At 64.2% G+C, this 112314-nt stretch carries 105 protein-coding genes and 1 pseudogene (2 of these 106 running past the window's edge); 62 read left to right on the top strand and 44 right to left on the bottom strand.

All coding sequences use genetic code 11. The features are described from left to right. Both dxs and ACR9ZN_RS31115 read right to left on the bottom strand, forming a co-directional pair. Positions 1-1314: pseudogene (dxs, locus tag ACR9ZN_RS31120) on the bottom strand (1-deoxy-D-xylulose-5-phosphate synthase) (it extends 605 nt beyond the left edge of the window). A 136-nt stretch (positions 1315-1450) separates the two neighbouring features. Then, on the bottom strand, positions 1451-1699 hold the full coding sequence (locus tag ACR9ZN_RS31115; RefSeq protein ID WP_481274048.1) for an exodeoxyribonuclease VII small subunit: 249 nt from the start codon (positions 1697-1699) through the stop codon (positions 1451-1453). Between the two features lie 153 nt (positions 1700-1852). Between ACR9ZN_RS31115 and ACR9ZN_RS31110 the strand changes: the two genes are divergently transcribed. After that, positions 1853-3391, top strand: coding sequence for a rhomboid family intramembrane serine protease (locus tag ACR9ZN_RS31110; RefSeq protein WP_481274047.1), 1539 nt, complete (start codon positions 1853-1855; stop codon positions 3389-3391). Positions 3392-3411: 20 nt separating this feature from the next. On the opposite strand, the gene ACR9ZN_RS31105 is transcribed toward ACR9ZN_RS31110, so the two are convergent. After that, complete coding sequence (locus tag ACR9ZN_RS31105) at positions 3412-4737, bottom strand: dihydroorotase (protein ID WP_481274046.1); 1326 nt, start codon at positions 4735-4737, stop codon at positions 3412-3414. 138 nt (positions 4738-4875) lie between these two features. Here ACR9ZN_RS31105 and ygfZ point away from each other — a divergent pair, with 138 nt between their 5' ends. After that, the gene (gene ygfZ / locus ACR9ZN_RS31100) at positions 4876-5739 is read left to right on the top strand and encodes a CAF17-like 4Fe-4S cluster assembly/insertion protein YgfZ (protein ID WP_481274045.1); all 864 of its coding nucleotides are present in this window, start codon (positions 4876-4878) and stop codon (positions 5737-5739) included. A gap of 378 nt (positions 5740-6117) precedes the next feature. Continuing rightward, complete coding sequence (locus tag ACR9ZN_RS31095; RefSeq protein WP_434955463.1) at positions 6118-6708, top strand: hypothetical protein; 591 nt, start codon at positions 6118-6120, stop codon at positions 6706-6708. Here the strand turns inward: ACR9ZN_RS31095 and ACR9ZN_RS31090 are convergent. Beyond that, on the bottom strand, positions 6690-7700 hold the full coding sequence (locus tag ACR9ZN_RS31090; protein WP_434955462.1) for an LLM class flavin-dependent oxidoreductase: 1011 nt from the start codon (positions 7698-7700) through the stop codon (positions 6690-6692). The genes ACR9ZN_RS31095 and ACR9ZN_RS31090 overlap by 19 nt on opposite strands. A 150-nt stretch (positions 7701-7850) precedes the next feature. Between ACR9ZN_RS31090 and ACR9ZN_RS31085 the strand changes: the two genes are divergently transcribed. From ACR9ZN_RS31085 to ACR9ZN_RS31075, 3 genes are read left to right on the top strand one after another with little or no spacing between them, the layout of a single operon-like run. Then, positions 7851-8468 carry a DNA-3-methyladenine glycosylase I gene (locus ACR9ZN_RS31085; protein WP_434955461.1) on the top strand — a complete coding sequence of 206 codons (618 nt, stop codon included), beginning with the start codon at positions 7851-7853 and terminating at the stop codon, positions 8466-8468. Between the two features lie 2 nt (positions 8469-8470). Then, complete coding sequence (locus ACR9ZN_RS31080; RefSeq protein WP_454813190.1) at positions 8471-9079, top strand: HD domain-containing protein; 609 nt, start codon at positions 8471-8473, stop codon at positions 9077-9079. 6 nt (positions 9080-9085) lie between these two features. Next, positions 9086-9595, top strand: coding sequence for a tyrosine phosphatase family protein (locus ACR9ZN_RS31075; protein WP_454813189.1), 510 nt, complete (start codon positions 9086-9088; stop codon positions 9593-9595). Between the two features lie 575 nt (positions 9596-10170). On the opposite strand, the gene ACR9ZN_RS31070 is transcribed toward ACR9ZN_RS31075, so the two are convergent. Then, on the bottom strand, positions 10171-12975 hold the full coding sequence (locus ACR9ZN_RS31070) for a DUF2339 domain-containing protein (RefSeq protein ID WP_481274044.1): 2805 nt from the start codon (positions 12973-12975) through the stop codon (positions 10171-10173). On the opposite strand from ACR9ZN_RS31070, the gene ACR9ZN_RS31065 reads away from it, so the two are divergent. Further along, positions 12974-13189: a hypothetical protein gene (locus ACR9ZN_RS31065; protein ID WP_454813187.1), complete on the top strand. Its 216-nt coding sequence runs from the start codon at positions 12974-12976 to the stop codon at positions 13187-13189. The two genes, ACR9ZN_RS31070 and ACR9ZN_RS31065, sit on opposite strands and share 2 nt — an antisense overlap. Before the next feature lie 224 nt (positions 13190-13413). Here ACR9ZN_RS31065 and ACR9ZN_RS31060 read toward each other — a convergent pair whose 3' ends face one another. After that, positions 13414-14820 (bottom strand): cell wall hydrolase, encoded by a 1407-nt coding sequence (locus ACR9ZN_RS31060; RefSeq protein WP_454813186.1) that lies wholly within the window; start codon positions 14818-14820, stop codon positions 13414-13416. A gap of 146 nt (positions 14821-14966) precedes the next feature. On the opposite strand from ACR9ZN_RS31060, the gene ACR9ZN_RS31055 reads away from it, so the two are divergent. Together ACR9ZN_RS31055 and ypfJ are read left to right on the top strand one after the other, a co-directional pair. Next, complete coding sequence (locus ACR9ZN_RS31055; protein ID WP_481274043.1) at positions 14967-15803, top strand: uracil-DNA glycosylase; 837 nt, start codon at positions 14967-14969, stop codon at positions 15801-15803. Between the two features lie 238 nt (positions 15804-16041). Next, on the top strand, positions 16042-16944 hold the full coding sequence (gene ypfJ, locus ACR9ZN_RS31050; RefSeq protein ID WP_481274042.1) for a KPN_02809 family neutral zinc metallopeptidase: 903 nt from the start codon (positions 16042-16044) through the stop codon (positions 16942-16944). A 115-nt stretch (positions 16945-17059) separates the two neighbouring features. Here ypfJ and ACR9ZN_RS31045 read toward each other — a convergent pair whose 3' ends face one another. Further along, positions 17060-18328, bottom strand: coding sequence for a Gfo/Idh/MocA family protein (locus ACR9ZN_RS31045; protein ID WP_481274041.1), 1269 nt, complete (start codon positions 18326-18328; stop codon positions 17060-17062). 163 nt (positions 18329-18491) lie between these two features. Further along, complete coding sequence (locus ACR9ZN_RS31040) at positions 18492-19232, bottom strand: GntR family transcriptional regulator (protein WP_481274040.1); 741 nt, start codon at positions 19230-19232, stop codon at positions 18492-18494. Between the two features lie 219 nt (positions 19233-19451). On the opposite strand from ACR9ZN_RS31040, the gene uxaC reads away from it, so the two are divergent. From uxaC to ACR9ZN_RS31005, 7 genes are all read left to right on the top strand, one after another. Beyond that, a complete protein-coding gene (gene uxaC / locus ACR9ZN_RS31035) occupies positions 19452-20852 on the top strand; it encodes a glucuronate isomerase (protein WP_481274039.1) in 1401 nt (466 codons plus the stop codon). A 128-nt stretch (positions 20853-20980) separates the two neighbouring features. After that, the gene (locus ACR9ZN_RS31030; protein ID WP_454813181.1) at positions 20981-22264 is read left to right on the top strand and encodes an ABC transporter substrate-binding protein; all 1284 of its coding nucleotides are present in this window, start codon (positions 20981-20983) and stop codon (positions 22262-22264) included. A 5-nt stretch (positions 22265-22269) separates the two neighbouring features. Beyond that, positions 22270-23202 carry a carbohydrate ABC transporter permease gene (locus ACR9ZN_RS31025; protein WP_454813180.1) on the top strand — a complete coding sequence of 311 codons (933 nt, stop codon included), beginning with the start codon at positions 22270-22272 and terminating at the stop codon, positions 23200-23202. Then, positions 23192-24061, top strand: coding sequence for a carbohydrate ABC transporter permease (locus ACR9ZN_RS31020; protein WP_454813179.1), 870 nt, complete (start codon positions 23192-23194; stop codon positions 24059-24061). The genes ACR9ZN_RS31025 and ACR9ZN_RS31020 overlap by 11 nt, the downstream gene beginning before the upstream one ends. A gap of 120 nt (positions 24062-24181) precedes the next feature. Then, a complete protein-coding gene (locus ACR9ZN_RS31015) occupies positions 24182-25192 on the top strand; it encodes a Gfo/Idh/MocA family protein (protein ID WP_481274038.1) in 1011 nt (336 codons plus the stop codon). Further along, positions 25192-26259, top strand: a complete 1068-nt coding sequence (locus tag ACR9ZN_RS31010; RefSeq protein WP_454813177.1) for a Gfo/Idh/MocA family protein — start codon at positions 25192-25194, stop codon at positions 26257-26259. Before ACR9ZN_RS31015 ends, ACR9ZN_RS31010 begins: the two co-directional genes overlap by 1 nt. A 10-nt stretch (positions 26260-26269) precedes the next feature. Beyond that, positions 26270-27349: an ABC transporter ATP-binding protein gene (locus ACR9ZN_RS31005; protein ID WP_481274037.1), complete on the top strand. Its 1080-nt coding sequence runs from the start codon at positions 26270-26272 to the stop codon at positions 27347-27349. Between the two features lie 70 nt (positions 27350-27419). On the opposite strand, the gene ACR9ZN_RS31000 is transcribed toward ACR9ZN_RS31005, so the two are convergent. Further along, the gene (locus ACR9ZN_RS31000) at positions 27420-28118 is read right to left on the bottom strand and encodes a TetR/AcrR family transcriptional regulator (RefSeq protein ID WP_481274036.1); all 699 of its coding nucleotides are present in this window, start codon (positions 28116-28118) and stop codon (positions 27420-27422) included. A gap of 54 nt (positions 28119-28172) precedes the next feature. Here ACR9ZN_RS31000 and ACR9ZN_RS30995 point away from each other — a divergent pair, with 54 nt between their 5' ends. Continuing rightward, the gene (locus ACR9ZN_RS30995; protein WP_481274035.1) at positions 28173-29327 is read left to right on the top strand and encodes an FAD-dependent oxidoreductase; all 1155 of its coding nucleotides are present in this window, start codon (positions 28173-28175) and stop codon (positions 29325-29327) included. 89 nt (positions 29328-29416) lie between these two features. Here the strand turns inward: ACR9ZN_RS30995 and ACR9ZN_RS30990 are convergent, their stop codons facing one another. Then, positions 29417-30130, bottom strand: a complete 714-nt coding sequence (locus tag ACR9ZN_RS30990) for a glycosyltransferase family protein (protein WP_481274034.1) — start codon at positions 30128-30130, stop codon at positions 29417-29419. Here ACR9ZN_RS30990 and ACR9ZN_RS30985 point away from each other — a divergent pair. Then, positions 30111-31235, top strand: a complete 1125-nt coding sequence (locus ACR9ZN_RS30985; RefSeq protein ID WP_481274033.1) for a PA0069 family radical SAM protein — start codon at positions 30111-30113, stop codon at positions 31233-31235. The genes ACR9ZN_RS30990 and ACR9ZN_RS30985 overlap by 20 nt on opposite strands. A gap of 152 nt (positions 31236-31387) precedes the next feature. Here ACR9ZN_RS30985 and ACR9ZN_RS30980 read toward each other — a convergent pair whose 3' ends face one another. Further along, entirely contained in the window at positions 31388-31849 is a 462-nt protein-coding gene (locus ACR9ZN_RS30980; RefSeq protein ID WP_434955441.1) for a hypothetical protein, read from the bottom strand. 186 nt (positions 31850-32035) lie between these two features. On the opposite strand from ACR9ZN_RS30980, the gene ACR9ZN_RS30975 reads away from it, so the two are divergent. Then, a complete protein-coding gene (locus tag ACR9ZN_RS30975) occupies positions 32036-32608 on the top strand; it encodes a ribonuclease HII (RefSeq protein ID WP_481274032.1) in 573 nt (190 codons plus the stop codon). An 18-nt stretch (positions 32609-32626) separates the two neighbouring features. On the opposite strand, the gene ACR9ZN_RS30970 is transcribed toward ACR9ZN_RS30975, so the two are convergent. The 5 genes from ACR9ZN_RS30970 to ACR9ZN_RS30950 form a co-directional block, all read right to left on the bottom strand. Beyond that, positions 32627-33073: an RbsD/FucU family protein gene (locus ACR9ZN_RS30970; protein WP_481274031.1), complete on the bottom strand. Its 447-nt coding sequence runs from the start codon at positions 33071-33073 to the stop codon at positions 32627-32629. 9 nt (positions 33074-33082) lie between these two features. After that, positions 33083-34120, bottom strand: a complete 1038-nt coding sequence (locus tag ACR9ZN_RS30965) for an ABC transporter permease (RefSeq protein ID WP_454813172.1) — start codon at positions 34118-34120, stop codon at positions 33083-33085. After that, on the bottom strand, positions 34120-35076 hold the full coding sequence (locus ACR9ZN_RS30960) for an ABC transporter permease (RefSeq protein WP_441772808.1): 957 nt from the start codon (positions 35074-35076) through the stop codon (positions 34120-34122). The genes ACR9ZN_RS30965 and ACR9ZN_RS30960 overlap by 1 nt, the downstream gene beginning before the upstream one ends. Next, a complete protein-coding gene (locus ACR9ZN_RS30955) occupies positions 35069-36625 on the bottom strand; it encodes a sugar ABC transporter ATP-binding protein (RefSeq protein WP_481274030.1) in 1557 nt (518 codons plus the stop codon). Before ACR9ZN_RS30955 ends, ACR9ZN_RS30960 begins: the two co-directional genes overlap by 8 nt. A 184-nt stretch (positions 36626-36809) precedes the next feature. Further along, positions 36810-37790 carry an ABC transporter substrate-binding protein gene (locus ACR9ZN_RS30950; RefSeq protein ID WP_454813170.1) on the bottom strand — a complete coding sequence of 327 codons (981 nt, stop codon included), beginning with the start codon at positions 37788-37790 and terminating at the stop codon, positions 36810-36812. Between the two features lie 265 nt (positions 37791-38055). Between ACR9ZN_RS30950 and ACR9ZN_RS30945 the strand changes: the two genes are divergently transcribed. After that, positions 38056-39228 carry a site-specific DNA-methyltransferase gene (locus tag ACR9ZN_RS30945; protein ID WP_454813169.1) on the top strand — a complete coding sequence of 391 codons (1173 nt, stop codon included), beginning with the start codon at positions 38056-38058 and terminating at the stop codon, positions 39226-39228. A 189-nt stretch (positions 39229-39417) separates the two neighbouring features. Here the strand turns inward: ACR9ZN_RS30945 and ACR9ZN_RS30940 are convergent, their stop codons facing one another. The 5 genes from ACR9ZN_RS30940 to ACR9ZN_RS30920 all read right to left on the bottom strand — a co-directional run bounded on the left by ACR9ZN_RS30940 (position 39418) and on the right by ACR9ZN_RS30920 (position 45226). Further along, the gene (locus ACR9ZN_RS30940; protein WP_454813168.1) at positions 39418-40848 is read right to left on the bottom strand and encodes an amidase; all 1431 of its coding nucleotides are present in this window, start codon (positions 40846-40848) and stop codon (positions 39418-39420) included. A gap of 85 nt (positions 40849-40933) precedes the next feature. Then, positions 40934-42019: a Gfo/Idh/MocA family protein gene (locus tag ACR9ZN_RS30935; RefSeq protein WP_481274029.1), complete on the bottom strand. Its 1086-nt coding sequence runs from the start codon at positions 42017-42019 to the stop codon at positions 40934-40936. 257 nt (positions 42020-42276) lie between these two features. Next, a complete protein-coding gene (locus ACR9ZN_RS30930; protein ID WP_481274028.1) occupies positions 42277-43461 on the bottom strand; it encodes an ABC transporter substrate-binding protein in 1185 nt (394 codons plus the stop codon). A 93-nt stretch (positions 43462-43554) separates the two neighbouring features. After that, positions 43555-44397, bottom strand: coding sequence for an ABC transporter permease (locus tag ACR9ZN_RS30925; RefSeq protein ID WP_481274027.1), 843 nt, complete (start codon positions 44395-44397; stop codon positions 43555-43557). 10 nt (positions 44398-44407) lie between these two features. Continuing rightward, positions 44408-45226 carry an ABC transporter ATP-binding protein gene (locus ACR9ZN_RS30920; RefSeq protein ID WP_481274026.1) on the bottom strand — a complete coding sequence of 273 codons (819 nt, stop codon included), beginning with the start codon at positions 45224-45226 and terminating at the stop codon, positions 44408-44410. Between the two features lie 241 nt (positions 45227-45467). Between ACR9ZN_RS30920 and ACR9ZN_RS30915 the strand changes: the two genes are divergently transcribed. Next, on the top strand, positions 45468-46427 hold the full coding sequence (locus ACR9ZN_RS30915; protein WP_454813164.1) for a MurR/RpiR family transcriptional regulator: 960 nt from the start codon (positions 45468-45470) through the stop codon (positions 46425-46427). A gap of 149 nt (positions 46428-46576) precedes the next feature. On the opposite strand, the gene ACR9ZN_RS30910 is transcribed toward ACR9ZN_RS30915, so the two are convergent. The 4 genes from ACR9ZN_RS30910 to ACR9ZN_RS30895 all read right to left on the bottom strand — a co-directional run bounded on the left by ACR9ZN_RS30910 (position 46577) and on the right by ACR9ZN_RS30895 (position 50528). Next, positions 46577-47476: an alpha/beta fold hydrolase gene (locus tag ACR9ZN_RS30910; RefSeq protein ID WP_454813163.1), complete on the bottom strand. Its 900-nt coding sequence runs from the start codon at positions 47474-47476 to the stop codon at positions 46577-46579. Between the two features lie 213 nt (positions 47477-47689). Then, positions 47690-49072, bottom strand: coding sequence for an FAD-containing oxidoreductase (locus ACR9ZN_RS30905; protein ID WP_481274025.1), 1383 nt, complete (start codon positions 49070-49072; stop codon positions 47690-47692). After that, entirely contained in the window at positions 49069-49530 is a 462-nt protein-coding gene (locus ACR9ZN_RS30900; protein ID WP_434955425.1) for a DUF4126 family protein, read from the bottom strand. Before ACR9ZN_RS30900 ends, ACR9ZN_RS30905 begins: the two co-directional genes overlap by 4 nt. A gap of 155 nt (positions 49531-49685) precedes the next feature. After that, complete coding sequence (locus tag ACR9ZN_RS30895) at positions 49686-50528, bottom strand: MurR/RpiR family transcriptional regulator (protein ID WP_454813160.1); 843 nt, start codon at positions 50526-50528, stop codon at positions 49686-49688. A gap of 198 nt (positions 50529-50726) precedes the next feature. On the opposite strand from ACR9ZN_RS30895, the gene ACR9ZN_RS30890 reads away from it, so the two are divergent. Further along, positions 50727-52181: an MFS transporter gene (locus ACR9ZN_RS30890; protein WP_481274024.1), complete on the top strand. Its 1455-nt coding sequence runs from the start codon at positions 50727-50729 to the stop codon at positions 52179-52181. A gap of 2 nt (positions 52182-52183) precedes the next feature. After that, a complete protein-coding gene (locus tag ACR9ZN_RS30885) occupies positions 52184-52861 on the top strand; it encodes an aspartate/glutamate racemase family protein (RefSeq protein WP_481274023.1) in 678 nt (225 codons plus the stop codon). 42 nt (positions 52862-52903) lie between these two features. Here the strand turns inward: ACR9ZN_RS30885 and mutY are convergent, their stop codons facing one another. Further along, the gene (gene mutY / locus ACR9ZN_RS30880) at positions 52904-53998 is read right to left on the bottom strand and encodes an A/G-specific adenine glycosylase (RefSeq protein ID WP_441772795.1); all 1095 of its coding nucleotides are present in this window, start codon (positions 53996-53998) and stop codon (positions 52904-52906) included. Positions 53999-54022: 24 nt separating this feature from the next. On the opposite strand from mutY, the gene ACR9ZN_RS30875 reads away from it, so the two are divergent. From ACR9ZN_RS30875 to ACR9ZN_RS30820, 12 genes are all read left to right on the top strand, one after another. Beyond that, positions 54023-54607 (top strand): DUF721 domain-containing protein, encoded by a 585-nt coding sequence (locus ACR9ZN_RS30875; protein ID WP_434955420.1) that lies wholly within the window; start codon positions 54023-54025, stop codon positions 54605-54607. Positions 54608-54702: 95 nt separating this feature from the next. After that, positions 54703-55365 (top strand): DsbA family protein, encoded by a 663-nt coding sequence (locus tag ACR9ZN_RS30870; protein WP_454813158.1) that lies wholly within the window; start codon positions 54703-54705, stop codon positions 55363-55365. 36 nt (positions 55366-55401) lie between these two features. Next, entirely contained in the window at positions 55402-58860 is a 3459-nt protein-coding gene (gene smc / locus ACR9ZN_RS30865; protein ID WP_481274022.1) for a chromosome segregation protein SMC, read from the top strand. A gap of 192 nt (positions 58861-59052) precedes the next feature. Then, on the top strand, positions 59053-59367 hold the full coding sequence (locus ACR9ZN_RS30860; RefSeq protein WP_434955417.1) for an ArsR/SmtB family transcription factor: 315 nt from the start codon (positions 59053-59055) through the stop codon (positions 59365-59367). Further along, on the top strand, positions 59364-59888 hold the full coding sequence (locus tag ACR9ZN_RS30855; protein ID WP_481274021.1) for an SRPBCC family protein: 525 nt from the start codon (positions 59364-59366) through the stop codon (positions 59886-59888). Before ACR9ZN_RS30860 ends, ACR9ZN_RS30855 begins: the two co-directional genes overlap by 4 nt. A gap of 10 nt (positions 59889-59898) precedes the next feature. After that, positions 59899-60495: an ATP-dependent Clp protease proteolytic subunit gene (locus ACR9ZN_RS30850; protein ID WP_434955415.1), complete on the top strand. Its 597-nt coding sequence runs from the start codon at positions 59899-59901 to the stop codon at positions 60493-60495. A gap of 692 nt (positions 60496-61187) precedes the next feature. Further along, entirely contained in the window at positions 61188-61556 is a 369-nt protein-coding gene (locus ACR9ZN_RS30845) for an AtpZ/AtpI family protein (protein ID WP_454813155.1), read from the top strand. 43 nt (positions 61557-61599) lie between these two features. Continuing rightward, positions 61600-62334 (top strand): F0F1 ATP synthase subunit A, encoded by a 735-nt coding sequence (locus tag ACR9ZN_RS30840; protein ID WP_434955413.1) that lies wholly within the window; start codon positions 61600-61602, stop codon positions 62332-62334. 43 nt (positions 62335-62377) lie between these two features. Next, positions 62378-62605, top strand: a complete 228-nt coding sequence (locus tag ACR9ZN_RS30835; RefSeq protein ID WP_068291855.1) for a F0F1 ATP synthase subunit C — start codon at positions 62378-62380, stop codon at positions 62603-62605. Positions 62606-62875: 270 nt separating this feature from the next. Next, positions 62876-63421 carry a F0F1 ATP synthase subunit B gene (locus ACR9ZN_RS30830; protein WP_441772792.1) on the top strand — a complete coding sequence of 182 codons (546 nt, stop codon included), beginning with the start codon at positions 62876-62878 and terminating at the stop codon, positions 63419-63421. 32 nt (positions 63422-63453) lie between these two features. Beyond that, entirely contained in the window at positions 63454-63954 is a 501-nt protein-coding gene (locus tag ACR9ZN_RS30825; RefSeq protein ID WP_149255299.1) for a F0F1 ATP synthase subunit B family protein, read from the top strand. A gap of 193 nt (positions 63955-64147) precedes the next feature. Then, the gene (locus ACR9ZN_RS30820; RefSeq protein ID WP_454813153.1) at positions 64148-64663 is read left to right on the top strand and encodes a GNAT family N-acetyltransferase; all 516 of its coding nucleotides are present in this window, start codon (positions 64148-64150) and stop codon (positions 64661-64663) included. Positions 64664-64963: 300 nt separating this feature from the next. On the opposite strand, the gene ACR9ZN_RS30815 is transcribed toward ACR9ZN_RS30820, so the two are convergent. From ACR9ZN_RS30815 to ACR9ZN_RS30805, 3 genes are all read right to left on the bottom strand, one after another. Continuing rightward, on the bottom strand, positions 64964-66262 hold the full coding sequence (locus tag ACR9ZN_RS30815) for an aspartate aminotransferase family protein (protein ID WP_481274020.1): 1299 nt from the start codon (positions 66260-66262) through the stop codon (positions 64964-64966). Then, positions 66259-67326, bottom strand: coding sequence for a phosphotransferase (locus ACR9ZN_RS30810; RefSeq protein WP_454813151.1), 1068 nt, complete (start codon positions 67324-67326; stop codon positions 66259-66261). The genes ACR9ZN_RS30815 and ACR9ZN_RS30810 overlap by 4 nt, the downstream gene beginning before the upstream one ends. A gap of 337 nt (positions 67327-67663) precedes the next feature. Further along, complete coding sequence (locus ACR9ZN_RS30805) at positions 67664-68209, bottom strand: cupin domain-containing protein (protein ID WP_434955408.1); 546 nt, start codon at positions 68207-68209, stop codon at positions 67664-67666. A gap of 190 nt (positions 68210-68399) precedes the next feature. On the opposite strand from ACR9ZN_RS30805, the gene hisD reads away from it, so the two are divergent. The 6 genes from hisD to ACR9ZN_RS30775 all read left to right on the top strand — a co-directional run bounded on the left by hisD (position 68400) and on the right by ACR9ZN_RS30775 (position 74995). Next, positions 68400-69701, top strand: a complete 1302-nt coding sequence (gene hisD / locus ACR9ZN_RS30800; protein ID WP_481274019.1) for a histidinol dehydrogenase — start codon at positions 68400-68402, stop codon at positions 69699-69701. Positions 69702-69866: 165 nt separating this feature from the next. Beyond that, positions 69867-70916, top strand: coding sequence for an ABC transporter substrate-binding protein (locus tag ACR9ZN_RS30795; protein ID WP_434955406.1), 1050 nt, complete (start codon positions 69867-69869; stop codon positions 70914-70916). 235 nt (positions 70917-71151) lie between these two features. Next, on the top strand, positions 71152-72216 hold the full coding sequence (locus ACR9ZN_RS30790) for an ABC transporter ATP-binding protein (RefSeq protein ID WP_481274018.1): 1065 nt from the start codon (positions 71152-71154) through the stop codon (positions 72214-72216). After that, positions 72213-73388 (top strand): ABC transporter permease, encoded by a 1176-nt coding sequence (locus ACR9ZN_RS30785; RefSeq protein ID WP_434955404.1) that lies wholly within the window; start codon positions 72213-72215, stop codon positions 73386-73388. Before ACR9ZN_RS30790 ends, ACR9ZN_RS30785 begins: the two co-directional genes overlap by 4 nt. Beyond that, positions 73388-74212 carry an ABC transporter permease gene (locus tag ACR9ZN_RS30780; RefSeq protein WP_481274410.1) on the top strand — a complete coding sequence of 275 codons (825 nt, stop codon included), beginning with the start codon at positions 73388-73390 and terminating at the stop codon, positions 74210-74212. The genes ACR9ZN_RS30785 and ACR9ZN_RS30780 overlap by 1 nt, the downstream gene beginning before the upstream one ends. Before the next feature lie 336 nt (positions 74213-74548). Then, positions 74549-74995 carry an NUDIX hydrolase gene (locus ACR9ZN_RS30775; RefSeq protein WP_454813147.1) on the top strand — a complete coding sequence of 149 codons (447 nt, stop codon included), beginning with the start codon at positions 74549-74551 and terminating at the stop codon, positions 74993-74995. A gap of 49 nt (positions 74996-75044) precedes the next feature. Here ACR9ZN_RS30775 and ACR9ZN_RS30770 read toward each other — a convergent pair whose 3' ends face one another. Next, the gene (locus ACR9ZN_RS30770) at positions 75045-75947 is read right to left on the bottom strand and encodes a LysR family transcriptional regulator (RefSeq protein WP_481274017.1); all 903 of its coding nucleotides are present in this window, start codon (positions 75945-75947) and stop codon (positions 75045-75047) included. A 173-nt stretch (positions 75948-76120) separates the two neighbouring features. Here ACR9ZN_RS30770 and ACR9ZN_RS30765 point away from each other — a divergent pair, with 173 nt between their 5' ends. Further along, positions 76121-77539, top strand: a complete 1419-nt coding sequence (locus ACR9ZN_RS30765) for an MFS transporter (RefSeq protein ID WP_481274016.1) — start codon at positions 76121-76123, stop codon at positions 77537-77539. A gap of 110 nt (positions 77540-77649) precedes the next feature. On the opposite strand, the gene ACR9ZN_RS30760 is transcribed toward ACR9ZN_RS30765, so the two are convergent. Then, entirely contained in the window at positions 77650-78063 is a 414-nt protein-coding gene (locus tag ACR9ZN_RS30760; RefSeq protein WP_434955400.1) for a VOC family protein, read from the bottom strand. A 107-nt stretch (positions 78064-78170) separates the two neighbouring features. Here ACR9ZN_RS30760 and ACR9ZN_RS30755 point away from each other — a divergent pair, with 107 nt between their 5' ends. Next, a complete protein-coding gene (locus ACR9ZN_RS30755) occupies positions 78171-78653 on the top strand; it encodes a MarR family winged helix-turn-helix transcriptional regulator (RefSeq protein ID WP_481274015.1) in 483 nt (160 codons plus the stop codon). 39 nt (positions 78654-78692) lie between these two features. Here ACR9ZN_RS30755 and ACR9ZN_RS30750 read toward each other — a convergent pair whose 3' ends face one another. Together ACR9ZN_RS30750 and ACR9ZN_RS30745 are read right to left on the bottom strand one after the other, a co-directional pair. After that, positions 78693-79271 (bottom strand): DUF1993 family protein, encoded by a 579-nt coding sequence (locus ACR9ZN_RS30750; RefSeq protein ID WP_434955398.1) that lies wholly within the window; start codon positions 79269-79271, stop codon positions 78693-78695. 85 nt (positions 79272-79356) lie between these two features. Then, positions 79357-80373, bottom strand: coding sequence for a polyprenyl synthetase family protein (locus ACR9ZN_RS30745; RefSeq protein WP_434955397.1), 1017 nt, complete (start codon positions 80371-80373; stop codon positions 79357-79359). A gap of 114 nt (positions 80374-80487) precedes the next feature. Here ACR9ZN_RS30745 and ACR9ZN_RS30740 point away from each other — a divergent pair, with 114 nt between their 5' ends. Both ACR9ZN_RS30740 and ACR9ZN_RS30735 read left to right on the top strand, forming a co-directional pair. Next, complete coding sequence (locus ACR9ZN_RS30740) at positions 80488-80712, top strand: putative signal transducing protein (RefSeq protein WP_149251743.1); 225 nt, start codon at positions 80488-80490, stop codon at positions 80710-80712. After that, on the top strand, positions 80709-81467 hold the full coding sequence (locus tag ACR9ZN_RS30735) for a tRNA1(Val) (adenine(37)-N6)-methyltransferase (RefSeq protein WP_481274014.1): 759 nt from the start codon (positions 80709-80711) through the stop codon (positions 81465-81467). Before ACR9ZN_RS30740 ends, ACR9ZN_RS30735 begins: the two co-directional genes overlap by 4 nt. A gap of 8 nt (positions 81468-81475) precedes the next feature. Here ACR9ZN_RS30735 and ACR9ZN_RS30730 read toward each other — a convergent pair whose 3' ends face one another. Further along, complete coding sequence (locus ACR9ZN_RS30730) at positions 81476-82324, bottom strand: helix-turn-helix transcriptional regulator (RefSeq protein WP_481274013.1); 849 nt, start codon at positions 82322-82324, stop codon at positions 81476-81478. A gap of 126 nt (positions 82325-82450) precedes the next feature. On the opposite strand from ACR9ZN_RS30730, the gene ACR9ZN_RS30725 reads away from it, so the two are divergent. The 7 genes from ACR9ZN_RS30725 (at position 82451) to ACR9ZN_RS30695 (ending at position 90216) form a co-directional block, all read left to right on the top strand. Continuing rightward, on the top strand, positions 82451-83539 hold the full coding sequence (locus ACR9ZN_RS30725) for an ABC transporter ATP-binding protein (protein ID WP_481274012.1): 1089 nt from the start codon (positions 82451-82453) through the stop codon (positions 83537-83539). 132 nt (positions 83540-83671) lie between these two features. Further along, positions 83672-84835 (top strand): ABC transporter substrate-binding protein, encoded by a 1164-nt coding sequence (locus ACR9ZN_RS30720; RefSeq protein WP_454813140.1) that lies wholly within the window; start codon positions 83672-83674, stop codon positions 84833-84835. A gap of 204 nt (positions 84836-85039) precedes the next feature. Further along, positions 85040-85903 carry an ABC transporter permease gene (locus ACR9ZN_RS30715; protein WP_454813139.1) on the top strand — a complete coding sequence of 288 codons (864 nt, stop codon included), beginning with the start codon at positions 85040-85042 and terminating at the stop codon, positions 85901-85903. Beyond that, complete coding sequence (locus tag ACR9ZN_RS30710; RefSeq protein ID WP_454813138.1) at positions 85903-86706, top strand: ABC transporter permease; 804 nt, start codon at positions 85903-85905, stop codon at positions 86704-86706. Before ACR9ZN_RS30715 ends, ACR9ZN_RS30710 begins: the two co-directional genes overlap by 1 nt. Before the next feature lie 31 nt (positions 86707-86737). Continuing rightward, entirely contained in the window at positions 86738-87499 is a 762-nt protein-coding gene (locus ACR9ZN_RS30705) for an SDR family NAD(P)-dependent oxidoreductase (RefSeq protein ID WP_434955390.1), read from the top strand. 387 nt (positions 87500-87886) lie between these two features. After that, entirely contained in the window at positions 87887-89134 is a 1248-nt protein-coding gene (locus ACR9ZN_RS30700) for a dicarboxylate/amino acid:cation symporter (RefSeq protein WP_434959603.1), read from the top strand. Positions 89135-89271: 137 nt separating this feature from the next. After that, positions 89272-90216 (top strand): amino acid ABC transporter substrate-binding protein, encoded by a 945-nt coding sequence (locus ACR9ZN_RS30695; protein ID WP_454813137.1) that lies wholly within the window; start codon positions 89272-89274, stop codon positions 90214-90216. 180 nt (positions 90217-90396) lie between these two features. Here ACR9ZN_RS30695 and ACR9ZN_RS30690 read toward each other — a convergent pair whose 3' ends face one another. Further along, a complete protein-coding gene (locus ACR9ZN_RS30690; protein ID WP_454813136.1) occupies positions 90397-90711 on the bottom strand; it encodes a hypothetical protein in 315 nt (104 codons plus the stop codon). A 301-nt stretch (positions 90712-91012) separates the two neighbouring features. On the opposite strand from ACR9ZN_RS30690, the gene ACR9ZN_RS30685 reads away from it, so the two are divergent. Then, a complete protein-coding gene (locus ACR9ZN_RS30685) occupies positions 91013-91915 on the top strand; it encodes a S49 family peptidase (RefSeq protein WP_481274011.1) in 903 nt (300 codons plus the stop codon). 30 nt (positions 91916-91945) lie between these two features. After that, on the top strand, positions 91946-92119 hold the full coding sequence (locus ACR9ZN_RS30680; protein WP_187829741.1) for a hypothetical protein: 174 nt from the start codon (positions 91946-91948) through the stop codon (positions 92117-92119). A gap of 133 nt (positions 92120-92252) precedes the next feature. On the opposite strand, the gene ACR9ZN_RS30675 is transcribed toward ACR9ZN_RS30680, so the two are convergent. Next, positions 92253-92666 carry a hypothetical protein gene (locus ACR9ZN_RS30675; RefSeq protein ID WP_481274010.1) on the bottom strand — a complete coding sequence of 138 codons (414 nt, stop codon included), beginning with the start codon at positions 92664-92666 and terminating at the stop codon, positions 92253-92255. 240 nt (positions 92667-92906) lie between these two features. On the opposite strand from ACR9ZN_RS30675, the gene ACR9ZN_RS30670 reads away from it, so the two are divergent. From ACR9ZN_RS30670 to ACR9ZN_RS30660, 3 genes are all read left to right on the top strand, one after another. Beyond that, positions 92907-93806 carry a glycine--tRNA ligase subunit alpha gene (locus ACR9ZN_RS30670; protein ID WP_481274409.1) on the top strand — a complete coding sequence of 300 codons (900 nt, stop codon included), beginning with the start codon at positions 92907-92909 and terminating at the stop codon, positions 93804-93806. An 82-nt stretch (positions 93807-93888) separates the two neighbouring features. Continuing rightward, positions 93889-95994 carry a glycine--tRNA ligase subunit beta gene (gene glyS / locus ACR9ZN_RS30665; protein ID WP_481274009.1) on the top strand — a complete coding sequence of 702 codons (2106 nt, stop codon included), beginning with the start codon at positions 93889-93891 and terminating at the stop codon, positions 95992-95994. 365 nt (positions 95995-96359) lie between these two features. Then, positions 96360-97277: a LysR family transcriptional regulator gene (locus ACR9ZN_RS30660; RefSeq protein WP_441772773.1), complete on the top strand. Its 918-nt coding sequence runs from the start codon at positions 96360-96362 to the stop codon at positions 97275-97277. A gap of 61 nt (positions 97278-97338) precedes the next feature. Here the strand turns inward: ACR9ZN_RS30660 and ACR9ZN_RS30655 are convergent, their stop codons facing one another. The 3 genes from ACR9ZN_RS30655 to acuI all read right to left on the bottom strand — a co-directional run bounded on the left by ACR9ZN_RS30655 (position 97339) and on the right by acuI (position 100784). After that, positions 97339-98496 carry an MFS transporter gene (locus ACR9ZN_RS30655; RefSeq protein ID WP_481274008.1) on the bottom strand — a complete coding sequence of 386 codons (1158 nt, stop codon included), beginning with the start codon at positions 98494-98496 and terminating at the stop codon, positions 97339-97341. Positions 98497-98663: 167 nt separating this feature from the next. Continuing rightward, positions 98664-99563: an EamA family transporter gene (locus tag ACR9ZN_RS30650; RefSeq protein ID WP_481274007.1), complete on the bottom strand. Its 900-nt coding sequence runs from the start codon at positions 99561-99563 to the stop codon at positions 98664-98666. Between the two features lie 234 nt (positions 99564-99797). Continuing rightward, entirely contained in the window at positions 99798-100784 is a 987-nt protein-coding gene (gene acuI / locus ACR9ZN_RS30645; RefSeq protein ID WP_434955381.1) for an acrylyl-CoA reductase (NADPH), read from the bottom strand. A 410-nt stretch (positions 100785-101194) separates the two neighbouring features. Between acuI and ppdK the strand changes: the two genes are divergently transcribed. Beyond that, complete coding sequence (gene ppdK, locus ACR9ZN_RS30640; protein ID WP_481274006.1) at positions 101195-103861, top strand: pyruvate, phosphate dikinase; 2667 nt, start codon at positions 101195-101197, stop codon at positions 103859-103861. A gap of 9 nt (positions 103862-103870) precedes the next feature. Beyond that, a complete protein-coding gene (locus ACR9ZN_RS30635) occupies positions 103871-104878 on the top strand; it encodes a nodulation protein NodZ (RefSeq protein ID WP_454813129.1) in 1008 nt (335 codons plus the stop codon). Positions 104879-104891: 13 nt separating this feature from the next. Here the strand turns inward: ACR9ZN_RS30635 and ACR9ZN_RS30630 are convergent, their stop codons facing one another. Then, on the bottom strand, positions 104892-106052 hold the full coding sequence (locus ACR9ZN_RS30630; RefSeq protein ID WP_454813128.1) for a S8 family peptidase: 1161 nt from the start codon (positions 106050-106052) through the stop codon (positions 104892-104894). 187 nt (positions 106053-106239) lie between these two features. Between ACR9ZN_RS30630 and ACR9ZN_RS30625 the strand changes: the two genes are divergently transcribed. From ACR9ZN_RS30625 to ACR9ZN_RS30615, 3 genes are read left to right on the top strand one after another with little or no spacing between them, the layout of a single operon-like run. Beyond that, positions 106240-106842 (top strand): LemA family protein, encoded by a 603-nt coding sequence (locus ACR9ZN_RS30625; RefSeq protein ID WP_434955377.1) that lies wholly within the window; start codon positions 106240-106242, stop codon positions 106840-106842. A 13-nt stretch (positions 106843-106855) separates the two neighbouring features. Continuing rightward, positions 106856-107764: a TPM domain-containing protein gene (locus ACR9ZN_RS30620; RefSeq protein ID WP_481274005.1), complete on the top strand. Its 909-nt coding sequence runs from the start codon at positions 106856-106858 to the stop codon at positions 107762-107764. A gap of 1 nt (position 107765) precedes the next feature. After that, complete coding sequence (locus tag ACR9ZN_RS30615) at positions 107766-108464, top strand: TPM domain-containing protein (protein ID WP_481274004.1); 699 nt, start codon at positions 107766-107768, stop codon at positions 108462-108464. A gap of 401 nt (positions 108465-108865) precedes the next feature. Here ACR9ZN_RS30615 and ACR9ZN_RS30610 read toward each other — a convergent pair whose 3' ends face one another. The 4 genes from ACR9ZN_RS30610 to ACR9ZN_RS30595 form a co-directional block, all read right to left on the bottom strand. Beyond that, positions 108866-110017: a Gfo/Idh/MocA family protein gene (locus ACR9ZN_RS30610; RefSeq protein ID WP_434955374.1), complete on the bottom strand. Its 1152-nt coding sequence runs from the start codon at positions 110015-110017 to the stop codon at positions 108866-108868. Positions 110018-110121: 104 nt separating this feature from the next. After that, complete coding sequence (locus ACR9ZN_RS30605) at positions 110122-110955, bottom strand: carbohydrate ABC transporter permease (RefSeq protein WP_481274003.1); 834 nt, start codon at positions 110953-110955, stop codon at positions 110122-110124. Further along, positions 110955-111833 carry a carbohydrate ABC transporter permease gene (locus ACR9ZN_RS30600; protein WP_481274002.1) on the bottom strand — a complete coding sequence of 293 codons (879 nt, stop codon included), beginning with the start codon at positions 111831-111833 and terminating at the stop codon, positions 110955-110957. The genes ACR9ZN_RS30605 and ACR9ZN_RS30600 overlap by 1 nt, the downstream gene beginning before the upstream one ends. A 129-nt stretch (positions 111834-111962) precedes the next feature. Then, on the bottom strand, positions 111963-112314 hold the end of the coding sequence (locus ACR9ZN_RS30595) for an extracellular solute-binding protein (RefSeq protein WP_481274001.1). Its footprint extends 971 nt past the window's final position; 352 of the gene's 1323 nt are visible here — the last part of the coding sequence; the start codon falls outside the window, past its right edge; it ends in the stop codon at positions 111963-111965.

The following is a 112314-nucleotide window of genomic DNA, read 5'->3' as shown; positions in this document are numbered from 1 at the left end:
CAACGTCGAAGGAGCCGGCATGGGTGGCTCCATCCGCCCCGACGAGACCGGCGCGGTCGATCGGGAAGCGCACCGGCAGGTTCTGGATCGCCACGTCGTGGACGACCTGGTCGTAGCCGCGCTGCAGGAAGGTGGAGTAGATCGCGCAGAATGGTTTGTAGCCTTCACTGGCGAGACCTGCCGCGAAGGTTATCGCATGCTGCTCGGCAATGCCGACATCGTAAAGCCGTTGGGGAAAGGCCTGTTCGAACAGGTCCAGCCCCGTACCGGACGGCATGGCAGCGGTGATCGCTACCACCTTCTCGTCCTTGCGGGCCTCCTTGATGAGGCTCTCGGCAAAGATGCGGGTGTAGGATGGTGCATTGGCCTTGGCCTTCACCTGCGCTCCGGTGATGACATCGAACTTCACCACACCGTGATATTTGTCGGGCGCGTTCTCGGCCGGGCCGTAGCCCTTGCCCTTCTGGGTGACGACGTGGATGAGCACCGGTCCGTCGGCCTTGTCGCGCACATTCTTGAGCACCGGCAGGAGGTGGTCGAGATTATGTCCGTCGATCGGGCCGATATAGTAGAAGCCGAGCTCCTCGAACAGCGTGCCGCCGGTCCAGAAGCCGCGAGCATATTCCTCGGTGCGCTTGGCCTTGTCGTAGAAGAATTTCGGCAGCTTCTTGGCCAGCATCTTGCCGAAATCGCGCAAATTCTTGTAGGTCCCGCCAGAGACCAGCCGGGCCAGATAGGCCGACATCGCGCCCACGGGCGGGGCGATCGACATGTCGTTGTCGTTGAGGATGACGACGAGGCGCGAACCCAGCGCCCCGGCATTGTTCATCGCCTCATAGGCCATGCCGGCCGACATCGAGCCGTCACCGATCACGCAGATGACATTGTTGTCGCGGCCGTCGAGATCGCGCGCCGCCGCCATGCCGAGGCCCGCCGAAATCGAGGTCGAGGAATGCGCGGCCCCGAAGGGATCGTATTCGCTCTCGCTGCGCTTGGTGAAGCCGCTGAGCCCCCCGTCTGGCGCAGGGTACGGATACGGTCACGCCGCCCGGTGAGGATCTTGTGCGGATAGGCCTGATGGCCGACATCCCAGATCAGGCGATCACGCGGCGTGTCGAACACGGCGTGGATGGCGACCGTCAGCTCGACCACCCCGAGGCCCGCGCCCAGATGACCGCCGGTCACCGAGACGGCATCGATGGTCTCCCGGCGCAGTTCGTCCACCACCTGCTGGAGCTTGTCCTCGGGCAGGCGGCGCAGATCAGCCGGCAGATTGATGGTGTCGAGCAGCGGGGTTGCGGAAGTGTTTGCCAAATTTTTCACCCGAGAAGATTAGAGCAAAGCACGCATAAGTGGAAACATCATTTTGCTCTAACTCTTTGTTCCGACGCGTCTTTGCGAGTACGGCCCATTTCGGCGGATCGCAGGACGCCCTGAAGGCTGTTGCGTATCAGGCTTCCGGCAAGGGTTCGAGCCCGGCGGGCTTGCCCTCGGCGTCGAGCCGGATCTTGTCGACCTTGGCCTCTGCGACCTTCAGAAGCTTGTCGCAATGGGCCTTGAGCTGCTCGCCACGCCCGAACAGCGCGATCGATTCCTCCAGCGGCACATTGCCTCCCTCAAGGCTGCGCACGATTTGCTCAAGTTCGGCGAGCGCCTTCTCGAAGCTGAGCGTTGCGATATCGGACGGCTTGTCGGCCATTATCAACCTGTCAGATCTGCTATTTTCCCCTCTATAGCCCCTAACCTCGCCGCATTGAAAGAAAAAGCCATGCAAACGGCATGACCCAACCGTGCATAAGGCGCGGGAAAGCGACAGGTTGCGGCTCAGGCGCGCTTCCGGCAAAAGCGGCGCATGGATTTGCAGACCTTCCTTGCGCTCTCCGCCGGTTCCCTGTCCGCCGTGGCCATCGCCCAGGTGTTCGTTACCCAGGCCCATCGTTTTCCAGGCATCGCTCTCTACCTGGCGGGGCATGCGATCGTGATCGCCATCGCCATCGCGGGATACCAATTTCTGCCCGACTATTACGGTTTCCTGGCCGCCCTGGCCCTGCTGATGATCATTGCGCCAGGGCCCTTGCTGAATCGAGCCAATCGCGAATTGTTGGCCGGCCGCAACGAACGCGCCGCCCTGCTCGCCCGCCTGGCCAGCGTCATCCAGCCCACCGGGCAAATCCGCTTCACGGCCAATCTGTTCAAGGCCCTTTCCGAATCGACGCGCGAGGACCGGATCGACGCCCTTGAAGCACTGCGCCAGACCACCAAGCCGGACCAGGAGGTAATCCTCGACCTGCAGTTGCTGCGGCAGCGCCAGAACTGGCAGGGCATCGTCGACTATCTCGCCAGCAACCCCATGCCGCCAGGCGCAGACGCGGTCGCCTTCCCGATTCGGGCTCTGGGGGAAACTGGTCAGCTGGAGGCCATGGTGGCGACAGCCGCGCGCCATCGCGGCCTGCTGGGCTCCGGACAATTGTCGACCCTGATGCTCCTGGCCTTCTGCGGACGCGTTCAGGCCACGGATTCGATGCTGGCCTCGTTCCACGCCATGCCGGTCTCCGTGAAGGCCTTCTGGCAGGCGACCGCCCTCCAGGCGGCGGCGCGCGGCGAACTTGCCGAACCACTGCTGCGGGGCTTTGCTTCCGCATCGCTGACGCCGGCCCAACATGAAGCGATCGTCGCTCGCCTGGACAAGCCGGCGAGCGAGGCGGAGGGCCAGCTCTCGCCGCAGGCCGCCGCCTTCCTCGATGATTTGGAGGCGCATATCCGGCGCAACGCCCCCCTGCGCCGCACCGGCTGGCGCGCCGCTCCCGTGACCTATCTGCTGATCCTGGCCAATTGCGCCTTCTTCGGCATCGAACTGTGGAATGGCGACACCACCGACGCCGAAAATCTGTTCCGGCTTGGGGGGTTATGGCCCGATGCTGTGGTCAGGGATCATGAATGGTGGCGCCTGCTCAGCGCCATGTTCCTGCATGCCGGCCCCGAACATCTGATCAGCAACATGATCGGGCTTTTCCTTCTCGGCCGCATGGTGGAGGCCACGGTCGGAAGCCTGCGCATGGGCCTGATCTATGTGATCGGCGGCCTGGCTTCCATGGCCGGGGTGCTCGCTTTGGCCGTAGCTGGCGTAACCCAGTCCGAGGTTCTGGTCGGAGCCTCCGGCGCCATCTTTGCCTTGATCGGAGCCATCGCCCTGCGGCGCTTGTCGGACTTCCTGGCGACGCGCCACATCGCCGACCGGCACAATCTCAGCCTGATCGTCATCGTATTGCTGATCCAGGCGTCGATCGATCTTTCGCTGCCGCAGATCAGCTTCGCCGCCCATGGCCTCGGCTTCGTCGCCGGCATAGCACTGGCCTGGATATTCGGCACGGCGCATTCCAACAGGCGATGACGCCGAGCGCGTACATCGCGTCACGCCGTCCAGAAACGCGCGGCCTCGCCGCGCGAATGTTCGTCCAGCGAGCCTTCCCACATCACCCTCGCACCGCGCACGATGGTGCCAACAGGCCAGCCAGTGACCTCAACGCCGTCATAGGGCGTCCAGCCGCATTTGGAGGCAATCCACCCGTTGCGGATGGTCTCCTTGCGCTTGAGGTCGACGATGGTGAGGTCAGCGTCATAACCGACGGCGATGCGACCCTTGCCGGCCATGCCGAAGATGCGGCAGGGGCCGTGGCTGGTGAGGTCGACGAAACGCTCCAATGACAGCCGGCCTTGGTTCACATGGTCGAGCATCACCGGCACCAAGGTCTGCACACCGGTCATGCCCGAGGGAGAATCGGGATAGGGCTTGGCCTTTTCTTCCAGCGTATGCGGCGCGTGGTCGGAGCCGAGCACGTCGACGATGCCCTGGCGGATGCCGTGCCAGATGCCCTCGCGATGACCGGCATCACGAACCGGCGGGTTCATCTGCACCAGCGTACCCAGTTTCTCATAGGCCTCCGGGCCAGCCAGAGTGAGATGATGCGGCGTCGCCTCGCAGGTCACCAACCGCTTATGCGCGCCGAGGAAGGGTATCTCGTCCGCCGTCGAGATGTGCAGGACATGGATGGGGGCGCCCGTCTCCTCGGCAATGGCGACGAGGCGGCGCGTGCAGTTGAGGGCCGCCTCGACGTCGCGCCAGACCGGGTGGGACGAGGCGTCCGCCTGGATGCGCAAATCGCGCCGCTCGCGCAGGCGATACTCGTCCTCCGAATGGAAGGCGGCACGGCGGCGCGTACGCTTGAGGATCTCGCGGACGCCCTCATCGTCCTCGACCAAGAGCGAACCGGTGGAAGAGCCCATGAACACCTTGATGCCGGCTGCGCCCGGCAGGCGCTCCAGTTCCGCCACCTCTGGCGCGTTCTCGCGGGTGCCGCCAACCCAGAAGGCGAAATCGCAATGCATGCGATGCGTGCCGCGGCTGACCTTGTCGGCCAGGGCTTCGGGCGTAATGGTGAGCGGGTCGGTGTTCGGCATCTCGAACACTGCGGTGACGCCGCCCATCACCGCCGCCCGCGACCCCGATTCGAGGTCTTCCTTGTGCGTCGGTCCCGGCTCGCGAAAATGCACCTGGCTGTCGATCACACCCGGAAGGATGGTGAGCCCGGTGCAATCGATCACCTCGCCGGCACTGGCCTGCGACAGGTCTCCCAGCGCCGCGATGCGTCCATCCTTGACCCCCACATCGCCACCATGCCGCCCGTCCTGATTGACGATTTCGCCATTGCGGAAGATGCGGTCGAAGATCTGGGGCATGGCGCTCTCCTCGAGGACGAAACTGAAACCCTGCGCTTTTCCCCAGAGAGCGCCAGCTTTCAACCAACAATCCGCTGCCTCTTCACGCCGCGCACAGGGATTGCCATATAGGGGAGGCTGAAACGGGACTGCCTTGCCATGATCCATCTGCTCGACCGCGCCATACTCCGCCTCAGCGGCGAGGATGCTCGATCCTGGTTCGCCAATCTCGTCACCTGCGACATTGCCCATCTCGAACCCGGCCAGGGAAGATGGGGTGCCTTGCTGACGCCGCAGGGCAAGATCCTGTTCGATTTCCTGGCGACGATCGGGGAAGACGGGCTCTATCTCGATACCGACGCCGACGTGGCGCCCGATTTAGCCAAGAGGCTCAATTTCTATCGGCTGCGCGCCAAGGTGACGGTCGAGACTCTGTCGCCGGCCTGGGGTGTCTACGTTGCCCTGCCCTCCGAAGAGGTCAATATCGAGGGCCTGCCTATCGAGGGCGCCCTCGCCTTCCCCGACCCCCGCCGTCCCGAGCTTGGTCTGCGCATTTACGCGCCTGTCGCCGCCGGCGCGGATGATACCGCTACTGCCGCCTATCACGCCCGCCGCATCGAGCTCGGCATTCCCGAAGGCGGCAAGGATTTTCGCTTCGGCGATGCCTTCCCGCACGAAGTGCTGATGGACATGCTCGCCGGCGTCGACTTCAAGAAAGGCTGCTTCGTCGGCCAGGAAGTCGTCAGCCGCATGCAGCATCGCGGCACCGCGCGGACCCGCATCGTGCCTGTGATAGCCAGCGCCACCCTGCCGCCAGCCGGCACGGAAATCCGCATCGGCGACCGGCCTGCCGGCACCCTCGGCTCCTCGGCAGGTACGCGGGGGTTGGCCCTGCTCCGGCTCGATCGTGTGGAAGACGGGCTGGCTGCCGGCGAGATCCTGGCGGCGGAGGGAGTGGCTCTGGCGGTCGACAAGCCCTCCTGGTGGATTGGACCGAGCGAGATGCACAAGGCGATGGCCTGAGCTTCCTTTCCCGGCCTTCAACCGGCGTTGCGCCCTCGCGCGAATTGCAGAGTCGTCTCGGCAACGCGCCGGCCGAGATGGTGGGCAATGGCGCTGTATTCAGGCGTCGCGGCGCAGTCTTCCCCAACACCCCGCTCTGCTTGTCTTGCTCCCGCGATGATTCCGGGCAATCCTAGAGCAAAGCACGTTCATGACTGAACGCGCTTTGCTCCAGCTCCTTGTCTCGATGCGTCTTTGCGATTCTTGGTGACTCCGTCAAATCGCAAAACGCTTTGGGGAAGTAATTTCATACCCGCCCGAGCGCGGGACTCTTCATGAGTATGCCGGGCGTCATGGTTGCAATGGCATGCTGTCGCTCTAAAGCGCGAGGATGCCTCCGTGAACCAGCCCCACGCCTTCGATCCGACGGTCTTGAGCCATGTCCGCACGGTGATCAGCATCATCGTGGGCCTCAGCATGGGCCGGCTGCTCACCGGCCTTGCCCGCTTCGTCCAGCATCCGCGCCAGCACAAGATCTACAGCGTCCATCTGGCGTGGACCTTCTTCATGCTGCTTCACATCATCTCGTTCTGGTGGTGGGAATTCCATCTGGTCAACGTGCAGTGGACCTTCCCGCTTTATGGCTTCGTCGCCTTCTATGCGAGCGTGTTCTTCTTCATGTGCACGATGCTCTTTCCGGACACCATGTACGAGTACAAGGGCTTCGAGGACTATTTCATGTCCCGCCGGAAATGGTTTTTCGGCATCCTGATCGGCACCTTCTTCCTCGACATCATCGACACCCTCATCAAGGGCGGCGACTACGTCCAGTCGCTCGGCCCGGAATATTGGGTGCGCATCGCCTTCTTCGTCATCACCAGCGCGGCCGCCATTATTGTATCAAACCAGCGCTTTCAGCTCGCCTTCGCCATCGTCGCGCTGGTTGCCGAGATCGGCTGGGCCCTCGGCCTCTATGACACGCTGACCTGAGCCGGAGCACCGATCATCTCACCGGCGAGGATCTCGTAGGAGCGCTTGGTCTTCTCGTGGTCGAAGATCATGTTGGTGGCGATGATCTCGTCGGCGCCGGTACGGGCGACGAATTCCTCGATCCCCGCCTTGACGGTAGCGGGCGAGCCGACCACCGATATGTGACGCATATGCTGCAGCGTCGCACGGCCGACGGCATCGAGTGTCTCCTCGTAGTTTTCGACCGGCGGCTGGATCAGGCCCGGCCGCCCCGTGCGCAGGCTGACGAAGGCCTGCAGGCGTGAGCTCTGCAGGAACTGGGCTTCCTCGTCGGTGTCGGCGGCAACCACGTTCATGCCGAGCATGACATGGGGTTTGTCGAGATATTCGGAGGGCTCGAAGCGGCCGCGATAAATGGCGATCGCCCCTTCGAGATCAGCCGCCGCGAAATGCGAGGCGAACGCGAAGGGCAGGCCGAGCATGGCGGCAAGCTGCGCCCCGAACAGGCTGGAACCGAGGATCCAGACCGGCACCTCCAGCCCCGCCCCCGGAACGGCCTGCACGCGCTGATCCGGGCTCACCGGCTTGAAATAATTCATCAGCTCGATGACGTCGCGCGGAAAGGCGTCGATCTCGGCGTTGAGATTGCGGCGCAGCGCCTGCGCTGTAATCTGGTCGGTGCCGGGCGCCCGCCCGACGCCGAGATCGATGCGCCCGGGATGCAGGGCCGCCAGCGTGCCGAAGGCCTCGGCGACCATCAAGGGCGCATGGTTGGGCAGCATGATGCCGCCGGCCCCGAGACGGATGGTGGAGGTGCCGGATGCGACATGGGCCAGCGCCACCGCGGTGGCAGCGCTGGCAATGCCCGGCATGTTGTGATGCTCGGCCAGCCACAGCCTGTTATAGCCGAGCCGCTCGACATGGCGGGCAAGGTCCAGCGAATTGTGGAGGGCCTGCCCGGCATTGCTGCCGACGGCGATGGGCGAAAGGTCGAGGACTGAAATCGGGATCATGAAAAGGGCACGACAAAATTCGATGACGATCGAACTAATATAGGTGGCTTTGCCGCCCTGGCAAGGAAGGGCGCAGTTAACCTTCTCCCCTCGATCACGAAATGTTCTTGCCTCTTCCCGAGTCGGCTTTCGCCATGGCAAGAAGGCGGCATGGAACGCACAGTCATTCTGCACGACGACGGCAAGTACCGTTGTCCCTGGCCGGGGCTGGACCCCTTCTACATCGCCTATCACGACGAGGAATGGGGCGTGCCCGAATATGACGGCCGCGCTCTCTATGAAAAGCTCATCCTCGACGGTTTCCAGGCCGGCCTGTCCTGGATCACCATCCTGCGCAAGCGCGAGCATTTCCGCGAGGTGTTCGACGGCTTCGAGCCGGCCAAGATCGCGCTTTACGGTCCGGAGAAGGTGGCGGCCTTGATGGCCGATCCCGGCATCGTGCGCAATCGGTCCAAGGTGGAAGGCACCATCATCGGCGCCCGGCTCTGGCTGGAGATCGAGGAAAAACAGGGCTTCTCGCCCTATCTGTGGGACTTCCTCGACGGCCGTCCCCTGCAGAACACACCGCGCGCCCATGGCGACGTCCCGGCCGAGACGGCCCTGTCGCAAAAGATCTCCAAGGATCTGAAGGCGCGCGGCTTCAAATTCGTCGGGCCCACCATCGTCTATGCTTTCATGCAGGCTGTCGGCATGGTCAACGACCATCTCGTCGACTGCTTCCGCCATGCCGAATGCGCCGAGCTCGGCAAGGCGGGGCATCCGGGCTGACCATGGCACGCGTAAAGAAAGCCACTCCTCACCGGGCCTGGCAGCGCATGTTATCGGGCCGGCGACTCGATTTGCTCGACCCCTCCCCGCTCGATATCGAAATCGAGGATATCGCCCACGGCCTGGCCCGGGTCGCGCGCTGGAACGGCCAGACCAGCGGCAATGCCATCTTCTCGGTGGCCCAGCACAGCGTGCTTGTGCTCGACGTGCTCGATGCGATGGAGCCCTCCCAGCCCGACATGGTGAGGCTGATGGTGCTGCTGCACGATGCACCCGAATATGTCATCGGCGACATGATCTCACCCTTCAAGGCAGTGATCGGGGAGAGCTATAAGAGCGTGGAGGCCCGCCTGCTCGGTGCCATCCATATGCGCTTCGGCCTACCGGCCATCCCGCCTCCGGCGATCAAGGTGATGACCAAGAAAGCCGACATGGTGGCTGCCTTTCTCGAAGCAACCCAGCTTGCCGGCTTCGGCATTGAGGAATCCTGCCGCATCTTCGGCGATCCGCGCCCCCTGCCCCGGCCAATGGACCAGACCAGGCTGGAACCTCTGCCGGCGGAGCAGGCGCAGCGGGCCTTCCTCGACCGTTTTACCCAGATCTTCAGGTAAGCCACCATGCAAATCAATGTCTGCTCGCTCTCCCGTCTCGACGCCACGGTCACCGCCACCGGCGCCCGCCAGATCCTGACCTTGATCAATGCCGGCACCAAGGTGATCAGGCCTGTCGCGGTGGACGAGAAGCGCCATCTCTTTCTCAGCATGAACGACATCGTCGAGGTGGCGGAAGAAGGGCAGATCCTGCCCGGCGAGGACCACCTCTCGCAGCTTCTCGCCTTCGTCAGAGACTGGGACCAGGCGACGCCGCTGGTGGTGCATTGCTATGCCGGGGTCAGCCGCTCGACCGCCGCGGCCTTCACGGCGGCCTGCGCTCTCAACCCCACGCTCGACGAGCATGAGCTGGCGCAAACCATTCGCCGGCTGTCGCCGACCGCAACCCCCAACCGCCGCATCGTGGCCCTGGCGGACATGCGCCTTGGCCGCAACGGCCGCATGCTTGCCGCCATCGACGCCATCGGCCGCGGTGAGGACTGCTTCGAAGGCGTGCCCTTCGCCTTGCATTTGTAAGGCGTGTCGTCAGGAAAGTGCCGCGCGGCGACCCGCCAAAAAAAGCCCGGCGGGGAGCCGGGCCAGGAAAAGGTCAAACATCGCATCGCTGTCGAGGAACGGACAGCTCGATGGCCGCGACCATGGCAAAGATCGATGACGGGCCGATGACGCCGCATGTGCTGTCTCCGAGCTGGAAGTATACAAGTTTAAACTTAATCTGGCATACCACGTTTTCGGACACTGACGGGAGCCGTGGAGGGGCAGAGCCGGTCGGTGTGGCGCAGCCCCGCAGGCTTGGGCAGCGACGGATGGTATACCGGCAGCATGACAAAACTACTTGAACATGCGGTGAATCCCGCCCGCGCGCTCCCCCTGCGATGCAAGATGATGTGGCACGGCTGTGTGCGGAGCTTAACGGAATTGCGCGCGGCTGGCTGCGAAACGATTTTTAGCGAAACGGTCAGCTGCGCGCACGGGGGCGTCCGCAGTTCCGCCGCGTGCCGGCGCAACTCTTGGACGGCAAGGTTCGTCAAAGCCACTTCCGGCCTGAGGTGCTGCAAGACGCCATCGGAGCAAGGCTCGATGCCAGCCATTCACTGCGACTGCCGCGGTTCCTGCCCGGATCCGATTTTGGGCCCGAACAACAGGCGCTGATAGACGAGGCCGATGCCGATCAGGGCGACGCCGAGCCCCATGAAGGACAAGGCGCGCCAGATCCCCTCCAGCTCCGACATGTCGAACAGAAAGGCCTTGGCGACCGCCAGCATGATCACGATGGCCGAGCCCAGGCGGATGGCGCGCACCTTCGCCCAAATGCCGAGGGCAAGCAGCACCAGGCCATAGAGCAGCCAGGCGATGGTATAGCCCCAGTTCTCGGCCGAGGAGATCGACGCGAAGTCGGGCACGCCCTCGGCGAAGATCTTGCGCACTTCGAGGGTGACGTAGACGAAGCCGAGCACGAAGGCACAGATCCCGCACAGCAGGGCAAAGGGCGCATTCTCCATGCCCGGATTCTTGTGTTCCTCCTTACCGACGCCACGGTCATACCAGTGCCAGAACAGCGCCGCCGCCCCCGCGAGCAGCGCCGGCAGGGCATAGCCGGGCAGCAAGGTGTTGAAGAGGGCGCCGCCGCCGATCGCCTCGCCGCTGATCGCGGGATTGGCAGTGATCAATGGCCCCGTGACCGTCAGGCAAAGCGCGATGATGACGCTGATCGGCGCCGCGGCCCGGTAGACCGGGCTGGTGGTCGCCCCGGAACGATAGACCAGCGCCATCGAGGCGGCAAAGGCGAGTGCCGTATAAAGCCCTGCCTCGGCGAGGGACATGCCGGGATAGGCGGCCTCCTCCGCTCCGCGCAGGCCGAGGCGGATGGCGAAGACCACCGCTGCGCTGCCCAGCAGGATGGCGCCAAGATCGAGGATGGCGGCCGGAATATCTGTCTTGCGCCGGCGCAGGAGGACACCGCCATAATAGAAGGCCGCGGCGGGCACGGCATAGCGCAGCGCGATATCCTGCCAGTCCGGGAAGTGTTCCAGGCTGGCGCCGGCCAGGGTCCAGGCCCCGCCCATGCGCGCCAGCACCAGCAGGACGAAACCGGCCGCGCACCAGCGCAGGGCCGGCAGCGGCCGCAGGGTCGAGACCCAGGCCGCGCCGAGCGCAGACAGGCCAAAGGCCAGTGTGAGCGGGGAATCGGTGATCAGGAAGGTGAGCGTGAGTGCCACTGCCGAGGCGCTCGCGACGGCATGCAGGGAGGAACCGGCACCGGGCGTCTCATCCTCGCCCGCCTGCCTCTCCAATCGCAGGAAACGCTCGGTCGTCGCGGCGAAGAGCACGGCGAGCCCGGCTGCCACCGCGCCGAAAGGCAGGCTGGTGCGCAGGCTCTCGATACGCAGATAGGCGATAGCCAGTGCGAAGACCGGGGTTGCCGTCCCCGCCAGTGCCAGCGCCAGTGCCGGCAGTTGCGGCCTGGGGTGGCGCATCAGGCTGATCGTGGTAGCCAGCAGCAGCACGCCAGCCGGGATGATCGCGATCTGCAGATAGGCCTGCAGCGCGTCCGGCATCAGGAAGGGCAGATAGAGATGGCCCGGCACCACCACCAGTGGTTCGGCGGCGAGTTGCCCGCCAATCGGCCAGATCCACAGGCAGGCCAGACCGGCCAGGCCGGCGATCACGGCGGCCGGGGCCAGTGCATCGAAGGCGAGCGCGGCCGCCAGCGCCAGTGCCATCACGATCAGCAAGGTGGCGAGCGAGGCATGCCCGAACACATCGGCGCCGGCGAAAGAGACGGCCAGCACCGCGAGGCCCGCGACCGCGCCGAGGCCGATGGGATCGAAACGCTGATAGGTCTTGCCGTGATGGGGCTCGTAGATCAGCACCGCGCCGACCAGCGCCGACAAAGCGAGGATGTAGAACACCATGGCACCGGTGTCCTCGCCCATGATGCTGCCCAGCACGAAGCCATAGCAGAAGGCACCGATACCGGCGGCGATGGCGAGCCAGCGCCAGAGGCGAATACGCGCCAGCATGAAAGCGGCTGATGTCACCACTACGACATAGAGGGCGAGCGCCCAGGGATTGGGCTGGTTCGAGGACACCAGCAGGGGCGCGCCATAGGCGCCGACGAGGCCCAGGCCGGCGAGCCAGGGGCCATGCAGCGCCGCCGCATACATGGTGGCGACGCCGACCAGGCCAAGCAGCACGAAGGCTTGGGCCGGGCTGAGGAAATCATAGAGCGCATAAGCGGCATAGACGGTCGCGAAGAGGGCCACCGTGCCCGCGGCCGTGACCACGCCGGGAATATAGGCCGCCTGTCCTGCGGCTGGCGCCACCGGACGACGCCTCAAATATTCGCCGCCGCCGATCAGGGCCAGGGAGAAGACGAGGCCGGCCAGGACGCGCGCACCGGGGCCGAGAAGCTCCTCCTCGATGGCATAACGCACCATAAAAGCACCTCCGAGTGCCAGCGCCAGCCCGCCGACCCAGACGGCCCAGCGCGTGCCGAGCTTCTCCTCGAGGCTGACTTTGGGCTTGTCGGGCGCCGCGCGGCGCTGAGCCTGCCCGGAAACAGCCATCACCGGTTCCGGCCGGACTGGCGCCTGTGCCTGCCCGACTATCGGGGACGTCTCGACAGGCGAGGCAGCGGAAACCGGTGCAACCGTTGCCCGCACGAGCTCGGCGGCCTTTCTTTCCCCGGCCAGAGCTGGCGCCGGCGAGGCCGTCGCGCCGGTCCTGGCGACGTCGACCGGCACCGGGCGCTGGCCTGCCAGCAGACGAACCCTTTCCTCCAACTCCTGCACCCTGCGCCTGAGGCCGAGTGTCATCACGAAGCCGACGATCGCCAGCACCGGAAAGGCGAGCACCAGGAGGCCGATGAGGAGGAAGGCGCTATCTTCAGACATGCTCACCCATGACAGGTCATTGCAGCGCGGGCTCCGCGCGGTCCTCGAGCAAAGCGCGTTCAAGCGTGAACGCTGCTTCACTCCAGCTCATTGTTTCCAAGCCAATCCAACGGACTGGCTAGAGCGTCTTGCGATTCTGGCCGATCCGGACAAAGCGCAAAATGCTCTGGGCGACAAGTGCAGGCGGTTTGCCCGGCAATTGAAGCTGCGTTGATCATGGACAAGATCTTTACCGTCATCGCGAGTGACGCGTGCCAATCCTGTAGCAAGAATTGCCGCCTCAGCGACATTTGGATTGCTTCGCTACACTCGCATCGACGATGCGAAAATCACGCCATCCATAAACGCAACTATGGTGCCAGCCATACGCGTGAATCCGGATCTTGTGTATCCCGCCGGTTACAGCACCTGTGGACGCCTATCGTGGAAGCTTGCCGATCAGGCCCACCATTTGACGCGGTAGAAGATATGTTTGCCGATCTTGTCCTTCTCGCGCATGTCGCGCACCCAGCGCGGACGGACATAATTGGCATGATAATGCGTGGCGTTCCCGACTTCTGGGATCCAGTCCTTGGCGTTCATCACCCGCTCGGCGAGGACCAGGGCCTGCTCCCAGGGCTCCTTCTCGGTAACCTTGTCGGCGACGAGATCGCAGGCAAAGGAGAACTGACAGCCGCCATAGCGCTTGTTGCTGGCCCCCTGGTAGACTACGTCGCAGACATTCTTGGGATAGAAGGGCGAGCGCAGGCGGTTGATGATGACCTGGGCGACGGCCACCTGGCCCTCGCGGCTTTCGCCGCGGGCCTCGAAATAGATCGCCGTCGCCAGGCAGGTCTGTGCCTTGGTGAAGGCTGCCGGCGGCAGGTCGAGCGGGCGGGCCTTGCCGTCGTCCAACCCGGGCAGGCCGGCAATGCGCGATTTCTTCTGCGCATCGGTCAAACCCTCGTCGCTGCCGATTTCAGGCATGGTCTGGGCATCGTCCGGCGTCATCACCGGCTGCACGTTCGCCAAAGTCATGACAGGTTGGGTCAAGACTGGCTGGGCCACCACCGGCTGGAGGGCGCTCGGGTCGGCCATGGCGAGTTCGACCGGCCGCGCCTCGTCCGCTCGGGTCGTGCTGCTGGTCAGGCTCGCGAGGTCGGGGCGGCTCGCCGCCGGCGACATGCCACCAGCCGGGGCAAGCGAATGATCGAGAGGCACCGCGCCATCATGTCCGCCGAGATCGGCATCGGCGACCGAAAGCCGCTCGGCAAGCTTGGTGACCACGATGGCACTGAGCCGGGACGGCTGGAATTGCTGCAGCCCCTCGGCGGTCTCTGGCGGCTGGAGCCTGCGCGACTGCCGCGCCATCGGCCTGGCGCCGACTTTGGGCATCAGCACATGCGGATCGCCCGACGCCATATACGCAACATTCTCTCCGACACCCCGGTCTGGCCGCCGGTCACCTTTGGCGGTCCGGATCACCTCGGGCCAGATCGTCATGCCTTTCTTGGTGGCGTCCCGGATCGGTGCACTGGGCGGGCCGACATCATCGGGAAGCGGCATGAAATCGTTTCGGTTCGGCGTCAGCGTCAGGCTGGCAGGCATGGCCCGCAGCGTGAAGCCGTCACCGAAGGCGGTCTGCGGCGCCAAACCGATATCGGCTAGGCTGAGCTGCGGCATTGCGAACAGACCAGCCCGCATCACCGCGGCGCGCCGCACGCCCGGCGCGCCCTGCAGGGCGCCATGCATGGTAGCGGCAACGGCGGGGCTCGCCTGCACGGCGGTCGAGCGGCGGTACATCATCGTGCTGGTGGCGCCAGCGCAGAGCAGAAGGGCGATGATGACGGGCCGGCGCAGCAGCATGGACGAGGCTCACAGGTTCAACCAACACGGCGTTGCCGATGAGCTCATTGATGATGCATTAACCTTGATGGGGAGTTAACAGGGGCGCCCAGCCTGTTCCAACTCTGGAAGCTTTGCTCTATCCTTTCGCCATGATGTCCGCGTCCATGCCCCCCGAACAGATCGTCGCGCTGCTGCAATGGTATGCCGATATGGGCGTAGACGTGGCTGTTGGCGACGAACCGGTCGACCGCTTTGCCGAAAGCGCGCAAGCTGTTTTCTCCCCCTCCCCCGCTCGTTCCGCACCGGAGCCCGAGCCGGCGCGCAGAGCTCCTACCGCCACGGCGCAGCCCCGCATGGCGTCCCCGGCGCCGACCATGCTCACCACCTCCCCGGACGCGGTGGAACTGGCTGCGCGCGAGCAGGCGCGCAGCGCCCGCACGCTGGACGAATTGCGCGATCTTCTCGAGCGCTTCGACGGCTGCGCCCTCAAGGCCACGGCGAGCCGACTCGTCTTTGCCGACGGGGCTGCCGACGCCAAGGTGATGTTCGTGGGCGAAGCGCCCGGGCGCGACGAGGACATCCAGGGCAAACCTTTCGTCGGCCGCTCGGGCCAGTTGCTCGACCGCATGCTCACCGCCATCGGCCTTGACCGCACCAAGGCCTATATCGCCAATGTCGTGCCCTGGCGCCCGCCCGGCAATCGCGACCCGACCCCGCAGGAGACCACGATCTGCCGTCCCTTCATCGAACGCCAGATCGAACTGGTCGCGCCCAAGGTCCTGGTCTGCCTCGGCGCACGCAGTGCCCAGGCGCTGCTTGGCGTCACCGACGGTATCCTGAAACTGCGCGGGCGCTGGCTCGACCATGAGCTTTCAGGCCAGCGTATCCGGGCGATCGCTACGCTGCATCCGGCCTATCTCTTACGCCAGCCGGTGCAGAAGAGGCTGGCCTGGCGCGATTTCCGCGCGATCCGCACGGCACTCGAGCAGGACGCTTCCTGAGACAAACGCGTGCCCGGCCCTTTGCCGTCGTGGGAGAAACTTTGTGATCCCCGCTCCTTGCGCCGAACCGAACGGCGCATTTCGGGAAAACTGTATTTCCTTACGTAAGCACCGCCTAGAGCCCCTGTAACGGGCTTTGCGAAGACATATTTATTGGGTATGGCTTGCAGGAGCACAAATCACCATGCCGGCCCGACATCGGTGAACGGCCGGCATCCGGGGAGCAGGAGACAGGGCGATGAAACTCGACGATATGCGCGCATCCGACAATGTCGATGATCGTCGCGGCGAAAGCGGTAGTTTCGGCGGCGGTGGCGGCGGCGGAGGCTTTCCGGGCGGACGGGGCGGCATCGGCCTGGGCGGCCTGGTGATCGTCGCGGCTCTCTATTTCCTCGTCGGCCCCGAAGCGGCCTTCAACGCCCTGCAGGGCTTGAGCGGCGGTGGTGAGCCGCAGGTCCAGCAACAGCAGCAACCGCGCCCCTCCAGCCAGACGGGCGGCGCCGATGACGCTTCAGGCACGTTCGTGCGCAAGATCCTCGGCTCCACCGAGGACACCTGGACGAAATTGTTCCAGGAACAGGTCAAGGGCAAGGCCTACCAGCCGACCGAGCTTGTGCTGTTCAACGGCGTGACTCGCTCGGCCTGCGGCACGGCCCAGTCGGCCATGGGTCCGTTCTATTGCCCGAACGACAAGAAGGTCTATCTCGACACCGCCTTCTTCGATGAGATGCGCAACCGCTTCAATGCCTGTCCGGCCGGCCAGGGCGCCTGCGCCTTCGCCCAGGCCTATGTGATCGCGCATGAAGTCGGCCATCATGTGCAGGACGAACTCGGCCTGCTGCGGGAGGGCGGCGCGGGCGCCGGCGGCTCCTCGGTGCGCCAGGAACTGCAGGCCGATTGCCTGGCAGGCGTCTGGGCCAATCGCACGCAGCAGGATTTCAAGTTCATCGAGCAGGGCGACATCGAGGGCGCATTGCAGACGGCCCAGGCCATCGGCGACGACATGCTGCAGAAGAAGATGCAGGGCTATGTCGTGCCCGACAGCTTCACCCACGGCACGGCGGCGCAGCGCCAGCGCTGGTTCGTCACCGGCCTGAAGAGCGGCCAGATCCGCTCCTGCGACACCTCCGGCGCCATCTGAGGGGGAATACTTCGCTCCCTTGTCGTTGAGGTCGCGCGGCCCCCCCTCGCGTAAACTCATTCGATTTCAGGCGGCATGCAAAGATGCAAGGCATAAGACGAAGACCTGCCCCCCATCAGGCCGGCAGGCCTCCGAGTTCGGCCAGTTTGACCGGCCGTCCCCACTTCATGCTGGCAAGAGCCGCCGCACCGCACAGCATCGACATCGCCCCTGCCAGCGCGCCGGCGCGCTGGCCAAGCGGATCGGTCATGCCGGGGCGTAGCAGCATGTCGCGCAGGCGATCGTCGCCGCCGAAATGCCCGCCGCCGGCATGCGGCACGTGAATGCGTTCGACGCCGCCGAAATTGTGCATCAGCACGATCTCGTCATGGTCGGGCGTTTCGAAGGCCTGGCGCTCATATTGGCGAACCTCGATGCGCCCCTTGGTGCCGTTGAAGGCCAGGTGATAGCCCTCGATCGGCATGAAAGTGTTGAGGGAATAGGACACGATCACTTCGTTTTCGAAGCGCAGCATCGCCGTCATGGTGTCGGCGATGTCGATGTCCTCACGGTAGACGCAGCCATCGCGCACATAGCCGTCCTCGGCTGACGGATCCTCATAGAGCATGGTCAGCCAAGGATCCTTGCTCATGTCGAAATAGAAATCGCAATCCTGGGCATGGACGCAGGTCTGGCAGCGCTCGCCGCGGAACGGCCCGTTGCGGCCGTAATTGCGTTGCGTGCCGAAGGCCGAGACCTCGCGCGGCACCGATTCCAGATACCAGTTGAGCAGGTCGAAATGATGGGTGGCCTTGTGCACGAACAGGCTGCCCGAATGGGCTTCCTTGGCGTGCCAGCGGCGGAAATAATCGGCGCCATGCTGGGTGTCGAGATACCAATGGAAATCGACCGAGGTCACGGTCCCAACAGCCTCCTCGCGCAGCAACTGCTTGATGCGGGCGGCCGTGGGCGCGAAGCGATAGTTGAAGGTCACGTCGACAGGCCGGCCCGTGCGCGCCTCGGCTTCGAGGATGCGGCGACATTTTTCCGGCGTGGTGGTCATCGGCTTTTCGGTGATCACCCGGCAGCCCGCCTCTAGCGCCTTGACGATGATCTCGTCATGGGTGTCGTCACGGCTGCAGACGATGACGATCTCCGGCTTCACGCTCGCCAGCATCTGGTCGACATCGGTGTAGACGGGTGCGTTGGTGCCGATCGCAGTGCGCGCGGCCGTGGCCCGCATTTCGTTGATGTCGCAGATCGCCACGAATTCGGCCCGGTCGCGCCAGCCCTGGAGAAGTTCCTTGCCCCACATGCCGGCTCCGCGATGGCCTGTGCCGACCAGGGCCACCCGATGCCTCTCTGCGCTTTCCCCATCCTCATGTCTCGTCGCTTGCATCGTCATAGCGTTTCCTCATGCGGTTCTGGCTGTTGACGGCGCCCGGGAACGGGATCTTTCTCCGGGGCGCTTGGAGCATCTTCCAGAAAATTTGGTAGACTTTTCGGTTAAGAAAATGCGTTAAAACAACAACTTAGAGAAAAACGATTTATTGAAATCGCATTTCTCTCTAAACGAAATAGTCGGGATATTGCACCCGGAGCCGGTCGATGTCGGGAACGACGGCGCTCAGATGGGCTTTCATGGCCTTGCTGGCCACCTCGACATCACGGCGGGCAATGGCATCGCGGATGAAGCTATGCTCGGCGATGACCTGATGCATGCGGCCCGCCACCGGCAGGGTCAGCCGCCTTGCGCGATCCATCTGCACCTTGATCTGGCGCAGCAGGCGCGGAATGCTGGGATAGCCGGCGATCTGGGCGATGGCCTGGTGGAAAGCCTCGTCCGCCTCGTGAAAGGCGTCCTTGTCGCCGAGATCGGCCAGCAGGCGCTGGCGCGCCAGAATGGCGTCGATCGTGGCGATGTCGGCTTCCGTAGCGATCTCGATCAAGCGCCGCACCGCCGTGTCCTCCAGCGACTGGCGGATCACCACCGCCTCCGGAATGGCAGCCACCGGCACGCGCGACACGAAGGTTCCCGATTGCGCGAAGATATCGACCAGGCCGTCCTCGGCCAGGCGGATCAGGGCCTCGCGTACCGGTGTCTTGCTCACGCCGAAACGCTGGGTCAGCGCCTTTTCCTGCAGTGGCGTACCGGGAACCAGCCGCATGCCGAGGATTGCCTCACGCAGGTCATCGTAGATCAGGGTCGCGGTGGTGACGCGCGGACGCGTCGGACGAAGGCCGGATTGCGCCGCCTTGCCTCGTGCCGTCAGGATTTCCAGCGAATGGCTTGTATCGTGGCTTTCCATGGCCCCGGCCCGGTGTGGTCCTCGCAGAGCATTCTGTGATTTGACTGAACCCTTCAAATCACAAAGACGCGTCGGAACAAGGAGTTAGGGTAGAAGAGCGTCTCCACCAACCGCGCTTTGCTCCAGAGAGCCGCGATCATCAGATTTTGACACACTAGTATCTTAGTGTTAAAGCCAACGTCAAGAGGAGACGCCAACCAGAACAGGGCCGAGCCCCGCATGGCACTTCATCCCGACAGGCTTTTGCCGATCGAACCGGACGCCAGGGCTATTGCCCGCCGCCTCTACAGGCAGGTGGCAGGCCTGCCAATTCTCTCCCCGCACGGCCATACCGACCCCAATTGGTATGCCGAGGATGCTCCCTTCCCCGATCCCGCCACGCTGTTCGTCAAGCCGGACCACTACATCACACGCATGCTCTATTCGCAGGGCGTACGGCTGGACATGCTCGGCATTCCCAGCAGAGACGGGACGGCTGTCGAAACCGACGGGCGCAAGATCTGGCGGCTTTTTGCCGAACACTGGTATCTGTTCCGGGGTACGCCGAGCCGGTTGTGGTTCGAGCATTCGCTGGAAAGCGGCTTCGGCATTACCGAGCGCCTGACACCGGACAATGCCAACCGGCTCTATGACGAGATCGCCGCCGCACTCGAACGGCCGGAATTCCGCCCCCGCGCCCTCTATGACCGCTTCAACATCGAGGCGATCTCCACCACCGACGCGGCAACCGACGATCTGAAGTCCCATCAGGCCATCCGTGCCTCCGGCTGGAAGGGCCGTGTCCTGCCGGCCTATCGCCCCGACGCCGTCGTCGATGCCGATCGTGCCGATTTCCGGAACCAGGTTCGACATCTCCTCGATATGACCGGGCAGCCCGCGAACTGGGAAGGCTATCTGACGGCGCACCGCGAACGCCGTGCCTTCTTCAAATCGCTGGGGGCGACCTCGAGCGACCATGGACATCCCAGCGCCCGCACGGCCAATCTCGGCCGGGCAGAGGCGGAAGCGCTCTTCGCCCGCCTCATCGCCGAACCGGCAACGCCCGCCGATGCCGAGCTGTTCCGGGCGCAAATGCTGACCGAAATGGCGCGGATGAGCCTGGAGGACGGGCTCACCATGCAGATCCATCCGGGCTCCTACCGCAATCACAATCCGGCGCTGTTCACCCGCTTCGGTCCGGATGTCGGTGCCGACATTCCCAGGCAGACTAGCTATGTCGAGGCGCTGAAGCCCCTGCTCGACGCCGTCGGCAACGAGCCCGGTCTCACCGTCGTGCTGTTCACCTTGGACGAAACGGCCTTCAACCGGGAACTCGCGCCCCTCGCCGGCCATTATCCCGCGCTCCGGCTCGGCCCGCCCTGGTGGTTCCTCGATAGTCCGGAAGGCATGCGCCGCTTCCGCGAACTCGCGACGGAAACGGCCGGTTTCTACAACACGGTCGGCTTCAACGACGATACCAGGGCTTATCTGTCGATCCCGGCGCGCCACGACATGGCTCGCCGCGTCGATTGCGCCTGCCTCGCCCGCCTGGTGGCCGATCATCGCCTCGACGAGGACGAGGCCGCCGAGGTCGCCGTCGACCTCGCCTACAACCTCGCCAAGCGCGCCTACAAACTCTGACATCGTGTGCCATGGCGGCATGCAATGTCACGTAACGTCATATCGATATCGAAACCCGCGAGTACAAAGACAAGAACACAGAAAAACCGGCTTTCAAGCAGCCATACGGACCGGAAAAGGGGGAAGCCATGCGTGCCCATCTCGTCAGTCGTCGTGCAATGCTCGGAGCCGGCTGCGGATTTGCCGCTTCCGTCATCCTGGGTAGCCAGGCCCGGGCAGAGGACAAGCAGCTCAGGGTGTTCTGGTGGGGTTCGCAGGAGCGGGCCGACCGTACCAACAAGGCCGTGGATGCCTTCCGGACCGCAAATGCCGGCGTCGACACCAAGACCGAATTCACCGGATGGAGCGACTACTGGCCGCGTCTCGCCACCCGCGTCGCCGGGCGCAATGCGCCAGACCTGGTCCAGATGGACTATCGCTACATGTTCGAATATGCCCGCCGCGGGGCCATCATCCCGCTTGACCAATATCTGGGCAACCTTCTCGACATCGCCGATTTCGGCAAGGCCAATCTCGGTTCCTGCAGCGTCGACGGCAAGCTCTACGGCATCAATCTCGGGGTCAACTCTTCAGCCATGGCCTATGACCCCGCTGCCTGGCAGGAAGCGGGCGTGGAGCCGCCGAAATTCGGCACGAGCTGGGAGGAATTCGCCGGCAAATGCGAGGCTTTCGGCAAGGCCAACAAGCGCAAGAAATTCTACGCCACGGCCGATGCCAGCGGCGTCGAGCCGGCCTTCGAACTCTGGTTGCGGCAACGGGGCAAGGCCCTTTATGACGACAAGGGCGCACTCGCCTTCGATGCCAAGGACGCTGCCGACTGGTTCAAGCTCTGGGGCGCCCTGCGCGATTCCGGCGGCAGCGTCAGCGCCGACATCCAGGCCCTCGACAAGCTGACGCTGGAAACCTCGCCCCTCGCCCTCGGCTACTCGGCCACCAGCTTCCTGCACTCCAACCAGTTCATCGGCGCCCAGCAGCTCAGCAAGGCCAGGCTGTCGATCACGGCCTATCCCATCCTGACCGGGGGCAAACCCGGGCACTATCTCAAGCCCTCGCAGATGTGGTCGATCTCTTCGGACGCCAAGGCGCCGGAGCTCGCCGTCAAGCTGGCCAACTTCACCGTGCATGATCCCGCCGGCGTCAAGATCCTCGGCGTGGAGCGGGGCGTGCCCGCCTCCCCCGCCATGCGCGACCTTGCTGCCGCCTCGCTCGACGACGTCAGCAGGCAGATGGTCGATTATATCGGCAAGCTCGACCCCTATGTCGGGGCCCTGCCGCCCTCCCCGCCCAAGGGGGCTGGCGAGATCTCCTTCGTGCTGCAGCGCATCAGCCAGGAAGTCGCCTTCGGGTCGACGCCGGAACAAGGCGGCGAGCAGTTCATTACGGAAGCCGAGTCCATCCTGAAACGGGGCTGAGCGCCATGGCCGCGACGACACTGGCCCACCCCAGCGAGATCTCCGAAGGTCGGCTGCGGCAGGCCCTGCGCCGAAACGGTGCCGGCTATCTGTTCCTGGCGCCCTGGCTGATCGGCTTTCTCGGCCTCACCTTGGGGCCAGCCCTGGCCTCGCTCTATCTGTCCTTCACGGACTATGATCTGCTGCAGAGCCCGCAATTCGTCGGCACCGCCAATTATGTCCGCATCGCCACCGCCGATCCGAAATTCGCGGCGGCGATGAAGGTGACCTTCACCTATGTGCTACTGTCGGTGCCGCTCAAGCTGATCTTCGCCCTCGCTCTGGCCATGGCCTTCAATCGCGGCATAAGAGGGCTTCCGCTCTATCGCGCCATCTTCTACCTGCCCTCTTTGCTCGGCGCCTCCGTGGCGATCGCAGTGCTCTGGCGCCAGCTCTTCGCCGCCGACGGCCTGGTCAATTCCCTCCTCGCCCTCGCCGGCATCGACGGGCCGAGCTGGATCTCCAATCCGCGCTATTCGCTCTACACGCTGGTGGCGCTCTCGGTCTGGCAGTTCGGTTCGCCCATGATCATCTTCCTGGCGGGCCTGCGCCAGATTCCGCAGGACATGTACGAGGCCGCCAGCCTCGATGGCGCTTCCAAGGCCCGGCAATTCTTCAGGATCACCCTGCCGCTGCTCACCCCGGTGGTGTTCTTCAATTTCGTCATCCAGACCATCGAAGCCTTCAAGGCCTTCACGCCCGCCTTCATCATCTCCGAAGGCAATGGCGGCCCGATCAACTCGACCCTGTTCTACACGCTCTATCTCTACCAGGAGGCCTTCGGCTATTTCCGCATGGGCTATGCCTCGGCGCTGGCCTGGATCCTCGTGCTGATCATCGCCTTCTTCACCGCCTTCTCCTTCCTCACCGCGCGCTATTGGGTGCATTATGACGACTGACGCCGCCACCGTGCACGCGCCGGAGCGCTCAGTCCTGCGTTCGGCCCTGATCCACGCTGGCCTGATCGCCGCCTCCTTCGTGATGCTCTATCCGCTGCTCTGGATGCTGGCAGGCTCGGTGCGGCCGGCGGACGACATCTTCGGCGGCCAGACTTCGCTGATCCCCTCCCAGGTCTCGATCCGGGCCTATGAAACCGGCTGGTTCGGACTGCAGGTGAGCTTTGGAACCTTCTTCCTCAACTCGCTCGCCATCTCCGTGCTGGCGACGATCGGCAACGTCATGGCCGCCTCGCTGACGGCCTATGCCTTCGCGCGGCTGCAGTTCTTCGGCAAGAGCTTCTGGTTTGCATTGATGCTGGGCACGCTGATGCTGCCCTACCACGTCACCCTCATTCCTCAATATGTGCTGTTCCTGAACATCGGCTGGGTGAACACCTGGCTGCCGCTGGTGGTGCCCAAATTCCTCGCGGTCGATGCCTTCTTCATTTTCCTGATGGTGCAGTTCTTCCGCGGCCTGCCGCGCGAGCTCGACGAAGCCGCGATGATGGATGGCTGCAGCGCCTGGCGCATCTACTGGAAGATCGTGCTGCCGCTTTCCATGCCTGTCCTCGCCACCGCTGCGATCTTTTCCTTCATCTGGACCTGGGAGGACTTCTTCGGCCCGCTGATCTATCTGGGCGACATCCACACCTACACCGTGCAGCTTGGCCTGCGCTCGCTGGTCGATGCCAGCGGCACCTCCGACTGGGGCGCCCTGTTCGCCATGTCGGTGCTCTCCTTGATCCCGATCTTCCTGGTCTTCCTGTTCTTCCAGCGCCTTCTGATCGAAGGCATCGCCACCACCGGCATGAAACGCTGACATCCGGAGCAAAATGCGTTCAAGCCGAAACCTTCGTTCGCCTTAACCCACTGGGAACAGACGCATTTTTCGATTCTAGCGATTCAATCTGGAAGTAAAACGCCCGAGCGGACAATTGATATGAAACCTTTGAAATTCGCCGTCATCGGCATCAATCACGACCATATCCACGGCCAGATCAGGGCGCTCAGGCAGGCCGGTGCCGCCTGCACGGGCTTTCATGCCACCGAAGACGATCTCGCCGGCGCCTTTGCCGGGGCCTATCCCGAGATCCCGCGCGTCGCCGAGGCGGCGCGGCTCTATGAGGACCCTTCGATCGATGTGATCGTCAGCGCCGCCATCCCGGGCGATCGCGCCGACGTCGCCGTCACGGCCATGCGCCACGGCAAGGATGTGCTGTTGGACAAGCCGGGCATGACCAGCCTCGACCAGCTCGAGAGCGTGCGCCTGGTGCAGGCCGAGACCAGACGCATCCTCTCCATCCTCTATTCGGAACATTTCGAGGTGCCCGCCACCGTGAAGGCCGGCGAACTGGTGGCCTCGGGCGCCATCGGCGAGATCGTGACCATGGCCGGACTCGGCCCGCATCGCCTGCGCAAGCCGCAGCGACCGGGCTGGTTCTTCGAGCGCGAGCGCTATGGCGGCATCCTCGTCGATATCGGCGCCCACCAGTTCGAGCAGTTCCTGTTCTTCACCGGCGCCGAGGATGCCGATATCCTCTCCGCCTCTGTCGGCAACCGCGCCAATGCCGACAAGCCCGGCCTGCAGGATGTCGGCGATGTCCACCTTCGCACGCCGCAGGGTGTCACGGGCTATATCCGCGTCGACTGGTTCACGCCCGACGGCCTGCCGGTATGGGGCGACGGGCGGCTCTTCATCACCGGCACCCAAGGCACCATCGAGCTGCGAAAATATGTCGATGTCGCCGGCCGCGCCGGCGGAGACCATCTCTTCCTCACCGATCGGAAGGGTATGCAGCATATCGATTGTTCGGCGGTCGAGCTTCCCTTCGGCCGGCAGTTCATCACCGACGTCTTGGAGCGGACCGAGACGGCCATGCCGCAGGCCCGTTGCTTCAAGGCGATGGAACTCGCCCTCAAGGCCCAGCAGCGCGCCGAGGAGGCTGCGTGATGGGCGAGATCAAATCCGTCGCCGTCGTCGGGCTGAACATCGGGCGCGCGCATATCGCCGAGGCCTATGCGCCGCGCCCCGAACGCTGGCGCCTCGCCGCCGTCTGCGATCGCAACCAGGAACGCCTCGATGCGGTTGCCGATGAATTCTCGGCCGAAAGCCGCACGCTGCATTTCGACGAACTCCTCGCTCGCGACGATATCGACGTGATCGACATCGCCACACCGCCCGCAACCCATTTCGAGCTGGTCAGCCGGGCCCTGGCGGCGGGCAAGCACGTTGTCTGCGAAAAGCCTTTGGTGGGATCGCTGCACGAGGCTGATCTTCTGGCCAATGCCCAGGCCCAGAGCGGCCAGATCCTGATGCCGATCTTCCAGTACCGTTTCGGCGAGGGTGTGCAGAAGGCCAAGCGCATCATCGAGGCGGGGTTGGCCGGAAAGCCCTATCTTGGCACCGTGGAAACCCATTGGAAGCGCACACCCGATTATTATGCCGTCTATTGGCGCGGCAAATGGGACACAGAGCTCGGCGGGGTGCTGATGACCCATGCCATCCACCAGCATGACATGATGACCCATCTGATGGGACCGGTGCGGCGGCTGTTCGCGCGGGCGACGACGAGGGTCAACGCCATCGAGGTGGAGGATTGCGTCTCCTCCTCCTGGGAAATGGCCAATGGCGCGCTGGTGGCGGCCAGCGCCACTTTGGGCTCGCAGAACGAGATTTCGCGGCTGCGCCTGTGCTTCGAAAACGTCACTTTCGAGAGCGGCGGCGAGGCCTATTCGCCGGGTGACGACCCCTGGACGATCCTGCCAGCGAACGAGGCCGTGGCGGCTGATATCAAGGATCTCGTCGCCGACCTGCCCCCGGTCGGCCGCCGCTTCCTCGGCCAGATGGATGCCTTGCACGAGGCCCTGCACGGCCGTGCACCGGTCCCGGTCACGGTTGCCGATGCCCGCCGGGCGCTGGAACTGGCGACCGCCTTTTATCATTCCGCCCAGACCGGCAGCGACGTGGCCCTGCCGATCGGCCCCGATCATCCGAAATATCGCGGTTGGCGACCGTAAGGAGGACGACATGGCGACGAGCATCCGGCTCGACAAGGTGGTGAAGCGCTACGGCTCGCTGGACGTCATTCACGGCGTGGATCTTGTCATCGAACCGGGCGAGTTCACGGTGTTCGTCGGCCCGTCGGGCTGTGGCAAATCCACCCTTCTGCGCATGATCGCCGGTCTCGAGCCGATTTCGGGCGGCGACCTCACCATCGACGGGGAACGCATGAACAATGTCCCCGCCTCGCGCAGGGGCATCGCCATGGTGTTCCAGTCCTACGCCCTCTATCCGCACATGACGGTCTACAAGAACCTCGCTTTCGGGCTGGAGACCGCCGGCTACAAGCGGGCCGAGGTCGACCAACGGGTGCGCCATGCCGCCAGGATCCTCAAGATCGAGGACTATTTGCAGCGCCGCCCCAAGGCCCTGTCCGGTGGCCAGCGCCAGCGCGTCGCCATCGGGCGGGCGATCGTGCGCGAACCGCGCATCTTCCTGTTCGACGAACCCCTCTCCAATCTCGACGCGGAACTGCGGGTGCAGATGCGCGTGGAGATCGCCAAGCTGCACCAGGATCTCGGAAACACCATGATCTACGTGACCCACGACCAGGTCGAGGCGATGACCATGGCCGACAAGATCGTGGTGCTGCGCGACGGCGTGGTGATGCAGGTCGGCGCACCCCTCGATCTCTACAACGCGCCGGCCAACCAGTTCGTGGCCGGCTTCATCGGCTCGCCCAAGATGAATTTCCTGGCCGGCCGCCTGGCCGGAGCCGGCGATGCGATCGAAGTTGCAGGCCGAACCGTAAGCCTCGGTTCGCCTCTAGCGGGCGCCAGGACGACTGCCCCCGTCACCTTCGGCGTGCGCCCCGAGCATGTCCTGGTCGGCGGCGGGGCCGGCGAGTCGCTCGGCGACGTCAAAGTCCATCTGGTCGAGCATCTCGGCGGAGAGACCGTGCTCTACGCAACCACCTCAGGCGGGGAGAACCTGACCATTTCGGCCCCTGGGCAATTACGAGTCCGCCATGGCGAAGCCGTGCCCCTGCGCGCCGACCCCGCCCTCTGCCATGTCTTCAACCAAGAGGGTGCTTCCCTGCGACGGTGAGCCCAGCGGATCGCCGGAACGCCGATTTCGAAGGGTGGTGCGCCCGCGACAGATGGATGGGTCGGCAACGCTATCGGACGGTTGCGATCCCGGCCAGGATGAGGTCGATGCCGGCAAGGAACTGCTCCCGGTCGTCATGGCCGGGCAGCCGCGTCGCCAACCGATGCACGAAGGCATATTTGGCGGGGTCGAGCTGCCTCCACCGCGCTGCAACGGTGGTGAGGAACGTCGTCCGGTCCATTTCGCGCGGGGCGAGACGGGCATTCGCAGCGTTCTGCCCGGCGACGCCGAGAATGTAATTCACGAGCGCGGACCAGCAGTCGAACTCCGCCCGCTCGGGAACGCCGAGCGCCTGGAGATGGCTGCCGATGCCTTCGGAAATCTGGAGCATGGCGGCTTGCAATGGCTCACGGGAGAGTTGCGCACCCACCCAGGGGTGTGCGTCGATCGCATCGAACACACCGAGCGCCATGGCTCTGATGGCCTGCTGTGGCCTGTCTCCATCGACCACCTCGGTCATGGCGCGGGCAATGATGTCGTTGGTGGCAGCCGCGAGGAGCTCGTCCTTGTCGGCGACGTGCCAGTAGATCGCTCCGCTTCCCGTTGCCAGACGGGCGGCGAGTGCGCGGAATGTCAGGGCGCCTTGCCCCCGCTGTCCAGGATCTCGATAGCGGCTTCGACGATCCTCTCCTTCGAGAGCGTGTCCGCGCGCCGTCCGGTTCGCTGAATCTTGGTTGTCATACCCACCATCTTGACATAGTTGGAACATCGTTCCAACAAATGTCTATGGAACAGTGTTCCATAGACATTTGAAAGGAATAGAATGACGACACCAGTCACGATTATCGGCGCGGGCCTCGGCGGCCTCATCCTCGCACGCGTCCTCTCCCGGCACGGCATCCCGGCAACGGTCTACGAGGCCGAGCCCTCGGCCGGGGCGCGCACGCAGGGCGGACAGCTCGATATCCACGAATATAACGGGCAACGCGCGCTCGATGACGCCGGCCTCCTCGATGAATTCCACGCGATCATCCACCGGGGCGGCGCGGCGGCACGCATTCTCGACGGACACGGCAACTTATTGCTCGACGAGCCCGACGACGGCACCAGCGGACGTCCCGAGGTGCTTCGAGGCGACCTGCGACGAATTCTTGTCCAGTCCCTGCCCGAGAATACGATTCAGTGGGGAAAGAAGCTCGCCCACGTCGCGGATCTCGGCGATGGCTGGCACGAGTTGGCATTCACGGACGGGTCGACCGCGAGAACGGAACTTCTCGTGGGGGCGGATGGCGCCTGGTCGAAGGTCCGGCCCCTGCTGTCCGATGCGAAGCCCGATTATGTCGGCACCACATTGATCGAGACCTATCTACATGATGTCGACGAACGGCATTCCGCGTCTGCCGGAGCCGTCGGCCGCGGTGCGATGTACGCACTCGCCCCGGGAAAGGGCATCGTCGCGCATCGCGAGGCCGGAAATACCCTTCACACCTATGTCGAGTTGAACCGCTCCGCCGAATGGATCGCCGACATCGACTTTAGTGACGCCGCTGCCGCAACAGCCCGGATCGCGGCTGAATTCGAGGGCTGGGCGCCGGCGCTCACCGCGCTGATTACCGATGGCGACACTCCGCCGATCCCGCGCATGATCCATGCGCTTCCCGTCGGACACCGATGGGACCGCGTGCCCGGGGTGACGCTTCTCGGCGACGCGGCCCACCTGATGCCCCCCACCGGCGAGGGCGGGAACCTGGCGATGCTCGACGGCGCCGAACTCGCAAAAGCGATCGCCGCTCACCCCCACGACATCGAAGCGGCCCTCGCCATCCATGAAAATGCGATGTTCACGCGCAGCGCCCCCGAAGCCGCGGACGCGCATCTGATGCTGGAAATCTGCCTCGGCGACCGCGCTCCGTTCGGACTTATCGACTTCCTCACCGGCGCCCATCAGGGGAGACAGGAAGAAAGCGCCCTGTCCTGATCCGCGCCACCACCAGTGCCGGCATGACGGCCGACGCTCTCGCCGGATCATCGCGGGCAAAAGGCCGGCTCAAGCCGACAGGATCTGTCTCATAAGCCAACAGGCCCGACCCCGCCCGTAAAAGCACGCGCCCGCAGCGCATGGATTGCCAGGCGCGCGCCGGCCAGCAGCGCTTGGCGGGGCGCCAGCACGGCCTGCCGCCGCCTGCGGCTGCGCGACAGTTTGAGCAGGATCTCCCGCGCTCTTGCCCGCCAGCCATAATCGTCGACCGCGCCGCGAAACAGCATCGCGACCGGCCGGTCGCCCACTCTCTGCAATCGCTGCATCATCACGCCGGCTTCGCGAAACCAATCGCTCTCCAGCCGCACGCCGGGGGCCATCACCAACACCCAATCGCTGCGGGCAGCCTCGAGGCCGGTACGCTCGTCACCTTCGACGATGACGCAGCCGACGGCATCCGCGACCAGGCGCGTGCCCCGGGAAGATCCGCTCTCGGCAACCACCACCTCGCGCACGAAACCATCCGCCGCCGCCGGGACAAGGGCAGCCAGCGTTTCCGCCAGCAGCAATTCCTGGCCGTTCGTGGCGATGACGACACTGATCATGGCAGGCAGGGAGGTTGTTTCAGTCTCATTCTCCTCCTCGCATATCACGCGGCGCCCTTCGAAATCAGAGCCCGAAACAGCCGATCCTGCGCAAATTATCGGCAATTTCGTTTCGCTTGCAGCAATGTTCTCTTTTTGTTCTAATGGGAACAGAGGAATTTGATTCGCGGAGGCGGCCATGGGCGTGCCGATAAGCAAGGTCTCTCTTACCGATGCGGTGCCGGTGGGCACGACCGTGATCGACATCGATCGGCGACGGGGCCGCGGCGCCGGCTCCAACGCCAGCGGGCGTTTCGAAGGGCTTTCGCGCTTCATCGAGGATGACGGCTGGAACTCGATCGAGGAATTGCCGACTCTGCGCACCGAGATCCAGGACGAGCAGGCCCGCAAGATCATCACCTTCAACAACTCGCCGGACATCTCCTTCGACCGTTCGATCAACCCCTATCGCGGCTGCGAGCATGGCTGCGTCTATTGCTTCGCCAGGCCGACGCACGCGCATATGGGGCTCTCGCCGGGGCTCGACTTCGAGACCAAGCTGTTCGCCAAGCCGAATGCGGCGACCCTGCTGGAAAAAGAATTGTCGGCCAGGAATTATCAGCCACGCACCATCGCGATGGGCACCAACACCGACCCCTACCAGCCGATCGAGCGCCAGCGCGGCATCACCCGCTCCATTCTGGAGGTTCTTGATAGAACCAGCCACCCGGTCGGCATCGTCACCAAATCGGGCTTGATCACCCGCGACATCGACATTCTCGCACGCCTTGCGCGGCGCGGCCTGGTCAAGGTCGCCCTGTCGGTGACCACCCTCGACGCCAAGCTCTCCCGCTCGCTCGAGCCACGAGCGGCCACGCCGTCCTTGCGCCTGAAGGCCATGCGTCAGCTGGCCGATGCCGGCATTCCCGTGACGGTGATGGTGGCGCCGATCATCCCCAAGATCAACGATGCCGAGATCGAGCGCATCCTCGAAGCGGCCCGTGCGGCGGGCGCCCGCGAGGCGGGTTACGTCATGCTACGCCTGCCCCTTGAGATTTCGGGCCTGATGCGCGATTGGCTGGGCGAGCATCGCCCCGATGCCATGAACCATGTCTTCTCGCTGATGCGATCGAGCCGCGACGGCAAGGACTATGATTCGCGCTGGGGCCTGCGCATGTCGGGGACCGGACCCTATGCCTGGATGATCGGGCGGCGTTTCGAACTGGCTGCCGCCCGGCTGGGCCTCAACGCCAGGCGGTTGAAGCTGCGCACGGACCTGTTCACCCGCCCGGTGCGGATGGGTGAACAACTGGCGCTGTTCTGATCAGGCGAAAAGCAGATATTTTCGTTCTTCGGTCGTGTTGCCTGTCGCCCTTGCCGTTGCCCGGTTCTTACAGGGAGAGAGCAAGGGAGCAACGCCGCGGACCGTGAAGAAACGGTCTTCTTCCGCCCTAATATCCGAAGAACTGCCGGCAATCACCGCTTGCTGCCTTTGAACCAGGACGAGCGCGCCGGTTTGGCCGGCTCCGGTTTGGCCGGCGTGGATAAAAGCTCGCTGATCGTCGGGCCGGGCAGTTCGCTCACGGGCGTCAGGGTCGCCGAAGCCCAGAAGGAATTGCCGGCCAGGGCATGCTCGGCGAGCTTGCGATAGGTTGCCAGGCGGCGGTCGATCCGCTCGCCAATGTCGTAGGCGGCCAATTCGTCCGGTGTCGGATCGCGCCCGACCTCCTGCTTGAAAGCCACCAGCCAGTCGCGCTTGTTCTGCGTGGAGAGGGAAAAGGCCAGCAGGCCGACGACATCCTCCTCGTCATGCACCAGGCGATCGAACACATTGTCGGAGGGCAAGCCAGCCTTGATCGGAGCCGGCGCCGCTTCGCTCTGGGATTGATGGTCCTGAGAAGGTGTAGCAGCCTCGATATCGGTCACGTTCTTTTGCATTCCGCCCTGCCCCGCAACAAACGCTATCTGCCCAAACGCTGTCCATCGTTGTCGGCAACATACCGTGAAAAATTGTGGCTAAACTTGACATGGCAGAGGCACAAAGCAAGTCACGATTTGTATCGGTACAGCGTCAGCCCACCCTCTGCGCTGGACCTGCCGGCGGGAATCTTCTAACGCCAGTTCATGACAAAACATCTTCTCGCTGGCGTCGACGAGGCTGGCCGGGGACCGCTGGCGGGCCCGGTATCGGCTGCCGCCGTCATCCTCGATCCCGACAGGGTGCCGGTCGGCCTGGCCAATTCCAAGGTCATCACGGCCGCACGGCGCGAAGAGCTCTATCAGGAGATCATGGCCTCGGCGCTCTCGGTCTCGGTCGCCTTTTCGAGCCCAGCCTTGATCGACCGGCTCAACATCCGCGGCGCCACGCTCGACGCCATGCGGCGGGCCGTCAGGGGGCTGTCCCTGCGCCCCTCGTCGGTGGAGATCGACGGCAAGGACGTGCCGCACGGCCTGCAGCTTCCGGCCCGCCCCATCATCGACGGTGACGCGCTGGTGCCGACCATCTCCGCCGCCTCGATCATCGCCAAGGTCACCCGCGACCGCCTGATGATCAAGCTTTCGGCCACCTACCCGCTCTATGGCTTCGAGCGCCATATGGGCTACGGCACGCCCGAACATACCGCCGCCATCGACACGCATGGACCCTGCCCGCATCACCGCCTGTCCTTCGGAAGGCTGAAGGCATATCGGGTTTGAGAGGGCGGTGTTTTCTCCTTACGGCGCGACCACGCCCTTGCGGAAGATGAAACAGCCATAGAAGCGCCGTTCGCCGGTAGCGATCACGCAATAGGCCTTCTTGGCGTGTTCGTAGAATTCCATGCGCTCGACCGAGGTCATCGGCCAGGACTTGCCTTCCGCCTTGTCGATCGCGGCCTGCACTTCCTGCTGGACCGGCGGGACTTCGTCGGGCGAGCCGACGATCTCCATGCGGCGGGCCGAGTCGTCGACGAAGGTGTCGAGCGGCACGACCGACAGTACGGCCTCAACCGCACGGGCGGCCGTCACACCGTCGATGCGCAGGAGGTCCCCCAGCACCGTCTCGCGAGCGACCGAATCGGCCGGGAAATTGGTGTCGCAGATCACCAGCGTGTCGCCATGGCCCATCGCTCGGAGGGCATAGAGCACATCGGCATTCAGCAGCGGATCGATATTCTTGAGCATGGTAGTTTCCTATTTTGCGATCTGCGCAGGTCTGGTCTGCATGAGCTTGGCCTGCAGGATGACGACGATCAGCAAGAAGGCGCCGCGCACCACCGACTGCCAATAGGCTGAGAGCGAGATCCAGCCCATGCCATTCTCGAAATTGAGGATCGTGTAGATCAGGCCGAGCAGCAGGGCGCCGGCCAGCGTGCCGCCGATGGAGCCCTTGCCCCCTGTCAGCAGCGTGCCGCCCACCACCACCGAGGCGATGGCGATCAGCTCCCAGCCAATGCCTTCGATCGGTTGGCCGGCACCGAATTGCGAAGCCAGGATCACGCCCGCCATGCCGGCCGTCACGCCGGAGATCACATAGACCGCGAAGATGGTGCGGTTGACCGGCAAGCCCATCAGCCGGGAGGCTTCCGCGCCGCCGCCGACCGCCAGCACATGGCGCCCGAAAGAGGTGGAGTTCAGGGTAATGGCGCCCACGATATACGCCACCAGGGCGATCCAGGCCGGCGTCGGGAAGCTCAGGATGAAGCCGAGAATGTTCGCGGCGGTGCCGGCATTTTCGGCATCCACCCATTCAGGTCGCATGAAGCTGAGAAGATCGCCCTGCCCGAGCGCGGTGAAGGCCGTGTCATAGGAAGCCGAGACCGATTGGTTGTTGGCCAGCAACAGGGCCGTGCCTTGCGCCGCCAGCATGGTGGCGAGCGTGGCGATGAAAGGCAGGATCTTCAAACGGGTGATGATCAGGGCATTGATGATGCCGACGGCCGCTCCCGCCGCGAGCCCGCCGGCGGCGCCGGCGATGAGGCCATAGGAGCTGAGATAGGCGGAGACCACGCTGGCCAGCGCGGCGGTGGTGCCGACCGACAGGTCGATGCCGCCAGTCATGATCACGAAGCACATGCCGAGGGCGACCAGCGCAAACATCGAATTGTAGCGCAGCACGGTCTGGATGTTGTAGGTGCCGAGGAAGCCGTCATAGCGCCAGGCCCCGAAGGCCGCGAGCAGCACGAGGGCGAGCAGCACGCCGAGGGCCGGAGAGAACCGAAAGTTCGCCATCACGCCGTCCCCTGCCGCTGGAGCCAGACAGCGAGCACGATCAGCACTGCCTTGGCGATGAGAGCCGCCGCATCCGGCACTCCGTTGGCGAGCAAGGTATAGCGCACCAGCTGGATGATGAGTGCTCCGAGCAAGGTACCGACGATGGTAGCCCGGCCGCCGGAGAGCAGCGTCCCGCCAACCGCCACCGCCGCGATGGCATCGAGTTCCTTGCCCATGCCGATCAGATTGGCATCGGCTGCCGAGTTCATGGCGATCTCGATGAGGCCGGCGATACCGGCGCACAGGCCGCAGATGAAGTAGACCAGCACCTTGACGCGGGCCGCCGGCACGCCGGCGAGTCGGGCCGCCGCCTCATTGCCGCCGACCGCCAGGACCTGCCGACCGAACACGGTGCCCTTGAGCACATAGGCGGCCGCGATCACCAGAACCGCCATGATCCAGACCTGGAACGGCAATCCCAGCACCTTGCCGAGCGCGATCGCCTGGAATTCCGGGACCTTGAAGACCTGCAGGTCGCCATTGGTGGAGACTTGGGCGAGCCCCCTGCCCGCAATGAACAGGATCAGCGTCGCGATGATCGGCTGGATGTTGTAGCGGGTGATCAGCCAGCCATTGAAGAGGCCGAATACGCCCGCGACCAGCACCGGAATGACGATGCCGAAGGCGATCGCGACATAGAGGTTGGAAAAATCCACGATTTTGCCTGTGAAGATCATCGGCGACAGGGCACCGGCAATCGCCATCAGCGAACCGACCGACAGGTCGATGCCGCCGGTTGCGATCACCAGCGTCATGCCGATGCCGACGATCACGATGGTGCAGACCTGGGTGAGATTGACCAACAGGGTCTGGGTGGTGGCAAAATTGGGCGTGACGGCGAAATTGAAGCCGATCAGAAGCAGCAGCGCGATGATGACACCGTAGCGCTGCAGAAACGCAGGAACATCACGCATGGTTAGCCGTTCCCGTCTCGTCGGCTGCGGGGCTGGCGCCGTGGGCCATGGCGGCCATGATGCTGTCCTCATTGATGTTGGGGGCGCGCAGCTCCGCCACGCTCAAGCCGTCGCGCAGCACGAAGACGCGACTTGCCGCCTCGATGACCTCCTCCAGTTCGGAAGAAATCACCAGCACGCCGAGCCCCTCCGCGGAAAAGCGGCGGATCAGGTTGAGAATTTCCGCCTTGGCCTCGACATCGATGCCGCGCGTCGGCTCATCGAGAATGAGAAGCTTGGGATTCATGCACAGCCAGCGGGCGAGCAGCACCTTTTGCTGATTGCCGCCGGACAATTCGCGGATCTTCTGGTCCGGGCCCGAGCATTTGATGCCGATTTCCTTGATGAAACGCTCGACGATCCGCCTCTGCTCGGCAAGGTCGAAGCGGCCGCCTCGCGAAAGGGCCGGCATCAGCGCGAGGGTGAGATTGTCGGCGACCGACATGTCGGGGACGATGCCTTCGACCTTGCGGTCTTCCGAACAAAATCCCATTCCGGCCTTGATGGCTTCCGTTGGCGTGCGGAACTCCGTCTTGGCTCCATTGAAGGCGATCTCTCCCTTGGCGCGCCTGTCGGCGGCGAAGATGGCGCGGGCCGTCTCGGTACGGCCCGAACCCAGCAATCCGGCCAATCCGACGATCTCGCCCTTGTCGATCGAAAGGGAGGCATCGCTGACGCGCCGCCCGACGGCGAGCGAGCGCACGCCGAGCAGTTCCTCGCGAACAGCCGAGCCCTCTCCCCGTTCGGCGGCGGTGCCTTTTGCCATCACTTCCGCAAGGGCCCTGCCGAGCATGGAAGAGACAAGGGTCAGCTTGGGCATGTCCTGCATGGGCGAAACGGCGACCGTGCGCCCGTCGCGCATGATGGTGACGCGGTCGCAGACCGCATAAAGCTCGTCGAGCTTGTGGGTGACGAACAGCACCGAAACCCCGTCATCCTTGAGCTGCCGGATGGTGCGCAGCAGCACCGCCACCTCGGCCTCGTCGAGGGAGGAAGTCGGCTCGTCCATGATCACCAGGCGGGCCTTGAAGGACACCGCGCGGGCGATCGCCACCATCTGCTGGATGGCGGTAGGAAATTCGCCCAGCGGCTGGGTAACGTCGATATTGACGTCGAAACGGGCCAGGAGTTCGCGCGCACCAGCATTCATCGTCTTCCAATCGATGAACAGGCCGCCGCGCTTGGGCTCGCGACCGAGATAGATGTTCTCGGCGACAGAGCGATAGCCGATCAGGTTGAGTTCCTGGAAGATGGTGCTCACCCCCAGGCGCTGGGCCTGCTGCGGAGAGCTGGCCTGCCAGGGCGCCCCGCCGAAGGTGATGGTACCGCCATCATGCGAATGGGCACCGTTGAGGATCTTGATCATAGTCGACTTGCCGGCCCCGTTCTGGCCGACCAGCGCCATCACCTCGGCGGGCGCAATGTCGAGGGTCGCGCCATGCAGGACCTTGACGCCGCCAAAGCTCTTGGTGATGGCATCCATGGAGAGAAGCGGGGACGATGCTGCCATGCAGTCTCTAGCTCAAAATGGCGGCAAAACCCGCCTCTATCATTGGTGAACAATCGCCGCATAGGCTCGACCTCTCTCATGCCCGAGCCTGACCCGGGCATCCAGGCTCTCCGTCGTAAAGGAAAAGCTGGATTTCCAGGTCAAGTCCGACAATGACAAAAGTCAGCGTTCTATGACTGCCGGATCAATAGGATTCCGGCAAATAAGCAGCGATGTTTTCCTTGTTGAACAGCCGGTCGGTATTGACGAGACGCGGCGCCACAGCCTCGCCGGCAGCATATTTGACGATGGCGTCGAAGGCGGCCGGACCGAATTTCGGATTGCATTCGATCAGGACGAGGATCTTGCCATCCGACACGGCCTGTGCCGCATCGCGCGTGCCGTCGATCGAAGCCAGGATCAGGTCCTTGCCCGGTGTTTTGCCGGCAGCCTCCATCGCGGCGATGGCGCCCATGGTCATCTCGTCATTGTGCGAATAGAGGGCGGTCGCGTCGGGATGGGCCTGATAGAGCGTCTCGAACACCTGGCGCCCCTTGTCGCGGGCGAAGTCACCCGACTGGGAGGCGATGATCTTCATGTCGGGATAGGCCTTGATCGCCTTCTCGAAGCCCGTCTTGCGGTCATTCGCCGGCGAGGAACCGGTGGTTCCCTGCAATTCGATGATCTTGGCCTTGCCGTTCACCGCCTTGGCGAGATATTCACCCGCCATCTCGCCTTCCTTCACGAAGTCGGAGCCGATGAAGGCGATGTAGTCCTTGCCGCCCTTGGCAAGATTCGCATCGACACCGCGATCGATCAGGAAGAGCGGGATGCCGGCCTTCTTGGCTTCCATCACCGCCGGCACCAGAGGCTTTTCCTCGCGCGGCGACAGCAGGATGACGTCGACCTTCTGGGCGATCATCGAGCGGACGTCGGCGACCTGCTTGGCGGCCGAGCCGGCGGCATCGGTATAGACGAGCTGCCAGCCTCGCTTCTGGGCCTCGTCCTTCATGCTGGCAGTCTGAGCCAGGCGCCAGGGATTGTTGCTCTCCGTCTGCGCAAAGCCGACCTTGTATTTGTCCTTCTTCTTCAGCTTGGGCAGGTCAGCATAGGCCGGCACCAGCCCGAGGCCGGTGAACGCAGCACTGCCGGCCGCGATCTGCAGCAAGGAACGACGCGTGATCATGTTTCTCTCCCGTTTGGGCCCTTGTTCCGGCGGCCCGACCGGTGGCAGGACAGCTTCGGTGCCTTAGCCGGCGGCTAGAATGGTCGGACAATTTCAATCGCGTCAAGTCATCAATTTGAGCAGAACGCGGACAATCACAGCAAGCACGGTGAAGCGGCAGGCGTCCCGTTCCGGCACGAAATTTTTATCGGGACGGCAACGCGGAATTTACCAAACCAGCCCAGGATCCAACGTGTTGTCAGTAAGCGTTGCGTATGAGTACCCCATGAGTATCTCGCGTACCGGAGCCGCCCAAGCGCTTCGGATGAGCCCAGGGTTGAAGCGTGTAGAATCGCGTTCGTCTGCAACGGCGAGCGCGGTTCTACCGCTCGATACCATCATCGAGGGTGACTGCATTGCTGCGTTGCAGCGCTTGCCAGCCGCCAGCGTCGATCTCGTCTTTGCCGATCCCCCCTATAATCTTCAGTTGGGTGGCGATCTTCAGCGGCCCGACAATTCCATGGTCGACGCCGTCGACGACGACTGGGACAAGTTCGCATCCCTGCGCGACTATGACGATTTCACCCGGGCCTGGCTCGCCGCCGTCAAGCGCGTGATGAAGCCCGATGCCACGCTGTGGGTAATCGGCTCCTACCACAATATATTCCGGGTCGGCGCCAGCCTGCAGGATCTCGATTTCTGGATCCTCAATGACATCGTTTGGCGTAAATCGAATCCGATGCCGAATTTCCGCGGCAAGCGCTTCACCAATGCGCATGAGACCCTGATCTGGGCCTCGCGCGACCAGCGCTCGCGCTACACCTTCAATTACGAGGCGCTGAAGGCCGGCAACGAGGATGTGCAGATGCGCTCCGACTGGCTGATCCCGTTGTGCACCGGCTCCGAACGGCTCAAGGACGACGAGGGGCGCAAGGCCCATCCGACCCAGAAGCCGGAGGCGCTGCTGGCACGCATCCTGCTCGCCGCCTCCAAGCCCGGCGACGTCGTGCTGGACCCCTTCTTCGGCTCGGGCACCTCCGGCGCCGTCGCCAAGAAACTCGGCCGCCACTTCGTTGGCATCGAGCGCGATCAGGCCTATATCGCCCATGCACGCGAGCGCATCGCCCACGCCACGCTTGTCGACGATGCCGCCATGCTGGCACCGGCGGAAAAGCGTTCCGAACCCCGCATTCCCTTCGCCAACGTGATCGAACGCCAGCTCCTGCAGCCCGGCGCCATCCTGACCGACGCCAATCGTCGCCATCAGGCCCGCGTGCGGGTCGATGGATCGATCATGCTCGGCGATATCGTCGGCTCGATCCACAAGATCGGCGCCCTCGCCCAAGGCCTGCCCGCCTGCAATGGCTGGACCTATTGGCACTATGACGATGGTGGCAAGCCGGTGCTGATCGACGAGCTACGCGCCATCCTGCGCAAGGAACTGGCAGCGGCGGGGTAAAATTCCTTCTCCCCTTGCGGGAGAAGGCGGCGGCAGTCGGATGAGGGGTCGACGAAACCTCCCCATTGCCGGTGGCTGCCTGCAAGGCGTTTAGGATGGGTCGCGCGACCCCTCATCCGCCCGTTAGGGGCACCCAGTCCACTCCAAGTGGAGTGGACGATACCCACAAGGGGAGAAGGTAATTGCCCCTCACGCACTGATGGCCGGGCGCCGGCCGTTCCAGGGCATGGCCTGTTCGAGCTGTGCGGAAACCGCCAGCACGCTCGCCTCGTCGCCGTAACGCCCGACCAGTTGCACGCCGATCGGAATGTCGTCCGGCGTCGAGCCCAGCGGCAGCGAGATCGCGGGCAGGCCGGAAAGATTGAACGGGAAGGCAAAGACCGCATCCGTCCATTTGGCGTTGTACTGGTCGAGATCGGTCATCGACATGTCGTAATAGCCCATCGGGCGCGGCAGCTGCGTCAGGGTCGGCGTGATGAAGATGTCGTAGGGCCCAAGATCCTCGGCGATGGCGCGGCTGAGTTCGCGCAATTTCCAGACATCGCGGGCATGCTCGACGCCGCTGATCGAGCGGCCGCGCTCGATCACCGCCCAGGTCACCGGCTCGACGTCGTCCCGGGTGACGGGACGCCCGATCACGCCGGCCAGTCCGTCGAACATCGCGGCCGTCTCGACCGGAGACATATGGGTATAGGTCTTCCAGGCATCATTGCCATCGAGGGCCATGTCATGTTCCTCGACGAGATGGCCGAGGCCCTCCAGGGTCTTCACCGTGGCCAGCACCGCAGCCTTCACCTGGGGGTCGATCGGCGTGCCGTTGGCCGGCGTGACGGTGTAGCCGATGCGCAGCCGCGCAGGCGTACGCTTCGACAATTCAAGCCAGCTCTCCGCCGGCCTGGGCGGCGTGTAGGGATCACCCGGCAAGGCTCCGGCAACGGCGTCGAGATAAGCGGCTGTATCGCGCACGCTGCGCGAATGGCAGAGGAAATAGGCGCCGCCGTACCAGAAGTCCCCCGCCGGAGCGAGGGTGACGCGTCCGCGCGAGGGTTTCAGGCCGACGATGCCGCAGCAGGAGGCGGGAACACGGATGGAGCCCGCACCATCGCTCGCCTCGCCGATCGGCACCATGCGCGAGGCCACGGCCGCCGCCGTGCCGCCGCTCGACCCGCCGGCGGTGATGCCCTCCTTCCAGGGATTGATGGTGGCGCCGTAAAGCTTGGGCTCGGTCGAGATCGACCAGCCATTCTCGGGCGCATTCGACTTGCCGAGCAGCACAAGGCCGGCAGCCCGGATGCGCTGCACCGACACCGAATCGCTCTCGGCCACCAGATCTTTCAGATAACGCGATGAATTGGTAAGCGGTGCCCCCTTCCAGGAACTGGCGAGTTCCTTGGCGAGAAAGGGAACCCCGGCGAACGCGGCCTGGCGATCGACATCGGCTGCGGCGGCGCGGCCCATGTCGTAGAGGCGGTGGATGACTGCATTGAGCTTCGGATTGAGCTGTTCGATCACGGTGATGGCGGTCTCCACCACCTCGAGGGGCGTCACCTCGCCTTTCTGCACCAGCCCGGCCAAAGCGAGCGCATCGGATTCGACGTAGGTTTCCAGCAATGTCGTCATGACGAGTGTCCCTTGGTGATGAAATGAAAAGCTACGACGCGCGCAAAACGCGCACGTCGGATCGCTGGCGGAGCGACGAACGCCGTCAGCCGATTTCGATCGCCCGCTGTTCCCGGATGCTCTGCTCGGCCGCCAGCACGATGCGCAGGCTGTTCACTGCGGCCGCCATGGATTCAGTGAGATCGAGATCCTCGCGAATGGCCTTGAGGAAATAGGCCTGCTCGCGGTCGCACAATTCCTGATGGCCCGGCTCGTCCTCCATGCTGAAGATCTCGTCCGGCTTGGCAAAGTTCTTGTCGGCGTCGACCTTGGCGTAGTGGATCTTGATGGCATCGGTCTTGGTATGGCGATCGATGTCGGCGGAATCGGAGAGTTCTTCGCCCTGCTTGGCGCTCTCGGTCTGGCCGGCAACGATGGATACGGCCCCTTCAGGCCCGATGACGTCCTTCACGAAATAGGCGATCTCGCTCATCATCGGCCCCCAGCCCGCCTCGTACCAGCCGACGGAACCATCGTCGAAGGTGACGTGCAGATGGCCGTAATTCTGCTGGGCCGCCTCCTGCCAGAGCTTGGCGCCGATGCCGTGCACGCGCAGCGGTTTGGCGCCGGTGAGCTGGCACATCACATCGACATAATGCACGCCGCAATCGACGATCGGGATCAGCGAATCGATCAGGTTCTTGTGCCAATGCCAGGCCGGGCCGCTGCTCTGCTGGTTGAGATTGAGGCGCATCACCAACGGCTTGCCCAGGGTCCGGCCCATCTCGATGAACTTCACCCAGGAGGGGTGCACGCGCAGGATATAGCCCAGCACCAGCTTGCAATTTTTGGCACGGGCAGCGGCGACCACCTTCTCCGCGTCCTCGATCGTGGTAGCGATCGGCTTTTCCATGAAGACGTGGCAGCCTGCCTCGATCGCCTTCAGCGCATATTCGGCATGGGTGTTCGGCCAGCTGTTGATCGAGACGGCATCAGGCCTGGTTTCCCTGAGTGCGGTATCGAAGTCCTCGAACAGCGGGTAGCCGGCGAGTTCGGCCGGTACGGGCTTCGACTTGATCGAGCGGCTCATGATGCCGACGATCTCGAAACCATCATTGCGATGATAGGCGCTGGCATGGGAGGCCCCCATATTGCCGAGCCCCACCACGAGAATCCTAACCTTGTCGGACATGCGCCCTCCCCCAATACCAATCACATAGTCCGACGCGGACCGGGATCCGCGCCGGATTTCAAAGGTTTGCAAAGCGCCCCTCAGAGGGCTGATGCGGTTCACTTGAGCGTCTTGGAGCTTGCGCGACCTTTGTCATTGCCGGGCTTGACCCGGCAATCCAGCCCCAGACCGTTTGCGCGTGTGGCTCCTGGATAGCCGGGTCAAGCCCGGCTATGACAAATCGCAGCATTACCTCCTTAAGTGGACCCGCATTCCCCCTACAGGGCCCCGTTAAACAGATTCGCCTTGATCTTCTCGACATCGACCTTGGCAAAACCGTCCGACAGTTTGACGGCATCGGCATCGGCCTTGACCTTGGCCTTGTCGAAATCATTGGCCGGCTTGATGAGGTCGTTGGTGAGCACGTCCTCCGCCTTAACCGGCGCGGAGATCTGGCCGATCTTATGGATCTGGTCGAAGAAGGCCTGCCAGCTTGTCATGTCGTGCCAGCCCCAGCCGCCGCGTTTGTCCATGTCGCCACGGAAGACGTTGACCTGCTGCAGGATCGAGGTGGTGCCGAGCTCCGGGCCGAGATTGCTGGCGAGCGTCGGGAACTGCTCGAACACCGCCTCAACGGCCGCCCGCGGATTCTGGTAGCCAAACTCCAGGCCCATGGCCCAGCCGCGCAGATACTTCTCCAGGAAGGCCTTGCGATCGGGATCCTCGAGATCGGCGCTGCGCACCACGAAGGTATTGGCCGGGAATTTCGAATGCTGGACCCCGAGCCAGTAGTCGAAGCTGAGGCCCTTGGCGATCCATTCCGCCCTGAGCCCTTCCCAGGACAGGGCGGCGTCGCCCTGCCCGCCGGCCAGCGCCGTGCCCCAGGTCGGCCAGCCGGCCTCGACATATTTCACCTTCTTGACATCGACGCCCTGGGCGGCGAGCAGCGGATCGGTGATCGCCTGCCAAGCGGCTGAGCCGAGCAGGATGGTCTTGCCTTCCAGCGTCTTGAGATCCTTGGTGCCCTCGCCCTTGCGGAAAGCGAAACTGAAGGTGTCGCGCGCACCCATATGGAACACGGATTTGAGCTTCATGCCGTTCTGGATGGCGAAGGAGAACACGCCCGGGGACGGGAAACCCATATCGGCCTGGCCGACATCGACGAATTTCACCGTCGCCGTGCCGTCGGAAGGGCCGGGCTGCATGTCGGTGGCGAGATCGCCAAAGTAACCCGCCTTCTTCGCCGCCCAATAGGGATAGTCGTCGAGTACTTCCAGCGTGCCGCGCGGCGAGATCCAGGTGAATTTCTCATAGGCCGCGGCCCGCGCCGGTGTCAGCAGGCCGGAGGCGCCCAGGGCCGTCGCCGTCACCAGGCCGCCCGCCCCCACCTGCAGGAAATAGCGCCGGCTGATGCCCGGCCCTGCACTCTTTGGCCTCGTTGATACGGTCTCGTTCTTCGTCACAGCTTTCCTCCGGTTGGGCCCTGCCTGTTTCCGGCAGTTCGAATGGTGAGTGGTCTTTTCGTTCTATCGCTTTGCTATCGTTGGCTTTCCCGCTCAGGCTTCCCAGCTTGCCCACTTCTTGCCGATCAGGAAGAACAGCACATAGATCAGGATGCCGAGGATGGAGAGCACCAGCACCACCGCGAAGAATTGCGGCATCTGGATCATGGAGGAATATGTCGTCAGCCGGTTGCCGAGCCCGAAGCCGCCGCCGACCATTTCGGCTCCGACAGCCGTCAGCAGGCCGAAAATGGCACCGATCATCAGGCCGACCAGGATCATCGGCAAAGCCATCGGTGCCCGGATCTTCCAGAAGATCTGCAGCGTCGAGGCGCCATAGGACCGAGCGAGCGCGATCTTGGCATTGTCCACCCGCCGGAAGCCGGTTGCGGCGTTGATCATCACCATCGGGCCGGCGGCCAGCGCCACCGCGATGATCCTCGGCGTATAGCCGAAGCCGAAGCGCAGGATGAGCAGCGGCACCAAAGCCAGCATCGGCGTGGTGACCAGCAGGAGGATGTAGGGCGCGATGATCTTCTCGGCGAAGGGGAACTGGGTGATCACCGCAGCCAGGATCAGGCCGATGCAGGCACCGATGGCAAAGCCACCGCCCAGTTCCACCAGCGTGTAGCCGAGATGCGGCAGGATCAGCGGGAATTCGGTGAACAGCGCCGTGACGATCGCGCTCGGCGGCGGCATGATGTAGAGCGGCACCTTGAACAGCCTGAGCGCGAGCTCGGCGCCGCCGATCAGGATCACGGCGACCGCGACGATCACGGCGATCTCGAAGCCGGACTTGATGCCGGGCCCCGAGGAAAAGGCCGACAGATTGGTGAGGCTGACATCCCGGCCGTCGCCGGAGCTGGCTTTGGAAAATTGGGGAACGGCGTCACTCACGGCAATGTCCTCAGCTTGCGGCCATGGCGCTGCGCAGCGGCACCTGCGTCTGGCTGGCGCGGCCGCCCACGATGTCCAGCTTGATGGCGTTCTGAAGGTCGAAGACTTCCTTGGTGGCCATGATTTCCAGGGAGCGCGGACGCGCAAACGGTACCTGATATTCCCTCGCCACCCGGCCGGGCCTGGCGCTCATCACGATCACCCGGTCCGACAGGAAGATGGCCTCCTCGATGCTGTGGGTGATGAAGACGATGGTGGTCGGCCTATCGAGCCAGATCTCTTCCACCAACCCGTTCATCTCCTCGCGGGTGAAGCTGTCGAGAGCACCGAAAGGCTCGTCCATCAGCAAAACCGAGGGCTTGAGCGATAAAGCGCGTACGATGGACGCCCGCTGCTGCATGCCGCCGGAGAGCTCGCGCGGGAACTTGCCGCCGAAGCCGGCAAGGCCGACGCGCTGCAGGAGATGCTCGATCCAGGCCCGGTCGGGCCGAGTGCCCTTGATCTCGAAGGGAAAGGCGATGTTGGCATCAAGGTTGCGCCAGGGCAGCAGGTTCGCTTCCTGGAAGACGAGGCCGATATCGGGATGCGGGCCGGTGAGGGCCTTGCCGTCCAGCCTGATTTCGCCGCTCGACAGGCGGTGAAGCCCCGACATCGACCACAGCAAAGTGGTCTTGCCGCAGCCCGAGGGCCCGACGATGGAGATGATCTGATTGGCCTGAATGTCGATGTTGCAGCGGTCCAGCGCAACGAGATCGCCCGAAGCCGTGTGATAGACCTTGCTTGCCTCCCGCACGGCAAGCTTCGGGTGTGATGCCAGCCCCGTTTTCATTCCATCCCTCGGAGAATGCGCCGTGGCCCTCAAGGGCCATCTCATCGCAGGCGGCACTGTGTAACTATCCTACTTTAGTGTCAAGCATATGGTAGGACCATTGCAAGACCAGTGAGCCGATATGCCTTCTATCTATCGGAATTATCTTGTGTTATTGCAACATGAAGGTTGTGTTACTTTCCTACATGGGCCGCTTGCCTGCCGTCGCCGGCGGGCTTTGAAGCTTAGGGAGAAACGCCTCATGAGCCAGGGCAGGATGCGGACCTCCCCGCGCAGCAAGGCAAGCGAGCCGGGCGGCGGCGTTGCCGAGCGCGTGACCCATATCCCCGATATCATTTCCCTGGTGAAGGACGGCTATCGCGACCTGCGTCCGGCGGAGCGGCGCGTGGCCGACGTGGTGCTTGACGATGTCGAGGCCGCCATTGCCGCCTCCAATGGTGAATTGGCCAGGCGCGCCGGGGTCAGCGAGCCCACCGTTACCCGATTCTGCCGCGCCATCGGTTGCGAGGGCGTCAGGGATTTCAAGCTGCGCCTAGCCCAGAGCCTGGTGGTCGGCGCGCTTTATCTCGGCAAGCCGGGCACCGATGCCGGCCACCAGGCCCCTGAGCTGCCCTACTGGAGTGCCGTGTTCGGCGAGGCCCATCGCGCCATCCAGGAGACCGAGCGCCAGCTCGATCCGGCCGAACTGCAGAAGGCGGCAGATCTCATCGCCGGCGCTCGCCAGATCGCCGTCTTCGGCCTCGGCGGCAGCGCCTCCGCCTTGGCCCAGGAGACCCAATATCGTCTGTTCCGCTATGGCGTCGCGGTATCAGCCCATTGCGACCCCTATGGCATGCGCATGACGGCCTCGACCCTGAAGCCGAGGGACGTGGCGATCGCGATCTCTGCAACCGGACGCACACGCGAGGTCATCGAAGCGGTCGAGATCGCCCGCCAGTACCGGGCCGCTGCCATCTGCGTCACCGCACCCGACACCGATCTCGCCCGCGCCTGCGACGTAAGGCTGACCGTGGCCGTGCCCGAATTCCCCGACACCCTCAAGCCCACGGCCCTGCGCTTTGCCTTCCTGACCCTGATCGACCTGATGGCCACCGCCACCGGCTATAAGCTCGGCGGTTCGGCCCGCGAGACGCTGCGCCGCATCAAATACAATGTGCAGATCCGCCGCGCCGGCAAGGAGATGGAGCCTCTGGGGGATTAGCGGTTGTTTGCGGAATGCACTCCGTCACCCCCCGGCGTATCACCACGGAGCTTGCTTGTGAGCAGAAGCGATCAGGAAAAGATTCGGGAGCCGAAGGCGGTTCACAGGCGCGCGCGCCCCTTGCCGCGGCGCGACCCATCAGAGGTGTTTTAGCCATTGGATGCCCGGCGAGCCGTCCTGCCAATCGCATCGACAACCATCTGATACAATGCGGGCGGCAGATCATGCCCCATGCCGTCGACCAGCATGAAATCCGCGTTCGGGATCGACGTGGCAGTGTCCCTGCCACAAGCGGGGAGGATGAGCGGATCATCAACCCCATGCACTACGAGGCTAGGCACGGTGATCGTTGCCAAGCGCGAACGACGATCGCCGGTCACGGCCATCGCGGCGATCTGTCGCCCGGTACCGCCGGGATCATAGACGCGCCGGACCTCTTCCAGAACGAGAGCGCGATGGGCTTTTTCATCAAACGGATAGCCCGTGCCGGCGATGCGGCGTCTGAAGGCGAGGCTGTGCGACAGAAATCCCGCTTGATCCGTGACGGGATCGGGTGCCGGGCGCATCATCATCGCCATGACGTCCGGGGCTGCCTGCGGAAGGCTCGGATTGCCGTTGCTCGACATGATCGAGGTGAGCGACAGCACTCGCCCGGGCTGCTCACTCGCCATGATCTGCGCAATCATCCCGCCCATCGACCGGCCGACGACATGCGCCCGGTCGATGGAGAGGGCATCGAGCAGGCCCGTTGCGTCCGCCGCCATGTCGTAAAGAGTATAGGGAACGTCCGGCCGCCGCCCCGCCGCGAGCATAGCCGCCAGCGCGCCAAAATCCGGCGGGACGCATTGACTGAAATGCGTCGAGTAGCCGGCGTCCCGGTTGTCGAAACGGATCACACGATAGCCCCGTGTCGCCAGCTCCTCGCAAAACGGAACCGTCCAGTGGATCATCTGCGTCCCGAGGCCGGCGATCAAAAGCATCGCTTCGCCGGCCTCGTCGCCGAAGCTGTCATAGGCCAGGTCGATGGCGTTGGCTTTCACACTGTTCATAGGCCGTATTCCGTCCGGATCTTCCTAGCTGCAACCAATGACCATCGAAGGCCGCGCTAGGTTTGGAGAGGGAGGGGTCGAGCGCGCAATCGGCACGACGAACTCCCACATCCATTTATTACCCGGATAAAACATCCGCGTCAATATTACCCGTGTAATATTGAACGACTGTCTGCGCGAAGATATCCTGACGTCTCCAGCGGCGTCCTGCCGCTACACGAGCGGCTGCATCTCGCCGATCATGGTCGGCACCAGTTCCGAGACGGTCGGATGGATGTGCACGGCGCGCTGGATGGTGGCATAGGGCGCCTTGGCATACATTGCATCGAGCAGGCCATGGACGACCTCGTCGCCGCCGACACCAAGGATGGCCGCGCCGAGGATGGCATGGCTTTCGGCATCGACGATCACCTTCATGAAGCCCTGCGTCTCGCCCTTCTCGACCGCCCGGCCGACCCGTGTCATCGGCCGCTTGCCGATCAGGGCCTTGCGCCCGGAGCGGCGCACCTCCTCCTCCGTCATGCCGATGCGTCCGAGCGGCGGATCGATATAGAGGGCATAGGCGGTGATCCGATCGCTCACCCGGCGCGGATCGGCATCGAACAGATTGGCGGCGGCGATCTCGTAGTCGTTGTAGGAGGTATGGGTGAAGGCGCCTTTGCCGTTGCAATCGCCGAGAGCCCAGATCCCCTCGACATTGGTGCGAAGCTCATCGTCGACGGTGACATAACCGTGCGCATCGGTGTGTACGCCCGCCTTGTCCAAGCCGAGATCGTCGGTATTGGGCACCCGGCCGACGGCAACCAGCACATGCGAGCCTGATATCCGCGCGGGACTTTGCCCCTCCCCCGCCACGGTGACGGCAACGCCGCCACCCTCACGGGCAAAGGACAAATTCGTCGCCTCCAGGCGAATATCGATGCCTTCCTTGGTCAGGATGTCGCGGATGGCGTCGGAAATATCGGGGTCTTCCCGCGAGGTCAGCCTTGGCCCGCGCTCGATCACCGTGACCTGCGAGGCGAAACGGCGATACATCTGCGCAAATTCCAGCGCGATATAGCTGCCGCCGATCACGATGAGATGCTCCGGCAGCGTATCGAGCTCCACGATCGAGGTGTTGGTGAGATAGTCGATGCCATCAAGCCCCGGCATGTCGGGCACCAAAGCGCGCCCACCGACATTGAGGAAGATCTTCGGCGCGCTCAGCCGCTCGCCATCGACCTCGATCTCATGGGAGCCGGTGAAGCGGGCATGGCCCCGGATCAGGCTGCAGCCCGGCATGCCGCCGAGCCAGCCCTCCAGCCCGATGCGCGCATTCATGGTAACCGCCTGCTTGCGAGTCCAGACCTTCTTCATGTCGACGCCGACATGACCATCCAGCACCACGCCATAATCGTCGGCACGGCGCGCGAGATGGGCGGCATAGGCGCTAGCCACCAGGGTCTTGGTCGGCATGCAGCCGGTGTTGACGCAGGTGCCGCCGACATGCTTGCGCTCGATGATGGCAACCCGCTGCCCCGCCGCACTGAACCGGCCAGCCAGGGACGGCCCGGCCTGGCCCGCGCCGATGATGATGGCGTCGAACTGTGTGCTCATAGCAATGCCCTGACGACCAGGAGCGCCCCGAGGACCGCAACCACGTCCTCGATCAAGGCGGCCGGCAGGTCCCGCCCGAAGGCGAGCGCCAGGCGGCGGCGGAACTCATGGCCGCCCAGCGTGCCGACGACAGCACCGGCTAGGCCGGCGACGAGGCCGGTCAGCCAGGATCCGGAGGCGAGGCCGATCGCCGCTCCGCTGAAGGCACCGCTGATGAGGCGGGCGCCGAACTGCATCGGCACCTTGCGGCTGGGCGTCGAGGGCAGCTGGTCGCCGACGAATTCCAACAGGGCCAGCACGGTGAAGACATAGGGCGTGACGGGATGGCCAAGAAAGGCCAGCGACGTGCCATCCAACGGCAGCCACCCCAGATAGGCGGCCCAACTCACGGCTGCAGGAGCGGTGAAGGTGCGCAGTCCCGCGACCACGCCGATCAGAAAAGCGCCAAACAACGACATGCAGCCCCCTTATGCCGATGAGCCCTCATGCTGGTGGTAGGATGGTATAAAGGCAATAGGGTTTTGGAGCGCCGACGTCGCGGCACCACACTGCACTGGCAGCCGACGCCGTTTGCTCAAGCATCTTCGAGCTGGCGCTACCTTTGTCACAGCCGCTACAGCTCCTCGAGCGCGTCACCGTAGGTTTCTATGTCGCGCAGGCGCCTGCGCCCGGCAGCGCCGGCCTTCTCGATGGCGCGGGTGGTGAGCAGATGGCACAGCGCCATCACCGACGTGTGGTTGAACAAAGGGCCGGGCGCCAAGGTCTGGCAGTAGAAATGCCACTGCGCAGAGGAACGCAGAGGCGCGCCCTCGTCGGTGATATAGAGCAGCTTGGCGCCCCGCTTTTCGATGGCCGCCAGGATGTCGTCCAGCCTGGCGATGCGGCGGCGCAAGGCGAAAACCACCACCATGTCGTCCGTGGCGATGCTCGCCAGATATTCGCCGAGCGTCTGGCCCGGGCCGGGAATGGCGACGATGTTGTCGATGACCTGCAGCATCTGCCATTGCAGATAGGCGGCAAAGGGCTGGCTGGAGCGAAAGCCCACGACCCAGGTCCTGCGTGCGCCCAGCATGGCCTCCACCACCGCATCGATCTGGGCTTCGCGGATCGACAGAAAGGTCTGTTCCAGATTGGCGATGGCCTGGCCGACATGGCTGGAAAGCGACTGGCCGGCGGCAGCGTCAGCCGCATTGGAAAGAAACAGCCGTGACCCGGTCTGCCTCTCCTGGCGCACGTGGCGGCGCGATTCCTCATAGGTCTCGTAGCCCAGGCGACGCACGAACCGCGTCACGGTGGCATTGGAGACATGAGCCAAGGCCGCCAGCTCCGATGCCGAATAGCTCGCCAGTTCGCCGGGAAAATCACACACGAATTCCCCGAGCCGGCGTTCGGCCGGCGGAAGCTCGTCGAGGACGTCCCGCACGCGGGTCAGGAATGATCTTTCGGAAGACTGCATGGCCGAGGCTGCTGAAATCTATTTTTCAGGACACTCCGAGCACTAGGAGATTTTGACCGTTTGTACAATCATATCACCTCAAATCCTCACAAATTGTGCTTTGAGCAAGAGACCAAAAATACCAATTGCAAAAATATTTTCTTTGAGTTTAATTGTGAAAAATAATTTCAAAAACATCATCCAGAGGATTTAATCGCCATGGCAGGGGAACAGATGATCCCATCCGGCGCATCGTCGCCGGTTCAAAAGCAGATGGAACAGGCACTGGGGACGATCGGCGTCACCACGGCGCACAAGCAAATTCTCGCGCTCATTCTGATCGGATGTCTGTTCGACGCCTTCGAGCAGAACACCATCGGGCTGGTCGCGCCGATGCTGAAGACGCAATGGAGCCTCACCGGCGCCGACATCGGTTTCCTGAACACCATCACCTTTGCAAGTGCGGCCGCGGGCCGCCTCCTCTCCGGCATCCTCGGTGATCGTTATGGCCGCCGCGTCATGCTGACCATCAATCTGCTGCTGTTCACGCTTGGGTCCGCGCTCTGTGCGCTTGCACCGAGTTTCGCGGTGCTTTGCATGGCGCGCGCCATCGTCGGCTTTGGCGTCGGCGGTGAAATCTCCACGGCCGTCACCATGCTCGCCGAGTTCTGCTCGCCGAAATTCCGCGGCACGGCGGCAGGCCTGGTCAATGTCGGCGCCGGCGGCTTCGGGAATTTCCTCACTCCGGCATTCGGACTTGTGATCTTCACCCTGTTCGCAGGCGAAGATGCCTGGCGCTGGCTCTTCGGGATGCTGGCGATCCCGGCCTTCCTCGTCGTGTTCTTCCGCCGCTACGTTCCGGAAACACCGCGCTTTCTCGCCTCTCAGGGCAAGATCGACGAAGCCAACAAGGTGCTTTCCATTCTTGCCTCCGGTTCGCTGCGGCCGAAGGAATTGCGGATCAAGGAATATCTGTCGAAACCCGAAGACGGCAGCGACCAGCCTGCGAAAAGCAGCTGGAGAGAGCTGTTCCGGGCGCCCTATCTCGGACGCACCATTCCGGTGGCGATCGCGATCCTGATGAGCTACGGGGCGCAGCTTTCCGTGCTCACCCTCATGCCGATGATCTTCATGTCGATGGGCCACACGCTCTCCGGCAGCCTGCTCTTCAGCATGATCATTCAGAGCGGCAGCGTGCTGGGGGCGATCACCGCCTCGATGTTCGGCTATTATTTCCCGCGCAAGAGGGTCCTGAGCATCGGTTCGGTCTGCGCCTGCGTGGCGGCGCTGGCCATCGTCTATCTGGGGACCAGTCTCTATCTGGTGCTGTTCTTCGGCGCACTCTTCCAGTTCTTCGTGCTGCTGCTCAACACCTCGATCTGGATCTATGCGCCCGAACTCTATCCGACCCGCATTCGCGGCTTCGGCGTGGCGTTGATCCTGGCAAGCGGCTCGGCCGCAGGCTCGATCGTGCCGACCGTGGCTGGCTACCTGTTCGACCATCTGGGCATGCTCGGCGTTTTCGGTCTCGCCGCCTCGATGTATGCGGTCTTCGCCTTCTGCATTCAGCTCGGGCCCGAAACCTATGGCCGCTCCATGGAAGACCTGACCCAGCCGGCCGAACCCGAAACCCCGACCGTCGATTTTACCAAAACCGCCAGAGAACAGGCCTGACAATGCAAGCATCGTCCCCCCATGTCCTATTGATCAATCCCAACAGTTCGGAAGCGACCACGGGGATGATGCTGGCCATTGCCCGTCGCAAGGCCGATGGGCGGCTTCGACTGGAAGCCGCCACGGCAACCCGCAGCCCCTCGATGATCGTCAACGAAACTCAGCTTGCCGCTTCGGCAAGCCAGGTCATCGAGATCGGCCGCGCGCAGGACACGGGCTGCATCGGCATCATCGTCAGTGCCTATGGCGATCCGGGTGTCGTCCATCTGCAGGAAAGCCTGCAAGTGCCGGTCATGGGCATTTGCGAGGCATCCATGATCGACGCCTCGCAGGGCGGGCGGAAATTCGGCGTCGCCACCGTCACGCCGGATCTCGCCGAAGCAATCGCCGCGCGTGCGGCAAGCCTGGGGCTTCAGCACCTCTATACCGGCATACGCTGCACGCCGGGTGACCCGGTCAAGCTGGCCGATAATGCAGAACGCCTGCGCAGCGAGTTGGCAACCGCGGTGAGGCTGTGCATCGAAGACGGAGCCAAAGCGGTCATCATCGGCGGTGGGCCGCTGGGCGAAGCGGCGGAATATCTGCGCACCCAGTTCGACATCCCCATCATCGCGCCCATCGGATCGGCGGTGGATCTGATGATCGCCGCGATCGAGAATGGCGGCAGGCCTCGGAACTGACCGGCAACAAGACGGCGTGCCGATCTTCTCGGGCTACAGCCGCTAGTTCCCCCGCGCCAGCGCCACGATCTTGCGCATCACCGTCGGCAGGGCTTCGCCATCGAGGTCATCAAGACGAACCCAGCGGCAATCGGCCGGCGCCTTGGTACTCAGCAGGGCATCGGCGGCATAGACGCTGACGGCAAGCTCGAAATGGGTGAAACCATGGCTCACTTCGCCCGTCAGCCTGCGCCATTTTGCCTTGAGCGGCGCGTGGTTGACCGCCGTGGCCGAATCGAAGTCTTCGCTCCACACGCTGGAGGGAATTTCCGTCATGCCGCCGAGCAGTCCCTTGTCGGGGCGCTTGCGCACCAGCACCCAGCCATCCGGCCTGACGATCCAGAAGGCCGCTCCCTTGCGCAGGGGGCGCTTGGGCTTGGGGGCCTTGCGCGGGAAGCTTTCCTGCGTCCCTTCCCGGCGTGCCCGGCAGAAGGGCAAATAGGGGCAGAGGCCGCAAGCCGGGCGTTTCGGGGTGCAGATCGTCGCCCCCAGATCCATCATGGCCTGCGCAAAATCGCCGGGCCTGTCGGCCGGCGTCATGCCGTCGACGATTTCAGCAATCCGAGGCTTGGCCTGCGGCAGCGGCGTCTCCAGCGCTTCGAGCCGGGTGACCACCCGCTCGACATTGCCGTCGACCACGGCCGCACGTCGGTCGAAGGCGATAGCGGCAACGGCCGCCGCCGTATAGGCCCCGATTCCCGGCAATTGCCTGAGGCCCTCGACCGTGTCGGGAAAGTGCCCGCCCAGCTTCCCGCTAACGAAACGGGCGCAGGCATGGAGATTGCGGGCGCGCGAATAATAGCCGAGCCCGGCCCAGGCCTTGAGGATATCCTCCTCGTCGCTTCCAGCCATGGCGTCGACCGTGGGCCAGCGTGCCAGAAAAGCCTGGAAATAAGGGCCGACGGTCTTCACCGTGGTCTGCTGCAGCATGATCTCGGAAAGCCAGACGCGATAAGGATCGGCCTTCTCGCCGGGAAGCGCACGCCAGGGCAGCCGCCTTCGATGCCTGTCATACCAGACGAGCAGGGCTTCTGCGTGCAGGGCTTGGGCATGCGAGCCTTCTGCGGACTTGACCTCGGGAGCGACACCATTAAGCATGGCTCCTCATTCCACAGATCGACCATGATCAACAAGCCCAAGTCTCAACCCAAAGCGCCTCAACCCAGAGCGTCTCCACAGCAGGCCCCTTTCAAGCGAAGGTCGGCCCGCCCCTTCGCGGATCTCGTCGGACCGGCCCTGGCCGACGCCCTCAAGGCGCGTGGCTTCGCCACGGCCGACATCATCGGCCATTGGCCGGATATTGTCGGCGCCCGGCTCTCGGCCCATTCGCTGCCCGTGAAGATCCAATGGCCGCCCCGCCCCAAAGGCGAAGCGTCCGATACCGCTCCTGCCGCCGCGACCCTGATCCTGCGGGTCGAGAGCGCCTTCGCGCTCGAGGTCGAGATGTCGGCCAGCCAGATAATCGAACGCATCAACGCCGTTTTCGGCTGGCGCTGTATCGGCAAGCTGCGCCTCAAGCAGGGGCCGGTGGACCATCCGGCGCCGCGGGAGAGGCCAAAAATTCCCGATTTGCCTCCCGAAGCCTCCCGTCAATTGGCTGACGATCTCAGCGGCATCGAGAATCCCGGCTTGCGCGAGGCCCTGGAACGGCTGGGGCGGCAGGTTCGCGGCACGCCTCGCCGTGCCAAACCGGTCACAGCTACGTGAAGGTGGCCGGTCTGCCTGTTGCCATAATTGCAAGGCTCAAGTACCGCACAGATAGAGTGCGCGAACGCGCAATGATTGAAGGACATGAGTCGCCGATGAGCCCGATGCTTTCCCGCCGTACCCTGATCGCAGCCCTTGCGGCGAGTCCGGCGCTTGCGGCCCTGCCCGCCCTCGCGGCCGACGACAAGGTCAGCCTCCTCGAGTTGGCTGTTCCAGGCCCCATCCCCGATATCGCGCTCGGCAAGCCGGATGCACCGGTGAAGGTCTATGAATATGCCTCGATGACCTGCCCCCATTGCGCCCGCTTCGCCAAGGACGTGTTCCCGGGGATCAAGGAAAAATATATCGACACCGGCAAGGTGCTGTGGACGATGCGCGAGTTCCCGCTCGACCCGCGCGCCACCGCTGCCTTCATGCTGGCGCGCTGCGTGGCCAAGGATGCGCCGCCGGAGAAATATTACACCATGCTCGACGTCCTGTTCTCGCAGCAGGAGAGCTGGGCGTTCGTCAATGACGCCAAGCAGGTGCTTCCCGCCCTGTTCGGCATTGCCAAGCAGTCCGGTTTTACACAGGAACAGTTCCAGGCCTGCTTGAAAGACCAGACGCTCTATGCTGGCGTAAATGCCGTGAAGGAGCGTGGTTCTTCGGCTTTCGGTATCGATGGCACGCCGACCTTCTTCATCAACGGTATCAGGAAAGGCGGCGAGATCACGGTCGACGAGTTCTCCAAGATCGTCGATCCGTTCCTCAAATCCTGAAAGCAGTCCCGGCCCCGCCGGACTGCGGGGTGATGGATGAAACTAACCAAGCTCAGGCTTCTCGGCTTCAAGTCGTTCGTCGAACCGACGGATTTCCTGATCGAACCCGGTCTGACCGGCGTGGTCGGGCCGAACGGGTGCGGCAAGTCGAACCTTGTCGAAGCCCTGCGCTGGGTGATGGGCGAGAGCAGCCACAAGAATCTGCGTGCCGCCGAGATGGACGACGTCATCTTCGGCGGCTCCGGCAACCGGCCGCCGCGCAACATGGCCGAGGTGATGCTGACGGTCGAGAACAAGGACCGCACCGCCCCGGCTGCCTTCAACGACGCCGACATTCTGGAAATCTCCCGCCGGATCGAGCGTGATCGCGGCTCCAATTACCGCATCAACGGCCGGGAGGTGCGCGCCCGCGACGTACAGCTCATCTTCGCCGACGCTTCCACCGGTGCACGCTCGCCCGCCATGGTGCGCCAGGGCCAGATCGCCGAGCTCATTGCCGCCAAGCCGCAGTCGCGCCGCCGTATCCTCGAAGAAGCCGCCGGCATCTCCGGCCTGCATACGCGCCGCCACGAAGCGGAATTGCGGCTGAAGGCGGCCGAAAGCAATCTGGAGCGGCTCGAGGACGTGCTGACCCAGATCGAGACCCAGCTCGACAGCCTGAAGCGCCAGTCCCGCCAGGCCTTCCGCTATCGCGGCCTTTCCAACGAGATCCGGCAGGCCGAGGCCCTCATCTTCCACATTGCCTTCGAGGAAGCGGGGCGGCTGGTGATCGAGGCCGAGAAGCGACTGGATCTCGATACCCGCACCGTAGCCGAGCGCACGCGGGCACAGGCCGAGACAGCCCGTCTTGCCGCCATCGCCGCCCATGAGATGCCGCCCTTGCGCGACGCCGAGCATGCCGCCGGCACCGCTTTGCATCGCCTGGTGCTGGCGCGCGAACAACTGGAGCAGGAAGAGCGGCGCGCCGGCGAGCGGCGCATCGAGCTCGACCACCGTATCAAGCAGGCCGGCGCCGACATCACCCGCGAAAAATCGCTGATATCGGATGCCGGCACCATGCTGCAGCGCCTGAGGGCCGAGGCATCCGTCTTGAAGGCCGAGCAGGACGGCAGTGGGGAACGTGCCGCCGAGGCCGCTGGCCTGCTGCGGGACGCCGAGGCCGCCCTGGCCGAGCAGGAGAAGGCGATGGGCGAGGCCCAGAGCGCCCTGGCCGAACTGCAGGCATCGCGCACCCAGGCCGAACGCAGCGAGCACGAGGCCGCGGAACGGGTCCTCCGCCTCGAACGCCAGCTCGCCGAGATCCGGCGCGAGAGCGAAACCCTGCGCGCCGGATCCAATGCCACGGCCGTCGCCGAAGCGTTGCAGCTTGAACTTGCCGCGCTGCAGGAGCGCCGTAGCCAGGCCGAACAGGCCGCCCTGGAAGCCGAGGCTGTTCATGCCGAGGCGCGCGAGGCCGAAGCCGCCACGCGAACGCCTCTCCAGGACGCCGAGCGTACGGCCAACCGCCTGGAAACCGAGGCGCGAACCCTGGCCAAGCTGGTGCTGACGCCGGCCGGCGCCAAATATCCCCCGATTGCCGATGCCCTCCAGGTCGCCAAGGGCTATGAGGTGGCGCTCGGCGCCGCCCTCGGCGAGGATATCGACGCGCCTGTCGATCTCGACGCGCCGGCGCACTGGTCGGGCGCCGCGGTCGCTGACGGCGACCCGGCTCTGCCCGCCGGAGCCGAGGCTCTGGCGAGCTTCGTCCAGGCTCCCGAAAACCTGGCGCGCCGCCTGGCCCAGATCGGCATCGTGGACAAGGCCGACGGCCACCGCCTCAAGGCCCTGCTCGCCCCCGGGCAGCGGCTGGTGAGCCGCGAAGGCGATCTTTGGCGCTGGGACGGCTTCGTGGCCGCCGCCGAGGCCCCCTCTCCCGCCGCCCGGCGCCTGGCCGAACGCAACCGTCTGGCCGAACTGGAAGAGCGCGCGCTCGAGGCGCGGGATGCCGTCGCTCCCCGTCGCCGCGAGGCCGAGATGGCGCAGACCGCCTCGCGCCAGGCCGCTGAGCGCGAGCGCACCACGCGCGACGCCTGGCGCAGCCTCAGCCGCGAGGCCGACCAGCTGCGCGAGCGTGCCGTCGCGGCCGAGCGCCAAGCAGCCCAACTCGCCAGCCGCCTCTCCGCCCTGGACGAAGCCGGCAACCGCCTCGGCAGCGATCTTGCCGAGGCGCGCGAGGCCTGCGAGCGGACAAGACAGACTTTGGCGGCACTGCCCGATGGCAGCGCCCTCAACGCCCAGCTGCAGGAATTGCGCCATGGTGTCGCGGAAGGCCGCGCCGAGGTGGCCGAGACGCGCGCCCAGGCCCAGACGCTGGCACGCGAGGACGAGTTGCGCTCGCGGCGTCTGGCCGCCATCGAGCAGGAAAGCCAGTCCTGGACAGACCGCCAGGAGAATGGCGCGGCCCAGATCGAGACGCTGACCAGCCGCCTGACCGAACTGGAAATCGAACGGGCCGAGTTCGACGATGCCCCGGTCGTCTTCGCGGCACGACGGCGGGGCCTGATCGCGGAAACCGAGACGGCGGAAGAAGTGCGCAAGATTGCCGCCGACCGCCTGGCCGAAGCCGAGACCCGTCTGGCCCAGACCGATCGCCAGGGCCGCGAGGCGCTGGTCGCCTTGAGCCAGGCGCGCGAGGAGCAGGTGCGCGCGGAAGAAAAGCTCGACGCCCTGCGTGCGCGTCGCGCCCAGATCGTGGCCGAGATCGCGGAAGCCCTGAACGTCGCGCCGACGGGCCTCCTGAAGCTCGCCAATCTTGCGCCGGACGCCCCGATCCCCGATCGGCGCGTGGTCGAGCGCACGCTGGAGGACGCCAAGCGCGAGCGCGAGCGCCTTGGCGCCGTCAACCTCAGGGCCGAGGACGAGCAGAAGGACGTGCAGACCCAGCTCGATGGCCTCGTCAGCGAACGGGACGATCTGGTCGAGGCCATCAAGCGCCTGCGCCAGGCGATTTCCGGCCTCAATCGCGAAGGGCGCGAGAGGCTGCTCGCCGCCTTCGACGTGGTCAACGGCCACTTCCAGCGCCTGTTCCAGACCCTGTTCGGCGGCGGCACGGCCGAGTTGCAGCTCACCGAGTCGGACGATCCCCTCGAAGCTGGCCTGGAAATGCTGGCCCGTCCGCCCGGCAAGAAGCCGCAGACCCTGTCCCTGCTCTCGGGCGGCGAGCAGGCCCTCACGGCGATGGCGCTGATCTTTGCGGTGTTTCTCACCAATCCGGCACCGATCTGCGTGCTCGACGAAGTCGATGCGCCGCTTGATGACGCCAATGTGGAGCGCTTCTGCGATCTTCTCGACGCGATGATTCGCGAAACCGAGACGCGTTTCGTCACCATCACCCACAACCCGATCACCATGTCGCGCCAGAATCGCCTGTTCGGCGTCACCATGGCCGAACGCGGCGTCAGCCAACTCGTCTCGGTCAATCTGAGCGAAGCCGAGAAGTTCCTGGAAGCGGTGTAGGCGTTCGGGATAGCAGGACTGCCGAGCGCCAAGGGCGCCTCGGTCGAGGCGGGACCGGGTGGGTCGATCTCCTGATCGACCATCTTAGAACAGCTGTACCTGAAAAAGGCGAAGAGGGTCGATCTGGAGATCGACCCTCCAGGCTCCGAATTGCTCTTGCCGAATCCATAAGCAAGTGCTTATGTGTTTTTCATGATGCAGACGAACCTCTTCCGGGCCCTCGCCGACCCCACCCGCCGCGCCGTGTTCGAACGGCTGGCGGGCGGCGAGATGAGCGTTTCACAGATCAAGGCCGGCTTCGAGATTTCCCAGCCGGCGATCTCGCAGCATCTGGCCGTGCTGCGCGAGGCGGGCCTGGTGGCCGAGCGGCGCGAGGGTCGCATGGTGCATTACCGTGCCGCCCCCCAGGCGCTCGCCCCGCTGGCCGACTGGGTCGACCGCTACGCGAGCTTCTGGCCTGGACGCATCGACCGGCTCAAGGCCGTGCTGAAGGAGATGGACCAATGACGATCCTGAGCGACGCGACGATCAAAGGCGCGGAGGACAAGACAGCGCCGGACGATCTTCACTTCGAAAGCCTGCTGGAAGCACCGCCCGCCAAGGTCTGGCGTGCCCTCACCATTCCCGATTACGTCGCCGCCTGGCTGACGCCGGCCGAGGACGGGACGGGTGCTCCCCGTTCACCGCGACGGGAGTCGAAAGAGCCCGAACTGGTCGATTGCCGCCTCCTTGCCGCCGAGGCCCCGCAAATACTGCGCTATGCCTGGAGCGAAAAGATGCAGGACCGCGTCCTCGACAGCGTCGTCACCTTCGAGCTCGCCCCCCATGGCGAAGGCTCCACGCTGCTGCGCATCACCCAGAGCAACTTCGTCCTGCGGCCCGTCGCCGCCAATCTCAACCAGCCGACCATGCTGCCAAAGGATTTTCCAGAAAAGTTGGCAGACTTTTCGATTAAGAAAATACGTCGAAACAAAGAGTTAGAGAAAAGTTGCGATCTAATCGGATCGCAACTGGCTCTCGCCGCCTGAGGAGCTCGTCATGAATTCCCTCGTCCCCATGGTGGTGGAGCAGTCCACCCGCGGCGAACGTGCCTTCGACATCTTCTCGCGCCTGCTGCGCGAGCGCATCATCTTCATCAACGGCCCTGTCGATGACGGCGTCTCCGCCCTGGTCTGCGCACAGCTCCTGTTCCTGGAGGCGGAGAATTCGAAGAAGGAGATCTCGCTCTACATCAACTCCCCGGGCGGATCGGTGACCAGCGGCTTTGCCATCTACGACACCATGCAGTTCATCAAGAGCCCGGTCTCGACGCTGTGCATGGGATCGGCCTTCTCGCTCGGCTCCTTCATCCTGATGGCCGGCACGGCCGGGCGCCGCTTCGCCCTGCCCAATGCCTCGATCATGGTGCACCAGCCGTCGGGCGGCTATCAGGGCCAGGCCAGCGACATGCTCATCCACGCCAACAACATCATCAAGTCGAGAGCCCGTCTCAACGGTCTGTACGCCCAGCATTGCGGCCGGACCGTCAGAGAAGTCGAGGCCGCCATGGATCGCGACAATTTCATGTCCGCCGACGAAGCCCAGGCCTGGGGCCTTGTCGACCACGTCGCATCGGAGCGCCAGGAAGCGGCTTAGGAAACGTCGAAGAAATAAGTGAACTGCTTCCGGACTGTCATCCCCGGCGAGCAAAGCGAGGGAAGGAGATCCAGGGGCTGGAGATCGAGCCCTTCAACCCCTTGATCCCCTTCCCTTCGCCCTCTCTCGCTTCGCTCAAGAGCGGCTCAGCCGGGGATGACAGCGGCACGTATCTACCATGCGGATGAGGACGTCCGCGTTCCCAAGACGACCCGGCCATAGGTCAAAATGAGAACCGCTAGCGACAAAGCTCGCACAAGCCCCCAATGACGTTTGAATGAGCCGCATTGCGCTTGTCAGCTCCTGATTCTCGCCCCCGTTTTGCCACCGCAACCCATCTGTGGCGGCTCCGGGACGGCTTCAAGGCAGGCTTGTGCAGGCCTGCACGAGCAAATGTGACGCCGCAACCATGCCTTGTCCTGGAGCAAAGCGCGTTTGAGTGTAAGCGCATCTTTGCTCTCATTCTTTGGTTCAACGCGTCTTTGCAATTCTTGCCGATTCCGGCAAATCGCAAAACGCTTTGGCAGAAAAGCCGGCAGCCAACAGCCATTCTCCCCATTTTTTATTTATTCTCAAACACTTGGCATAATTCTGCCTCGCCTTGACACCGCAAGGGGGCCTGGGTATGGTCCCGCCGTTTTCAAGGGGGGCGTCCGGCTCAGTTTTGGCCGGCCAGGGAGCATGTTGCCGCAATGGCGAGCGACGAAGCGGACCAGGCCGGGAAATCCGGCAAAGACGAATCCCGCGAAAGTGAATTGAACGAACGCTTGCGCCGTCTCGACGAGCGCCTCGGCTCCATCAAAGCCGGGGAAGAAGCCGAAACGGCCAAGGCGCGCAAGCAGGAGGGCGATCCTTCTGCGATCGGCAAGGCCATGCGCCTCTCGTCCGAGTTCGTCGGCGGCATCATCGCCGGTGGCTTGCTGGGATGGGTCGTGGATCGGTTTGTCGGTACTTCGCCGTGGGGGCTCATCATCTTTTTGATGCTTGGCTTCGGGGCAGGTATCCGGAACTTGTTGCGCGCCTCGAATATGTTGGGCAAAACGCCCGGCAAACAGGAATGATCCGGCGCCTTGCGCCACAATTGAAGACAGGGCCTGCCAGGCGATGCATAGTCCGATTACGCAGTTCGAGATCAAGCCGCTCTTCCATATCGGCAGCATCGCGTTCACCAACTCGGCTCTCTTCATGTTCCTGGCGGTGATCCTCATCGCGCTGGTGATGATTGCCACGACCTCTGCCCGCGCCACCGTGCCGGGCCGCTGGCAGTCCCTCGCCGAGACCTTCTATGAATTCGTGGCCGGCACCGTGCGCTCCTCGGCCGGAAACGAGGGCATGCGTTTCATGCCGCTGGTGTTCTCTCTGTTCATGTTCGTGCTGTTCTGCAACGTGCTTGGCCTGATTCCCGGCTTCTTCACCGTCACCAGCCACATCATCGTCACCTTCGCGCTGGCGGCCCTGGTGATCGCCACGGTGATCCTCTATGGTTTCTACAAGAACGGCGCCCACTTCCTGAAGCTGTTCGTACCCTCCGGCGTTCCGGCCGTGCTGCTGCCGCTGCTGGTGGCGATCGAGATCATCTCCTTCGTCTCGCGTCCGATCAGCCTCTCCGTCCGTCTCTTCGCCAACATGCTGGCCGGGCACATCGCGCTGAAGATCTTCGCAGGCTTCATCGTCATGCTCGCCAGCGCCGGCGCGCTGACGGCGATCCTTTCGCCCCTGCCCCTGCTTCTCGTGATCGCCCTGGTGGCGCTCGAAGTGCTGGTTGCCGTGCTGCAAGCCTATGTCTTCGCTACGCTGACCTGCATCTACCTCAATGACGCCCTTCATCCCGGCCATTGATCCCGTCTAAATCCAACAAAACCTACACCAACAGGAGTTCTCCATGGATCCCGTCGCAGCTAAGTATATCGGCGCTGGTCTCGCTTGCATCGGCATGGCCGGCGCTGGTATCGGTCTCGGCAACCTGTTCGGCCAGTTCCTCTCGGGCGCCCTGCGCAACCCGTCGGCTGCCGACGGCCAGCGCGGCACTCTGCTCCTTGGCTTCGCTCTGACCGAAGCTCTCGGCATCTTCTCGCTGCTCGTCGCTCTGCTGCTCCTCTTCGCAGTCTGATCCGCGCCAGCCACGCCGAACGGGACGGCTTTCGCGGTTTTTTCTAGAAATCGCGGGGCCGTCTGTCGTTTCAGTGGCTAAAGCGTTTTGCGATCTGGCGGTCCCGCCAAGAATCGCAAAGACGTGTCGAACCAAAGCGCTAGGGCAAACAAGCGTTTCCGTCCAAACGCGCTTTGCTCTAGAACTGGCAGCAATTCCATCTGTTTGTGGCTCAATCTGTTTGTAGCTTGGCCTGCAAAAACGTGAGTTCACATCCGTTGAAGGTGTTTCATGGCTGAAAGTCACGCAGGAACCGAGGTTCCCGGCGATGCACATGGGGCCAAGGGCGCATTTCCGCCCTTTGACAGCTCGTCCTTTGCCTCACAGCTTGTGTGGCTGGTCATCGCTTTCGGGCTTCTCTACATCCTGATGTCGAAGATCGCGCTCCCGCGCATCGCCGGCATCCTCTCCGAGCGGTCAGCTAAGATCGCGGCGGACCTTGCGGCTGCGCAGAAGGCGAAGGCGGACAGCGATGAGGCCGTGGCCTCATACCAGACCTCCCTCATCAAGGCTCGCGCCAAAGCCCAAAACATCGCGGCCGAAACCCGAGCTGCCGTGACTGCCGAAACGGACACCACTCGCAAGTCGCTCGAGGCCGATCTCTCGGCCAAGCTGGCAGCGGCGGAAGCCAAGATCCAGGCGACCAAGCAGGCTGCCCTCGGCAACGTCAACGGCATCGCCGTCGACGCCACCACCGCCATCATCGAGCAATTGCTCGGCAAGGCCCCTGAGCCGCAGACGGTCCAGTCTGCCGTCAACACGGCCTTGGCTAACTAAGGGAGGCGGGCGTGATCGAATATTTCGCCGAGATGATCCATGAACTCTTCAACCCTGCCGGGCCCGAGTTCTACATCCTCATCGCCACGCTGATCTTCCTGGCCATCGCCTGGAAGCTCGGGGCCTTCGGCCAGATCGGCAAGGGCCTCGACGCCCGCGGCAATGCCGTGCGCGCCGAGCTCGAGCAGGCTCGCGCCTTGCGCGAGGAAGCCCAGAAGCTGCTGGCCGACTATCAGAAGAAGCAGAAGGAAGCGGAAGCCGAAGCTGCTGCGATGATCGAGGCCGCCAAGGCCGAGGCCGAGCGCTTCAAGGCCGAGCAGATCGCCAAGATCGAAGACTTCGTGGCGCGCCGCACCAAGCTTGCCGATCAGAAGATCGCCCAGGCCGAAACGTCGGCCGTCGCCGAGGTCAAGGCCGCCGCTGCCGATGCCGCCGTCAAGGCTGCCACCACGATCCTTGCCGACCAGCCGCCCGCCAGCACCGGCAATCTGATGTCGGCTGCCCTCAACGAGGTGCGCGCCAAGCTCAACTAAGCGGCCCGAACCGGACGCTGTTGAAAACCGCCCGAGCTCTCGGGCGGTTTTTTATTGTCCTGCTCGCGCCGCTGTCGCTTGGAAAGGCCGTGATCCGATGATAGGCCCGCTGCAGGGCCAGCGCGGGATCCCGCGGATTGCCGAGCCCCAGCCGCGGATGCCGAAAATCATGAAGCGATTTGGACGTCTGGTCTTGCGTCAACCTGCCGTGTCCGATCTCGAACGGCATTTCGAGATCCACGGCGATCCGGCGACCAATCTTTACAATCCGGCGGGTCCGACCCCGAATATCGCAGCCAGCGAGCGGGCACTTACACGCTGGATCGAGCATTGGCGTCGGCACGGCTTCGGGACATGGGCGGTGGCGGCCGCAGACAATCCCGAACACCTGATCGGCTTCGGCGGCGTCGGTTACCGAACCTATGGCAGCGAGGAACGCCTCAATCTCGGCTTTCGATTCGCCCCCGAAGCCTGGGGTCAGGGCCTGGCCACGGAACTCGGCCGTGCAGGCCTGGAACACGCCTTTGAGGACCTGGGCAGCGAGGCGGTCTTCGCGCTCGTCCGGCCGGCCAATCTCCCCTCGATCCGAACGCTCGAGAGACTGGCGATGCGCCGCGATGGCTTTCTCGACGATGTGCCGGGGCAAGCGCCGAGCCTCGTCTATGTCATGACGGCCGAGGATTTTCGGGCGACGGCGAACCGGTCCTGAAATCGCGTGGGTTTTGACCGCCGCTTCCGCGTCGAGATACCTTGAGGGGTGATACATCCCCTCGTCCGGCTCAATATCGTTCGCTAAAACACCATCGGAGTTTGCGCGAGCTATGTCCCCGGTCTTTACACTTGACCCGGCAATCCAGTCTCTTGCCCGCCTGTCTGTGGCGCTGGATAGCCGGGTCAAGCCCGGCTATGACAAATTGAAGCGCTCTGCCCTTCCTAAGTGAAACTCATCGCCCTCTGCCAGCCGCCCCTTCTCCCCCGAGGAGAGAAGGAGCTATACCTTGGTGGAGCCCTACAGGTCCGCCAGCGTCGCCTTCAATCGTTCGATCAGCAAGGCCGCATTCTCATGCGAGAACACCATGGGCGGGCGGATCTTCAGGCTGTGTCCCCGCAGGCCGGTGGCTGAGATCAGCACCTGGCGCTCGCGCAGGCCGTTGACGATGGCGGCGGCCGCTGCGGCGTCGGGGGCACCCTTGGCATCGACGATGTCGGCGCCGATGAACAGCCCTGCCCCGCGCACTTCGCCGATACGGCCATCATGCCTGCCGAGATCCTCGATGCCGCGCTTGAGCGCCGCGCCGACATCACGGGCATTGGCGATCAGGCCTTCGTTCTCGATAACGTCGAGCACGGCCATGCCCACCGCGCAGGAGACGGGATTGCCGCCGAAGGTGTTGAAATAGCGCACCTCGCGCCCGAAGGCTTCGAGATGCTCGGGCCTCGCCGCCATGGCCGCCATCGGATGGCCATCGCCCATCGGCTTGCCCATGGTAACGAGATCGGGAACGATGTCATGCCGGGCAAAGCCCCACATGCCGGCGCCGGTACGGCCGAAGCCGGGCTGGACTTCGTCGGCGATGAACAGGCCGCCGGCAGCGTGGATGGCCTCCACCGCCGGACGCAGGAAGCCGGGCGGGTCGGCGAAGACGCCGTCGCTGGAGAAGATGGTGTCGACCAGCAGCGCCGAAGGTCGGATGCCATGAACAGCCATATCGGCAATCGCCGCCTTCACGCCTTGCGCAAAGGCTTCGCCGGTCGTGTCGGCAGACGTGGGAGCAGGCACCACCCGCACCGTCTCGGCGATCGGCGCCCCCGCGCCGAGCGAGGGCGACATCTGGGCGAGCACATCCGTCACGCCATGATAGGCGTTCTGCGTGACGATGACGCCCGTACCGCCGGTCACAGCCTTGGCGACGCGCAAGGCCAGGTCGTTGGCCTCGCTGCCGGTGCAGGTGAACATGATGTTGGAGATCTCGGCCGGCATGGTCGCGACCAGCCGCTCGGCATAGTCGAGAATGCCGTCGGTGACGTAGCGCGTATGGGTATTGAGCACCCCGGCCTGGCGCGCCAGCGCCGCCACCACATGCGGGTGGCAATGACCGACGCTGGCGACATTGTTGTAGGCGTCGAGATAGGCCGTGTCGTCGGGCCCGTAAAGCCAGACGCCCTCGCCCCTGACCACATGCACCGGATGGGCATAGAACAGACGATAGGCAGGGCCGAGCACGCGCCGGCGGCGCTCGATCAGGGCTGCCTCATCGGCGGCAAAGCCGGCCGTGTTGCTGGGATCGAAGGCATTGACCATGGTCATGAGAGGCGATCCTTGCTCAGGTAAAGGTGGAATTCGTCCGCCGCCTGGTTTGACGAGAGCGAGCGCGCGGCAGCCAATCCCGCCCAGGCCCGGCCGGCATTGCGCAGGATGTAGTCGCGATTGCCGGGCTCCAGCGTGCAGCGCCAGGCCGTGATAATGGCCGTCAGCGTCATGCGGCCGCAGATGAGATCGAACAGGCAGCCGATCTCATCGTCCTGCAGGGGCTGGATGCGGTTGTAACCGGCGACGAACTGCTTGACCGGCTCCAGGAAGTCCACCCCTTCCCCGACATGATAGGAGGCCGATACGCCCACCTCGTTGACCAGCGGGGCTCGTACCATGTCGCCGAAATCGATGATGCCGGCGAGTTGGTCCAGCGCACCGTCATCTCCCGGTCCAACCAGGATGTTGGAGGGGTTGAAGTCGTTATGAATCACCTGGGTTCGAAGCCCGGCCGTCAGGGGCAATGTGTGGGCCTCGAGCCGGTCCAGCACGGCGGTGACGAGGGTGCGAGCCTCCTCGTCCTCGACATGTACGACCAGCGGCCGCAGGCTGGGGGCGTGGGTGAGGTCCCACAACAGGTCGGCCGGGCTGCCGGCATGCTCGAAACCGTCCAGGGCGCGGTCGAGCTGGGCAAGGCCGGCGCCGAGATTGCGGCGAAGCGCGGGGCCCCGTTCGAGCTTGGCCAGAGGCGTGCCGGGCAGATAGGTCAGCACGCGCACCAGGCGCGGCGGCTGCCCGGGCTCCTCAAGCCAGAAATAGGCTTCGCCGGCCTGCGTGCGCACGACCCGAGGCACCGGCAGGTCGACATCCCTTCGGGCGATATGCAGCAGGGCCTCCGTCTGGAAATCGGTCACCGCCACATCTTCGGCCGGGTTGACGATCTTCAGGAGAAACTCGCGTCCGTCGCCCGCCAGGAGCCGAAAATTGTTGTCGCGCTCGCCGATCAGCGGGAAGGCTTCGACGTCGAGGCCGTAATGATCACGGATGATGGCCTCCGCACGTGCCTTGGAAACAGGCGGGGCCGGCGTGGAAAGAACGGTCGATGTCTGTGGAGGCACCATGGCATCCCCCTCTCCCATCCCTCAGGCCTCGACGCAACCCCCGCATGGCGGGAGAGGCCGCGCAATGGTCGGTAAATCGACCAGGGTGCCTGCCTGTATGGCTGTTTTGGCCATCAGGCCTCGGTTCTCAGAATGGCGCGCGATCATCCTTCCCCGACTTCGGGGAAGGTGCCGATGCGAAGCAGCGGCGGAAGGGGGAGAGTGGCGCCCATCTGTCAAATATGATCGACTGCGCCACTCTCCCCCACCCGACCCGGCTTTGCCGGGCCACCCTCCCCGAAGTCGGGGAGGGATTGTCGCGCTCTACTCGGCCTCGTTAGATTGTGTCCTTGATAGCCTAATAGGTCGGCGGGGTGATCGCGCTGACGATCTCGCTGCGCCCGTCCGAGATGTTGCGAAAACGGTGCGGCAGCCGGCTGTCGAAATAATAGCCATCGCCGGCACGGAGCACCTCGACCTTGCCGTCGACGGTAATCTCGATGGCGCCGCTCAGCACCATGCCGCCTTCCTGCGCCGAATGGGCATAGGCCTCGCCTGAATCAGCGCCGGGCGCGTAGGTCTCGTGCAGCAGCAGCATGGACTTGTTGGGATAATCGAGGCCGATGACGCGATGGGAGATCGCCTCCGGCTGCCCGATCTCGGTCAGGTCGGCGGCCCGGTAGAAGGGGCTCTGCGGCAGCGCGGATTTGAGATCGATGAAGAAGCCCGGCAGCGTGGTGCCGAGCGCGTCGAGAACCGCTCTCAGCGTGTCGAGCGAGGGGCTGATCAGGTCCCGTTCGATCAGCGAGACCGAGGAGTGCGAGACACCCGAGCGCAGGGCGACCTCCCTGACGCTGAGCTTGCGCCGGTGGCGCAATTCGCGCAGCTTGTCTCCGATCTTCATCGTCCCTCCTTGGGCATGGCATCACGCAAGTGGTGAATATATTGAACGAGCCTGTCTGGGGCAATTGCGCCGGGCGCTTGCGGCGGCAAGTCTTTGGGCATCTCGCTTCCCAAGGCATTTTCCAAGAAGTTGATCGACTTCCTGATTCAGAAAATGCGCCAAAACAAAGAATTAGAGAAAAAGGCCACCAATGCTCGACGCCACCATCCAAGCTCGCATCACACGCATCAAGGCACCGGGACGCAGCGCCCTCACCGACAATGCGCCCGTGGAAGCCACCGTGAAGCAGGTCGTCGACGAGGTGCGCAAACGCGGCGATGCGGCGCTGCGCGACTATTCGCGCGAGTTCGACAAGGTCGATGTGGAGCGCTTCGAGGTGACCGCCGCCGAGCGCCAGGCGGCCGTGGATGCCCTCGACCCGCAGACCCGGGCCGATACCGAATTCGCCATCGAGCGGGTGCGCGCTTTTGCCGAGGCCCAGCGCGCCACGCTGCTGCCCTTGGAGATCGAGGCCCTGCCGGGCCTGCATCTTGGCCATCGCATCATCCCGATCGCCCGTGTCGGCGCCTATGTGCCCGGCGGGCGCTATCCGCTGCTGTCGGCGCCGGTGATGACCATCGTGCCCGCCAAGGTCGCCGGCTGCGACGAGGTGATCGCCTGCCTGCCGCCGGGCGCTCACCAGGCCATGATTGCCGGCTGCCACCTCTCCGGCGCCGACCGCATCTTCCGGGTCGGCGGCGCCCAAGCCATTGCCGCCATGGCCTATGGTACCGAGAGCATCCCGGCCGTCGACAAGATCTTCGGCCCCGGCAATGCCTTCGTCAACGAGGCCAAGCGCCAGGTCTTCGGCCTTGTTGGCATCGACCAGCTCGCCGGCCCCAGCGAGATTTTCGTGGTGGCCGACGAGACGGGAGACGCGGTCACTATCGCCGTCGACCTGCTTGCGCAGGCCGAGCACGACGTACGCACGCGCGTCGGCTTGATCACCACAGACAGGGCCCTGGCCGAAGCGACCCTGGCCGAGGTCGAGCGCCAGCTCGACAACCTGCCCACCGCCAATGTCGCCGGTCCGGCGTGGCGCGACTATGGCGAGATCGTGCTGTGCGAAGACGAAGGGGCCATGCTGGCCTATTCGGACTTTATCGCCGCCGAACATCTTGAGGTGCACACGCGCGATGCCCACGCCACCGCAGCCAGGCTGCGCAATTACGGCTCGCTGTTCATCGGCGTCTCGGCCAGCGTGGTCTATTCGGACAAGTGCTGCGGCACCAACCACACCTTGCCCACCATGGGCGCGGGGCGCTACACAGGAGGCCTGTGGGTCGGATCCTACCTCAAGACCTGCACCCATCAGTGGCTGGACGATCGCGGCGTCGCCGCAGTCGCCCCGCCGGCCATTCGGCAGAGCGCCAGCGAGGGGCTGGAAGGCCATCGCCGGGCGGCAGCCCTGCGCCTCGCTCCCAAGCAGCCGCTTGCGGAGATCGGCGTCTAATTTTTTCACCGGAAGCGGGCGCTGCCATTGCCATTGGCGGGCTCGCGGGTTCCGATGCGACAATTCCATGCGGCGGTGAGCCGCGTGCAACAGACGAAGCGGGTCCTTCCTCCGGGAAAGACACTGCGACGCAAACCAGAGACCGAACCAGTGGGGAAGACCGCAATGCGCTTCAAACACCTCCTTCTTGCCTCCGGCATCGCCTTGGGCACCGTCCTCGCCGGCGTCGCCAGCGCTTCGGCGCGCGACCTCACCGTCGTATCCTGGGGCGGGAACTACCAGGACGCCCAGCGCAAGATCTATTTCAAGCCCTTCTCCGAAAAGACCGGCAAGCCGGTGCTCGACGAGGCCTGGGACGGCGGCATCGGCGTACTGCAGGCCAAGGTCAAGGCAGGCACGCCCAATTGGGATGCCGTGCAGGTCGAGGCCGAGGAATTGGCGATCGGCTGTGCTGACGGCATCTACGAGCCGCTCGACTGGAACAAGCTCGGCGGCAAGGACAAGTTCATCGACAGTGCCGTCAGCGATTGCGGCGTGGGCGCCATCGTCTGGTCGACCCAGCTTGCCTATGACAGCGACAAGTTGAAGGAAGCCCCGAAATCCTGGGCCGATTTCTGGGACACCAAGAAGTTTCCGGGCAAGCGCGCCTTGCGACGCGGCCCCAAATACGCCCTCGAATTCGCGCTGATGGCCGATGGCGTCGCCCCCAAGGACGTCTACACGGTGCTGCGCACGCCCGAGGGCGTCGATCGTGCCTTCAAGAAGCTCGGCGAGATCAAGGGCGACATGGTCTGGTGGGAATCGGGCGCCCAGCCGCTTCAGCTCCTGAAGTCGGGCCAGGTGGTGATGACCTCGGCCTATAATGGCCGCATCACCGGCATCAACAAGACCGAAGGTACGCACTTCAAGGGCGTGTGGCCGGGCTCGATCTACGCCGTCGACAGCTGGGTCATCCTCAAGGGCAGCCCGAACAAGGATGCGGCGATGGACTTCATCGCCTTCGCCAGCCTGCCGGAGAACCAGTCCAAGCTGCCGCAGGATATCGCCTATGGCCTGCCAAGCAAGGCCGCGGCCGCCCAGGTGCCCGCCGATCTTGCCGTCGACCTGCCGACCTCGCCGGCCAACATGACGGATTCGGTCTCCATCGACACCGAATTCTGGAATGACAACATCGAGGATCTGACCAAGCGCTTCAACGCCTGGCTCGGGCAGTAGGCCCGTCCTTTCTCCGGCATGCGCCTGCTCTCGGGCACCAGCCTTTGTCGTTGCCGGGCTTGACCCGGCAATCCAGGACCGCTTTCAAGGTTGAGGCGAGGCACTGGATGCCCGGGTTGAGCCCGGGCATGACAAGGCTGCGTTAATGCCGGCTGGGTTGCGTCTCGATGTCCGTGTGGACATCGCTCATTCCAACTTCCCAAGGCCCGCGCCTGGAAGGAGCTTTTCGGATCCGATGGACTCGTTCATTCACTTCGACGGTGTCAGCAAATCCTTCGGCACGATGAAGGTCGTCGACAATCTCGACTTCCATGTCGGCCAGGGCGAATTCGTCAGCCTGCTCGGCCCCTCCGGGTCGGGCAAGACAACCCTCCTGATGATGCTGGCCGGCTTCGAGGCACCCAGCAGCGGCGCCTTGCTCGTCGACGGCACCCGCGTGGAGAACCTGCCCTCCTACAAGCGCAACATGGGCGTGGTCTTCCAGAACTACGCCCTGTTTCCGCATATGAGCATCGCCGAGAACGTCGCCTTTCCGCTCAAGATGCGCGGGATCGGCCGGGCGGAGCGTGACGCCCGGGTGACCAAGGCGCTCGACCTGGTTCGCCTCGGCCATCTCAAGGACCGCAAGCCCTCCCAACTCTCGGGCGGCCAGCAGCAGCGCATCGCGCTCTCGCGCGCCCTCGTCTACGAACCCAAGGTGGTGCTGATGGACGAGCCGCTCAGCGCACTCGACAAGCAGTTGCGCGAGCACATGCAGCTCGAGATCCGCGAGCTGCATCGCAAGCTCGGCCTCACCGTGATCTTCGTCACGCATGACCAGGGCGAGGCCCTGACCATGTCGGACCGGGTCGCCGTGCTCAATCTCGGCAAGATCGAGCAGCTCGACACGCCATCGGGCCTCTACGACCGTCCGCGCACGCGCTTCGTCGCCGAATTCATCGGCGAGACCAATTTGCTCGACGGTACCCTGAAATCCTGCTCGGACGGCCTGGCCACCGTCGAGCTCGCTTTGGGACCGACAGTCTCCTGTCGCACCGAGCTTTCGCCGAAGCCGAGTGCGCAGGTGCTGGTCTCCGTGCGGCCAGAAAGGCTGCATCTGAGCGATGCGCCGGCCCTGGCCAACAGCCTGCCCGTGCGCGTCGAGGATGACGTCTATCACGGCGACCATGTCCGGCTGCATCTGTCGAGCGGCGAACGCCGCCTCGTGGCCAAGGCCGACAGGCGCGAGGCGAGCCGGGCCATCGGTTCCGAGGTCCATGTCGGCTTCGCGCCCGACGACTGCACGCTGGTCCTGCCATGACGGCGGCGGCGCGGCTCAAGGCCGCTCTCCTGGTGCTTCCCCTCATCGCCTTTCTCGGCATCTTCTTCCTGTGGCCGCTCGGTATGATGATCGTCACCTCCGTGCAGGGGGGCACCGTGCGTCATGCCTTTCCGCTGACGGCGGAGGCGATCGCCGGCTGGAAGGGCGACGGCCTGCCGCCGGCCGAGGTCCAGGCCGCGCTCGCCAAGGATCTGCGTACGACGATCCCCCAGGAGCAGTTCGGCGATGCCGTGCGCGCGCTCAACAGCCAGCAGGCGGGCTTCCGCACCCTCCTGCCGAAGACCGCCACTGCCGTGCGCAACGCCCCCGAAAACAGCCCGCCTCCCCTCGCCGGCATCGATCCGCGCTGGGGGCAGCCTGCCTTCTGGCTGGCGCTGAAGCGCTCGATGCCGTCCTACACGGATGCGAACCTCCTGGCTGCGGTCGATCTCAAGCGCGCCGATGACGGCAGCATCGCCAATGTGCCTGCGGATATGGCCGTAAACCGCATGATCATGCTGCGCACCTTCATGATCGCCCTGCAGGTGACGCTGCTCTGCGTCGCCATCGGCTTGCCCTTCGCCATGCTGGCCGCAAGCCTCTCGGGCTGGAAGCGCAATCTCCTGCTGCTCTCCGTGCTGCTGCCGCTCTGGACCTCGCTCCTGGTGCGAACCGCCGCCTGGATGATCCTGCTGCAGGAGAACGGGCTGATCAACCAGACGCTGAAGGCCCTCGGCCTGATCGATGCCTCGCTGCCGCTGATCTACAACCGCACCGGCATCCTCATCGCCATGACGCATGTGCTGCTGCCCTTCATGGTGCTACCTGTTTATGCCAGCCTCGTCGCCATTCCGCGCAATCTGATGCCGGCCGCCGCTTCGCTCGGCGCCCCCCCGCTGCGGGCCTTCAGCCACGTTCTCCTGCCGCTGGCCATGCCGGGCGTGCTCTCCGGCTCGCTCCTCGTCTTCATGGTGGCGCTCGGCTACTACATCACCCCCGCTTTGGTCGGCGGCCCGAACGAGCAGATGATCTCCTCGGTAATCGCCTTCTATGCCACCGGCACCGCCAATTGGGGCATGGCCGGCGCGCTCGGCATCTTCCTGCTGGTGCCGACCACGGTGCTCTACCTCGTCTATGGACGGCTCTCGCGCACGCCAATGGTGCAGCCATGATGGGATTGGGCAAGAATTCCTTCAACGCCCTGCGCCTTGCCTTCGGCGCGCTGATCGTGGCGTTCCTGGTCGTCCCGCTGGCGGCGATCCTGCCACTGGCCTTCACTGACAGCGTGTTCCTGACTTACCCGATGACGGGCCCCTCGACACGCTGGTTCGATACGCTCGCCACCAGCGACGCCTGGCAGCGCTCGATCGTCAACTCCATGATCGTGGGTTCTGGCGCGACGGTGCTGTCCACCGTGGTCGGCACACTTGCCGCCCTCGGCCTCAGGCGCAATCTGGTGCCGTTCTCGGGCGTGCTGCGCTCGATCTTCCTGCTGCCCATGGTGGTGCCGGCGGTGGTGCTCGGCGTCGGCATGCAGATCCTCTATGCCCGGCTCGGCCTCGCTTCCTCCTATGCGGGCGTGATCATCGCCCATGCCGTTTTGTGCGTACCCTTCGTGCTGGTCAACGTCTCCGGTTCGCTCGCCAGTATCGATCCGGCACTGGAAAAGGCGGCGGCCAGCCTCGGCGCTTCGCCCGGCACCGTCTTCCGAGCCGTGACCTTCCCGCTCGCTCTGCCCGGCATCCTTACCGGCGCTGCCTTCGCCTTCGCCACCTCGCTCGACGAGGTGGTGATCACCCTGTTCGTCGCCGGCCCCAACCAGACCACGCTGGCACGGCAGATGTTCTCGTCGCTCAGGGAGAACATCAGCCCGGCCATTGCCGCGGCTGCCTTCCTGATCATCGTGATCACGCTGATCCTGGCCGTCGCCGTGAAGGGAGCCGCGATCCTGGCTTTGATCGGCAAGCGCAAGCAGGTCCTGCCGGCTGAGGAATGATACCAAGTTCGAGGAGATAGGCTCCTTCCGGGTGCGCGGGCGCCGCGACATGCAGGCATGTCGCTGCGACGTCCGCGCACCCGGAAGGACATCGCTCGACATATTCGGCACGCCATGAGGCACCCCCCTGCCCGGCGCGTGCGTCGTGTCACGCCGGCATAGCGGTGCTTGAGCAAAGATATCGGCAAGTCAGTCGCGTAGGAGCCTTTGCTCCACCATGGCGTTTTGTGATTCCTGGCGGCATCGCCAAGAATCGCAAAGACGCGAGGAAACAAAGAGTTAGAGCACAGCACGTTTCCGTCCCAACGCGCTTTGCTCTGGAAGCGTGAGAGTACCATGCCGAGTACCGCCACCGACATCCTGCCCAATCCGACGCGCCGCCAGGTCGCGGCCTTGCCGCTTCGCGAAAAGGACGGTCGCATCGAGGTCTGCCTGGTGACCACCCGCACCACCCATCGCTGGACGGTGCCGAAGGGCTGGCCCATCAAGGGCTGCAAGGATCATGTCGCCGCGCGCATCGAGGCCGAGCAGGAAGCGGGGCTGACCGGCAAGCCGCGCAAGAAGGCGCTCGGCTCCTTTATCTATTGGAAACGTCTCGCCGACCGCTTCGAACTGATCAAGGTGAACGTCTATCCCCTGCGCGTCACCGGCATGCTGCCGGCGTGGAAGGAACAGGCCGAGCGCCGCGTGCAATGGATGGGCCTCGGCGACGCCTCCATCATCGTGGACGATCCCGGTCTCGCCCGGCTGCTGTCCGGGCTGAGGCCGGCCATGGCACCGTAGGATGTCCCTCTTTTTGGATCGCAGGCATCCCATGAAATGATGAGCCGGCCTAACCGGCAAGCTGCTCCATGCAGACCTTTCGGACGCACTCCCTCAGCCAGCGATGCGCCGGGTCGGCATCGAGCCGCGGGTGCCAGAGCAGAGAAATCGTGATCTCCGGCAAGGCAAACGGCAGCGGGAAGCAGAACAGCCCGGCGCGCAGCCGACCGGTGGAACGCTCGGGCACGGTGGCGATCAGGTCGGTCGAGCGGGCCAGGGCCAGGGCTTCGGCAAAACCGCTGACGATCGTGGCAATGTTCGGCTTGAGGCCAAGCGCTTCGAACCTGCCGTCGACAGGCCCCCGATAGAGGGCTCGGCGAGAAATCAGAACATGGCTTCCGCCGGCATAGCGCTCAGGCGTGACCAGAGCCTCGCTCAGAGGATGCCCCATCCTGACGACACCGACGAAACGATCGCGGAACAGGGCCTGCGCCCGCACTTCCGGTCCCATCGAATCGCCGATCACGCCCGTCTCCAGATCCACGCTGCCGTCCCGCAGAGACGTGCTGTCCTTGTCGACTTTCGGCACGAACCGGAGCGTGACCCCCGGCGCCTGTTCGCGGACATGAGCAATGAGATCGGGTCCGAAATTCTCGACGAAGCCCTCCCGGTTGCGAAGGGTGAAGGTTCTCGTGAGCTTTTTCAGGTTGAGCGCTTCTACCGGACGAAGAACGCTTTCGACACTCTGGACGAGTTGGCCGACGCGTTCGCGCAGTTCCAGAGCCCGCGGCGTCGGCACGAGCCCGCGGCCGGCCCGAACCAACAGGGGATCACCGGTCGTCTCGCGCAAGCGGGCCAGGGCCCGGCTCATCGCCGAGGGGCTGAGCCTGAGGCGGCGGGCCGCTCGGGCGACACTGCCTTCCGTCAGCAGAACGTCGAGCGTGATGAGAAGATTGAAATCGGGAAGCGACATGGGTCGATCATAGCATCCAAAGTCAATTATGGCATGGCGTTTGATGCACGAATGAAGTGCAGATGATGCGCGTTCCGCCATGTCAGGCACAGGCCTATCTTTCGGTGGTTCCACCTTCGAACCGACGGAAGACGCGATCCATGCCGAAATCAGCCACCAGAGACGATGGACGAATGCATGAAAAGGCCACGCCCAAGTTCCACGGAGCGCTTGCCTGCCTTTCCCTCTGCATCCTGCTGTCGTCCCTGGGCACCAGCATCGCCAATGTCGCCCTGCCGACCTTGGCCACGGCCTTCTCGGCGTCATTCGAGCAGGTGCAGTGGATCGTGCTGGCCTATCTGCTGGCGATGACCACTTTGGTCGTCAGTGTCGGCCGATTGGGGGACATCGTCGGGCGGCGCATGCTGCTGTTGGCCGGGCTCACCCTGTTTACGCTGACTTCCGCTTCCTGCGCAGTGGCGCCCACATTCGGGCTGCTGGTCGCGGCTCGCGCCGCCCAGGGCCTCGGCGCAGCCATCATGGCGGCTCTCGGCATGGCTGTTATCGGCGAAGCCGTTCCCAGGGAAAGGACCGGCAGTGCCATGGGGCTGCTCGGTACGATGTCGGCCGTCGGCACCGCTCTGGGGCCATCGCTCGGAGGCCTCATGATTTCCGCCTTCGGCTGGCGGAGCATCTTCCTCCTCAATATTCCTTTGGGCCTCCTGGCCTTCTATCTTGCCCATCGATTCCTGCGCGAGGACGGCGGCAAATCCCGGGATGTCCGCAACAGCTTCGACAGCCTCGGCACGCTGCTGCTGGCCGCAACGCTCGCCGCCTACGCCCTGGCCATGACCACGGGACGCGGCACTCCCGGCTGGATCGGCACGAGTCTGCTGCTGGCAACCGTCATCAGCGGCGGCCTCTTCCTGCTGGCGGAGGCACGTGTCAGCTCACCCCTGATCCAAGTGGCGGCCTTCCGTAGCGAGGGGCTGAGCGTCAATTTGGCAACGAGCGCCCTGGTCGCGACGGTGATGATGACGACCTTCGTGGTCGGGCCGTTCTATCTCGTCCGTGTCTTCGCTCTCGACGAGGCTGACATCGGGGCGGTAATGGCGATCGGCCCGGTCCTTTCCATCCTGAGCGGCGTGTTTGCCGGACGCATCGTCGATCGCCTGGGTGCGCCTCGCCTGATCCTTATCGGCCTCACCGTGATGACAGTCGGAGCCATCGCCCTATCCATGATGGGCCCGACGTTCGGCGTCGCCGGCTATATTGCCGGCATCGTCATCCTGACGCCGGGCTACCAGCTTTTCCAGGCCGCGAACAACACCGCCGTCATGGCCGGTATCCCAGCGGACCGGCGAGGCGTGACATCAGGCCTCGTCAATTTGTCGCGCAATCTGGGCCTGATAACCGGGGCTTCGGCCATGGGAGCCATCTTCCGTTTTGCCGCGGGAACGGGCGACATCGCCAAAGCCCCTTCGGAGGCCGTCGCCTTCGGCATGCAGGCGACATTCGGCACCGCCGCCTTCCTGATCGTGGTTGCGATTATCCTGGCTGCGGGAACGCGCATTCTGGCGGGACGCGCCGCGCAGCCACAGGATGTCCCCTGAATTGTGGGGTGCAGGTGAAGCCCAAGCGCAAGTTTCACCCTCCCCTGGAGGTATCGGCACTTCCTCTTGGAAGTGCCGATACCTCCAGGGGAGGGTGATGAATTCGCGCCTCAGCCCTGCGGCGCCATCGCAGCGGGATCCATCCACACGATTTCCCAGACATTGCCGTCGGGATCCTCGACGCTGCGGCTGATCATGAAGCCATGGTCCTGCGCCGGGTTGGGATCGGCGCGCCCGCCCGCTGCCGTGGCGCGGGCCAGCGTCGCATCCACCCCATCGCGGGTGTCGACATTGAGGGCGATCAGGGCCTGGCTCCACTGGCGCGCATCACCGATCGGGCGCTTGGTGAACTGACCATAGCGCTCATGGGTGAGCAGCATCACGACGATCGCATCCGAAAGCACCACCGATTTGGTCTGCTCGTCGGAAAATTGCGGGTTCACCTCGCCGCCCAGGGCGACATAGAATGCAGTTGCGGCGGCAAGATCGCGCACCGGCAGATTCAAGAAAATCATCTTGGCCATCACTTCCTCCTTCACCGAATGGGCGAGTTGACTTATTATCTCGCTATGATGTTAGTAGACGAAAAGTATCTTAATGTCAAGATACTTTTCGTCAAGAGAACCTGCCGATGGACCGCGCCGATATTGCCGTCGAACAATGGGCTCGCGAGCGCCCCGACCTCCCCTCCTTGCCGATGGCGGTGTTCGGCCGCTTGTCCGATGCGTCAGAACGGGTGCTGCGCGACCATATGAACCCGCTCTTCGCCGCCGCGGGCCTGCAGCCCGGCGAGTTCGACGTGCTGGCTACGCTGAGGCGTTCGGGCGAGCCCTATATGCTTTCGCCGACCCGGCTCTACGAAGCGGCGATGATCTCCTCGGGCGGCATGACCAATCGCCTCGACAGGCTGGAACACGCCGGCCTGGTCGAGAGGCGCCCCGATCCCAATGACCGCCGCGGCAAGCTGATCGCCCTCACCGAGGCCGGCAAGGCCGTTATCGACGAGACTATCGCGCGCCATGTCGCCAATGAGGAGCGGCTGCTGTCGGTGCTGACGCGGGCCGAGCAGGAAACCCTCGATGGCTTGCTCCGAAAGCTGATCACCGCCCTTTGACGAGAGGCTCCGGCTGCTGCGCAGCCAGGCGCGCAGGCCTCAACCGGGCAGCCTCTGCATCAGCGGCTGCGGCTGCGCCGGCATCTCCGGCACCAGGTTGAGGCCGGCTTCATACTGGTGGAAGCCGTCGAAATCGCCCTTGCCGATCGGGCAACCGGCAAGGCGCAAGAGTGAATAGGCCATGCCGAGATGAAAGAAGAAGTTCGGCAAGGCATATTGAGTGACGAATTCGACGGCCTTGGCCTCGAACACCGCCTGGCCGGCCTTCTCCCGTACGAGCCTGGCTTCCCCGCCGGCAAAATCACGCCGCGAGACGTTTTTGAGCCGCGCGATGGTGTTTCCCAGCAAGAGGCGGATGTCCTCGATCGATTCGATCGGGCCGTCATCGAGCATGATCGGTTGCTGCAGCACCGGGTTGATGGCCCGGATGGAGAAGCCCAGCGCGATGCGAACCTGCCACTTCAAAGGGAACATGTTCGGCTGCAGGGCCAGGTTGAGGACCTCCGCCTGCTCAGTGCCCCGGAGCTGCAGATGCTCGGCCGTCTTGTCGAGGATCGCGTCGAGATTGGTGAGATAGCGCAGGAAAACCGGAACGGAAACGTCGAAAAGATCAGCCATGGGCTTGCTTCCCTGGACGGCCTCGGACCGCCCGCATAAATACGCTTGTCGAGTTCCGCATCCGGCCAAAGGGGCCGGCCGGCGCTCAGTGAGCGCGGCCGATACAGAACTCCACCACATCCGCCAGGGCCGATTTCATCGGACTGTCGGCGAACAGCGCCAGGGCATCCTTGGCCATGGCCCCATAATGACGGGCGCGCTCGATGGTATCTTCCAGCGTCTTGTGGCGGCGCATCAGGCCGATGGCGTGCTCGAGATCGGCTTCCGTGATCTCGCCGCGTTCCAGCGTGCGGCGCCAGAAATCGCGCTCGCCCTCATTGCCGCGTCGGAAGGCCAGCACCACCGGCAGGGTGATCTTGCCCTCGCGGAAATCGTCGCCGACATTCTTGCCGAGCTTGGTGTCCGAGCCGCCATAGTCGAGCGCATCGTCGACGAGCTGGAAGGCAATGCCGAGATTCATGCCGAAGGAACGGCAGGCGGCCTGCTCATCCTTGGGGCGCTCGGCCAGAACCGGGCCGACTTCGCAGGCGGCCGCGAAGAGCTCCGCCGTCTTGCCGCGAATCACCGCCAGATATTCGTCCTCGGTGGTCGCCGTATTCTTGGCGGCGGCAAGCTGGGCCACTTCACCCTCGGCGATCACCGTCGCAGCGGTCGAGAGGATGTCGAGTGCCTTGAGCGAGCCGACTTCTACCATCATCTTGAAAGCCTGGCCGAGCAGGAAATCGCCGACCAGCACGCTCGCCTCATTGCCCCACAGCATGCGCGCGGCCGGCTTGCCGCGCCGCATATCGCTCTCGTCGACGACATCGTCGTGCAAAAGCGTGGCCGTATGCATGAACTCCACGGAGGCGGCCAGCTTCACATGCCCCTCGCCCTGATAGCGGGCGAGCTGCGCTGTCGCTAGGGTCAGAATCGGGCGCAGTCGCTTGCCCCCGGAAGAGATCAGATGGTTGGCGACTTCAGGAATCATCGTCACCTCCGACCCCGTCCGCGACAGGATAGTGGCATTGACCCGCGCCATATCCGCCTTGGTCAGGTCGACGATCGGCTGGATCGATCCTTGCGACCCGGATTTGTCCTCGAATGCGACAACGACGCCCAATACATGCACTCCGTTTTGCCGGCACCATAGAAATGCGCGGCTCCCCATACAAGCTCGCAGTTGTCGCGCCAACAAGCACATTGCAATTGTTGCGATAATCGCAACCATTGCCGCATGGAAGAAATCGTTCGTACCAATGATCCCGTGCTGATCTCCTATATCGAGGCCCTGCTCACAGAGGCAGGCGTGGTCCATCTCGTGCTGGACACCCATATGAGCGTGCTGGAAGGCTCACTCGGCATGATCCCGCGCCGCATACTGGTCGACACGGATCAGAGCGTGCTGGCGCGCCAGCGGCTGACCGAGGCCGGCCTCGGCAAGGAGCTGCGCACGCCGTGACCACAACCGAGACCACCCTCTCGGCTTTTCTCGGCGGTCGGCTGCAGCTCTCACAGCCGGCCCGGGGCCATCGGGTCGGAACCGACGCCGCCTTGCTTTCGGCCTGTCTTTTGCCGGCTGCGGGAGAGATGGTCTACGACCTCGGTGCGGGGATCGGCGCCGCCGGCCTCGGCCTTGCCGTCCGCTGCCTGCAATGTCGCGTCACGTTGGTCGAGATCGATCCGGTCATCGCGGCATTGGCAGCCGGGAATGCGGCACGCAACGGCCTTGCCGAGCGGGTGGCCACGATCGAGGCCGACGTCACGCAAAGGCCGGCAAAGGGCCAGGCCTTGCAGCCCGGCACGGCCAACCATGTCATCATGAATCCGCCCTTCCATCTTCCCGGCACGATTCGCCCGGCACCCGATGGTTATCGCGCCGGTGCGCATGTGCATGGCGAGGCCGATGAGGAAGCCTGGATCCTCTGTGCCCTCGCCCTCCTGCGCGCCAAAGGCAGCCTCGCACTCATCCACCGCGCGGATGCCCTGCCCCGGCTGCTGGCCAGCCTCGACCGGCGCTTCGGCGACATCCGGGTCAAGCCCGTGCAGCCGAACGCCGGCGCGCCGGCCGTCCGCCTGCTCATCCGCGCCGTCAAGGGGTCGCGCGCGCCCTTCCTCCTGCTGCCGCCGCTGATCCTGCATGACGAGAACGGCGGCTTCACCGCAGAGGCGGAGGCCCTGCATCGCGGTGAAGCCTCGATCGACTGGCAGGCCTAGCCTGGAGGCTAGCCCGTCTCGTTCAAAAGCGAGAGGAAACGGGCGAACAGGCCGGCCTGGGAATGGATGCCGAGCTTGTGGTGGATGTTGCGGCGATGCACCTTCACTGTGCCCACTGAGATATGCAGAAGGCGGCTGATCGAATCCGACGAATGCCCCTGCAGCACCAGATTGACGATTTCACCCTCCCGCGCCGTCAGCGACTGGCTGGCCCATAGGCGGGCGCGATCGAAATCGCTGCCCGGCAGCGGCAATGTCGCCATCCGGCTGCCGGTCTCGCCGAACTCCGGCAGGTCGCGCCAATGCTGGGCGCACAGCGCGAGGACGATCGGCGCCAGGTCGCGCAGGCCGCGCACCTCGGCGGTGCCGAACGGCCCTGACCCCGCCAGGCGCATCAGCGACAGCACCACCGAGGTCTGCTCGGGGAGCTGCACGAAAAAGCCCACCTCCTCGGCAAGGCCCGTCTGGCTGTAATAGGAGCGGAAATATTCGCTCGTATAGAAGCGGTCGGGCGCCAGCTCGCGCATGCGCCGGAAGCCTTCGCAGCCCCCGATCGCAGCCCGATGAAAGGGATCGAGCAGATAGGCGCCATCCTGATAGAGGGCGACGAAGATATGGCTCTCGGCCGGCGAAAAGGTCTCGTACAGCATCGGCGGCCGAGCCGAGCCGCGATAGGCGAACACCACGCTGTGGTCGAAACGCCCATGCAGGCCGAGCCAGGCCAGCAGGGCGCGCGCGAAGTCACCCGAGCCGGTGCGACCCGCGGTTCCTATCGCCTCCGCCAGCGCCGTGGATGCCGCCAGATTATGCCTGGTGCCGCCGATTTCTACCCCCTGTGCTGAACAAACATGCAGCATATACCCCCTGGTAGGTATATACGAGATGAAATCGGCTCTGCTAGCTTTCCTTTCGCAAAAGCCGAAAAGCAAGAATGAACCGGCCAGATCGAAACGGCTTGGCAGCGACCGAGGGGACAAGCGCGGATGAACGACAGGACCTCGCCCGATATCGAATTTCGCGCCGTCGCCAAGCGCTATGGTGAGGTCACCGCGGTGCATGGCATCGATCTTGCCATCCCCAACGGGGCCTTCGTCGCTTTGCTCGGCCCCTCGGGCTGCGGCAAGACCACCTGCCTGCGCATGATCGGTGGCTTCGAACAGCCAAGCAGCGGCCAGGTGATGATCCGTGGCCAGGACATGGCCGGCACGCCGCCCTATCGCCGCCCGGTCAACATGGTCTTCCAGCAATATGCCCTGTTTCCGCATCTGACCGTCGGCGACAACATCGCCTATGGCCTGCGCCAGGCGCGTCCGCGCCTGGCTGGTTCGGAGATCGCCCGGCGCGTCGACGAGGCCCTCGCCATGGTGCGCCTCTCCGGCTATGGCCGCCGGCGCATCCACGAGCTCTCCGGCGGCCAACAGCAGCGTGTTGCCCTGGCCCGGGCCCTGGTCAACAAGCCCGCCGTACTGCTGCTCGACGAACCGCTCGCCGCCCTCGACAAGAAGCTGCGCACCGAGATGCAGCTCGAACTGCAGAATCTGCAAAGGTCCCTCGGCATCACCTTCGTGCTCGTCACTCATGACCAGGAAGAGGCGCTCTCGATGAGCGATCTCGTCTGCGTGATGAACAAGGGCCGCATCGTCCAGACCGGGGCACCCAGCCAGATCTATGACGATCCGGCCGACCTCTTCGTTGCCGATTTCGTCGGAAAGTCCAATTTCCTCGACGGCAAGGTCGCCGAGGTCGACGGCAAGGCGGCCAGGATCGTGCTCGCCGACGGCACCATGCTCCAGGCGCGCAGCCATGCCCCGCTCCAGCTCGGCCAGGCCGCGCGCATCAGCATCCGTCCCGAAGCCATGCGCCTGGAGGCCGGCGGGGGGCCGAGCCTGCGGGGCACCGTGCACAACCGCATCTTTCTCGGTTCGACCGCCGAATATGCCATCGACGTCAAGGATGTCGGCACGGTGCTGGTCGCCGCCGACCATCTGGCCCATGGCCCCGGCCTCAAGGGGCCGGGCGACAGCGTCTCGATCGGCTTCGCACCGGGAGCGCCGTTGGCCTTCGCCGCCTGAACGACGATAGAGCAAAATGACTTTATCTTCGAATTGTCGTTTTCGCTCTAACTCTTTGTTTTAACGCATTTTCTTAATCGAGAAGTCGATCTAAAAGCCGCGCAAAGCGGCACCACCAGAGGGAAATGAGCCATGTCGAAATCCTATCGCGACGGCCTGCCGATCTCCGCCCAACACTTTGTCGATCAGCTCCTGCGCTACCGGAAGGGCTCGATCAGCCGCCGCCATTTCCTCGGCGCCACCGGCCTCGGTATGGCGATGGCCGTGCTCGGCCGGGAAAACGGCGTCTTGCCCGGTCCCGCCCATGCCGCCGGCGAACTCGGCGACAAGATGTCGATCGCCACTTGGCCCAATTATCACGACCCGCAGACCTTCGTGAACTTCACCAAGGCGACGGGCGTCGCCGTCGAGGTCAACGTCTTCGGTTCCAACGAGGAGATGCTGGCCAAGCTCCAGGCCGGCGCCACCGGCTGGAGCCTGTTCGTGCCGACCAACTACACCATCTCGACCTACAAAAAGCTCGGCCTCATCGACGCCATCGACCTTGCCAAGCTGCCGGCCTATAGCGCCCCCACCGAGGATGCCCGCTTCACCGCGGAGGGCACCATCGACGGCACGGTCTTTGCCGTGCCGAAGAACTGGGGCACCACCGGCTTTGCGGTGAACACCCAGAAGCTCGGCAAGCCGCTGGCAAGCTGGAAGGATTTCTGGGACACCGCCATGGCCGAGGGCTCCAATCGCACCATGGTGCATGACTACCAGCTCACCACCATCGGCAACGCCTTGAAATATTTCGGCTATTCCTTCAATTCGCTGAAGCAGGACGAGCTCGCCAAGGCCGAGGAACTGCTGATCAAGGCTAAGCCCCATCTCTATGCAGTGTCCTCCGACTATCAGCCGCCGATGCGCGCCAACGATGCCTGGATGACGATGTGCTGGACCAATGACGGAGCCCAGCTCAACCGCGACTTGCCCCACATCAAATATATCCTCGGCAAGGAAGGCGGCGAGATCTGGACCGACTTCTACGCCATTCCCAAGGACGCGCCCAACAAGCCGGCCGGCTACGCCCTGCTCAATTATCTGATGACGCCGGAAAATGCCGTGAAGGAGCACATCGCCAATGGCGCGCCCTGCACGGATTCGCGTGTCAACGCCCTGCTGCCCAAGGAATTCCTTGCCAATCCCATCCTCTATCCGGCCGCCGACCTGCTGAAGCCTCTGGAATTCGGGGCGGCGGCGACACTGACCGATCCGAACCGGGCCGAGCTGATGGCCCGTTTCAAATCGGCCTGAGCGCCCCCTGGTGATCGCTGGAGACAAGGCCGCTCCGTCATTCCCGGCCGAGCACAGCGAGGGGAAGGGAATCCAGGGGCAGCACGACGCCCCTGGCCCTGGATTCCCTTTCCGCCACCTGCGGCGGCGCCGTGAATGACAACATCCTCACACCGAGCGCATTTTGCCAACAATGCAGCTCGCCCTTCTACCGGAACAGAATTCGTGGCCTCCTCCCGCGCCCGCCGCACACTCGTGACGACCCTGCTGCTCGCCCCGGCGAGCGCCTGGCTCGTGGTCTTCCTGGTACTGCCCTTCATCGCCGTGCTCGTCTTCAGCGTCGGCGAGCGGGCGCCGGAGGGCGGCTACCAGGCCGCGTTCTCTTTTGCGCAATATGCCAATCTCGGCGCACGCTCCACTGCCTTCTGGAACACCGCGATCCTGGCGCCGGCCGGTGCCTTCGCCTGCCTGCTGGTGGCCTATCCCGTCGCCTATTACCTCGCCGTCAAAGCGCCGCCACGCTGGCGCCTGATCCTGTTGGCGCTGGTGGTCATCCCGTTCTGGACCAGCCTGCTGATGCGCAGCTATGCCTGGATGTACATCCTCGGCTCGCGCGGCATCCCGGCCTTGCTCGATCTCGTCGGCATTGCCGATATCCGGCTCCTCAACACGCCGGGCTCGGTGCTGGTCGGCATCGTCTACGGCTACCTGCCGCTGATGATCCTGCCGATCTACGTCAGCCTCGAGCGGCTCGACCGCCGCCTGCTCGAAGCCTCGGCCGACCTCGGCGCCAGGCCCGTCTCGACCTTCCTCGGCGTGACGCTGCCGTTGTCCCTGCCCGGAGTGATGACCGGCTTCAGCCTGGTGATGATCCTGCTGCTCGGCGAATATCTGATCCCGACCTTGCTCGGCGGCGGCAAGGTCTTCTTCATCGGCAATGCCCTGGTCGACCTCTTCCTGCAATCGCGCAACTGGCCGTTCGGCTCCGCCATCGCCGTAACGCTGGTGGTCGCCTCGGTCGTGGTGCTCATGATCGCCAACCGCATCACGGCACGCGTATCGGGCGCCCGGCAGGTGGACCTGATCTGATGAGAGCCTTCGTCGCCGCCGTCTTCGCCTTTCTCTATCTGCCGATCGGGCTCCTCGTCCTGTTCTCCTTCAACGCCGGCCGCAACGCCAGCGAGATCGTCGGCTTTTCGACGAAGTGGTACGGCACCGCCCTCGCCAATCCCTTCCTGATGGAAGCCCTGCGCAACAGCCTGATCGTCGCTTCCAGCAGTGCGCTGCTGGCGGCGGTGTTCGGCACGATGGCGGCCCTCGGCCTGTCGCGCGTCGGCACGCGAACCCGCCTCGTCTTCGATGCTCTTTTTGGCGCCGCCATCGTGGTGCCTGGCGTGGTCATCGGCATCGCCACGCTGGTGGCGCTGGTGCAGGTTTTCGCCTTCGCCAATCCACTGCTCGCGGCGGTCTGGCCGGGCGATGCCCCACCCAGACTCGGCCTCGGCTATGGCTCGATCATCGCCGCGCACGGCCTGTTCTCGATGGCGCTGGTCACCATGATCGTACGCGCGCGCCTCGGCAGCCTGAGCCGCGACCTGGTCGAGGCGTCGAGCGATCTTTACGCCACGCCCTTCACCACCTTCCGCTCCATCGTGCTGCCGCAGATCTTCCCGGCCATCCTGGCGGGATTCCTGCTGTCCTTCACTTTCTCTTTCGACGATTTCATCGTGGCCTTCTTCGTCGCGGGCCCGCAGACCACCCTGCCCATTTATGTGTTCGCCTCGATCCGCCGCGGCGTCACGCCCGAGATCAACGCCATCGCCACGCTGGTGCTGGTCGCCTCGGTGCTGATGGTGCTGCTCGCCCAGTTCCTGCTGCGCAAGCGCCAATAGCGCCCTGCTCCCCATCATCGAGTGAATGACCATGATCCTGGAAAGCCGCATCGCCGTCGTCACCGGTTCGGGCTCGGGTATCGGCCAGGCCGGTGCCCTTGCCATGGCGCGCGAAGGAGCCGTCGTGATCGTCGCCGACCGGGACGCCGCCGCCGGCGAGGCGACCGCCGACAGGATCCGCACGCAGGGAGGCCGTGCCGAGGCTGTAGCCACCGATGTGGCTGACGATGCGGCCGTCGAGCATCTCGTTCGCAGCACGCTCGATCGCCATGGCCGCATCGACATCCTGCACAATCATGCCGGCATCCAGATCGGCGGGCCGCTCACCGATGTCAGCCTCGATGGGTTCGACGCCTCCTGGCGCATCAATGTCCGCGCCCATTTCCTTGCGGCCCGGCTCGCCATGCCGGCGATGATCGCGGCTGGCGGTGGCGTCATCCTCAACACCGCCTCCAATTCCGGCATGTTCTACGACCGGGAGATGATCGCCTATGCCACCTCCAAGCACGCCGTGGTGGCGATGACCCGCCAGATGGCCCTCGACTATGCCCGGCACAAGGTGCGCGTGAACGCCCTCTGCCCCGGCTGGGTCGACACCCCCTTCAACGAGCCCTTCATCGCCCAGATGGGCGGCCGTGCCGCCATCGAAGCCTATGTCCGCGAGAAGATCCCGATGGGCCGCTGGGCCACGGCTGAGGAGATCGCCGAGGCCATCCTCTTCCTGGTCTCGGATCGCTCCGCCTTCATGACCGGGCAGGCCCTGGTCGTCGACGGTGGGGAAAGCATCGGCTGAGCCGCCACCGCAAGTTCACCGGTCAGCACCGCCGTTCCGCCGCACTGTCCTGCGCGAAGCCTGCACCACGGGCGGTATGGTCCTGCCTCGCGTTGACCAAAGTGAACGCTCCTGTTTTTCGAGCAAAACATCCCGTCAATATTCGACAGGAAATGTGCCGGTCGACATCTGCAAAAGCGCTTTGAAAAGGCTTGACTCACGCGGCCGGCTGGAGTGCAACTATGTCAATAACATGACAAATCCGTTGCAAATTTTTGGCAAGCGCCCTTTCAAACGCCGTTTGTCTGATAATTTGCCCCAGAGAAATCTCGCTTGTCTGCATCGCGCCGGATGCAACCGTTAGGTCAAATGAGGGGGGTCAACTTGAATAAGAATTTCATCTACGTGATGATCGGCCTTGTACTGGGCATCGCGATCGGTATCGCCTGCTTCTATTCCTTCCCCGACAAGAAAACGGCTGTCTCGGTCGCCGACTACATGTCCCTGGTCAGCGCCGTCTTCCTGCGCCTGATCAAGATGATTATCGGCCCCCTGGTTCTCACGACCCTGATCGTCGGGATCGGCCATATGGGCGATGCCGCGACGCTTGGGCGCGTCGGCGCCAAGACCATGGCCTGGTTCATATCGGCTTCGATCGTGTCGCTGCTGCTCGGCCTGCTGATGGCCAATCTCCTCCAACCCGGTCATGGCATCGTCATCGCCGATCAGGCCGCGAACACTGCCAATCTCTCCTCCGAATCCTTCAGCTTCAAGAACTTCGTCGAACACCTGGTGCCGACCTCGCTGTTCAAATCGCTGGCCGAGGGCGAGATTCTGCAGATCGTGGTGTTCTCGATGTTTGCCGGCGTCGCCATCATGGCCCTGGGCGAGCGCGGCAAGCCACTGATCCAGCTGGCAGACGATATCGCCCATATGATGCTCGTCATCACCGGCTATGTGATGAAAGTGGCCCCCTTCGCCGTATGCGCGGCCGTTGCTTCTGTCATCACCAAGTCCGGGCCGGGCGTTCTCCTCAACTTCGCCAAGTTCCTTGGGGGCTTCTACCTGACTCTGGCCATCTTGTGGGCACTCCTGCTCGGCGTCGGCTATTTCGTGCTCGGCGGACGTATGACCAGCCTTGTCAGCCGCATGCGCGAGCCCTTCCTCCTTGCCTTCTCCACCGCGAGTTCGGAGGCTTCCTATCCGAAGATCCTCGACCAGCTCGAGCGCTTCGGTGTCTCCAAGCGCATCGCCAGCTTCGTGCTGCCCTTGGGCTATTCGTTCAATCTGGACGGCACCATGGCCTACACGACCTTCGCGACATTGTTCATCGCGCAGGCCTATGGCATCGAACTCTCGATTGGTACCCAGTTGACCATCGCTGCCGTGCTGATGCTCACCTCCAAGGGCGTGGCCGGTGTACCGCGTGCCTCGCTGGTGGTGATCCTCGCCACGCTGCAGCAGTTCAAGATTCCGGAGGCCGGCCTGTTCCTGATCATCGGGATCGACCAATTCCTCGACATGGGCCGCAGTGCCACCAATGTGATCGGAAACTCGCTGGCGGCCTCTGCAGTCGCCAAGTTCGAAGGCGATCTCGGCCCGGAGAAGGACGACATCGGCGTGGCCGGTGCCACACCCGCAGGCGCTCACGCCTGAACGCCCGGCGGCGGCATCGGCTGCGATGCCGCCGCCCTCATCGAGCATCGTTTGTGCCGCCAATCGCCTCTTGCGTCGCGGCACGCCGCATGAGGGCGGCGCCGACCGGCGGCCGCCCGGATTTTCGGGAGAGATCCTTGAACAAACTCATTCCGCTCACGTTCGCTATCGTGATGGCGGCAATCGGCATCGCCAGGGCCGAAGACATGATCGGCGAGGACCTGTCGGCCGCGCCCAAGCAGCAATATTTTCCGCTCGAACTGTCCGGCACCCTTTTGAAGGCGAACAGCACTGGTGCCATCACCATCGGCTATCGCGACGCCTCCTTTCCCTTCTCCTTCAAGCGCCCGGACCAGGCCGGACCAGAGGGCTACGCCATCGAGTTGTGCAAGGGCGTGGTGGAGGAGATCTCGCGCGAACTGCACGACAAGCCGGTGCGCATCGACTACAAGCTCGTCACCTCCGATACGCGTATCGAGGCCGTGACATCAGGTGAGGCCGATCTCGAATGCGGCTCGACCACTGCCAATCTCGAGCGCCAGAAGAGCGTCTCCTTTTCGCCGATCACCTATGTGGCCGGCACCAAGCTCCTGGTCAAACGCGATTCCGGCATCCACACCTACAAGGACCTGCACGGCAAGACCCTGGTAGTGACAGCCGGCACCACCAATGAAGCCGCACTGAAGCAGCTCAACGACAAATACAAGCTTGGCATGATCATCGCCTCGGCTCCCGACCACCAGCAGTCTTACGACATGCTGGCGGCAGGCAAAGCCGATGCCTTCGCGACCGATGACGCCCTGCTCTATGGCTTTATCGCCCGCAATCACGCCCAGAAGTCATTGGCCGTCGTCGGGGATTTCATCACCTACGACGCCTATGGCATCATGTTCCGCCGGGAAGATCCGCTGATGGCCGAAGCCGTCAGGCGAGCCTTCGCGACCATGGCCGAACAGGGCAAGCTGGTCAGAACCTATCGCAGATGGTTCCTCCAGCCCACTCCCACGGGGGAGAACCTCAACCTGCCTATCTCCCTGCAGTTGACCGAAGCCTGGCGGGCACTCGGCATCGACGCGTTCTAAGACATCCGCTCTGCGCATGAAGAAACACCCCCGAACCAAGTTCGGGGGTGTTCATATTCACGCCCTCGAGCAAAGCGCGTTCAGACGGAGCATCGCTTTGCTCTCACTCTTTGGTCCGACGCATCCTTGTGATCCCTGGCGATGCCGCCAAGTCGCGAAACGCCTTGGACGAAACGTTCGTTAGCGCCAGCAGACGCGACGGTTCACCCAGCGCCACCCGTAATAGGTGTGCACACGCACGCGCTTCACCCGACAATAGCGGTGTGGACGCGGACGCCAATGCGGGCGGCCGTAGTACGGACGGCCATAATGCGGGCGACCGCGGTGATAGACCTTCTGTGCGGCATCCGGTGCCGGGGCCGACTGTTCGATGGCCTGGATCACGCCGGCATTGGCTGCCGGATGAACCACCGCGGCCTGGACCGACTGCACGGTCATGGCAGCGCCCCCCATGCCGAAAGCCAAGGCGGCCGCTAAAGCGAGTTTGCGAAACATTCGTTCCTCCTGCGATTCAGATCGGCGAAAGCTCGACCCAACCCCGACGGGCCAGCTTACTATGTTACTAACTGCTAGAACCGGGAAGGTTCCAGGGGAGTGGCGACTATCTCTCGCCCCTTCCCGCTTTCACTATCCCATCATCTGCTGAATGCCACTTGATCGACCCGTTCATCCTGCATTCAGCAGATGCCGCAGCCTATCGTCCCGCCGGGATTTCGTGCCTATATGCGGCAAAGGCGGTCATCACCTTCTCGTGAGGACCGCCGCTTCATGCTGCACAGGAAAAGGCGAAGCCGCGTTGACGACACCTGATATCCCGCAATCGGACAATCTGTTGAAGCGAAGTGTCGGCCGGATCCGGCGGTTGCTGCCCGAGAAGTGGAGCCACCCGGCTCCCGTGGTTGCCGTCCTTCCGCTCTCGGGCACCATTGGCACCGGCTCGCGTTTCAGCGCCAGCCTGAACATGACCAAGCTCGACAAGCTCATCGACAGCGCCTTCGCGGTAAAAGGCGCCAAGGCGGTCGCATTGGTGATCAATTCGCCCGGCGGCTCGCCGGCGCAGTCGCATCTGATCATGCGCCGCATCCGGGCCCTTGCCGCCGAGAAGAAGCTGCCGGTCTTCGCTTTCGTCGAGGATGTCGCCGCCTCCGGCGGCTATATGATCGCCTGCGCTGCCGACGAGATCATCGCCGACCCGGCCTCGATCCTCGGCTCCATCGGCGTGGTCTCCGCCTCGTTCGGCTTCGACAAGCTGATCGAGAAAATCGGGGTCGAGCGCCGTGTCCATACGGCCGGGCGCTCCAAGACGATGCTGGACCCCTTCCGCCCCGAAAGACCCGAAGATGTCGAAAGGCTGGCCACCCTGCAGCGCGACATCCACGATATGTTCATCGCCCTGGTGAAGGAGCGCCGAGCCGGCAAGCTCAAGGGCGAAGACGACCAGCTCTTTTCGGGCGAGTTCTGGCTCGCGCCGCAGGCGATCGAGTTCGGCCTTGCCGATGCGATTGGGGACATCCGGTCCGTGATGCGCGCGCGCTACGGCGAAAAGGTGCGCTTCAAGACCGTCTCGGAGTCACGCGGTCTGCTGGGCCGGCGCCTTGGTCTGGGCACCCATTTTTCGGCCGCCGAAAGCGAGCAATTAACCGAAGGCGTACTTGCCGCACTCGAAGGGCGTGCAATTCGTGCCCGTTTCGGTTTATAGTTACGAAATGATGAATGAAGAGGGCCTGCCATGCATCCTGTCGTTCTAGCAGTCGCCAGCCTCGTCGGGACCGTGGTGCTTGTTCGCCTGGTCAAGCGCGAATGGGAGCGAGTGAACAACGAACTCTACAAGCCCCAGCCCGTTCGGCAGGAAGCCATCAACCTGCGCCGCGACCCGCGCAGCGGCGTCTATCGCCCGGATTGAACCGGAGGACGGCAGACCTGGTGCTGCCTCCCGGCATGGCACATACCTATGTGCGGCCGCTCTTAACGCCAAGCCTATCAGACGCGTCGAAGCAGGTTCTTGCGAACCTGCTTCTTTGTTTTGGGACGCTCGATCAATCGAAATTGCGGATGACCCGGCAATGCTTGCGCATCGGCATCGTGCGGTCCTCGATGACGCTGCCGTCATCCAGCACCACCTGGCGCCAGACATTGGTGCAGCGCGTCTGATCGACGAATTTGGTCTGGATGCGAACCACGGGCGGGCGCGGCGGCGGATTGCAGGCGTGGGTGCGGCAGGGCGGCGGGTTCGCGATGATCAAGCGGGCCTCGGGCGAGATGCCACCACCGCCACCGCCACCGCCACCACCGGAAGGACCCGCGCTGGCGCCGCGACCGCCGCCGTTCCCACCGTTGCCGCCCGCACCGGGGCCGGTGGATGCGGCAAAGGAGGTGATGATGGAGCCGGCCACCGAGCCGAAGATCAAGGCTGCGATGAGACCGGTACGAAGAAGGGATTGCCTGGACATATTACTCTCCTGGGATTTGGTTGTACGGGATCGGTTGATGTGTCCCGTTGCATCCCTTGTCTCATGAGAGCTTCCCGGCAGCTGTGCGGACAGGCACAGGATCGCGCGCTGCACAAACAGGTTTCCCCAGTGTCGATCTTGCTCTAAGGGTCGGGCTGACGTCTGTACCGGCGGAAACACCCTCCCCGGCACGGCTTATTACTTTCGAGAACCGAGATGGCCGACGCTACCCCCGCTTATATGCGCCCCGAACGCTCGTTCCAGGGCCTGATCCTGACCCTCCAGCGCTACTGGGCCGATCATGGCTGTGTCGTGCTGCAGCCCTACGACATGGAAGTGGGTGCGGGTACCTTCCATCCGGCCACCACGCTGCGCTCGCTCGGCCCCAAGGCCTGGAATGCCGCCTATGTCCAGCCCTCGCGCCGCCCCAAGGACGGCCGCTATGGCGAAAACCCCAATCGCCTGCAGCATTACTACCAGTTCCAGGTCATCCTCAAGCCGTCGCCGCCGGATCTGCAGGACCTCTATCTCGGCTCGCTCGCCGCCATCGGCGTCGATCCCTTGCTGCACGACATCCGCTTCGTCGAGGACGACTGGGAAAGCCCCACCCTCGGTGCATCGGGTTTGGGCTGGGAATGCTGGTGCGACGGCATGGAAGTGTCGCAGTTCACCTATTTCCAAATCGTGGCTGGTCAAGAGTGTAGTCCCGTCTCCGGGGAACTGACCTACGGCCTCGAGCGCCTGGCCATGTATGTCCAGGGCGTCGAGAACGTCTACGACCTCAACTTCAACGGCCGCGACGGCGCCGAGAAGGTGACCTATGGCGACGTCTTCCTGCAAGCCGAGCAGGAATATTCGCGGCATAATTTCGAGCATGCCGACATCGAGATGCTCAAGCAGCACTTCGCCGATGCCGAAAAGGAGTGCAAGGCCCTGCTCGCGGCCGGCGACAAAGGCGAGCGGCATCAGCTCGCTTTGCCCGCCTATGACCAGTGCATCAAGGCGAGCCACCGCTTCAACCTGCTCGATGCCCGCGGCGCCATCTCGGTGACCGAGCGCCAGAGCTACATCCTGCGCGTGCGCGAGCTCGCCAAGGCCTGCGGCGAGGCCTGGGTCAGGACCGAGGCAGGTGGAGCCTAGCTCTCCCCAACTCTCCCTTGCCCGACACGTCCTCGCCTCCTTCATTCGACCTTCCGGGTCGCCCAACTTCGAAACCGATCCCATGCCCGACCTTCTGCTCGAACTCTTCTCCGAGGAAATCCCCGCCCGCATGCAGGCCAAGGCGGCTGAAGACCTCAAGAAAATGGTGACGGATGCGCTCGTCGAGCGCGGCGTCGTCTATGAGGGCGCCTCGGCCTATGCCACGCCGCGCCGCCTGGCGCTGACCGTGCACGGCCTGCCGATCCGCCAGCCCGATACACGCGAGGAACGCAAGGGTCCCCGGATCGGCGCCCCCGACGGGGCGATCCAGGGCTTCCTGAAGGCCGCCGGTCTCGCCTCGCTCGATCAGGCACGCATCGAGAGCGATCCGAAGAAGGGTGAGTTCTACGTCGCGGTGGTGGAGAAAGCCGGCCGCGCCGTGCCCGAACTCATCGCCGAGATCGTGCCGGAAGTCGTGCGTAGCTTTCCCTGGCCCAAATCGATGCGCTGGGGGTCGGGAAGCTTGCGCTGGGTGCGCCCGCTGCATTCCATCATCTGCACCTTCGGTCCCGAGACCGAGGACCCGGAGGTGGTGCGCTTCGAGATCGAGGGCGTCGCCGTCGGCGACACCACCAAGGGCCACCGCTTCATGGCGCCGGGCACCATCCAGATCAGGCGCTTCGAAGATTATGTCGCCAAGCTGGAGGCCGCCAAGGTGGTGCTCGATCCGGCCCGCCGGCGCGACATCATCCTCACCGACGCCCGCAACCTCGCTTTCGCCCAGGGGCTGGAACTGGTCGAGGACGATGCGGTGCTGCATGAAGCCGCCGGCCTGGTGGAATGGCCGGTGGTGCTGATGGGCTCCTTTGAGGAGAGCTTCCTCTCCGTGCCGGATGAAGCAATCCAGGCTACCATCCGCGCCAACCAGAAATGCTTCGTGGTGCGTGATCCCAAGACGGGGCGCCTGGCCAACCGCTTCATCCTGATCGCCAATATCGAGGCTGTCGATGGCGGCGAGGCCATCGTCGCCGGCAATGAGCGCGTCATCCGCGCGCGCCTGTCCGACGCCAAATTCTTCTGGGAGACCGACCAGAGGCCGCTGCCCGGCTATGAGGAAGAAGGCAAGCCGCTCGACCAGCGCCTCGCCAAGATCATCGCCTCGAACGTGGTGTTCCACGAGAAGCTCGGCACGCAGGGCCAGCGCATCGATCGCATCGCCGCCCTGGCCAAGGCGCTGGCGCCAGCCGTCGGCGCGGATCCAGCCAAGGCCGAACGCGCCTCAAAGCTGGCAAAAGCGGATCTCGCCACTGAAATGGTCGGGGAATTCCCCGAATTGCAGGGGTTGATGGGCCGCTATTATGCCACCGCCCAGGGCGAGGACGCCGCCATCGCCGCCGCGCTCGAGGATCACTACCGTCCCAAGGGCGCCGGCGACAGTGCGCCGACCGATCCGGTTGCGGTCGCCGTGGCGCTCGCCGACAAGCTCGACACGCTGGTCGGCTTCTGGACCATCGACGAGAAGCCGACCGGCAGCAAGGACCCTTATGCGCTGCGCCGGGCCGCTCTCGGCGTCATCCGCCTGGTCCTCGACAACGAGCTGCGCCTGCCTCTTCTGGCTGTCATCGCCCAGGCGCCCTTCGCCAAGAGCAATGACATCGCCGGCGATCTCCTGGCCTTCTTCGCCGATCGCCTGAAGGTGCAGTTGCGCGAACAGGGCGCACGCCACGACCTCGTCGACGCGGTGTTCGGCCTGGGCGGGCAGGACGATCTCCTGCTCATCGTCCGCCGGGTCGAGGCTCTTGGCCGCTTTCTCGGCAACGAGGACGGCAAGGCACTGCTGGCTGGCGCCAAGCGCGCCGCCAACATCCTGCGCATCGAGGAGAAGAAGGACGGCACCGGCGCCTATTCCGGCGGTGCGGACGCTTCTCTCCTCACCGAGCCGGAGGAGAAAGCCCTGCAGATGGCCTTGCAGACGGCCAAGCAGGCTGTCGCTGCCGCCATTGCCACCGAGGACTATGAAGGCGCCATGACGGCCCTCGCGCAGTTGCGCCGGCCCGTCGACGCCTTCTTCGACAAGATCCTGGTCAATGCCGAGGATGCCGCTCTGCGTCTCAACCGCCTGAAGCTGCTCGAGGAGATCCGGACCGCAACCCGCAGCGTCGCCGACTTCTCGCGCATCGAGGGCTGAAGCGTTTTACGATTTGGCGAAATCGCCAAGAATCGCAAAGACGCTCAAGCCAATCCGTAGGATTGGCTTGGAACCAAAGAGCGAGAGCAAACAAGCGTTTCCGGCTAAACGCGCTTTGCTCTCGTACCGGGCACCCACAAGCCGAATCGACCCGTCATTGCGAGCGCAGCGAAGCAATCCAGGGGCCATAGCCCACGATCTTGCGAAGACTGGATTGCTTCGCTGCGCTCGCAATGACGAATATGCTTGCTATGAAAACACGGACCGAATTGCCGCCAGCAAGTCGATCTTGCACCGTTGCTCACCGGTGCTAACAATAGAAAGCCTTCGCTGGATCCGCGTTTCTTGTCGCCAGGGGCGCCTGTATGACCGTTTCTGACTCCGCCCTACAGCGTCCATCCCCCAATTGGGATGATTATCGTTATGTCCGCGCCGTGGCGGAGACAAAATCCCTGGTGGGTGCGGCAATCGCGCTCGGGGTCAATCATTCCACCGTATTTCGCCGCATCAATGCCGTCGAGGAATTGCTCGGTGCACGCCTGTTCGAGCGAGGGCGCAGCGGCTACGCCCTCACCGCGGCCGGTGAGGAGATGGTGGCCCTCGCCGGCCGCATTGCCGACGACATCAGCGGCTTCGAGCGCCGCGTTGCGGGACGGGACGTCAAGCCGTCGGGGGAACTGCGCGTCACCACCAATGACAGCATCATGGCCCACCTGACGATGCCTGTTTTCACCAGTTTCCTGACCAGCTTTCCCGACATCCGCCTCGACGTCGTGGTCTCCAACCTGCCGCTGAACCTGTCCAAGCGGGACGCCGATGTGGCGATCCGTGCCACCTCCGCGCCGCCGGACACGCTGGTCGGCCGGCGGGTCTGCACTATTGCCTGGGCCATTTACGGCCCGGAGCGGCTGAAGGGAGCCGAACTCACCGACCTTTTCGCCGAGCGCTGGATCGCCACCGGCGAAGGGCTTTCCAACATTCCACCGGCGCGCTGGGTGGAACGCGAAGTGCCGAACGAGCGCATCATCATGCGCCTCAACACCATTGTCGGCGTCGCCGAGGCCCTGCGTTCGGGGTTCGGGGTCGGCCTGCTGCCCTGTTATATCGGCGATACCCTGCCGCTGCCGCGCCTGTCAGAGCCACTGCCGGGTGTCGGCGCCGGCCTATGGCTCCTGACCCATCCCGATCTCAAGCACTCGGCCAAGGTCCGCGCCTTCATGGACCATGGCTGGGAAGCGCTGACGAAGCTGAGGCCCGTGCTGGAGGGAACCGGGGAATCCTGAGCATCCGCCCCGGCTCGTTCGCCGCTTCACCCGTAAAGCCGGAGGGTTATTCGCTCTCCCGCTACACCGCCAGCCCTGCCCGCCTGCCTGCGCCCCGATAGGCCAGCATTGCCATCATCAAGGCCATGGCGGCCAGGATCGCGCCGATGCCCGGCAGAGAGCTGATCGGCACCCGTTCCACCGCGACGCCGCCCAGGGCCGTGCCGAGGCCGACGCCGATATGCATGGCGGAAAGATTGAGGCTCACCCCCGCTTCGGCGGTATCCGGCCCCATCGCGATCAGGAAGCTCTGCACCGCTGGCGAGATCATCCAGCTCAGGCAGGCCCAGACCATCATCACCGGAAAGAAGGACAGGCTCGTGCCGGCCGCGAGCGGGATCAGCATGAGCGCTGTGAGATAGCCCAGCGGCACCAGCACGATCGCCCGGCGCGGCGTGAGCTTGTCGGCGGTGAGGCCGCCGAGATAGCCACCCGACACACCGGCAACGCCGAAAGCGATGAAGGCCAGCACGATCCCGGTTCCGGCGATGCCGAGAACACCACCGAGATAGGGAGCCAGATAGGCAAACAGCACGAAATGGCCGGAGATCATCAGGATCGACACCAGCTGTGCGCAGACCAGGGGGCGCGATCGCAAATGGACGAGGTAATCGGGCGTGCCCTGCCGGCGGGCCCCGACATCGGGCAGCTTCAGGCGGCAGACGATCAGGACGACGACCGCCAGGGCGGCGAGCGCCAGGAACACGCTGCGCCAACCCGCCAGCGAGCAGACGAGCATGCCGATCGGCACACCGAGCACCAGTGAGCCGCTGACCCCCATGAAGATCACGCCGATCGCCCGGCCTTTCATGCTCTCGTCGACGAGTTCGGTGGCCAGCATGGTCGCCAGCAGGGCGATGGTGGCGCTCGCCGCCGCCATGCCGACGCGGGCGACGAACAACACGCCGTAGCCGGGGCTGGCTGCGGCGAGGAGGTTGCAAAGGACGAAGGCCGCGAGGGCCGCGACAAAGGCGGCCTTGCGCTCCAAACGCGCGGTCAACAGCAGGGCGGCAGGAGCTGCGAGCGCAAACGTGATCGAAAAGACTGCCGTGAGCTGGCCGGCAAGGCCGATGGAAACACCGAGCCCGCCGGCAATGTCGGGCAGGATGCCGATGACGATGTTCTCGGCGGTGCCGGTGACGAAAGTAGCGAGTACGAGGAGTAGGACGCGGCGATCCATCTGGTCTTCCCGATCATGAGACCTCACGTCCGGGATCGGGATGGTTCCGACGATCCGCCTGGTGAGGCCAAGGATGTCGGGTTTCGAGGCAGCGCTTCGGTTATCCCTTTAAAGCCCTGAATAGCAGGAAATCGGCACCATTGGAACAATCGTCCGGCTAGGCGGCATCAAGCTGCCGCCCGTCCAGCGCCGACATTGGCCAACCCGATCGCGCCGAGAATGATGCCGACACCGGCCCATTGCGAGGGCAGGAAGGCCTCGTGCAGCATCAGGCCGGCCATGACGACCGCCACCGGCAGCTCCACGGAGGAGAGCATCGCCGCAAGGCCGACGCCGGTGGCTGGAATACCCTTGTTGAACAGGAAGGGCGGCAGCACCGTGCCGAACAGGGCGATGACGAGGCCCCAGCCCCAGATGATGCTCGGATCGAACCGTACCGAGAGTTGCGGCAGCGCGATGAGCACCGCGACCACCGCGCCACCGAACACCATCAGGAAGCTCCGGCTGATCACGTCGACATGGACGGCCACGTGATTGGAGCACCAGATCACGGCCGTATAGCTCACGGCCGCCATCAGGCCAAAGGTGATGCCGAGGACACTCAGATGGTCTGTATCCCGGAGGAGATTGGTTGCCAGCACGGTGCCGAGCAGCACCAATGCGGATGATGCCAGCTTGATCGGCGACGGCCAGGACCGGGTCAGTACGGCATCGAGCGCCACGCCCATCCACACGCTCTGCATCAACAGCACGATCGCGGCCGAGACCGAGGTATAGGCAACCGACAGGTAATAGAATGAGCCGGTGAAGCCGATGCTGGCACCGCCGGCGATCAATTTGAGCCGATCGGACCAACGCACCGGCATTGCGCCTGATCTTGACGGCCGCATCTGGCTGGCCAGCTTGATCAGGCCGAGGGCGATGGCCCCGATGACGAACTGCGTGCCGATGACCTCGCCCGGCGAATAGCCCTGGCCGTAGGCGAGCTTCACGCAGGTCGATTGCAGCCCATAGCAGGAGGCCCCGATCAGCACGAGGACGATGCCCAGAATAAGATCCTTGCGCATGGCAGCCTTGGCATGAGGAAGAGGAACGCCCACTGAGGAGGCGCCCTGCAAACGGAGGGGCCCAGCCGGCCCGGTCCCCCTGCGGTTTGCTTAAGAAAGAAACGCAGCTTTTTGTCATGCCCGGGCCTCGACCCGGGCATCCAGCGGTTCGGCGCCTGAAGCTGGGTTGCCGGGTCAAGCCCGGCAATGACAAAGGTCGTGCAAGCTATACCGCATCGGACCTTTGCCGAACCGTCAGCCGATCTCCACCACGACCCGGCCGCGCACCTTGCCTTCCAGAATGTTGGCGGCGGTTTCGCGGACCTCGTCGAAGGGGATCGAACTCGTCATCGCATCGAGCTTGTCGCGGTCGAGTTCGTTGGCGAGGCGGCGCCAGGCCTCCTGGCGGACGACCTGGGGGCATTGCACCGAATCGATGCCGAGCAGCGAGACCCCGCGCAGGATGAAGGGCATCACGCTGGACGGCAGGTCGGCCCCGCCGGCAAGGCCGCAGGCGGCGACGGCGCCGCCATATTTGATCTGCGACAGCACATTGGCGAGGGTGAGCGAGCCGACCGTATCGACCGCGCCGGCAAAGCGCTCCTTCCCGAGGGGGCGCGCGGGCCCGGTCAGCTCGGCACGATCGATCACCTCGGCGGCACCGAGATTCTTGAGATAGTCGGCTTCTTCAGGCCGCCCGGTGGAGGCAATCACACTGTAGCCGGCCCGAGCCAGCAAAGCGACTGCCGTGGAACCCACGCCGCCGGCAGCCCCGGTCACCAGCACCGGCCCGCGCGAAGGCGTGATGGCATGAGCCTCCAGCGCCATCAGGCTGAGCATGGCGGTGTAGCCGGCGGTGCCAACAGCCATCGCCTGCGCATGGGTCATGCCATAGGGCACCCGTACCAGCCACTCACCCTTGACGCGGGCCCGCTCGGCATAACCGCCGAGATGGGTCTCGCCCACGCCCCAGCCATTGAGGATGACATGGTCGCCGGGATCCCAGTCCTTGCTGGAAGTGGCGATCACCTCGCCGGCGAAATCGACCCCCGGAATCATCGGAAAGCGCCGTACCACCGGTCCCTTGCCGGTAATGGCGAGGCCATCCTTGTAGTTGACGGTCGAGTGGGTGACGCGCACTGTGACATCGCCGTCCATGAGATCGCGCTCGTCGAACTCGGCGAAGTTGCAGGCATAGCCGCTATCGGGCTTGGTGACGACGAGAGCCTTGAAAGTCGACATGCACGCTCCTGCAATTGGTATACTGGCGTTTTCGAGGCCCGGGCCGGTTAAGGCAAGGGGAAAAATGGCCGCAGAGCCTTGCTGGGACCGCTGGCTTCCAGCCGGCTCCTGGAAACGCAACCCTGGTTGGAGAGGAAAGGCCGGCCGGAAGACAGCGGTCCCTGATACTGTCTCCCCGCCATCTTCAACGATTCGGCTCGATTAATCCGACATATCGCGCTCTAGACGTGCCCGTTCTTCAGACAAAAGCGGGATCACGCGCAATTATTACACTCTGACACATTTTGTTATCCGTCCAACCTATCGATTTAGACGTTTGAAGAATTGAATTTATCGGCCGGCTGTGGAAAGGCTCTGCGCCAAATACGTGCCGGCGCAATCGGCCAATCCGAAATCACTGAGGAAGTGCAATGACGAAGTGGGTGTATGGGTTCGGCGACGGCAAGGCCGAAGGCGAACAGAGCATGAAGAACCTGCTGGGCGGCAAGGGCGCCAACCTGGCGGAGATGTCGAATCTGGGCCTGCCGGTGCCGCCCGGCTTCACCGTCACCACCGAAGTCTGCACCTATTATTACGCCAATGACCGCAGCTACCCGCCGGAGCTGAAGGGCCAGGTCGAAACGGCCCTGGCCGAGATCGGCCGCATCACCGGCAAGGCCTTCGGCGATGCCGAGAATCCGCTGCTGGTCTCGGTGCGCTCGGGCGCGCGCGCCTCGATGCCGGGCATGATGGATACGGTGCTCAATCTCGGCCTCAACGACACCACGGTCGCTGCGGTGGCGGCGGCCTCCAACAATGAACGCTTCGCCTGGGATTCCTACCGGCGCTTCATCACCATGTTCTCGGACGTGGTGCTCGGCGTCGACCACGGCCATTTCGAGGAGATCCTCGACACCTATAAGGAGCGCAAGGGCTATGTGCTCGACACCGACCTCCAGGCCGCGGACTGGAAGATACTGGTCGGCCAATACAAGGCTCTGGTGCTCGAAGAGCTCGGCAAGCCCTTCCCCGAGGATCCGCAGGAACAGCTCTGGGGCGCTGTCGGCGCTGTCTTCGCTTCCTGGATGAACGCGCGCGCCATCACCTATCGCTCGCTGCACGCCATCCCCGCCGAATGGGGCACGGCCGTCAATGTGCAGGCCATGGTGTTCGGCAATCGCGGTGATACCTCAGCCACCGGCGTCGCCTTCACCCGCAACCCGTCCACCGGCGAACACGCACTCTATGGCGAGTTCCTGATCAACGCCCAGGGCGAGGACGTGGTGGCCGGCATCCGCACGCCGCAGCCGATCTCCAAGGCCGCCGCGCAGGCAGGCGCCTCGAACAAGCCCTCGATGGAAGAGGCGATGCCCGCTGCTTTCGCCGAATTCGTCGGCATCACCAAGGTGCTCGAGAAGCACTACCGCGACATGCAGGACATCGAGTTCACGGTCGAGGACAACAAGCTGTGGATGCTGCAGACGCGTTCCGGCAAGCGCACGGCCAAGGCCTCGCTGCGCATCGCGGTTGAAATGGCCAAGGAAGGCCTGATCACGCAGGAAGAGGCCGTCGGCCGCATCGACCCGGGCGCCCTCGACCAGCTTCTCCACCCCACCATCGACCCCAAGGCCGAACGCATCGAGATCGCGCGCGGCCTGCCAGCCTCCCCTGGCGCGGCCTCCGGCGAGATCGTCTTCACCTCCGACGAGGCCGAAGCCGGCAAGGCAGCCGGCAAGACCGTCATCCTGGTGCGCCAGGAAACCAGCCCGGAGGACATCAAGGGCATGCTGGCCGCTTCCGGCATCCTCACCCGTCTCGGTGGCATGACTTCGCACGCCGCCGTGGTGGCCCGCGGCTGGGGCAAGCCCTGCGTCTCCGGCGCGGGCAGCATCCGCGTCGACACCGCCACCGGCACGCTGGTGGCTGGTGGCAAGACCTACAAGAAGGGCGACGTCATCACCATTGACGGCTCGACGGGACAGGTGCTGGCCGGCAAGATCGCCATGGTACAGCCCGAGCTCTCCGGCGAGTTCGCCGAGCTGATGATCTGGGCCGACGGTGTCAGGCGCATGAAGGTACGCACCAATGCCGAAACCCCGGCCGATGCCCGCCAGGCGCGCAGCTTCGGGGCCGAGGGCATTGGCCTGTGCCGCACCGAGCACATGTTCTTCGACGAGGGCCGCATCGTCTCCATGCGCGAGATGATCCTGGCCGACGACGAGAAGGGCCGGCGCGCCGCCCTCGCCAAGCTCCTGCCGATGCAGCGCGAGGATTTCCGCCAGCTCTTCGAGATCATGTCGGGCCTGCCGGTCACCATCCGTCTGCTCGACCCGCCGCTGCACGAGTTCCTGCCGCATTCGGAAGACGAGGTCGCCGAAGTCGCGGCCGCGATGGGAGCCTCGGCCGCCAAGCTCAGGGCCCGCGCCCAGGAACTGCACGAGTTCAACCCGATGCTCGGCTTCCGCGGCTGCCGCCTGGCGATCGCCTTCCCGGAAATCGCCGAGATGCAGGCGCGTGCCATCTTCGAGGCGGCGGTCGAAGCTGCCGCCTCGACCGGCCAGCCGGTGACGCCTGAGATCATGGTGCCGCTGGTGGCGACCCGGGCCGAACTCGACCTCGTCAAGGCGCGCATCGATGCCATGGCGCAGGCGGTGGAAAAGGAGAAGGGCGTCAAGCTGGTCTATCAGGTCGGCACCATGATCGAGCTGCCGCGCGCGGCCATCCGTGCTGGCGAGATCGCCGAAAGCGCCGAATTCTTCTCCTTCGGCACCAACGACCTGACGCAGACCACGATTGGCATCTCGCGCGACGACGCGGCCTCCTTCCTCGGCACCTATGTGCAGAAGGGCATCTTCGCCATCGATCCCTTCGTCTCGATCGACCAGGAGGGTGTCGGCGCGCTGGTGGAGATCGGCGTCGAACGTGGCCGCAAGCAGCGGCCCAATCTCAAGCTCGGCATCTGCGGCGAGCATGGCGGCGACCCGGCCTCGATCGCCTTTTGCGAGCGCACCGGGCTCGACTATGTCTCCTGCTCGCCCTTCCGCGTGCCGATCGCCAGACTGGCGGCCGCACAGGCCGCGCTCGAGGCCAGGAAATAGACGGGAAACGTGCCGGATCCCGTCTCGGCCCGTCCTGATGCCGGTCGCTATGCCCTGTCGCTGCGCAAGACGGGATTGGGCGACCGGCTCGTCTGCCTCTGCGCAGCCTGGCGTTTCGCGCGTCTGAGCGCGCGCACGCTGGTGGTCGACTGGCGCCACGCCCGCTATGCGCCGGGCGCCGGCAACCTTTTTACCCACTGCTTTGAAGCCGGGCCCACGCTTGCCGGCGTGCCGCTGCTCACCGGCGACGAGCTCGATACCGCCGATCTGCCCCGGCCGGCCTATCCGCCTGCCTGGGAACAGCCGGGCATGCTGGCCATGCCCTGGCTGATGCCGACCGATTCCTATCCCGAGGAACGGGACAAGGCGGTGGCCGCGATCCTGGTCGGCGAGGATTTTCCAGCCGCGACGGTCGCCTTCCATGCTTGCCTGTCGAGCGAGCATTTCCCCTTCGCCGACGCGCATGCCTGTCTCGCAGCCCTGCGTCCCCTGCCCGCCATCGCCGCAGCGGTCGAGGATTTCCGGCGAACCCAGCTTCCACAAGCGCCGGTGATCGGCCTGCACATGCGCCATGGCAATGGCGGCGACATCATGGGGCACGCGCCTTCCTGGCATTCCTTCGACGCCGCCCTCCAGCGCTGCCGGCGGGCCGTCGAGGCCGCTCGCGCCAGGCTCGGCCACGAGGCCCCGGTACTGCTCTGCACCGACAGCGTCGAGGTGGAGACCGCTTTCAGGGCCCAGGTACCCGGCGTGATCTGCCGTCCCAAGACCTATCGCCCGCCCGCCGCTGGGGAACTGCACGCGCCCGGCGCCGCCGCGGCAGGCTTCGAGGACGCCCTGGTGGAAATGCTGCTGCTGGCCCGCTGCGATGCCCTGATCCGCTACCCCGCCGGAAGCTTCTTTTCCTTCTACGCGGCGATCACCCAGGCGAGGCCAGGCGCCGCCCCGGCGACGGTCGGAGCCTTGCAGCAGCCCTTCGATCGGGCGGATCCGCTGTCTCCCGCCCTCCTCGTCTGAGCGAGCGCTGCCGTCAGTTTGCCGGCGGTGCCGTGACCAAGCCCTGGCCGATATCGACCTCGGGGACATCCGCGGGGAACACGTTCCGGCGGGCGCTGGCGAGAATACGGGCGCCGACGCTGGCGGCACTGGCGCTGATGCCCTTCTGCTCGAGCGCCTGCCACCACAAGGCGGCCACGCCCGAGACATGCGGGCAGGCCATGCTGGTGCCGCTGATGGTATGAAGGCCGCCGCCAGGCCAGGCCGAGGTGATGTCGACCCCGGGTGCCGCCACTGTCGCCAGCATGTTGGAAAAGGGCGCCACCTTGTAGGTGTCGGCGTCCCGCCCGATCGCAGCCACCGCGATCACGCCATCGGCCGCGGCCGGCAGGGATGCGGCGATGCGATAGGGCGTCACGGCCGCCCGCTTGCTCTCATTGCCCGCCGCCGCCACCACCAGCGGCGAGGTGCCGAGGGCGCCATGGGCCTTGAGCATGGCCATGAGGGTGTCGAGCATGCGCAGATTGCTGCGATAGCCGACCAGTGCCATCGAGGTGGCCGGTTCGATGTCCCAGCCCTCCGAGGTCAAGTTTTTCACCAGGCCCGGGAAATCGAAGCCGAGCGACATGGAGACGATGTCGGCCTTCTCGCTCAGAGCCCATTGCAGGGCTTCGAAGATCATGCCGGAATCGCCCTTGCCATCATTGCGGAGCACCTTGCCGATCAGGGCCTTGCCGACACCGCGCGCAATGCCGATACGCTGGCCGCCGACGTCGCGGCCAAAAATGGTGCCGGCGCAGTGGGTGCCATGACCCTTGACGTCGCCATTGCCGCTGCCGGTGAAATCCTTCTCGACCAGTGTCACGCCGGCAAAGGCCGGATGGGCCGCATCGATGCCGGTATCGAGCACGGCAACCGTGACCCCGGCGCCGGTAAAGGGGCTGGCATCGGCGCCGACAGCCGCGATCCCCCAATCCGCGCCGGCCACTGCCGGTGCGGGGCTGTCGAGAGGCTCGATCAGCGCCGTCGGCATGTTCTCGGCATAGGAGGTATCGGGATCGGCATCCAGCTCGGGCAGTGCATGGTCGGGCAGGTTCTCGACCGTGATTTCCGGCGGCTTGGGCTGGAGCCTCTCAAGCCCCATCCGACCGGGCGCGTCCGCCTTGGGTCGACGCAGAATGACATAGGATCTCATGACTTCCCCCTGCCTGCCGTCGTGCCGAACGTTCCGGCTCTTCTCATGCAACAGCGGGCGTTATCACGCCGTGATAACGCCCGACGGGCCTGTGGGCTGTTTTTCGGGATGCTTTGCCCCTGCCGGTCGCGTCGATATAAGGACATGATGGCCGGCTCATCGTCGGCGCGACAAAGGGGGCCCTAGCATGTCGGGACTGGCACGAATTCTTGCGATCATTGCCGTCATCGTGGTTGTCGTCGGGCTGGTGGTCAGCGGCGGCATCAACACCATTCCCACCGACGAGGAAAAGGCCAAGGCCGCCTGGAGCGAAGTGCAGAACCAGTATCAGCGCCGCGCCGATCTGGTGCCCAACCTGGTCGAAACCGTGAAGGGCTATGCCAAGCAGGAAGAAAAGGTGCTGACCGAAGTGGTCGAGGCCCGCGCCAAGGCGACGAGCGTGAAGATCGATGCCAGCACGATCACCGATCCCGACAAGTTCAAGCAGTTCCAGGAGGCTCAGCAGGGCCTGTCCGGTGCTCTCGGCCGCCTGATCGCCTTGCGGGAAGCCTATCCGGACCTGAAATCGAACCAGAACTTCCTGTCGCTGCAATCGCAGCTCGAAGGCACCGAGAACCGCATCGCCGTGGCGCGCAAGGACTATATCGAGGCGGTCCGGGTCTTCAACACCGACCTGCGCACCTTCCCGCAGAGCATCTACAAGGCGATCTTCTACAGCGGCACCAAGCCGATGGAGACCTTCAGCGCCGCACCGGAAAACCAGGCGGCTCCCAAGGTGAACTTCAACTGAGGCCGCAATCGGCATGAATGGACGCGCATCCCTGGGTGTGCCGGTCTTCTCATCTCCATCGCGAGATGGAGGCGGACCGGCATGTCCCGTCTTTGCTGCCGGTCCCGCTCCATCTCGCGATGGAGATGGGAAGACCAGCACACCGTTCTTTGCTGCGCTCGCCCTTCTGCTTCTCTTCCTCGTCTCTCCGGCTCTCGCCCTCGACTTTCCCGCGCTGACGGATCGTGTGGTCGACCAGGCGGGCATCATTCCCGCCGGCGAGCGCGCCAGCCTCGAACAGTCCCTGAAAGCGCTGGAGGACAAATCGAGCGACCAACTCGTCGTCGTCACCCTCAAGAGCCTGGAAGGCCTGGAAATCGCCGATTACGGCTATCAGCTCGGCCGTCATTGGGGCATCGGCCAGGGCAAGCTCAACAATGGCGTGCTGCTCATCGTCGCCCCCACTGAACGCAAGGTACGCATCGAGGTCGGCTATGGGCTGGAAGGCACGCTGACCGACGCGCTCTCCAGCGTGGTCATCCAGCAGGCCATCCTGCCCCAATTCAAGGCCGGCGACATGCCCGCCGGCATCACGGCCGGTGTCGCCGCCATCGAGGACGTGCTGCTCAACAATGAGAGCGAATGGAAGCAGCGGGCCAAGGATGGTGCCCGCAGCGACGACGGCTTCGACCCGCAAACCGTCTTCGTGATTCTCTTCGTCCTGTTCTTTATCTTCGTGATCGCCTCCGGCTGGATCGATACCTTCCGCGGTGGCCCCCGTGGACCGGGCGCCAGGCGGCGCGGCTCCGGCCCCATCTTCATCCCGACCTCGTCGGGCTGGGGCGGCGGTTCGAGCTGGGGCGGTGGGGGAGGATCGTCCGGCGGCGGCTTTTCGGGCGGCGGCGGCTCCTTCGGCGGCGGCGGTTCGAGTGGGAGCTGGTGAGATGACCCGGGTGCTGACCCAAGACGATCACCGGCGCATTGCGGCGGCCATCACCGCGGCGGAAGCGAACACGTCCGGCGAGATCTACTGCGTCGTCAGCCATGCCGTGGCGAGCTATCGCTGGATTCCGGTGACCCTGGGCGCGGTGGCGGTGCTCCTTACTCCGGTCCTGATCGGTCTGCTGGCACCCGGGTTGCTGCACGCCTCGCCGTTCGGAGCGGACTGGAGCAGCGGCAATTTCAGCCAGGTCGACATGGTTTCCGGCCTCAGGAAGGGCTTGCTCACTCTCAGCCTGATCCAGATCGCCGTCTTCACGGTGGTGACGGCCTTGAGCTGGCCGCGGCGCGTGCGGCTCTGGTTTGCGCCGTCGCCCATGCGCCGCCACAAGGTGATGCTGACGGCCCACAGCCAATTCCTGGCCCAGGGCCTGCAGCAGACCGCCGACCGCACCGGCCTCCTCATCTTCATCGCCATGGCCGAGCGGCAGGCCGCACTGATCGCCGACGAGGGCATCAATGCCAAGGTCGAGCAACAGGTCTGGGACGATACGGTCACCGACTTGACCAAGGCTGCCGCGACCGGGCGTCTCGCCGACGGCCTGATTGCCGCTATCGGCCAATGCGGGGGCCTGCTGGCACAGCATTTCCCGCCCGAGAGCCAGCCGCGGAACCAATTGCCGAACCGCGTGGTGGAACTTTAGGGCTCATACCAGGTCGGATTGAAGCCGACTCTTCCTGGGATCACAGGCATTTCTGCCTGCTCTTGGAAGCGATTCGGCGGATGAATGGGAAGAGCTGTCAAGGATGCCCACGAGCGCTGACTTAAATCCGGCGAGCGCCAATTTCTTATCCTCCCCTGGAGGGATCGGCCATTCCTCTTGGAATGGCCTGGGGTCGGCCTGGAAGGCCGGGGTGGGGTGAAATTGCGCAATTTTTCGTTGATATGACTGCTTTTTCTGCCAAGAAATCACCCCACCCCGACACTGTGTGACGACCCTCCCCCTCCAGGGGAGGGTAAGAACCTGCGCCTTTGTCCGCAAAGTTAGCGCCTATGGGCAAGGATGCCTGCGATCCCAGAAAATAGCTCTTCGAAGGCCCGGTATTACCCGCCGGTCAGCGCCTCGTCGAAGCGGCGCCAACTGTCGGTGAGGTCGAGTACGGCTCGGCTGGCTCGGGCCTCGTCCATCTTGATGGCGGTCAGGCCCGCCGCGAGCGCGTCCACCACCGAGACCGGCAGCGGAGCGCCTTCGATCAGATGCTTGCCAATATCGGCGGCCATCTGCTCGTCCGCGCCGTAATGGGCCGAAAGCTCCGTCATCTCGTAGGTCTTGTCGACCAGCTTTTCCGAAGTGCGGGCGTCGTGCACCCGGAAGTAATTGCGCACGAAGTCCCCTTCCGCCATGCCCTTCGAACCGATCACGCAGAAGCGCCGGAACTGGTCGGGAACGTTGATATTGGTGTGAAAGTTGAGCGCGACGCCGTTCTCGAATTCGACGATCGCCACCTGGAAGTCGATGATGTCGGCATCGGAGTCGAACACCTTGTCCGTACTCAGCCAGCCGCTCGGCTTGCGATGATAGACTTCGAGATCGTTGATGCCCTGGGCATTCGGGGCATTGCCCGGCAGGAAGGTGCGGCGGCCGCCAAAACTTGCCACCCGCACCGGGCGAGAGCCGACCAGGCCCTGGTAGAGGTCGATGTCGTGGCAGCATTTTTCCAGCATGAAGCCGCCGGAATAATGCTGGTAGCGCCGCCAGTCCCGCATGAAGAAGGCGCCGTGATAGGGCGCCAGATGCTCGGACGCCTCGATCGAGACGATGTCGCCCAGCACGCCCTCGTCCCGCATGCGGGTGAGATCGCGATAGAGCGAGGCATAGCGCAGCACCAGGCCGACCATCACGCTGTCGGTGCCGTGGATGCGCAAGAGTTCGAGCAGCTTGAAGGTGTCCTCCTGCGAGGTCACCACCGGCTTTTCGGCGAAGACCTTCACGCCATGCTCAAGCCCAACCTGGATATGGCCGAGATGCATCGCATTGGGGGAGCCGACCATCAAAAGGTCGAGCTTTTCGGCGGTGAGCAAGGCCTCGGGGCTGTCATGAACCCGCCCCGCCTCGATGCCATGCTCCTTCATGTAGCCCAGGCCCGCCGGTGCCGGGTCGACATAGCCCACCACGGTGAAGCCCGGCACCATCAGGCTGAAGATGCGGGCGAGATAGCCCATGCGATAGCCGAGCCCGATAATGCCGACCTTCATCCTACCTTGCTCCATCACTGTTCAGACAATTCCTACAAATCTTCCACGACCGATTGAACAGACCATTGGTGGCATGAACAGGTCTCCCACAGCCTGGAGGGGTCTCACTTGACCGCCCCGGCCGTGAGGCCCTGAATGAAATTACGCTGGAAGATCAGGTAGACCAGGATGATGGGCGCGACGATGATCACTGCGCCTGCCGTCAGGGTCGGGATGTCGACGATGTACTTACCCTGGAAGAACAGCATGCCGATCGGCAGCGTCCGCACTTCGTCATTGTTGACCAGGATCAGCGGGATCAGAAATTCGTTCCAGGTCCAGATGAACAGGAAGAGCGCGAGCGTCGACATCGCCGGCTTCATCAAGGGCAGGATGACGTAGCGCAGCACCTGCAGCCGCGTGGCGCCGTCGATCACGGCGGCATCGACGAGTTCGGACGGCAATTGCCGCATGGTGCTCGCCATGAACAGGGTGGCGAAGGGGATCGACATGCCGATCTGCGGCAGGATCAGAGCCCAATAGCTATTGAGCAGGCCGAGCCAGTGGAACTCGTAGAACAGCGGAATGATGAAGGCCTCGGTCGGCACCATCATGCCGATCGTCAGCATCACGAAGAGCGTGCGCTTGAGCGGCAGGGACAGGAAGGCGAAGGCAAAACCCGAGAGAATGCCGAGCATGACGGAAATGCCGACCACCGGCACCACCACCAGTACCGAATTGAAGAAATAGGTGCCGAAATGCCCGTCCACCCAGGCTCGGACGAAGTTCTCGAAATGCGGCTGCTGGGGCAGGACGAAAGCGCCGGCCAGAAGGTCCTTCTGGCTTTTGAGCGAGGTCAGAAGCAGCAGCGCAAAGGGCGAGACGGTCAGCAGGGCGAACAGCCAGAGCAAGGCCCGCAACGGCAGCAGGGACGGGGCGCGGCGCGCAGAGGCGGCCATCAACGGTCCCCTCCCCGCTCCGGCATGAAGCGATGGATCACGGCATTCACCGCAAAGATCAGGATCGCCCCAATCACCGCCACCGCCGAGGCATAGCCGTAGCGTCCGAGATCGAAACCGAGCTGATACATGTAGAGATTAGGCACCAGCGTCGCGTTGGCGGGGCCGCCCCGCGTCATGGTGAAAACGAGATCAAAACTCTTGATCGAGGCAATGACCGTCAGGAGCAGCACGATGCGCATTTCCGGCAATAGCGAGGGCACGCTGATGTGGCGGAAGGACTGGATCGGCGAGGCACCATCGACCCTGGCGGCATCGTAGAGCGAGGGGTCGATGCGGGAGAGCCCTGCCATGAAGATGGCCATGCAGAACCCGGCATAGTACCAGGTGGCGACGAAGCCCACGGCCGGCAGGGCGAAGACGAAGCTGCCGAGCCAGGGCAGAGCGAGCGATTTGAGGCCGATCGCCTTCAAGGCCTGGTTGAGCGGCCCGAAAGCGGGGTTGTAGAGCCAGCGCCAGATGATGCCGAGCACGGCGGTGGGCATCACATAGGGCATGAAATAGAGCGTGCGGAGGGCCAGTTGTTCGCCGCTGCGGATCGAGGTGACGATGGCCGCCATCACCAGGCCCAGCAGCAGCGGCAAGGCCACGTAGAAGACCAACAACAGGAGATTATTCTTCAGCGCGATGGTGAACAGCGGGTCGGAAAACAGCGCTATGTAATTTTCCAGGCCGACGAAACGCGGCGCACTGATGCCGTCCCAGGCCGTGAAGCCAAGCACGATGGAGCTGAGGATCGGCACCAGGACGAAGGCGCCATAGATCAGCAGCGACGGCACGACATAAAGAAGATTGCGGTATTTGGAGGCGTCGAGCATGGACGCGGTTGGCCTTCCTGAAGCACTTGTCGCAGATGCTTGCTGGAGCTTCGGCAGCTCGTATGGCCGCCCAAACTCCAGCAGCAACGATCCCTTCCCGAGAAGCGGGAAAGACGGGTGCTCCCTGCCTTATTTCTTCAGGCTCGCAATATAGCCCTGATAGTCCTTGTCGACCGCAGCGACGAAGGCTTCGGGCGTATCCTCCTTGGCGATCACCCGGGTCAGGCCATCGGAGAGGGTCTTAAGCATGGTGGGGCTGGCCCAGTCGGGATAGTGACCGAGCGCGTTGGCGGCGTTGACCGTGTTCCACACCTTGATGGTCTCGCCAAGCAAGGCCGGGATCTGCACCTTGTCGGGTTTCTCCAGTGCCGCAACCGGCAGGTAACCCGCCGCCGCCCAGGCTGCCGCGGCATCGTCGGACAGGAGATAGTTGATATAGTCGCCGGCCAGATCCTGCGTCGCCTTGTCCTTGGCAAGCGCG

The organism is Labrys sp. HAY1-8F, from assembly GCF_056754975.1.
The sequence above is the reverse complement of the archived record's forward strand: the minus strand, read 5'-3'. Positions and strand labels throughout refer to the sequence as shown.

Coding starts and splice junctions, on each gene's coding strand:
- ACR9ZN_RS31115 (WP_481274048.1), bottom strand. CDS start 1,699: ATGGCCGACAAGCCGTCCGATATCGCAACGCTCAGCTTCGAGAAGGCG.
- ACR9ZN_RS31110 (WP_481274047.1), top strand. CDS start 1,853: ATGGATTTGCAGACCTTCCTTGCGCTCTCCGCCGGTTCCCTGTCCGCC.
- ACR9ZN_RS31105 (WP_481274046.1), bottom strand. CDS start 4,737: ATGCCCCAGATCTTCGACCGCATCTTCCGCAATGGCGAAATCGTCAAT.
- ygfZ (WP_481274045.1), top strand. CDS start 4,876: ATGATCCATCTGCTCGACCGCGCCATACTCCGCCTCAGCGGCGAGGAT.
- ACR9ZN_RS31090 (WP_434955462.1), bottom strand. CDS start 7,700: ATGATCCCGATTTCAGTCCTCGACCTTTCGCCCATCGCCGTCGGCAGC.
- ACR9ZN_RS31085 (WP_434955461.1), top strand. CDS start 7,851: ATGGAACGCACAGTCATTCTGCACGACGACGGCAAGTACCGTTGTCCC.
- ACR9ZN_RS31080 (WP_454813190.1), top strand. CDS start 8,471: ATGGCACGCGTAAAGAAAGCCACTCCTCACCGGGCCTGGCAGCGCATG.
- ACR9ZN_RS31075 (WP_454813189.1), top strand. CDS start 9,086: ATGCAAATCAATGTCTGCTCGCTCTCCCGTCTCGACGCCACGGTCACC.
- ACR9ZN_RS31065 (WP_454813187.1), top strand. CDS start 12,974: ATGCTCACCCATGACAGGTCATTGCAGCGCGGGCTCCGCGCGGTCCTC.
- ACR9ZN_RS31070 (WP_481274044.1), bottom strand. CDS start 12,975: ATGTCTGAAGATAGCGCCTTCCTCCTCATCGGCCTCCTGGTGCTCGCC.
- ACR9ZN_RS31060 (WP_454813186.1), bottom strand. CDS start 14,820: ATGCTGCTGCGCCGGCCCGTCATCATCGCCCTTCTGCTCTGCGCTGGC.
- ACR9ZN_RS31055 (WP_481274043.1), top strand. CDS start 14,967: ATGCCCCCCGAACAGATCGTCGCGCTGCTGCAATGGTATGCCGATATG.
- ypfJ (WP_481274042.1), top strand. CDS start 16,042: ATGAAACTCGACGATATGCGCGCATCCGACAATGTCGATGATCGTCGC.
- ACR9ZN_RS31045 (WP_481274041.1), bottom strand. CDS start 18,328: ATGACGATGCAAGCGACGAGACATGAGGATGGGGAAAGCGCAGAGAGG.
- ACR9ZN_RS31040 (WP_481274040.1), bottom strand. CDS start 19,232: ATGGAAAGCCACGATACAAGCCATTCGCTGGAAATCCTGACGGCACGA.
- uxaC (WP_481274039.1), top strand. CDS start 19,452: ATGGCACTTCATCCCGACAGGCTTTTGCCGATCGAACCGGACGCCAGG.
- ACR9ZN_RS31030 (WP_454813181.1), top strand. CDS start 20,981: ATGCGTGCCCATCTCGTCAGTCGTCGTGCAATGCTCGGAGCCGGCTGC.
- ACR9ZN_RS31025 (WP_454813180.1), top strand. CDS start 22,270: ATGGCCGCGACGACACTGGCCCACCCCAGCGAGATCTCCGAAGGTCGG.
- ACR9ZN_RS31020 (WP_454813179.1), top strand. CDS start 23,192: ATGACGACTGACGCCGCCACCGTGCACGCGCCGGAGCGCTCAGTCCTG.
- ACR9ZN_RS31015 (WP_481274038.1), top strand. CDS start 24,182: ATGAAACCTTTGAAATTCGCCGTCATCGGCATCAATCACGACCATATC.
- ACR9ZN_RS31010 (WP_454813177.1), top strand. CDS start 25,192: ATGGGCGAGATCAAATCCGTCGCCGTCGTCGGGCTGAACATCGGGCGC.
- ACR9ZN_RS31005 (WP_481274037.1), top strand. CDS start 26,270: ATGGCGACGAGCATCCGGCTCGACAAGGTGGTGAAGCGCTACGGCTCG.
- ACR9ZN_RS31000 (WP_481274036.1), bottom strand. CDS start 28,118: ATGTTCCAACTATGTCAAGATGGTGGGTATGACAACCAAGATTCAGCG.
- ACR9ZN_RS30995 (WP_481274035.1), top strand. CDS start 28,173: ATGACGACACCAGTCACGATTATCGGCGCGGGCCTCGGCGGCCTCATC.
- ACR9ZN_RS30985 (WP_481274033.1), top strand. CDS start 30,111: ATGGGCGTGCCGATAAGCAAGGTCTCTCTTACCGATGCGGTGCCGGTG.
- ACR9ZN_RS30980 (WP_434955441.1), bottom strand. CDS start 31,849: ATGCAAAAGAACGTGACCGATATCGAGGCTGCTACACCTTCTCAGGAC.
- ACR9ZN_RS30975 (WP_481274032.1), top strand. CDS start 32,036: ATGACAAAACATCTTCTCGCTGGCGTCGACGAGGCTGGCCGGGGACCG.
- ACR9ZN_RS30970 (WP_481274031.1), bottom strand. CDS start 33,073: ATGCTCAAGAATATCGATCCGCTGCTGAATGCCGATGTGCTCTATGCC.
- ACR9ZN_RS30965 (WP_454813172.1), bottom strand. CDS start 34,120: ATGGCGAACTTTCGGTTCTCTCCGGCCCTCGGCGTGCTGCTCGCCCTC.
- ACR9ZN_RS30960 (WP_441772808.1), bottom strand. CDS start 35,076: ATGCGTGATGTTCCTGCGTTTCTGCAGCGCTACGGTGTCATCATCGCG.
- ACR9ZN_RS30955 (WP_481274030.1), bottom strand. CDS start 36,625: ATGGCAGCATCGTCCCCGCTTCTCTCCATGGATGCCATCACCAAGAGC.
- ACR9ZN_RS30950 (WP_454813170.1), bottom strand. CDS start 37,790: ATGATCACGCGTCGTTCCTTGCTGCAGATCGCGGCCGGCAGTGCTGCG.
- ACR9ZN_RS30945 (WP_454813169.1), top strand. CDS start 38,056: ATGAGTATCTCGCGTACCGGAGCCGCCCAAGCGCTTCGGATGAGCCCA.
- ACR9ZN_RS30940 (WP_454813168.1), bottom strand. CDS start 40,848: ATGACGACATTGCTGGAAACCTACGTCGAATCCGATGCGCTCGCTTTG.
- ACR9ZN_RS30935 (WP_481274029.1), bottom strand. CDS start 42,019: ATGTCCGACAAGGTTAGGATTCTCGTGGTGGGGCTCGGCAATATGGGG.
- ACR9ZN_RS30920 (WP_481274026.1), bottom strand. CDS start 45,226: ATGAAAACGGGGCTGGCATCACACCCGAAGCTTGCCGTGCGGGAGGCA.
- ACR9ZN_RS30915 (WP_454813164.1), top strand. CDS start 45,468: ATGAGCCAGGGCAGGATGCGGACCTCCCCGCGCAGCAAGGCAAGCGAG.
- ACR9ZN_RS30910 (WP_454813163.1), bottom strand. CDS start 47,476: ATGAACAGTGTGAAAGCCAACGCCATCGACCTGGCCTATGACAGCTTC.
- ACR9ZN_RS30905 (WP_481274025.1), bottom strand. CDS start 49,072: ATGAGCACACAGTTCGACGCCATCATCATCGGCGCGGGCCAGGCCGGG.
- ACR9ZN_RS30900 (WP_434955425.1), bottom strand. CDS start 49,530: ATGTCGTTGTTTGGCGCTTTTCTGATCGGCGTGGTCGCGGGACTGCGC.
- ACR9ZN_RS30895 (WP_454813160.1), bottom strand. CDS start 50,528: ATGCAGTCTTCCGAAAGATCATTCCTGACCCGCGTGCGGGACGTCCTC.
- ACR9ZN_RS30890 (WP_481274024.1), top strand. CDS start 50,727: ATGGCAGGGGAACAGATGATCCCATCCGGCGCATCGTCGCCGGTTCAA.
- ACR9ZN_RS30885 (WP_481274023.1), top strand. CDS start 52,184: ATGCAAGCATCGTCCCCCCATGTCCTATTGATCAATCCCAACAGTTCG.
- mutY (WP_441772795.1), bottom strand. CDS start 53,998: ATGCTTAATGGTGTCGCTCCCGAGGTCAAGTCCGCAGAAGGCTCGCAT.
- ACR9ZN_RS30875 (WP_434955420.1), top strand. CDS start 54,023: ATGATCAACAAGCCCAAGTCTCAACCCAAAGCGCCTCAACCCAGAGCG.
- ACR9ZN_RS30870 (WP_454813158.1), top strand. CDS start 54,703: ATGAGCCCGATGCTTTCCCGCCGTACCCTGATCGCAGCCCTTGCGGCG.
- smc (WP_481274022.1), top strand. CDS start 55,402: ATGAAACTAACCAAGCTCAGGCTTCTCGGCTTCAAGTCGTTCGTCGAA.
- ACR9ZN_RS30860 (WP_434955417.1), top strand. CDS start 59,053: ATGATGCAGACGAACCTCTTCCGGGCCCTCGCCGACCCCACCCGCCGC.
- ACR9ZN_RS30855 (WP_481274021.1), top strand. CDS start 59,364: ATGACGATCCTGAGCGACGCGACGATCAAAGGCGCGGAGGACAAGACA.
- ACR9ZN_RS30850 (WP_434955415.1), top strand. CDS start 59,899: ATGAATTCCCTCGTCCCCATGGTGGTGGAGCAGTCCACCCGCGGCGAA.
- ACR9ZN_RS30845 (WP_454813155.1), top strand. CDS start 61,188: ATGGCGAGCGACGAAGCGGACCAGGCCGGGAAATCCGGCAAAGACGAA.
- ACR9ZN_RS30840 (WP_434955413.1), top strand. CDS start 61,600: ATGCATAGTCCGATTACGCAGTTCGAGATCAAGCCGCTCTTCCATATC.
- ACR9ZN_RS30835 (WP_068291855.1), top strand. CDS start 62,378: ATGGATCCCGTCGCAGCTAAGTATATCGGCGCTGGTCTCGCTTGCATC.
- ACR9ZN_RS30830 (WP_441772792.1), top strand. CDS start 62,876: ATGGCTGAAAGTCACGCAGGAACCGAGGTTCCCGGCGATGCACATGGG.
- ACR9ZN_RS30825 (WP_149255299.1), top strand. CDS start 63,454: ATGATCCATGAACTCTTCAACCCTGCCGGGCCCGAGTTCTACATCCTC.
- ACR9ZN_RS30815 (WP_481274020.1), bottom strand. CDS start 66,262: ATGACCATGGTCAATGCCTTCGATCCCAGCAACACGGCCGGCTTTGCC.
- ACR9ZN_RS30810 (WP_454813151.1), bottom strand. CDS start 67,326: ATGGTGCCTCCACAGACATCGACCGTTCTTTCCACGCCGGCCCCGCCT.
- ACR9ZN_RS30805 (WP_434955408.1), bottom strand. CDS start 68,209: ATGAAGATCGGAGACAAGCTGCGCGAATTGCGCCACCGGCGCAAGCTC.
- hisD (WP_481274019.1), top strand. CDS start 68,400: ATGCTCGACGCCACCATCCAAGCTCGCATCACACGCATCAAGGCACCG.
- ACR9ZN_RS30795 (WP_434955406.1), top strand. CDS start 69,867: ATGCGCTTCAAACACCTCCTTCTTGCCTCCGGCATCGCCTTGGGCACC.
- ACR9ZN_RS30790 (WP_481274018.1), top strand. CDS start 71,152: ATGGACTCGTTCATTCACTTCGACGGTGTCAGCAAATCCTTCGGCACG.
- ACR9ZN_RS30785 (WP_434955404.1), top strand. CDS start 72,213: ATGACGGCGGCGGCGCGGCTCAAGGCCGCTCTCCTGGTGCTTCCCCTC.
- ACR9ZN_RS30780 (WP_481274410.1), top strand. CDS start 73,388: ATGGGATTGGGCAAGAATTCCTTCAACGCCCTGCGCCTTGCCTTCGGC.
- ACR9ZN_RS30775 (WP_454813147.1), top strand. CDS start 74,549: ATGCCGAGTACCGCCACCGACATCCTGCCCAATCCGACGCGCCGCCAG.
- ACR9ZN_RS30770 (WP_481274017.1), bottom strand. CDS start 75,947: ATGTCGCTTCCCGATTTCAATCTTCTCATCACGCTCGACGTTCTGCTG.
- ACR9ZN_RS30765 (WP_481274016.1), top strand. CDS start 76,121: ATGCATGAAAAGGCCACGCCCAAGTTCCACGGAGCGCTTGCCTGCCTT.
- ACR9ZN_RS30760 (WP_434955400.1), bottom strand. CDS start 78,063: ATGGCCAAGATGATTTTCTTGAATCTGCCGGTGCGCGATCTTGCCGCC.
- ACR9ZN_RS30755 (WP_481274015.1), top strand. CDS start 78,171: ATGGACCGCGCCGATATTGCCGTCGAACAATGGGCTCGCGAGCGCCCC.
- ACR9ZN_RS30750 (WP_434955398.1), bottom strand. CDS start 79,271: ATGGCTGATCTTTTCGACGTTTCCGTTCCGGTTTTCCTGCGCTATCTC.
- ACR9ZN_RS30740 (WP_149251743.1), top strand. CDS start 80,488: ATGGAAGAAATCGTTCGTACCAATGATCCCGTGCTGATCTCCTATATC.
- ACR9ZN_RS30730 (WP_481274013.1), bottom strand. CDS start 82,324: ATGCTGCATGTTTGTTCAGCACAGGGGGTAGAAATCGGCGGCACCAGG.
- ACR9ZN_RS30725 (WP_481274012.1), top strand. CDS start 82,451: ATGAACGACAGGACCTCGCCCGATATCGAATTTCGCGCCGTCGCCAAG.
- ACR9ZN_RS30720 (WP_454813140.1), top strand. CDS start 83,672: ATGTCGAAATCCTATCGCGACGGCCTGCCGATCTCCGCCCAACACTTT.
- ACR9ZN_RS30710 (WP_454813138.1), top strand. CDS start 85,903: ATGAGAGCCTTCGTCGCCGCCGTCTTCGCCTTTCTCTATCTGCCGATC.
- ACR9ZN_RS30705 (WP_434955390.1), top strand. CDS start 86,738: ATGATCCTGGAAAGCCGCATCGCCGTCGTCACCGGTTCGGGCTCGGGT.
- ACR9ZN_RS30700 (WP_434959603.1), top strand. CDS start 87,887: ATGATCGGCCTTGTACTGGGCATCGCGATCGGTATCGCCTGCTTCTAT.
- ACR9ZN_RS30690 (WP_454813136.1), bottom strand. CDS start 90,711: ATGTTTCGCAAACTCGCTTTAGCGGCCGCCTTGGCTTTCGGCATGGGG.
- ACR9ZN_RS30680 (WP_187829741.1), top strand. CDS start 91,946: ATGCATCCTGTCGTTCTAGCAGTCGCCAGCCTCGTCGGGACCGTGGTG.
- ACR9ZN_RS30675 (WP_481274010.1), bottom strand. CDS start 92,666: ATGTCCAGGCAATCCCTTCTTCGTACCGGTCTCATCGCAGCCTTGATC.
- ACR9ZN_RS30670 (WP_481274409.1), top strand. CDS start 92,907: ATGCGCCCCGAACGCTCGTTCCAGGGCCTGATCCTGACCCTCCAGCGC.
- glyS (WP_481274009.1), top strand. CDS start 93,889: ATGCCCGACCTTCTGCTCGAACTCTTCTCCGAGGAAATCCCCGCCCGC.
- ACR9ZN_RS30660 (WP_441772773.1), top strand. CDS start 96,360: ATGACCGTTTCTGACTCCGCCCTACAGCGTCCATCCCCCAATTGGGAT.
- ACR9ZN_RS30655 (WP_481274008.1), bottom strand. CDS start 98,496: ATGGATCGCCGCGTCCTACTCCTCGTACTCGCTACTTTCGTCACCGGC.
- ACR9ZN_RS30650 (WP_481274007.1), bottom strand. CDS start 99,563: ATGCGCAAGGATCTTATTCTGGGCATCGTCCTCGTGCTGATCGGGGCC.
- acuI (WP_434955381.1), bottom strand. CDS start 100,784: ATGTCGACTTTCAAGGCTCTCGTCGTCACCAAGCCCGATAGCGGCTAT.
- ppdK (WP_481274006.1), top strand. CDS start 101,195: ATGACGAAGTGGGTGTATGGGTTCGGCGACGGCAAGGCCGAAGGCGAA.
- ACR9ZN_RS30630 (WP_454813128.1), bottom strand. CDS start 106,052: ATGAGATCCTATGTCATTCTGCGTCGACCCAAGGCGGACGCGCCCGGT.
- ACR9ZN_RS30625 (WP_434955377.1), top strand. CDS start 106,240: ATGTCGGGACTGGCACGAATTCTTGCGATCATTGCCGTCATCGTGGTT.
- ACR9ZN_RS30620 (WP_481274005.1), top strand. CDS start 106,856: ATGAATGGACGCGCATCCCTGGGTGTGCCGGTCTTCTCATCTCCATCG.
- ACR9ZN_RS30615 (WP_481274004.1), top strand. CDS start 107,766: ATGACCCGGGTGCTGACCCAAGACGATCACCGGCGCATTGCGGCGGCC.
- ACR9ZN_RS30610 (WP_434955374.1), bottom strand. CDS start 110,017: ATGAAGGTCGGCATTATCGGGCTCGGCTATCGCATGGGCTATCTCGCC.
- ACR9ZN_RS30605 (WP_481274003.1), bottom strand. CDS start 110,955: ATGGCCGCCTCTGCGCGCCGCGCCCCGTCCCTGCTGCCGTTGCGGGCC.
- ACR9ZN_RS30600 (WP_481274002.1), bottom strand. CDS start 111,833: ATGCTCGACGCCTCCAAATACCGCAATCTTCTTTATGTCGTGCCGTCG.